Annotated in this window: 76 protein-coding genes and 2 pseudogenes (1 of these 78 only partly in view); 30 read left to right on the top strand and 48 right to left on the bottom strand. The window is 72.2% G+C overall.

Annotation, left to right across the window (positions count from 1 at the left end; all coding sequences use genetic code 11):
- Both ACFVYR_RS26250 and ACFVYR_RS26245 read right to left on the bottom strand, forming a co-directional pair.
- A partial coding sequence (locus tag ACFVYR_RS26250; protein WP_384254369.1) for a maltotransferase domain-containing protein occupies window positions 1–2,024 on the bottom strand: 2,024 nt, incomplete at its 3' end.
- 58 nt (window positions 2,025–2,082) lie between these two features.
- A complete protein-coding gene (locus tag ACFVYR_RS26245; protein WP_384254367.1) occupies window positions 2,083–2,328 on the bottom strand; it encodes a DUF5133 domain-containing protein in 246 nt (81 codons plus the stop codon).
- Window positions 2,329–2,627: 299 nt separating this feature from the next.
- Here ACFVYR_RS26245 and ACFVYR_RS26240 point away from each other — a divergent pair, with 299 nt between their 5' ends.
- The 5 genes from ACFVYR_RS26240 to ACFVYR_RS26220 all read left to right on the top strand — a co-directional run bounded on the left by ACFVYR_RS26240 (window position 2,628) and on the right by ACFVYR_RS26220 (window position 9,508).
- A complete protein-coding gene (locus ACFVYR_RS26240) occupies window positions 2,628–3,113 on the top strand; it encodes a pep a2 (protein WP_384254364.1) in 486 nt (161 codons plus the stop codon).
- 116 nt (window positions 3,114–3,229) lie between these two features.
- Entirely contained in the window at window positions 3,230–5,371 is a 2,142-nt protein-coding gene (glgX, locus tag ACFVYR_RS26235; RefSeq protein WP_384254362.1) for a glycogen debranching protein GlgX, read from the top strand.
- Window positions 5,372–5,405: 34 nt separating this feature from the next.
- Entirely contained in the window at window positions 5,406–6,062 is a 657-nt protein-coding gene (locus tag ACFVYR_RS26230; RefSeq protein WP_384254360.1) for an endonuclease, read from the top strand.
- Between the two features lie 91 nt (window positions 6,063–6,153).
- Complete coding sequence (locus ACFVYR_RS26225; protein WP_384254357.1) at window positions 6,154–7,737, top strand: FMN-binding glutamate synthase family protein; 1,584 nt, start codon at window positions 6,154–6,156, stop codon at window positions 7,735–7,737.
- A gap of 40 nt (window positions 7,738–7,777) precedes the next feature.
- Window positions 7,778–9,508, top strand: coding sequence for a thiamine pyrophosphate-dependent enzyme (locus ACFVYR_RS26220; RefSeq protein WP_384254355.1), 1,731 nt, complete (start codon window positions 7,778–7,780; stop codon window positions 9,506–9,508).
- Window positions 9,509–9,542: 34 nt separating this feature from the next.
- Here the strand turns inward: ACFVYR_RS26220 and ACFVYR_RS26215 are convergent, their stop codons facing one another.
- Window positions 9,543–11,588 (bottom strand): SpoIIE family protein phosphatase, encoded by a 2,046-nt coding sequence (locus tag ACFVYR_RS26215; protein WP_384254353.1) that lies wholly within the window; start codon window positions 11,586–11,588, stop codon window positions 9,543–9,545.
- 240 nt (window positions 11,589–11,828) lie between these two features.
- Here ACFVYR_RS26215 and ACFVYR_RS26210 point away from each other — a divergent pair, with 240 nt between their 5' ends.
- Window positions 11,829–12,095, top strand: a complete 267-nt coding sequence (locus tag ACFVYR_RS26210) for a GlsB/YeaQ/YmgE family stress response membrane protein (RefSeq protein WP_361722809.1) — start codon at window positions 11,829–11,831, stop codon at window positions 12,093–12,095.
- Window positions 12,096–12,267: 172 nt separating this feature from the next.
- Window positions 12,268–12,897 carry an alpha-ketoglutarate-dependent dioxygenase AlkB gene (locus tag ACFVYR_RS26205; protein WP_384254350.1) on the top strand — a complete coding sequence of 210 codons (630 nt, stop codon included), beginning with the start codon at window positions 12,268–12,270 and terminating at the stop codon, window positions 12,895–12,897.
- A gap of 22 nt (window positions 12,898–12,919) precedes the next feature.
- Here ACFVYR_RS26205 and ACFVYR_RS26200 read toward each other — a convergent pair whose 3' ends face one another.
- Window positions 12,920–14,293, bottom strand: coding sequence for an FAD-dependent oxidoreductase (locus ACFVYR_RS26200; RefSeq protein WP_384254348.1), 1,374 nt, complete (start codon window positions 14,291–14,293; stop codon window positions 12,920–12,922).
- Window positions 14,294–14,749: 456 nt separating this feature from the next.
- Here ACFVYR_RS26200 and ACFVYR_RS26195 point away from each other — a divergent pair, with 456 nt between their 5' ends.
- From ACFVYR_RS26195 to ACFVYR_RS26185, 3 genes are all read left to right on the top strand, one after another.
- Window positions 14,750–16,162 (top strand): family 2B encapsulin nanocompartment shell protein, encoded by a 1,413-nt coding sequence (locus ACFVYR_RS26195; protein ID WP_384254346.1) that lies wholly within the window; start codon window positions 14,750–14,752, stop codon window positions 16,160–16,162.
- A gap of 107 nt (window positions 16,163–16,269) precedes the next feature.
- Complete coding sequence (locus tag ACFVYR_RS26190; protein WP_384254344.1) at window positions 16,270–17,697, top strand: family 2 encapsulin nanocompartment cargo protein terpene cyclase; 1,428 nt, start codon at window positions 16,270–16,272, stop codon at window positions 17,695–17,697.
- A gap of 33 nt (window positions 17,698–17,730) precedes the next feature.
- Window positions 17,731–18,612: a geranyl diphosphate 2-C-methyltransferase gene (locus ACFVYR_RS26185; RefSeq protein WP_384254342.1), complete on the top strand. Its 882-nt coding sequence runs from the start codon at window positions 17,731–17,733 to the stop codon at window positions 18,610–18,612.
- 47 nt (window positions 18,613–18,659) lie between these two features.
- Here the strand turns inward: ACFVYR_RS26185 and ACFVYR_RS26180 are convergent, their stop codons facing one another.
- From ACFVYR_RS26180 to ACFVYR_RS26130, 11 genes are all read right to left on the bottom strand, one after another.
- Entirely contained in the window at window positions 18,660–20,060 is a 1,401-nt protein-coding gene (locus ACFVYR_RS26180; RefSeq protein ID WP_384254340.1) for an MDR family MFS transporter, read from the bottom strand.
- Window positions 20,057–30,028: an amino acid adenylation domain-containing protein gene (locus ACFVYR_RS26175; protein ID WP_384254337.1), complete on the bottom strand. Its 9,972-nt coding sequence runs from the start codon at window positions 30,026–30,028 to the stop codon at window positions 20,057–20,059. Before ACFVYR_RS26175 ends, ACFVYR_RS26180 begins: the two co-directional genes overlap by 4 nt.
- Before the next feature lies 1 nt (window position 30,029).
- A complete protein-coding gene (locus ACFVYR_RS26170) occupies window positions 30,030–30,815 on the bottom strand; it encodes an ABC transporter ATP-binding protein (protein WP_384254334.1) in 786 nt (261 codons plus the stop codon).
- Window positions 30,812–31,741: a FecCD family ABC transporter permease gene (locus tag ACFVYR_RS26165; RefSeq protein WP_384254390.1), complete on the bottom strand. Its 930-nt coding sequence runs from the start codon at window positions 31,739–31,741 to the stop codon at window positions 30,812–30,814. The genes ACFVYR_RS26170 and ACFVYR_RS26165 overlap by 4 nt, the downstream gene beginning before the upstream one ends.
- A 71-nt stretch (window positions 31,742–31,812) precedes the next feature.
- A complete protein-coding gene (locus tag ACFVYR_RS26160) occupies window positions 31,813–32,835 on the bottom strand; it encodes a FecCD family ABC transporter permease (RefSeq protein ID WP_384254332.1) in 1,023 nt (340 codons plus the stop codon).
- Window positions 32,832–33,827 (bottom strand): ABC transporter substrate-binding protein, encoded by a 996-nt coding sequence (locus ACFVYR_RS26155; RefSeq protein WP_384254329.1) that lies wholly within the window; start codon window positions 33,825–33,827, stop codon window positions 32,832–32,834. The genes ACFVYR_RS26160 and ACFVYR_RS26155 overlap by 4 nt, the downstream gene beginning before the upstream one ends.
- 112 nt (window positions 33,828–33,939) lie before the next feature.
- The gene (locus ACFVYR_RS26150; RefSeq protein ID WP_384254327.1) at window positions 33,940–34,791 is read right to left on the bottom strand and encodes a siderophore-interacting protein; all 852 of its coding nucleotides are present in this window, start codon (window positions 34,789–34,791) and stop codon (window positions 33,940–33,942) included.
- The gene (locus tag ACFVYR_RS26145) at window positions 34,788–35,027 is read right to left on the bottom strand and encodes a phosphopantetheine-binding protein (protein WP_384254325.1); all 240 of its coding nucleotides are present in this window, start codon (window positions 35,025–35,027) and stop codon (window positions 34,788–34,790) included. Before ACFVYR_RS26145 ends, ACFVYR_RS26150 begins: the two co-directional genes overlap by 4 nt.
- A 362-nt stretch (window positions 35,028–35,389) precedes the next feature.
- Entirely contained in the window at window positions 35,390–36,769 is a 1,380-nt protein-coding gene (locus tag ACFVYR_RS26140) for a mycothione reductase (RefSeq protein ID WP_384254323.1), read from the bottom strand.
- A 56-nt stretch (window positions 36,770–36,825) separates the two neighbouring features.
- The gene (locus ACFVYR_RS26135; RefSeq protein WP_384254321.1) at window positions 36,826–37,605 is read right to left on the bottom strand and encodes a heparin lyase I family protein; all 780 of its coding nucleotides are present in this window, start codon (window positions 37,603–37,605) and stop codon (window positions 36,826–36,828) included.
- 254 nt (window positions 37,606–37,859) lie between these two features.
- Window positions 37,860–38,429 (bottom strand): DoxX family protein, encoded by a 570-nt coding sequence (locus ACFVYR_RS26130; protein ID WP_384254319.1) that lies wholly within the window; start codon window positions 38,427–38,429, stop codon window positions 37,860–37,862.
- Window positions 38,430–38,620: 191 nt separating this feature from the next.
- On the opposite strand from ACFVYR_RS26130, the gene ACFVYR_RS26125 reads away from it, so the two are divergent.
- The 3 genes and pseudogenes from ACFVYR_RS26125 (at window position 38,621) to ACFVYR_RS26115 (ending at window position 39,963) form a co-directional block, all read left to right on the top strand.
- Window positions 38,621–38,767, top strand: coding sequence for a hypothetical protein (locus tag ACFVYR_RS26125; RefSeq protein WP_384254317.1), 147 nt, complete (start codon window positions 38,621–38,623; stop codon window positions 38,765–38,767).
- A gap of 8 nt (window positions 38,768–38,775) precedes the next feature.
- A pseudogene (locus tag ACFVYR_RS26120) lies at window positions 38,776–38,946 on the top strand (dihydrofolate reductase family protein); the annotation flags it as partial.
- Window positions 38,947–38,958: 12 nt separating this feature from the next.
- A complete protein-coding gene (locus tag ACFVYR_RS26115) occupies window positions 38,959–39,963 on the top strand; it encodes a YdcF family protein (RefSeq protein ID WP_384254387.1) in 1,005 nt (334 codons plus the stop codon).
- A gap of 33 nt (window positions 39,964–39,996) precedes the next feature.
- On the opposite strand, the gene ACFVYR_RS26110 is transcribed toward ACFVYR_RS26115, so the two are convergent.
- Window positions 39,997–40,548, bottom strand: a complete 552-nt coding sequence (locus ACFVYR_RS26110) for an AAA family ATPase (RefSeq protein ID WP_384254314.1) — start codon at window positions 40,546–40,548, stop codon at window positions 39,997–39,999.
- Window positions 40,549–40,927: 379 nt separating this feature from the next.
- Between ACFVYR_RS26110 and ACFVYR_RS26105 the strand changes: the two genes are divergently transcribed.
- From ACFVYR_RS26105 to ACFVYR_RS26085, 5 genes are all read left to right on the top strand, one after another.
- On the top strand, window positions 40,928–41,569 hold the full coding sequence (locus ACFVYR_RS26105; protein WP_384254312.1) for a carbonic anhydrase: 642 nt from the start codon (window positions 40,928–40,930) through the stop codon (window positions 41,567–41,569).
- 60 nt (window positions 41,570–41,629) lie between these two features.
- Window positions 41,630–43,150, top strand: a complete 1,521-nt coding sequence (locus ACFVYR_RS26100; RefSeq protein ID WP_384254310.1) for a SulP family inorganic anion transporter — start codon at window positions 41,630–41,632, stop codon at window positions 43,148–43,150.
- 130 nt (window positions 43,151–43,280) lie between these two features.
- Complete coding sequence (locus tag ACFVYR_RS26095; protein WP_384254308.1) at window positions 43,281–43,442, top strand: hypothetical protein; 162 nt, start codon at window positions 43,281–43,283, stop codon at window positions 43,440–43,442.
- Window positions 43,443–43,581: 139 nt separating this feature from the next.
- Window positions 43,582–44,799: a hypothetical protein gene (locus ACFVYR_RS26090; protein WP_384254305.1), complete on the top strand. Its 1,218-nt coding sequence runs from the start codon at window positions 43,582–43,584 to the stop codon at window positions 44,797–44,799.
- A gap of 35 nt (window positions 44,800–44,834) precedes the next feature.
- Complete coding sequence (locus tag ACFVYR_RS26085; protein ID WP_384254304.1) at window positions 44,835–45,428, top strand: hypothetical protein; 594 nt, start codon at window positions 44,835–44,837, stop codon at window positions 45,426–45,428.
- A gap of 47 nt (window positions 45,429–45,475) precedes the next feature.
- On the opposite strand, the gene ACFVYR_RS26080 is transcribed toward ACFVYR_RS26085, so the two are convergent.
- Window positions 45,476–46,792 carry a phosphatase PAP2 family protein gene (locus ACFVYR_RS26080; protein WP_384254385.1) on the bottom strand — a complete coding sequence of 439 codons (1,317 nt, stop codon included), beginning with the start codon at window positions 46,790–46,792 and terminating at the stop codon, window positions 45,476–45,478.
- A 437-nt stretch (window positions 46,793–47,229) separates the two neighbouring features.
- Between ACFVYR_RS26080 and ACFVYR_RS26075 the strand changes: the two are divergent.
- Window positions 47,230–47,799 (top strand): annotated as a pseudogene (locus ACFVYR_RS26075) (M24 family metallopeptidase); the annotation flags it as partial.
- An 8-nt stretch (window positions 47,800–47,807) separates the two neighbouring features.
- Here ACFVYR_RS26075 and ACFVYR_RS26070 read toward each other — a convergent pair.
- From ACFVYR_RS26070 to ACFVYR_RS26035, 8 genes are all read right to left on the bottom strand, one after another.
- Window positions 47,808–48,761 carry a DUF5829 family protein gene (locus ACFVYR_RS26070; protein WP_384254302.1) on the bottom strand — a complete coding sequence of 318 codons (954 nt, stop codon included), beginning with the start codon at window positions 48,759–48,761 and terminating at the stop codon, window positions 47,808–47,810.
- A gap of 332 nt (window positions 48,762–49,093) precedes the next feature.
- Window positions 49,094–50,755 carry an FAD-dependent oxidoreductase gene (locus tag ACFVYR_RS26065; protein ID WP_384254299.1) on the bottom strand — a complete coding sequence of 554 codons (1,662 nt, stop codon included), beginning with the start codon at window positions 50,753–50,755 and terminating at the stop codon, window positions 49,094–49,096.
- 40 nt (window positions 50,756–50,795) lie between these two features.
- The gene (locus tag ACFVYR_RS26060) at window positions 50,796–51,710 is read right to left on the bottom strand and encodes a diiron oxygenase (protein ID WP_384254297.1); all 915 of its coding nucleotides are present in this window, start codon (window positions 51,708–51,710) and stop codon (window positions 50,796–50,798) included.
- Window positions 51,711–51,873: 163 nt separating this feature from the next.
- On the bottom strand, window positions 51,874–53,073 hold the full coding sequence (locus ACFVYR_RS26055) for an MFS transporter (RefSeq protein WP_384254295.1): 1,200 nt from the start codon (window positions 53,071–53,073) through the stop codon (window positions 51,874–51,876).
- Window positions 53,051–53,632, bottom strand: coding sequence for a GNAT family N-acetyltransferase (locus ACFVYR_RS26050; protein WP_384254292.1), 582 nt, complete (start codon window positions 53,630–53,632; stop codon window positions 53,051–53,053). The genes ACFVYR_RS26055 and ACFVYR_RS26050 overlap by 23 nt, the downstream gene beginning before the upstream one ends.
- On the bottom strand, window positions 53,629–54,828 hold the full coding sequence (locus ACFVYR_RS26045; RefSeq protein WP_384254290.1) for a type III PLP-dependent enzyme: 1,200 nt from the start codon (window positions 54,826–54,828) through the stop codon (window positions 53,629–53,631). Before ACFVYR_RS26045 ends, ACFVYR_RS26050 begins: the two co-directional genes overlap by 4 nt.
- Window positions 54,825–56,144, bottom strand: a complete 1,320-nt coding sequence (locus tag ACFVYR_RS26040; RefSeq protein WP_384254288.1) for a DUF6271 family protein — start codon at window positions 56,142–56,144, stop codon at window positions 54,825–54,827. The genes ACFVYR_RS26045 and ACFVYR_RS26040 overlap by 4 nt, the downstream gene beginning before the upstream one ends.
- Window positions 56,126–57,190 (bottom strand): phytanoyl-CoA dioxygenase family protein, encoded by a 1,065-nt coding sequence (locus ACFVYR_RS26035; protein WP_384254285.1) that lies wholly within the window; start codon window positions 57,188–57,190, stop codon window positions 56,126–56,128. Before ACFVYR_RS26035 ends, ACFVYR_RS26040 begins: the two co-directional genes overlap by 19 nt.
- Before the next feature lie 335 nt (window positions 57,191–57,525).
- Here ACFVYR_RS26035 and ACFVYR_RS26030 point away from each other — a divergent pair, with 335 nt between their 5' ends.
- Window positions 57,526–57,885 carry a hypothetical protein gene (locus tag ACFVYR_RS26030; RefSeq protein WP_384254283.1) on the top strand — a complete coding sequence of 120 codons (360 nt, stop codon included), beginning with the start codon at window positions 57,526–57,528 and terminating at the stop codon, window positions 57,883–57,885.
- Window positions 57,886–57,919: 34 nt separating this feature from the next.
- On the opposite strand, the gene ACFVYR_RS26025 is transcribed toward ACFVYR_RS26030, so the two are convergent.
- Both ACFVYR_RS26025 and ACFVYR_RS26020 read right to left on the bottom strand, forming a co-directional pair.
- Window positions 57,920–58,729, bottom strand: coding sequence for an SDR family NAD(P)-dependent oxidoreductase (locus ACFVYR_RS26025; protein WP_384254281.1), 810 nt, complete (start codon window positions 58,727–58,729; stop codon window positions 57,920–57,922).
- A 99-nt stretch (window positions 58,730–58,828) separates the two neighbouring features.
- Window positions 58,829–60,307, bottom strand: coding sequence for an esterase (locus tag ACFVYR_RS26020; RefSeq protein WP_384254279.1), 1,479 nt, complete (start codon window positions 60,305–60,307; stop codon window positions 58,829–58,831).
- A gap of 316 nt (window positions 60,308–60,623) precedes the next feature.
- Between ACFVYR_RS26020 and ACFVYR_RS26015 the strand changes: the two genes are divergently transcribed.
- The gene (locus ACFVYR_RS26015) at window positions 60,624–62,768 is read left to right on the top strand and encodes a choice-of-anchor A family protein (protein WP_384254277.1); all 2,145 of its coding nucleotides are present in this window, start codon (window positions 60,624–60,626) and stop codon (window positions 62,766–62,768) included.
- A 34-nt stretch (window positions 62,769–62,802) separates the two neighbouring features.
- On the opposite strand, the gene ACFVYR_RS26010 is transcribed toward ACFVYR_RS26015, so the two are convergent.
- On the bottom strand, window positions 62,803–63,483 hold the full coding sequence (locus ACFVYR_RS26010; protein ID WP_384254274.1) for a L,D-transpeptidase: 681 nt from the start codon (window positions 63,481–63,483) through the stop codon (window positions 62,803–62,805).
- 131 nt (window positions 63,484–63,614) lie between these two features.
- On the opposite strand from ACFVYR_RS26010, the gene ACFVYR_RS26005 reads away from it, so the two are divergent.
- Both ACFVYR_RS26005 and ACFVYR_RS26000 read left to right on the top strand, forming a co-directional pair.
- Complete coding sequence (locus tag ACFVYR_RS26005; protein WP_384254272.1) at window positions 63,615–64,007, top strand: DUF779 domain-containing protein; 393 nt, start codon at window positions 63,615–63,617, stop codon at window positions 64,005–64,007.
- 64 nt (window positions 64,008–64,071) lie between these two features.
- Window positions 64,072–65,346, top strand: a complete 1,275-nt coding sequence (locus ACFVYR_RS26000; RefSeq protein WP_384254270.1) for a phosphodiester glycosidase family protein — start codon at window positions 64,072–64,074, stop codon at window positions 65,344–65,346.
- A 46-nt stretch (window positions 65,347–65,392) separates the two neighbouring features.
- Here ACFVYR_RS26000 and ACFVYR_RS25995 read toward each other — a convergent pair whose 3' ends face one another.
- The 12 genes from ACFVYR_RS25995 to ACFVYR_RS25940 form a co-directional block, all read right to left on the bottom strand.
- Window positions 65,393–66,961 carry a hypothetical protein gene (locus ACFVYR_RS25995; protein ID WP_384254267.1) on the bottom strand — a complete coding sequence of 523 codons (1,569 nt, stop codon included), beginning with the start codon at window positions 66,959–66,961 and terminating at the stop codon, window positions 65,393–65,395.
- Window positions 66,962–67,035: 74 nt separating this feature from the next.
- A complete protein-coding gene (locus ACFVYR_RS25990) occupies window positions 67,036–67,230 on the bottom strand; it encodes a hypothetical protein (protein ID WP_384254265.1) in 195 nt (64 codons plus the stop codon).
- A gap of 128 nt (window positions 67,231–67,358) precedes the next feature.
- Entirely contained in the window at window positions 67,359–68,219 is an 861-nt protein-coding gene (locus tag ACFVYR_RS25985; RefSeq protein WP_384254263.1) for a phosphatidylinositol-specific phospholipase C/glycerophosphodiester phosphodiesterase family protein, read from the bottom strand.
- A 147-nt stretch (window positions 68,220–68,366) separates the two neighbouring features.
- Window positions 68,367–69,041: an ABC transporter ATP-binding protein gene (locus tag ACFVYR_RS25980; RefSeq protein WP_384254261.1), complete on the bottom strand. Its 675-nt coding sequence runs from the start codon at window positions 69,039–69,041 to the stop codon at window positions 68,367–68,369.
- A complete protein-coding gene (locus tag ACFVYR_RS25975) occupies window positions 69,034–69,945 on the bottom strand; it encodes an oligopeptide/dipeptide ABC transporter ATP-binding protein (protein ID WP_384254382.1) in 912 nt (303 codons plus the stop codon). Before ACFVYR_RS25975 ends, ACFVYR_RS25980 begins: the two co-directional genes overlap by 8 nt.
- A 44-nt stretch (window positions 69,946–69,989) precedes the next feature.
- Window positions 69,990–70,856 (bottom strand): ABC transporter permease, encoded by an 867-nt coding sequence (locus ACFVYR_RS25970; protein ID WP_384254259.1) that lies wholly within the window; start codon window positions 70,854–70,856, stop codon window positions 69,990–69,992.
- Between the two features lie 46 nt (window positions 70,857–70,902).
- Window positions 70,903–71,868 carry an ABC transporter permease gene (locus ACFVYR_RS25965; RefSeq protein ID WP_384254380.1) on the bottom strand — a complete coding sequence of 322 codons (966 nt, stop codon included), beginning with the start codon at window positions 71,866–71,868 and terminating at the stop codon, window positions 70,903–70,905.
- A gap of 59 nt (window positions 71,869–71,927) precedes the next feature.
- A complete protein-coding gene (locus ACFVYR_RS25960; RefSeq protein WP_384254257.1) occupies window positions 71,928–73,532 on the bottom strand; it encodes an ABC transporter substrate-binding protein in 1,605 nt (534 codons plus the stop codon).
- A gap of 139 nt (window positions 73,533–73,671) precedes the next feature.
- Window positions 73,672–74,763, bottom strand: coding sequence for an acyl-CoA dehydrogenase family protein (locus ACFVYR_RS25955; protein WP_384254254.1), 1,092 nt, complete (start codon window positions 74,761–74,763; stop codon window positions 73,672–73,674).
- Window positions 74,760–75,947: an acyl-CoA dehydrogenase family protein gene (locus ACFVYR_RS25950; protein WP_384254252.1), complete on the bottom strand. Its 1,188-nt coding sequence runs from the start codon at window positions 75,945–75,947 to the stop codon at window positions 74,760–74,762. The genes ACFVYR_RS25955 and ACFVYR_RS25950 overlap by 4 nt, the downstream gene beginning before the upstream one ends.
- Window positions 75,944–76,912, bottom strand: a complete 969-nt coding sequence (locus ACFVYR_RS25945) for an NADPH:quinone oxidoreductase family protein (protein WP_384254250.1) — start codon at window positions 76,910–76,912, stop codon at window positions 75,944–75,946. The genes ACFVYR_RS25950 and ACFVYR_RS25945 overlap by 4 nt, the downstream gene beginning before the upstream one ends.
- Before the next feature lie 87 nt (window positions 76,913–76,999).
- A complete protein-coding gene (locus tag ACFVYR_RS25940) occupies window positions 77,000–77,614 on the bottom strand; it encodes a helix-turn-helix domain-containing protein (protein ID WP_384254248.1) in 615 nt (204 codons plus the stop codon).
- A 159-nt stretch (window positions 77,615–77,773) separates the two neighbouring features.
- On the opposite strand from ACFVYR_RS25940, the gene ACFVYR_RS25935 reads away from it, so the two are divergent.
- On the top strand, window positions 77,774–78,832 hold the full coding sequence (locus tag ACFVYR_RS25935; RefSeq protein WP_384254378.1) for an NAD(P)/FAD-dependent oxidoreductase: 1,059 nt from the start codon (window positions 77,774–77,776) through the stop codon (window positions 78,830–78,832).
- 45 nt (window positions 78,833–78,877) lie between these two features.
- Here the strand turns inward: ACFVYR_RS25935 and ACFVYR_RS25930 are convergent, their stop codons facing one another.
- On the bottom strand, window positions 78,878–79,807 hold the full coding sequence (locus tag ACFVYR_RS25930; RefSeq protein ID WP_384254246.1) for a LysR family transcriptional regulator: 930 nt from the start codon (window positions 79,805–79,807) through the stop codon (window positions 78,878–78,880).
- 241 nt (window positions 79,808–80,048) lie between these two features.
- On the opposite strand from ACFVYR_RS25930, the gene ACFVYR_RS25925 reads away from it, so the two are divergent.
- Complete coding sequence (locus tag ACFVYR_RS25925) at window positions 80,049–80,999, top strand: SDR family oxidoreductase (protein WP_384254243.1); 951 nt, start codon at window positions 80,049–80,051, stop codon at window positions 80,997–80,999.
- A gap of 59 nt (window positions 81,000–81,058) precedes the next feature.
- Here the strand turns inward: ACFVYR_RS25925 and ACFVYR_RS25920 are convergent, their stop codons facing one another.
- The 3 genes from ACFVYR_RS25920 to ACFVYR_RS25910 all read right to left on the bottom strand — a co-directional run bounded on the left by ACFVYR_RS25920 (window position 81,059) and on the right by ACFVYR_RS25910 (window position 84,110).
- Window positions 81,059–81,892 carry an enoyl-CoA hydratase/isomerase family protein gene (locus ACFVYR_RS25920; protein WP_384254241.1) on the bottom strand — a complete coding sequence of 278 codons (834 nt, stop codon included), beginning with the start codon at window positions 81,890–81,892 and terminating at the stop codon, window positions 81,059–81,061.
- 60 nt (window positions 81,893–81,952) lie between these two features.
- The gene (locus ACFVYR_RS25915; RefSeq protein ID WP_384254239.1) at window positions 81,953–82,711 is read right to left on the bottom strand and encodes a PIG-L deacetylase family protein; all 759 of its coding nucleotides are present in this window, start codon (window positions 82,709–82,711) and stop codon (window positions 81,953–81,955) included.
- Window positions 82,712–82,808: 97 nt separating this feature from the next.
- Window positions 82,809–84,110, bottom strand: a complete 1,302-nt coding sequence (locus ACFVYR_RS25910; RefSeq protein ID WP_384254236.1) for an alpha/beta fold hydrolase — start codon at window positions 84,108–84,110, stop codon at window positions 82,809–82,811.
- Window positions 84,111–84,535: 425 nt separating this feature from the next.
- On the opposite strand from ACFVYR_RS25910, the gene ACFVYR_RS25905 reads away from it, so the two are divergent.
- The 4 genes from ACFVYR_RS25905 to ACFVYR_RS25890 are packed head-to-tail and all read left to right on the top strand — an operon-like array spanning window position 84,536 to window position 88,623.
- Window positions 84,536–85,297, top strand: coding sequence for a (Fe-S)-binding protein (locus ACFVYR_RS25905; RefSeq protein WP_384254375.1), 762 nt, complete (start codon window positions 84,536–84,538; stop codon window positions 85,295–85,297).
- Entirely contained in the window at window positions 85,294–86,793 is a 1,500-nt protein-coding gene (locus ACFVYR_RS25900; protein ID WP_384254234.1) for a LutB/LldF family L-lactate oxidation iron-sulfur protein, read from the top strand. The genes ACFVYR_RS25905 and ACFVYR_RS25900 overlap by 4 nt, the downstream gene beginning before the upstream one ends.
- The gene (locus ACFVYR_RS25895) at window positions 86,790–87,437 is read left to right on the top strand and encodes a lactate utilization protein C (RefSeq protein WP_384254231.1); all 648 of its coding nucleotides are present in this window, start codon (window positions 86,790–86,792) and stop codon (window positions 87,435–87,437) included. The genes ACFVYR_RS25900 and ACFVYR_RS25895 overlap by 4 nt, the downstream gene beginning before the upstream one ends.
- A 22-nt stretch (window positions 87,438–87,459) precedes the next feature.
- Window positions 87,460–88,623 carry an ABC transporter ATP-binding protein gene (locus ACFVYR_RS25890; RefSeq protein WP_384254229.1) on the top strand — a complete coding sequence of 388 codons (1,164 nt, stop codon included), beginning with the start codon at window positions 87,460–87,462 and terminating at the stop codon, window positions 88,621–88,623.
- A 117-nt stretch (window positions 88,624–88,740) separates the two neighbouring features.
- On the opposite strand, the gene ACFVYR_RS25885 is transcribed toward ACFVYR_RS25890, so the two are convergent.
- The 4 genes from ACFVYR_RS25885 to ACFVYR_RS25870 form a co-directional block, all read right to left on the bottom strand.
- The gene (locus tag ACFVYR_RS25885) at window positions 88,741–89,682 is read right to left on the bottom strand and encodes an ABC transporter substrate-binding protein (protein ID WP_384254227.1); all 942 of its coding nucleotides are present in this window, start codon (window positions 89,680–89,682) and stop codon (window positions 88,741–88,743) included.
- Entirely contained in the window at window positions 89,679–90,359 is a 681-nt protein-coding gene (locus ACFVYR_RS25880) for an ABC transporter permease (protein ID WP_384254224.1), read from the bottom strand. Before ACFVYR_RS25880 ends, ACFVYR_RS25885 begins: the two co-directional genes overlap by 4 nt.
- On the bottom strand, window positions 90,356–91,045 hold the full coding sequence (locus ACFVYR_RS25875; RefSeq protein WP_384254222.1) for an ABC transporter permease: 690 nt from the start codon (window positions 91,043–91,045) through the stop codon (window positions 90,356–90,358). The genes ACFVYR_RS25880 and ACFVYR_RS25875 overlap by 4 nt, the downstream gene beginning before the upstream one ends.
- A gap of 180 nt (window positions 91,046–91,225) precedes the next feature.
- Window positions 91,226–91,573: a hypothetical protein gene (locus ACFVYR_RS25870; RefSeq protein ID WP_384254220.1), complete on the bottom strand. Its 348-nt coding sequence runs from the start codon at window positions 91,571–91,573 to the stop codon at window positions 91,226–91,228.
- A gap of 579 nt (window positions 91,574–92,152) precedes the next feature.
- Here ACFVYR_RS25870 and ACFVYR_RS25865 point away from each other — a divergent pair.
- Window positions 92,153–92,602: the 5' portion of a hypothetical protein gene (locus ACFVYR_RS25865; RefSeq protein WP_384254217.1), read on the top strand. 156 nt of this gene lie beyond the right edge of the window; the window shows 450 of its 606 coding nt (coding positions 1–450); it begins with the start codon at window positions 92,153–92,155; its stop codon lies beyond the right edge, outside the window.

Raw genomic sequence — 92,602 nt, 5'->3', positions numbered from 1 at the left:
TTGGTCCTGCCCCAGTGGTAGGTGTCGCCGGTGAGCTCGTCGCGCACCGGCACGCTCTCGTGCCAGTCGAGGCCGAGCAGCGGCATGTCCAACGACACCGTGGCTTCGCGTACGTGACGCGGGTCCAGATTGACAACGACCAGAACCGTGTCGTCACCGTCACGCTTGCTGTAGACGATGACGGCGTCGTTGTCGGCCTGGTGGAAGTGAAGGTTCCGCAGCTGTTGAAGGGCGGGGTGGTCCCGCCGGATCCGGTTCAGCGCGGTGATCAGGGGGGTGATGGTGCGCCCCTCGCGCTCGGCCGCCGCCCAGTCACGCGGGCGCAACTGGTACTTCTCGGAGTTCAGGTACTCTTCGCTTCCCGGCCGCACGGCGGTGTTCTCGCACAGCTCGAATCCGCTGTAGACACCCCAGGCGGGCGAGAGCGTGGCGGCGAGTACCGCACGGATCTCGAAGGCCGGGCGGCCACCCTCCTGGAGGAACTCCGAGAGGATGTCGGGGGTGTTCACGAAGAAGTTCGGGCGCAGGTAGGGCGCGGTCTCGGTGGTGAGCTCCGTCAGGTAGTCGGTGAGCTCCTGCTTGGTGTTCTTCCAGGTGAAGTACGTGTACGACTGCTGGAAGCCGGCCTGCGCCAGCGCCCGCACGAGCGGCGGCCTGGTGAACGCCTCGGCGAGGAAGAGCACGTCGGGGTCGGTGCGCCGGATGTCGGCGAGCACCTGCTCCCAGAACGCGACCGGCTTGGTGTGCGGGTTGTCGACGCGGAAGACCCGCACGCCGCGGGCCATCCAGAACCGCAGCAGCCGGACCGATTCGGCGACGAGACCCGGCAGGTCACGGTCGAAGTCGAGCGGATAGATGTCCTGGTACTTCTTCGGCGGGTTCTCCGCGTACGCGATGCTCCCGTCCGCGCGATGACTGAACCACTCGGGGTGCTTCTCCACCCACGGGTGGTCCGGCGAGCACTGCAACGCGAAGTCCAGGGCCACTTCGAGCCCGAGCCGCCCGGCCTCGGCCACGAAGGCGTCGAAGTCCTCCAGCGTGCCCAGATCCGGGTGGACGGCGTCGTGCCCGCCCTCGGGCGAGCCGATCGCCCACGGCACACCGACGTCGTGGGGCCCCGCCGAAAGGGAGTTGTCGGGTCCCTTGCGGAAGGTGGTGCCGATGGGGTGGATCGGCGGCAGGTAGACGATGTCGAAGCCCATCCCGGCGATGGCGGGCAGCCGCGCCGCCGCGGTACGGAACGTCCCCGGGGCCGGCGGCTCCCCCTCCCGGACGACGGCGCCCTCCGAACGCGGGAAGAACTCGTACCAGGAGCCGAACAACGCCCTTCGGGGTTCGACCACAAGAGGGAGGGCGTCCGAGCGGGTGACGCGGTCGCGCAGGGGGAAACGGGCGAGCGCCGCCAGCACCTCGGACGTCAGCGCGGCGTCGAGGCGTGCGGACGGATCACGCAGATCGTCCTGGAGCGCGTCCGCGGCGGCCAGCAGGATCCGCCGTTCGGGGCCCTTCGGCGCCGCCTGCGCGGCCCGCTGGTGAAGCAGCGCGCCCTCCTCGAGGACCAGCCCGACGTCGATGCCCGCCGGGACCTTGACCTCGGCGGCCCGGCGCCACGCCGTCACCGGGTCCGTCCAGGACTCCACGGCGTACGTCCAGCGCCCCTCCGCGTCCGGCGTGACCTCGGCGCCCCAGCGGTCGGTGCCCGGGGCCAGTTCCCGCATGGGCGTCCAGGGCCCGCGCCGGCCGTCGGGGCCGAGCAGCACGACGTTGGCGCCGACCGCTCCGTGGCCCTCGCCGAAGACCGTCGCCGTGACCTGGAAGGTCTCACCGGGCACCGCCTTCGCCGGGCGGCGTCCGCCATCCACGGCCGGCTGCACGTCCCGGACCGGGACGGGGACGGGCACGGACACAGGTACGGACACGCGCACGGTCAGTGGCGCCGACGCGCGGGCAGAACTCGACCCCACGGGGACGAAGTTCACCCCCGTGGCCACGGGGACGGGGTTCGTCTCCGGAGTTGAGGTCATCGGTCACTCCTCCACCGCGCTCGAGTCGGGCACGGCTCCGGCGGAGCCGTGTGTGGTGCTACTGCCCCAGATGCTCGGGCGCCGGCCGCGGCCGGCAGGCGGCGCGCGGTCGCAGGTACTCCTCGGCCGCTTCCGCGGCCACCCGCGCCGTGCACTCACCCATCAGCACGCACAGGGTGTACGCGCTGCTCTCGAACTGCGCGCGTACGTCGCGGTCGGCGGGATGGATGAACAACTGCCGTTCCCACGACCGGTACTGACTCAGATGCCGCGCAACCGCATCCTTGGCAGGCAACAGCACCACGCTGCTCACCTTCTCGTTTCGCGCCGGTGCGACCGGTGCGCCCGGCCACGGCGCAGACCGCACCCCTGTAGCGGGGCCGGACGGCTCGCGCCGACCGGTTTCCAGACTCATGGTGCACGCTCGACCACGCAGCGTCTTGTTGGCTTTTAAACCACCTGCTGTTCGCTCCTGTTGCGCGAATGGAGTAGCGATATGACTCTGATACTGACTCAGGAGCGATCAACGCTCACGCTTCGTGTTCGGGGCTCGGTCCACAGGGCCGGGAGGGGTGGGAGCTCCGCCGAGAGGAGCCAAGCACAATGAAGTCGGCAACCCCCCGCTACTACCACCTCGACGTGGAGACCAGCCCGGAGAAGATCGACCACGTCGCTCGCATCCTGGCCGCCCATCTCCGCCACTGGGGCCTGGATCACCTCGTCGAACCCGTCAGCCACTGCACCCGCGTGCTGCTGACGGCGATCGAGGAGCACGGAACGGACAAGGAAGCCGCCGTCGAGATGTGCTGGACGGGGCACCACCTCATCACCGGCGTGTCGGACAAGGACCGTGAACTGCCCGGACCGCACTACGGTCCGCAGGGCTTCCTGGCCCAGATCGCCGCGCTGAGCGACGGCTGGGGCAGCTGCCCCGCGGCCGGCGGAAAGCTCATCTGGTTCGCGTGCCGCGACCGGATGCCGGACCACGCCCCGCTGGCACCCGCCGCACCCGCGCCCTGCGTTCCCGAGTCGCTCGACGTGCCGCGGGAGGAGAGCATGGCAGTCCTGGCGGGTTCGCCGGACACGTAGTCCACGCCCGCCACGGCCACTTCGCCCACCGGCGAGAGCCGTACGCCATCCCGCAACCCCGGCGGAGGCCCTGCCCGTGCGCAAGGCCTCCGTCTCCCCGTCAGGAAGGACGTCGTGTGCGCACCTGGACCGGATCCCCTTTTCCCCTGGGCGCGACATATGACGGTGAGGGCACGAACTTCGCCCTGTTCAGCGAGGTGGCCGAGCGGGTCGTCCTCGTCCTGTTCCACGAGGACGGCACGCAGGACAGCGTCACCCTCTCGGAGGTCGACGGCTTCGTCTGGCACTGCTACCTGCCGGGGGTCGGCCCCGGGCAGCGGTACGGCTACCGGGTGCACGGCCCCTGGAACCCCGCCGCCGGCCACCGGTGCAACCCCGCCAAACTGCTGCTCGACCCCTACGCCAGGGCCATCGAGGGGGAGATCGACAACGACGCCTCGCTGTACGAACGCGCGGCGGACGGCCCCGAACCGGCCGACAGCGCCGGTCACACGCCGCTCTCGGTGGTCGTCGACCCGTCCTTCGACTGGGGGGACGACCGGCCGCCCCGCAGGCCGTATGCCGAGACGGTCGTCTACGAGGCGCACGTACGCGGCCTGACCCGCACGCATCCCGGGGTGCCCGCGGAGCTGCGTGGCACGTACGCGGGCCTCGCAAGCGACGCGGTCATCGACCACCTCACGTCGCTCGGGGTGACCGCCGTCGAGCTGATGCCCGTGCACCAGTACGTGCAGGACGGCTTCCTGCACGACCGCGGTCTCTCCAACTACTGGGGCTACGCCTCCATCGGCTTCTTCGCCCCGCACAACGGCTACGCGGCGCTGGGCACCCGGGGCGAGCAGGTCACCGAGTTCAAGTCGATGGTCAAGGCGCTGCACGCGGCCGGTCTCGAAGTGATCCTCGACGTGGTCTACAACCACACGGCCGAGGGCAACGAGAACGGTCCCACCCTCGCCTTCCGCGGCATCGACAACGCCTCGTACTACCGCCTCCCCGAGGACGACCCCGCCCACTACTTCGACACCACCGGCACCGGCAACAGCCTGCTGATGCGGCACCCGAACGTCCTGCAACTGATCATGGACTCACTGCGGTACTGGGTCACCGAGATGCACGTCGACGGATTCCGCTTCGACCTGGCGGCCACGCTCGCCCGGCAGTTCCACGACGTGGACCGGCTCTCGGCCTTCTTCGACCTGGTCCAGCAGGACCCGGTGGTCAGCCGCGTCAAGCTCATCGCGGAGCCGTGGGACGTCGGGGACGGCGGCTATCAGGTCGGCAACTTCCCGCCCCTGTGGTCGGAGTGGAACGGCAAGTACCGGGACGCGGTACGGGACTTCTGGCGCTGCGAGGACCACACCCTCGCCGAGTTCGCCTCCCGGCTGACCGGCTCGTCCGACCTCTACCAGCACGACCGCCGCCGCCCGCGCGCCAGCGTCAACTTCGTCACCGCCCACGACGGCTTCACGCTGCGCGACCTGGTCTCGTACAACGACAAGCACAACGAGGCCAACGCGGAGGACAACCGGGACGGCGAGAGCGTCAACCGCTCGTGGAACTGCGGCGCCGAGGGCCCCACCACGGACGGACGGGTCCTGGAGCTCCGGGCGCGCCAGCAGCGCAACTTCCTCGCCACCCTCATGGTGTCGCAGGGCATCCCGATGCTCGCGCACGGCGATGAGCTGGGCCGCACGCAGCGCGGCAACAACAACGCCTACTGCCAGGACAACGAGCTGTCCTGGGTCGACTGGGACCTCGACGACGAGCAGCGCGAACTGATCGGCTTCACCCGGCGCGCCATCGGACTGCGCGCCGCCCACCCGGTGCTGCGCAGACGCCGCTTCTTCCGCGGTGAGCGCCCGGCCCAGGCCGGCCGGCCGCTGCCCGACCTGGTGTGGCTGCGCCCCGACGCCCACGAGATGGCGGACGACGACTGGGGGCGCGCCGACGCCCACGCCGTCGGCGTCTTCCTCAACGGCGACGCCATCGCGGAGCCCGACTCGCAGGGCAGACCCGTGGTGGACGACTCCTTCCTGCTCCTGCTGAACAGCTGCGGGGACCCGGTCGTCTTCCGGCTGCCGGGCGCCGCGTACGGCGAGCGCTGGGAGACCCGGCTCGACACCACGGACCCGCAGGGCCTCTCCGACGAGGCGGAGCACAAGGCCGGCGGCGAAGTCACCGTCGCGCCGCACAGTCTGCTCGTACTGTCGCGCCCCGCGCTGGGCACCCGGTCCTCATCGGGCAAAAGGACCCGGTGACGCCAGAACCAGGACCCCACCCAGGAGGTGCGCGATGGCCGGCCGGCAGGCTGTGATGCGGGAACTGCTCAAGACCTCGGGACAGACGTACGCCGCGCAGGCGGGCATCCGCCTGACCGACACCCCCCAGCCGCTCTACCGCACCCTCGTCCTGTCCTGCCTGCTGAGCGCCCGCATCCGGGCCTCCGTCGCGGTGGCCAGTGCCCGCGCCCTGTACGACGCGGGGATGCGCGGGCCGCGGCAGATGGCCGACGCCACCTGGCAACAGCGCGTCGACGCCCTCGGGCGCGGCGGGTACCGGCGTTACGACGAGCGGACCGCGACCCAGCTGGGGGACGGCGCCCGGCTGGTGAACGAGGAGTGGCACGGCGACCTGCGCGAGGTCCGGAAGGAGGCCGACGGCGACGTGGCCGTCCTGGAACGGATGCTGCGGCGGGTTCCGGGCCTCGGGCCCACCGGCGTGCACATCTTCCTGCGCGAGGTGCAGGACGTGTGGCCCGAGTACCGGCCGCACCTCGACGCCAAGGTGCTGCAGGGCGCGGAGCGCCTCGGGCTGCCGCGGGACGCCGCCGAGCTGCTGCGGCTCGGGGACGGCGCACGGCCGAGCTTGGTGGCCGCCGCGCTCGTGCGGGCCGCGCTCGACCGGAAGATCGTGGACGATTGCCTGGAGCGGGCGACCGCCCGGGCCTGAGCCCCCCCTGGCCTCGGGACTTTCGGCCCTGATCCCCGTTCCGGTCGGCGGTGGCACGTGTGACCGGCCGGATCCGGGTCACGTGGGGGTCATGACGCGTTTCGCAACAGTGGGCCTGCTGGCGGTGTGCGCGGTGGGCGGTGTGCTCCTCGCCCTCCTGGCATCGCCGTGGTGGTGGCTGCTCGCGGTCCCTTTGCTGGCCGTGGCGCTGACCGGGGTGTACGACCTCATCCAGCGCGGGCACTCGGTGCTGCGGAACTACCCGGTACTGGGCCATCTGCGTTTCCTGATGGAAGCGCTGCGCCCGGAGCTGCAGCAGTACTTCGTGGAGCGCAACTACGACGGCAGGCCCTACGACCGGGACACCCGCAGCATCGTCTACGAACGGGCGAAGGGCGTCGACGCCGAGGAGCCGTTCGGCAGCGAACGCGACATGGAACAGCGCGGCTACGAGCTCCTCGTGCCGTCCATGGCGCCGGTGGCGGTGGCGAAGGAGCCGCCCCGCGTCCGGGTCGGCGGCCCCGACTGCGCCGAGCCGTACGACATGGCGCTCCTCAACGTGTCGGCGATGAGCTTCGGCTCGCTCTCCGCCAACGCCGTCCTCGCGCTGAACACCGGCGCGGCGCGCGGCGGGTTCGCCCATGACACCGGCGAGGGCGGCCTCTCCGAGTACCATCTGCGGCCCGGCGGCGACCTCGTGTGGGAGATCGGCACCGGCTACTTCGGCTGCCGCACCCGCGACGGGGACTTCGACGCCCGGCAGTTCGCGGACAAGGCCGCCCACCCCGCCGTCCGGTGCGTGTCACTGAAACTGTCGCAGGGCGCGAAGCCGGGGATCGGCGGCGTCCTTCCCGGCACCAAGGTCAACGCCGAGATCGCCTCCGTACGCGGTGTGCCCGAGGGCGAGACCGTCGTCTCGCCGCCCTACCACCGCGTCTTCTCCACCCCGCGCGAACTCGTCCTCTTCCTCGCCCGGATGCGGGAGCTGACGCACGGCAAACCGGTGGGGTTCAAGCTGTGCCCCGGGTCGCGTACGCAGTTCCTCGCCGTCTGCAAGGCCATGGCGGCGGAGGGGATCACCCCGGACTTCGTCGTCGTGGACGGCGCGGAGGGCGGCACGGGCGCGGCCCCGCTGGAGTTCGCAGACCACCTCGGGATGCCCCTCACCGAAGGCCTCGTGATGGTGCACAGCGCCCTGACAGGGGCAGGGCTGCGGGACCGTATCCGCATCGGCGCGAGCGGCAAGGTGGCGACGGGCACCGACATCGTCAAGCGCCTCGCCATGGGCGCCGACTACACCAACGCGGCCCGCGCGATGATGTTCGCGGTCGGCTGCATCCAGGCCCAGCGCTGTCACACCAACCGCTGCCCGACCGGTGTCACCACCCAGGACCCGCGCCGTGCCCGCGCCCTCGATGTGCCGGACAAGGCCGCACGCGTCGCGCGCTTCCAGGAGGCCACCGTCAAGAGCGCGTTGCAGATCATGGCCGCGATGGGGGTGCGCGACACCTCTGAGCTGAATCCCCGTCTGCTGCGGCGCCGCGAGGACCACAGCGGGTTCCGTTCCTACGCGGAGCTGCACGAGTGGCTCTCCCCCGGCGAGCTGTTCGCCTCACCGCCCGGGAGCTGGGCCGCCGACTGGCGCGCGGCCGACCCCGATTCCTTCGCCGTCTGACGGCGCACTCCCCCGTTCACGAGAGGAACATCCCCGCCCCATGTCACGCACTGTTGCCCGCGTCATGATCGACGCCCTGGAAGAGCTCGGAGTACGCCACGTCTTCGGAGTGGTCGGTGACGCTCTGAACCCCTTCACCGACGCCATCCGCGACACCGGTTCCGTCGAATGGGTGGGCTGCCGCCACGAGGAGGCCGCGGCCTTCGCCGCCGGCGCCCAGTCGCAGCTCACCGACACCCTCGGGGTCTGCATGGGCACCGTGGGCCCCGGCTCCGTGCACCTGCTCAACGGGTTGTACGACGCCGCCAAGAGCGGCACCCCGGTGCTCGCCATCACCGGCCAGGTGCCCCTCGCCGAGGTGGGCACCGACTACTTCCAGGAAGTCGACAACGACCTCCTCTTCCGTGACGTCGCCGTCTTCCGCGCCACCGTCACCTCTCCCGAACAGCTGCCGGGCCTCCTCGAGATCGCCGTGCGCAGCGCGATCGGGCGCCGCGGCGTCGCCGTGCTCACGGTGCCCGGCGACATCGGCGGCCAGGAGCTGCGGGACGACCGGCCGGTCCGGCTCGCCGTCGCGGAGTCCGCCAACCGGCCCGACGACCCGGTCCTCGACGACGCGGCCGCCGCCCTCGCCGACGGCGGCAAGGTCACCATGCTGGTCGGCCGGGGAGCGCGCGGCGCCCGCGAGGACGTGCTCGCCCTCGCGGAACGGCTGGCCTCGCCCATGGTGCTCACCCTCAAGGCGAAGGAGGGCTTCGAGGGCGACAACCCCTTCCAGGTCGGCCAGACGGGGCTGATCGGCAACCCGGCCGCCGCGCACGCGATGGAGCACGCCGACACCCTGCTGCTGCTCGGCACCGACTTCCCGTACCGCGAGTGGTATCCGCAGGGCAAGAAGGTCATCCAGGTCGACCGGGTCGCCGAACACATCGGCCGGCGGGTCCCCGTCGACGTCGCCCTCGCCGCCGACGTCGGCCCCACCGTGCGCGGACTTCTGCGCCGCCTTGAGCAGCGTACGGAGCGCGGGCACCTGGACGAGGCGCGGGAGAAGTTCGCCAAGTGGCAGCGGGGACAGCACAAACTCGCCGCTCCCGACCACGACCACGGCCTGGTCGGCAAGGTGCGCTCGGCCTTCGACAACCGGGACCACCTGGTGCGCCCGGAGGCGCTGGCCGCGGCGGTGGACGAGGTGGCGGCCGACGACGCCGTCTTCACCTCGGACACCGGCATGGCCACCGTCTGGCTCTCGCGCTTCGTCGAGATGCGCGGGTCCCGCCGGCTGCTCGGCTCGTACAACCTCGGCTCCATGGCCAACGCGATGCCGCAGGCCATCGGTGCCCAGCTCCTCGACCCCGACCGGCAGGTCGTCGCCTTCTGCGGCGACGGCGGTCTCAGCATGCTCCTCGGCGACCTCATGACCATCCGCAGCCGCCGGCTGCCGGTCAAGCTCGTCGTCTTCGACAACCAGCGGCTCGGCATGGTGAAGCTGGAGCAGGAGGAGGCGGGCCTGCCCGAGTTCGGCACCGGACTCGACAACCCCGACTTCGCCGCCGTCGCCGAGTCGATGGGCATCACCGGCATCCGGGTGGACCGGGCCGACGACCTCGCGGACGCGGTGCGCCGGGCGTTCGCCACGCCGGGGCCCGTGCTCCTGGACGTCCTCACCAACCCCGAGGAGATCGCCGTGCCGGCCAAGCCGACCGTGCAGCAGGGCTGGGGGTTCGCCATCGCCAAGGTCCGCGAGAACCTCACGAGCCCAGGCGGCCACTGAGAGCCTGTCCCCGAGAGGCGGGGGCGGTCGCCCGTCAGGCTTCCGGCACGGCGAAGTCGCACCAGACGGCCTTGCCCTCGCCCTGTGGTTCGATGCCCCACCCCAGAGCGACGGCCTCCACCAGGACCATGCCGCGGCCGGAGGTGGCGGTCTCCCCCGGTGACCTCTTGCGGGGCCGGTCGCTGGAGCGGTCCTTCACCCACAGGCGGACCCGGCGCGGCGGACCGCTGAGCACTTCGAGGGTGAGGCTGGCGCCGCCCTCGGTGTGGACCAGGGCGTTGACGAGGAGTTCGCCCGCGGCCACCTCGACGTCGTCGGCGACACCGCCCATCCCCCAGGACGCGAGGTGTTCCCGCAGGGCGGCGCGCGCGTCGGCGAGTCCCTCGGGGTCGGCCTGGTGGACATAGCGGTGGATGCGCGGCTCCTGGGGGGTGCCGGGGTCGGGGAGACGGCGCAGGACCAGGAGCGCCACGTCGTCGCCGGTGCCCCAGCGCTCCCACAGCGCGTGCGAGAGGTGGTCGGCCAGGTCCTCCGCCTTCTCGGGTCCCACGCGGAGCACCTCGGCGAGGTTCTCCATCCCGGTGTCGAGGTCGAGGCCTGCGTCCTCCACGAGCCCGTCCGTGCACATCACCAGGGTCTCCCCGGGTACGAGGTCGAGCCGCACCTCGGAGTAGTCCTCCATGCCGAACTCCGTGGCGAGGCCCAGCGGCAGCCCGCCGCGCACCCGCGGTACGCCCACTCTGCCGTCCACATGGCGTACGAGGGGCGGCAGGTGCCCGGCCCGTACCGCGCGCACGATGCCGGTGGCCGGGTCGAACTGGGCGTAGGTGCAGGTGGCGAAGCGTTCGGTGTCCAACTCGGCCAGGAAGCGCGAGGTGCGGGAGAGCACCGTCGCGGGCGGGTGCCCCTCGCCGGCGAAGGCGCGCAGGGCGATGCGGAGCTGCCCCATGATGGCCGCGGCGTGGGTGTCGTGTCCCTGCACGTCGCCGACGACCACGCCGATGCGTCCGCGGGGCAGGGAGATGACGTCGTAGAAGTCCCCTCCGACGTCCCGGCCGCCCCAGGCCGCGTGGTAGCGCACGGCGACCTCGGTGTCCACGACGTCGGGGATGCCGCGCGGCAACATCGTGGCCTGCAGGCTCTTGGCGAGGTCGCGTTCCTCGTCGAACAGCATGGCGCGCTGCAGCGACTGGGCGACGATGCCGGAGAGACCGATGCACAGGTTGCGGTCGGCGTCGCCGAATTCCCGCCGGCCGCGGTAGAAGAGTGCGAGTCCGCCGATGGCGCGGTCCTGCGCCACCAGCGGCAGGAAGGCGGCCGAGTCGAGGCGCATGCTCTCGATGTACGGCCTCAGCCGGGTGAAGCGCCGCGCGAGGTCGGGGAGCGAGCCCACGAAGCGGGGCTGCCGGGTCACGACGGCCTGGGCGAGCGGCAGCGAGTCGTCGGCCTGGTACAGCTTGATCTCGTCGAGGGTCTGCATCGACTGGCCCACCAGGGCGATCAGCTTCAGGTTCTCCCCCTCGACCAGGCCGAGCACCAGCCCGTCGGCGGCGAACCGGTCGAGGCCGCCCGCGCCGGAGAGCACGGCCACCACGTCGTCGACCGTGACGGCGCGCGACAGGGCCTGCGTGGTGCCCTGGACCATCAGGGCGATGCCTCGTCTGCGCTCTTCCCTGGGGTCGGTGGCCGCGAGCTCCGTCCCGTCGTTGGCGGCCGACCGCAGGATCCCCAGGACGCGGGCGGCCCGTCCGTCACCGTCGCGCACGATGCGTCCGCGGGCGTGGCCCAGGTGCAGCGAGCCGTCGCGTCGGCGGATCCGGAAGTAGACGCCGTAGAGGTCGGTACCTGTCGTGGCGGCTTCGGTGACCGCGTAGTTGATGCGGACGGCTTCCTCGGGCGGCAGCCGTCGCTGGAGCGAGGCGACCCGGCCGTCGAACTCGCCGGGCAGGAGATCGAGCAGGGCGAGTGAAGCGGCGTCGAGGCTGAGCCCGCCACTGCGCAGATCCCAGTCGAAGCAGCCCACGCCGGTCAGGAGCAGGCACTGTTCCAGATCGATGGGTGGCTTCTTGGCTGACGTCATGGCTGTCTCCGGTATGCCGCTCGGCCACCATAAGCTGCCGCCGCCCGGGGCGCGCGGTCGGACATATCGGGCGACGATGGGGATGCGGGGTCGCCCCGCCGCTGGTTCTGCCGGAGGAGAGACCTTCGTCCCGCCACACGTGACCTTGGTCCTGTGTACAAGGGCCGGAGCTGGACATCCGTCTTAATGTCGGACGGCAGATCGAGTGTCGTCATGTAGGCAAGGGAAAGGAACGTACTCGTGGGCATCATCGCCTGGATCCTGATCGGCCTCATCGCGGGCGCCATCGCCAAGGCCCTCACCCCCGGCAAGGACCCGGGTGGCTGCCTGGTGACGATGCTGATCGGCATCGTGGGCGGGCTGCTCGGCGGCTGGCTGGGCAAGGTGATCTTCGGCGTCCACTCGATCAACGGGTTCTTCCATCTGTCGACGTGGATCGCCGCCATCATCGGCTCCGTGATCGTTCTCTTCCTCTACCGCCTGTTCACGGGGAAGCGGGCCCACTGACCCGAACGGCCCAGTCTCGGACGGCGCCCGCCCGGTGCCGACCGCGGGGATCTCTCCGCGGTCGCCACCGGGCGGGCGCTTGGCGTATGCACCTGGCCACACCTGGCAGCCTGCCGACCGATCGCCCCGTTCGAATTAGCTCACGCGTTCGATTAGGGCGTATGCTGAACCCATGGCCATGCACCAGCTCCAGGGATCGCTCTTCGATCAGGCCGATGAGGTACGCCTCGGACCGCTCGGCGCGATCCGCAGGACGCCCCTCGGCGACGGAGCATGGATAGACCTGCTGCCGGGCTGGCTGCGGGGCGCGGACCTGCTGTTCGAGCGGCTGGCCGCGGACGTCCCCTGGAAGGCCGAACGCCGCCAGATGTACGAGAGGGTCGTCGACGTACCCCGCCTGCTCAAGTTCTACGGTGCGGGCGAACCGCTCCCCCACGCCGTCCTCGACGAGGCCCGGCAGGCCCTCTCCGCCCACTACGCCACCGAGCTCCGCGAGCCGTTCACGACGGCGGGCCTGTGCCACTACCGCGACGGGCGCGACAGCGTGGCCTGGCACGGCGACCGCATCGGCCGGGGCGCCCGCGAGGACACGATGGTCGCGATCCTCTCCGTGGGTGCGCCCCGCGACCTGCTGCTGCGCCCGCGCCGGGGCGGCGAGACCGTCCGGCGCCCGCTCGGGCACGGCGATCTGATCGTGATGGGCGGCTCCTGCCAGCGCACCTGGGAGCACGCGATCCCCAAGTCGGCCCGTGCCACCGGCGGACGCATCAGCATCCAGTTCCGGCCGCACGGGGTGCGCTGACCGCCCGCCCGAAGGCGGGTACTCAGCGCGTGCGGCGCCCGAGGGCCCGGCGTACCACCTTGCCCAGCACCGCCGGACGGAACAGCAGCGAGGGCGGGGCCGTCATGTTGAGGACCCGTACGAACCGCGCCCAGATGTCCGGGTCGCGCACGGCGAGCGCGAAGACGTGCTGGTTGTACCAGTAGGCGAAGCGCGCGGCCGGCGGCTGCCCCGTCGGGGTCCACATGACGTCCGAGCTGGTGGCCAGGGTCCAGGGGACCTGGATGACACGGGCGGCGCCGCGCTGGTAGAGGCGGCTGAGGCCGTCGAGTCCGGACGCCTCGGAGCGGCGGCGGCCCAGCAGTCGCCCGAGCAGCTCCGCCTCGAGTGCGGCGACCGTGAGCCCCTGCCCGTACACCGGATTGAACACGCAGAGCGAGTCGCCGACCGCGATGAGGCGTTCGGGCCAGCGGGTGTTCTTGTGGTGCAGGCGCCACTCGTTGCCCGGATTGGTGTAGCGGTGGATCTGCCCCTGCCGGGTGCCGCGCTCGATCTGTTCGGCGAGGCGGGGGTTGCCGAGCGTCCGGGCGAATTCGAGGTAGCCCTCGTCGTCGGTGGGCGGCACGTGCTCGTCGACGCCGAGCAGCGAGCACATCCAGCGGCCGTGCTCCACGGCCAGCACCACCCCGCCGCGCGGAACACTGGGCGCGAAGGCCATCTGGTACGCGACGTCGAAGTCCTGCCGGTCCCGCGGCGGACGTCCGTAGCAGGCAGAGGTGTAGGTGATCTTCGCCTTGACGACGGTCTTGGCGGAGAGCGGGAGGCGCGCGTCCGTGAGCCAGCGGTCGACGGAGGTGGCGCGGCCCGAGGCGTCGACGACCAGATCGGCGGCGACCTCCACGGACTCCTCGGCGTCATGGGCGCGGTAGCGGACCTGGTCCAGGCGGCCGGGGGCGCTCGCCGTCACCGTCTCGCAGCGGGTCGCCGCGAGCAGCCGCACCGCGGGGAGCGACAACACCCTCTGCCGCAGGCGCCGTTCGAGTTCGTCGCGCGTGACGGTCTGCACGGGCACGCCGACTCGGGCGGTCGGGGCGTAGCCGGTCGGCAGCAGGAAGCTGATCCGCTCCCCATAGTCGAAGACGGGTGCGCCAAGCTCCGCGAGTTCCGCCCGCAGCCCCGGGAAGAGGCGCTCCAGCGCCTCGCCGCCCCGGGCGAGCAGCGCGTGCGCGTGGTAGCCCTGCGGGACGTGGGGGTGCACCCCGGTGTCCGGGCCCACCGGGTCGTGTTCGAGGACCAGTACCTCGGTGAAGTGGTCGGCCAGGACCCGGGCGGTCACGAGCCCCGCGTACCCGCCGCCGACGACGACGGCCCGCTCCCAGCGCGCGTCGGGGGCGGAGCTGTGCTGATGGCCGGTCATGACCGCCCCGATTCCACGTGGTTCAGCTCCCCGCTGTGCCGCACGGCACCGCGACAGCGCCCATCGGCGGTGACGTGACGAAGCGGCTCGTCGAAGTGTGGCCCCGGGCGTGCCCCGTGCGGTGGCCTTCTGTCGGGTTTGCGACACGGCGCCGCGCGGCCGTCGACGGCACATGCGAGGGGCATGAGCTGTGCACGGGCGGTTCCGGACGGCTCGGCACGGTACGGAACGCGCCGTGGAGCACGGCTGAATCCCGTCGGTACCCGCGCAAACATCGCGGAGGCTCGATCATCGTATCGAGTTAATGTCGGCGGCTTCCCTTGGTCCAGGGGGCGGAGCGGCCCCTAGTGTTTCTCTGGGTCTGGACGGGTTCCCGTTCAAACGCCCCCCTTTCCCTCCTGTTGCCCGGTGCGCCCGCAGGGCGTGTCGCCGCCCTGACCAAGGAGAGCCCGCTTCATGACCGTTGACTCGAGCCCGGAAGCCCGGACAGCGCCGCCCAAGCAGTCCAGCCTCGGCACGACGGCCGCCCGCAACCTCGCCACCACGACCAAGTCCGCCCCGCAGATGCAGGAGATCACCTCCCGCTGGCTGCTGCGGATGCTCCCCTGGGTCGAGACGAAGGGCGGTCATTACCGTGTGAACCGCCGGCTGACGTACACCGTCGGCGACGGGCGCGTGGAGTTCATCCAGGACGGCTCCGACGTCCGGGTGATCCCGCGCGAACTCGGCGAACTGGCCCTGCTGCGCGGCTTCGACGACGTGGAGGTGCTCACCGCCCTCGCCGACCGGTGCGAGCAGCGCGACTTCGGGGTGGGTGAGACGCTGACCGAGCGCGGCGCGCCCGCGGACCGGCTCCACCTGATCGCCCACGGGCGCATCGGCCAGACCACCGCGGGCAGGTACGGCGAGGAGGTCGCCCTCGACGTACTGGCCGACGGCGACCGGTTCGGGGAGGAGGCCCTCCTCGACGAGGACGCGCGGTGGGAGCAGACCACGACCGCGGAGACATCGGGCACCCTGCTCACCCTGTCGCGTGCCGACTTCGCGTCCGTGCTCGCGTCGGCGTCGAGCCTGCGGGACCACGTCGAAGCGTTCACGTCGCGCGCGAACCGCCGACAGAACCACCGCGGCGAGGCGGAGATCGCGATGTCGGCCGGTCACACCGGCGAGCACGAACTGCCCGGCGCCTTCGTGGACTACGAGGAGAAGCCCCGCGAGTACGAGCTCTCGGTCGCGCAGACCATCCTGCGCATCCACACCCGGGTCGCCGACCTCTACAACGGCCCGATGAACCAGACCAAGGAGCAACTCCGGCTCACCATCGAGGCGTTGCGTGAGCGCCAGGAGGACGAGCTCGTCAACAACCGCGAGTTCGGCCTGCTCCACAACGCCGACTTCAAGCAGCGCATCCAGCCGCACTCGGGCACGCCGACCCCGGACGACCTGGACGAACTGCTCTGCCGCCGCCGCGGGTCCAAGTTCTTCCTCGCCCACCCGAGGACGATCGCGGCGATCGGACGTGAGTTCAACGCGCGCGGCGTCTATCCGGACCACGTCGACCTCGGCGGCCAGCAGGTCCCGGCCTGGCGCGGGGTGCCGATCCTCCCCTGCAACAAGATCCCCATCACCAAGGAGAAGACCAGCTCGATCCTCTGCATGCGTACGGGCGAGGAGAACCAGGGCGTCATCGGCCTGCACCAGACGGGCCTGCCGGAGGAGTACGAGCCGGGTCTCTCCGTCCGCTTCATGGGCCTCGACGAGAAGGCGATCACGTCCTACCTCGTCACCACCTACTACTCCGCCGCCATCCTCGTACCGGACGCGGTCGGCGTCCTGGAGAACGTGCAGATCGGCCGCTGGCCGAAGTAGCGGGCCGGGCCTGCGAGGCAGGGCGCGGCGTCCCGGCTCCTCCGGGAGAGCCGCGCCCGCCCCCAGGACCCGCGAGAGCCGCCCACCCCATCAAGGAGGAGCCATGCATGCCCGCGCCTGAGCCGACACTTCCGCAGCAGAGCCCGCCGGAGGAGGCCGCCCACTTCGGGGCGCACATCCTCGCGGGCGCCGCGGCCCGTGCCTGCGACATCGGGGCCGCGACCGGCGGCCCGCCGACCGCACCCGCGGCGCTCGCGCCGCCCTCCCCGGCACCCGCCGCGCCCGGACCCGTCGCACCCGAAGAACCCGCCGCGCCCGAACCCGCCGCGCCCGAACCGTCCCTGTCCGAACCCGCCCCGCCCGAACCGTCGCTGCGCCTGCCCGCGGGTCCCGCGCCGGTTCTGCCCGCGCCCGCATCCGCGCCCGCAGTTGCCGAACCGTCCCTGCTCGCGTCCGGCACCGGTCTGGAACGTGTGCTGCGGGGCCCCAGCGGCCTCGGCACCACGGGGCTGCGCCTGTTCCCGCGGGAGGAACCGCCGGCGCCGTCCGAAAGCGAAGGCACCCCGATCCCGGGCCTCTACCACCACCCGGTGGCCGAGCCCGACCCGGCGCGGGTCGAGGAGGTCAGCCGCAGGATCAAGTCCTGGGCGGTGGACGAGGTCAGCCTCTTCCCCGATGACTGGGAGGAGGAGTTCGACGGGTTCTCCGTGGGGCGCTACATGGTCGGCTGCCATCCGGACGCCCCCACCATCGACCATCTGATGATCGCCACCCGCCTGATGGTCGCTGAGAACGCGGTGGACGACTGCTACTGCGAGGACCACGGCGGCTCCCCCATCGGCCTCGGCGAACGCCTGCTCCTCGCGCACACCGCCCTCGATCCCCTGCACACGACACGGGAGTACCAGCCGCAGTGGGCGAAGTCGCTCCACGCGGACGCGCCCCGGCGCGCCTACCGCTCCGCCATGGAGTACTTCCTGCGGACGGCCAGCGACTCCCAGGCCGACCGGTTCCGGCACGACATGGCCCGGCTGCACCTGGGATACCTCGCCGAAGCCGCCTGGGCCCAGCAGGACCAGGTGCCCGAGGTGTGGGAGTACCTGGCGATGCGCCAGTTCAACAACTTCCGCCCCTGCCCCACCATCACCGACACCGTCGGCGGCTACGAACTGCCGGCGGACCTGCACGCGCAGGCCGCCACGCAGCGGGTCATCGCGCTTGCGGGCAACGCGACGACCATCGTGAACGACCTCTACTCCTACACCAAGGAACTCGCCGCTCCCGGCCGGCACCTGAACCTGCCCGTCGTGATCGCCGAACGCGAGAGCCTCTCCGAACGGGACGCCTACCTGAAGTCGGTCGAGGTCCACAACGACCTCATGCACGACTTCGAGAGCGAGGCCGCGGCCCTCGCCGCCGCCTGCCCCGTCCCCAATGTGCAGCGCTTCCTGCGGGGCGTGGCCGCGTGGGTCGACGGCAACCACTACTGGCACATGACCAACACCTATCGCTACAGCCTGCCCGACTTCTGGTAAGAGACCCTCAGGGCAAGAGAAATGGACTCATCTGTGACCAGCACCGAACTCACCGCCCCCGCCACCCCGCTGCGCATCCCCGGCCCGTCGACGCCCTATCAGGGGGACATCGCGCGCTACTGGGACGGCGAGGCCAGGCCCGTGAACCTGCGCCTCGGCGATGTCGACGGTCTGTACCACCACCACTACGGCATCGGTGACGTCGACCGGTCCGCGCTCGGCGACCCCGGCGACAGCGAGAGCGAGAAGAAGCTGATCGCCGAGCTCCACCGCCTCGAGTCGGCGCAGGCCGAATACCTCCTGGGGCATCTCGGTGACGTCGGCCGGGACGACACCGTGGTGGACGCGGGCTGTGGCCGCGGCGGCTCGATGGTGATGGCGCACCAGCGCTTCGGATGCCGGGTCGAGGGGCTCACGCTCTCGGCGAAGCAGGCCGACTTCGCCAACGGCCGGGCCCGCGAGCTGCGCATCCAGGACCATGTCCGGGCCCGCGTCTGCAACATGCTCGCCATGCCCTTCGAGAACGGGCAGGCCACGGCCTCGTGGAACAACGAGTCGAGCATGTACGTCGACCTCGGTGACCTGTTCGCCGAGCACTCCCGCGTCCTCAAGGTCGGCGGCCGCTACGTGACCATCACGGGCTGCTGGAACCCGCGGTACGGCCAGCCCTCGAAGTGGGTCTCCCAGATCAACGCGCACTTCGAGTGCAACATCCACTCCCGCCGCGAGTACCTGCGCGCCATGGCCGACAACCGTCTCGTGCCGCAGGCCGTCGTCGACCTCACCCCCGACACCCTGCCCTACTGGGAGCTGCGGGCGACGTCGTCGCTGGTGACGGGGATCGAGGACGCGTTCATCAACTCCTACCGGGACGGGTCCTTCCAGTACCTGCTGATCGCGGCCGACCGCGTCTGACCCTCGGTGGGGCGGGGAGGGTGCCCATCACGTGCGGGCCCCCTCCCCTACGGCTTCCCGGCCCGGGTACGAGGCAGCCGCGTCGCCCCCGCCGCCGCGAGCAGACAGCAGCCAAGGACCCACCAGAAGGTGTCGGCGAACGCCGCGGGGACGTCGGTGCCCCGGTCCGAGAGCCGGTCCTGAAGGACCACCGCGAGGGCCGCCGTGCCGACCGAACCACCCACGGTGTTCAGCAGGTTGAGCGCTCCCGACGCGCGCGGCAGGTGTTCGGGCTCGATGCGGCTGTAGACGATGTTCATCACGGGCGCCCCGATCATGGCCATCCCGAAGCCGCGCACCGCGAGCGCCGTGATGAGCACGGCGTCCGGCGGCGCGTGGTCGAGCTGGGTGAACGGGACCGTACCGGCGAGGATCAGCACGATGCCGGTCACCACCAGGCTCCGTGGCGCGACCTTGTCGATGGTGCGGCTGACCAGGAGCGATCCGGCGGCGGCGCCCAGGCCTTGGGGCGCGAGCAGCAGTCCGGCCTGCCACGCCGAGAGACCGCGCCCGCTCTGGAAGTACAGCGGCAGCAGGAACGTCGTGCCGAAGACCGACGCGCCGAGGACCAGCAGCGCGAGGGCGGCGGCCCCGAACGGCGGCCGCGTGAACAGCCGGGGGTCGACCAGCGGGGTGCCGCGGGTCCGCAGCCCGTGCACCGTAAAACCGGCCAGCATCGCGAGGCCCGCCGTCACACCGGTCGCGGCGGGCACGTCGCGCCCGTGGGCGACCTCGGTAAGCCCGTAGACCAGCACGGCGAGGCCGGGTGAGAGCAGCGCGGCTCCTCGCAGGTCGAAGGCCGTACGCCGGGTCGACGGCGGTACGTCGGGCACGTGGCGGCGGGCGAGCAGGACCGCGACGGCGCCGATCGGCAGGTTGACCAGGAACAGCCAGGGCCAGGACGCCACGCTGAGGAGCGAGCCGCCGACGAGCGGGCCGAAGACGGGTGAGAGCAGCGGCACAACGGCGACGACGCTGATCACCCGGCCGGTGCGGTCGCGGCCCGCGATGCGGGCGAGGAGTGCCTGTCCGGTCGCGGGCAGGAGGCCGCCGCCGAGGCCCTGGACCACCCGGAACGCGATCAGGCTCGGCGCCGACCAGGCCAGCGCGCACAGCACCGAGCCGAGCAGGAACACTCCCACGGCGGTGAGCCAGACCCGACGGCCCCCGAACCGGTCGGCGAGCCAGCCGGAGGCGGGCACCGCGGCGACGACGGCAAGCAGGTAGGCGGTGCTGACCCACTGGATGTCGGCGACGGAGGCGTCGAACTCCTCGGTCAGGCTGTCGATCCCGACGCTGACGATGGTGGCGTCCAGCGTGGCCATGAACGTGCCGAGCACCAGGATGAACGCGATCCGCAGGAGTGGCCCGTCCACCCGCTCGGCGGGTGGCGCGACGTCGCCGGTCATCGGTCCTCCAGGAGGCCGCGGACATCGGCATCGAGGTGCAGGTCCAACGTACGGAGCAGGCCGAGCAGTTCGTCGGCGAGCCCGTCGACGTCGACACCTGCCCGGTGGGCGAGCACGCCGGTCCATCCTTCGCCCTCGGGCATGACCGTCAGGGTCACCGGGTGGTGGGTGGCCTCGCGGAAGCGGGTGGCGACGACCGTGAGCCCGGGGGCGGGTTCGCGCAGGCGGTCCGGGTCGACCGGGTAGTTCTCGAACACCACGAGGCTGTCGAAGAGCCGGTGGCGCCCGGTCAGGCGTTCCAGGTCGGTGAGGGCGACGTGGTGGTGTTCGGTCAGGGCGCGTTGGCGGTACTGGAGGTCGGTGAGCGTGTCCGCGAGCGTGCCGTCGAGCCGTGCCCGTACCGGCACGGTGTTGGCGAGCAGACCGACGATCTCCTCGACGCCCTCGAGCTCCGGGGGCCGGCAGGCGACCATGGCGCCGAAGCACACGTCGGTGCGGCCCGAGCGCCGTGCGAGCAGCACCGACCAGGCGCCCTGCACCAGCGTGTTGCGGGTCAGTCCGCGCCGCGCGGCGAGCTCTCCGAGGCCTGCCACCAGGGCCGCGTCGAACGTGATGAGCGTGGGCTCCTGCCAGGCCGGTCCTGGCTGCCCTGCGCCCAGGTAGTCGCCCTCGGGCAGGCCGTCCAGTTCGGCGGCCCACAGGCCGAGGTCGGGTTCGTTCTCGGCGCGCCAGCGCAGATAGTCGCCGAACGGCACGGGGGCGGGCAGGTCGGCGGCCGTACCGCGGGTGCGGGCCGTGTAGAGGTCGAACAGCTCGGTGAGGATGCGCGGGGCCGACCAGCCGTCGGACAGCACGTGATGGCTGGTCATGACCAGATGGGAGAGGTCGGCGCCGTCCCGGATCACGGTCAGGCGCAGGAGGGGGCCGCGGGCGAGGTCGAAGGGCTCGGCGAGGTCGGCCGCGAGGACCTTTTCGGCCGGTCCTTCGACCACGCGGAAGTCCGGGACCGGCGACTTGGGGATCACCGCGAGGTCGGCGGGGAACACGGCGCCCAGGTTTGGGTGACGGGCCATCAGGTCGGCTCCCGCGCCGCGCAGGGCCTCGGTGTCGAGCGGTCCCGCGAGGGAGAACGCCGACTGCACGGTGTACGGGTCGGGGCGCTCGGTGCGTGCGTGCCGGAGCATCACTTCCTGGAGCGGGGTGAGCGGCTCCATCCCGGCGATCGGCCGGTCGTGGTCGAGGGCGCTGATCTCCGGTGCCGCGGCGAGGTCGAGGAGCGCGGCCCGCATGCAGCCGGCCAGGTCCGCCACCTCGGCGGCGGTGAACAGCTCGGCGGGCCAGGTGATGCGGATGCCGAGCGCGTCGTCGCGTACCAGCGCGTTGACCATGAGGCTGTGCGGCAGCGGCAGTTCGTCGCCGCCGCCGGAGCCGAGCGGGTCGGCGTCGGGGGCGGGCTGCCACGGCGTCTCCCGCGTGGGGGCGCCGGGGAACTGTCCGAGGTAGTTCCAGGCGACCTCCGGCTCCACGTGGTCCAGGAGGCCCGCCGAGGTGAGGATGCCGTGACCGAGGGCGTCGCCCTGGGCGCGCAGCCGCTCCCTGACGGCCCGTATGTCGTCGTCGGCGTGCAGCCGTACGGGGTGGACCGCGGTGAACCAGCCGACGGTCTGGGAGAGGTCGACCTGCCGCGGGCGGCCGTGGCTCTCCAGGGCGACCAGCACCTGGGGCGTGCCGCGCCAGGCCCGTACCGCCCGGGCGAGCGCCGTGAGCAGCACCGCGTCGGGCGTGCTGCGGTGGGCGGCGGGCAGGGTGGTGATCAGGGCGCGGGTCGCTTCGGCGTCGAGCCGGAGTTCGTGGTGGCGTGCCGTGGCGACGGTGTCCCTGGCGGGGTCGAGCGGGCGTCCTGCGAGCGCCGGGGTGGCGGTCATCCGCTGCCAGTGCGGCAGTTCGCTCCGCCGGTCGGCATCGCGCAGCGAACGCGCCCAGCCGAGGAACGACTCTCCGTGGCGGACCGGGGAGCCGCCGGAGTACGCGTGCTCCAGGTCGTCGAGGAGGATGCGCCAGGAGACGCCGTCGACGACGAGGTGGTGTGCGATCAGGGCGAGCCTGCCGGGCCGTTCGGGTCCGGCGTCCATCCAGACGGCGCGCAGGAGTGGGCCGGTGCGCGGGTCCATCGACGCGCGGGCCGCGGCGATGTGCGAGTCGAGCAGCGTACGCGGGTCGTCCGTGGCGGGTACGCGGGTCAGGATCGCGGCGCCGGTCACCGCGCCGGCCTGGGGGATGTGCAGCGCGTCGGCGCTCAGGCGGGCGCGCAGGACGTCGTGCCGGGCCAGGAGCGCGTCGAGCGCGGTCCGCCAGGTGGCCTCGTCGCCGCCCGGCGGGACGCAGATCTCCATCCACTGGCAGAAGGTGTCGGCTGCGGTGCCCGCGCGGCGCAGCAGGTCTCGCATGACCGGGGTCAGCGGGGCGTCGCCGGTCGCGGGCGCCTCGCCGGTGTCCAGGGCGCGGGCGCGCGCCGCGATACCGGCGACCGTCGCCCCCTCGAACACGTCCCGTGCGGTCAGTCCGAGCCCTTGGCGCCGGGCCCGCGAGACGACCTGGAGCGAGACGATGCTGTCGCCGCCGATGGCGAAGAAGTCGTCGTCGGGGCCGATGGCGTCGGTGCCGAGGACGTCACGCAGGACGCCGAGCAGCACCGCCTCGGCGTCGGACACGGGCGCGCGGAGCGCCGTGGTCACGGTCTCGGGGGCGGGCAGCGCGGTGGGGTCGAGCTTGCCGCTGGGGCTGAGCGGCAGCCGGTCGATCGGTACGAGGACCGTCGGGACCATGTGGTCGGGGAGTTCCCCGGCCAGGAACTCGCGCAGCCGCGCGGTGTCCAGGTCGGCGTCGTCGGCCGGGATGACGTAACCGATGAGCCGCCCGTCGCGCACGATCACGGCGCAGGCCCGTACGTCGGGGTGGCCGGTCAGCGTGGACTCGATCTCGCCCAGTTCGACGCGGAAGCCACGGATCTTGACCTGGTGGTCGACGCGGCCGAGGAACACCAGCTGTCCGTCGGGCCGCCACCGCACCAGGTCGCCGGTGCGGTACATCCGCTCCCCGGGCGGTCCGAACGGGTCGGCGACGAACCGCTCGGACGTCAGTCCGGGCCGCCCGAGGTAGCCGCGGGCGACGCTGGGCCCGCCGAGGTACAGCTCACCGCTCACGCCGACGCCGGCCGGCTGGAGTCCGCCGTCGAGGACGTAGGCGCGGACGTTGGGGTCGGGGCGGCCGATGGGCAGCGGGCCCTCGTCGTCCGGGTCGTACTGCCAGGTCACGGCGTTGATGGTGACCTCGGTCGGGCCGTACGCGTTGAAGAGCGCCCGGCGGCCTCGGCCCCAGCGGCGCGCCAGTTCGGGGTCGAGCCGTTCGGCGCCGACGACGAAGAGCACGTCGGGGTCCACGGTGCGGTCGTCGGGCATCGCGGCCAGGAACGACGGCAGCAGGTTCACTCCGGTCACCCGGTGTTCGACGATGTAGTCGAGAAGTTCGTCGCCGGGGACGCGCACCTCCTCGGGCGCGATGACGGATGTGCCGCCGGACAGCAGCGGCACCATGGTCTGCCAGAACGCGACGTCGAAGCCGGTCGACGCGAAGTGCAGGTACCGGTCGTGCTCGGTGACGCCGACGACCTCCTCCTGGAGGGCGATCAGGTCGGGCACGCCCCGGTGGGTCACCCCGACGCCCTTGGGGCGCCCTGTGGTGCCGGAGGTGTAGATGACGTACGCGAGGGCGTCGTCGGTGAGCCGCGCGCGGGCGTCGGCCGGGTCGGTGTCCGGGGCGGACGCGAGCGTGGCCGGATCGTCGAGGCGCAGGACCGGGATGTCGCGTGCGACGGGCGGTTCGGCGCCGGTCGAGACGACGGCGGCCGGGCCGATGTCGTCGAACATGTACGCGAGCCGTTCCCGGGGGTAGCTCGCGTCCATCGGCACGTACACGGCGCCCGCCTTGGCCACGCCGAACAGCGCGACGGTCATGTCGATGTCGCGTCCGAGCAGGACCGCGACCGGGTCCTGCGGGCGTACCCCGCGCGCGATGAGGGCATGGGCGAGCCGGTTGGCCGCGCGGTCCAACTCCGCGTAGCTGAGGCTGCGTCCGCGGCAGACCAGGGCCTCGGCGCCGGGCTTGCGCCCGACCCAGGCGGCGAACTCCTCCAGCCAGTGGCCGCGGGTCTTGGCGGGCACGATCCCGGTGCCGGTGCGCAGGATCCGCTTCCGCTCGTCGGGGTCGAGCGCGGGCAGCCCGAGCGCGGGGCGTGCGGGGTCGTCGACCATCTCCTTGAGGAGGTTGTGCAGCCAGCGCCCGTAGTCGCGTACGGCGCTCTCGTCGAAGGCGTGCGGCTGGTAGCCGAGGCCGATGGTGATCTCGTCGTCGGGGATCACGATGACGGTCAGCGCGTAGTGCGTGGCGTCCGTGATGTCCACGCCCGCGAGGTCGAGGCCGGGGGCGAGCGGGGTGCGCTTCCTGCTGGACAGCGGGAAGTTCTCCATGACCAGCATCGTGTCGAACAGTTCACCGACGCCCACCGCCCGCTGGATCTCGGGCAGTCCGACGTAGTGGTGCTCGGCCAGCGCGACGCTCTCGGCGTGCACCTGGGCCAGGAGGTCCCGGGCGCTCTGGTCCTGGGTGTGCCGGACGCGGACGGGAATGGTGGTGCCGAGCTGGCCGATCATCGACTCCACGCCGTCGACCTCGGCGGGCCGCCCGGACACCGGGCAGCCGAAGACGACGTCGCGGCGCCCGGTGAGCTTGCCGAGGAGCAGGCCCCACGCGGTCTGCAGCACGGTGGTCAGGGTGACGCCCTGCTCGCGGGCGAACGTGCGCAGCCGGTCGCTGAACTCGCGGCCCAGGGAGACGGTTTCGCGGCCGGGCCGCTCGACGCCGGTCCCGGCGCTCGCGGGCGCGAGGCGCGTGGCGTCGTCGACACCGGCCAGCGCGTCCCGCCACGCGGTGCGGGACACCTCGCGGTCGCGGCCCGCCAGCCAACGGAAGTACTCCGAGAGTGGCGGGGTGGCGGGCACTGCGGGGCCGCCGCCGAGCTCGGCGTAGAGGGCGAGGAGGGTGCGGCCGACCAGCGGCATCGACCAGCCGTCGAGCAGCGCGTGATGGTTGGTGATCACCAGCTTGTGCTCGGCGGGCCCGACGCGGGACAGCAGGAAGCGGATCAGTGGCGGCCGTGCCGGGTCGAAGGGGCGCTCCAGGTCGGCGCGGGCGGCCTCGGGGAACCGGTCGTCCTGTCGCCAGTCCAGGGTTACGTCGGCGGGGATCACCTGCACCACGTCGTCCCCGGCCGTGCCGAGGTGGACGCGCAACGACGGGTGGCGGCGCAGGAGTTCGTGGGCGGCCTCGGCCATGCGCTCCGGCACCAGGTCGCCGACCAGCGTGGTCACGGCCTGTACGACGTAGACGTCGGCGTCGTGGTCGTCGCGGATCAGGGTGTGGAACGAGAGCCCGACCTGAAGGGGTGTGGCGGGCAGCACGTCGGCGATGCGGCCGGTGCGTTCGAGGGCGTCGATGGCGGCCTGGTCGAGGTCGACGAGGGGCAGGTCCGAGGGGGTGAGCCCGCCGGAGGTGTGCCGCGCGTGCCCGGCCAGCGCGTCAAGCGCCGCCGCCCAGGCGCTCTGCAGATCCTGCACCACGTCCGTGCCGAGCACCTCGGTCGCGGCCGTCCACTCGACGGCGAGCCGGGGCTCTTCCCCCTCGTGGACGAAGCAGTTGAGGGCGAGGACCTGCTCAAGTGCCTTGGTTCCTGGCTCGGCCACCGAGAACGCGTCGTGCTCCGGCAGGCGCCAGCCGGTTCCGGGCAGCGGGGCGAACCGGCCCAGGTAGTTCAGCAGGACGTCCGGCGGCGGGACGGCCGCGAACTCGGCGCGGGACGCCGGGTCGAGGTGGCGCAGGACCCCGTAGCCGACGCCGTTGTCGGGTACGCCGCGTCTGGCCTCCTTGGCAGCGCGCAGCGTGCGCCCGACGTCGCCCGCCATGGGGACGCGGACCGGGTACTCGCTGGTGAACCAGCCGACCGTACGGGAGAGGTCGAGGTGTTCGCGGCCGTGGCCCTCCATCGAGACCGTCACCGCGTCGCCGGACAGGCCCCACTCGCGCAGGGTGAGCACCAGGGCGGCGAGGAGGATCTCGTCGACACCGGCCCGGTAGGCGGCGGGCAGCGTGGTCAGCAGCGCCTCGGTCGTCTCGGGCGAGGCCACGGTGACCGACCGGTGGGCGGTCGACACGGTGTCCCGGGCGGGGTCGAGGGGGCGGGCGCCGAGCCGGGAGGCGGAGGCGAGCGCGGTCCGCCAGTGGTCGAGTTCGCCGCGTCGCGCGCCGGTCGTGCCCTGTTCGGCGAGGAGCAGGGCGTGCCGCCGCCACGACGACCCGCCTGGCTGCGGCGCGCCGCCGGTGCAGGCCGCGTGGAGGTCGGGAAGGAGGATGCGCCAGGACACGCCGTCCATGGCGAGGTGGTGGACGACGACGACCAGGCGGTCCGACGTGCCGTCGCCGGTGCGGAGCAGGGCGGCGCGCACCACGTCGCCCGAGTGCGGGTCGAGTTGACCGGCGAGGCGTTCGGCCAGGGTGGTCACGTCCTCGCCGAGGACCTCGTCGACTACGGCGCGCACGGCGCCGCGGGGCAGTACCTCCAGGCCGTCGGCCGCGCGCAGGCGCAGCGCGTCGTGGTGGTCGAGCACGGTCTGCATGCCCACGGCCAGGTCGGCGCGGCTGAGTTCGTCGACGTGCAGGGCGGTCCACTGCGCGTATGCGGCGATGGCGGCCACATCCGGGTGCGGGTCGAGCAGGGCGCGCACGATGGGCGGCGCGGGCACGGGCCCGGTCGGCTCGTCCACCGGTTCGGCGGCGTCCTCGACCAGGGTGGCGGAGGCGGCGAGGGCGGCGAAGCTGCGGCGGGCGAGGAGGTCGCGGGGGCGCAGTTCGAGGCCCTCGGCGCGCAGTCTGCTGCTGAGGGTGATGGCGGTGATGCTGTCGCCGCCGAGGGCGTAGAAGTCGTCGTCGACGCCGACCCGTTCGACGTCGAGGACGTCGGCGAGGACGGCGCACAGCAGCCGCTCCCGTTCGGTGCTCGGCGCCCGTCCGCCGCCGGTGGCCGTGGGGGCGGGCAGGGCGGCGCGGTCGAGCTTGCCGTTGGGCGTGAGGGGGAGTTCGTCGAGGACGACGACGGCCGCGGGCACCAGGTGGTCGGGCAGCCGGCCTGCGAGGTGGGCGCGCACCTCGTCACCGGTGACCTCGGTGGACACGACGTAGCCGATCAGCCGGGAGGAGCGCACCGTGGCGGCCGCCGCGGTGACACCGGGGACCGCGCCGAGCACGGCCTCGACCTCGCCGGTCTCCACCCGGTGGCCGCGGATCTTGACCTGTCCGTCACCCCGGCCCAGGTACTGAAGGCCCCGGCCCGGCACCCAGCGGGCCAGGTCCCCGGTGCGGTACATGCGCTCGCCCGGCGCGCCGAAGGGGTCGGCGACGAACCGTTCGGCGCTCGCGCCCGGCCTGCCGAGGTAGCCGCGGGCCAGGTGCGGTCCCGCCAGGTACAGCTCGCCCGTCCGGCCGTGCGGCACCGGCTGGAGCGCGCAGTCCAGGACGTGGACGCGGGTGCCCGCGAGGGGGTGGCCGATCGTCGGCTCGTCGCCGTCGACGCGGGCGGTGGTGGCGTCCACGGTGGCCTCGGTGGGGCCGTAGATGTTGCGGGCGGTGATCCCGGACTCGCGGATGCGCCGCCACAGCGCGGGCGGTGTCGCTTCGCCGCCGAGGACGAGCAGTGTCGGACGGTGGTCGAGGAGGCCGCCGTCGATCAGTGGCGCGGCCATCGACGGGGTGGTGTCGACGATGTCGATGCCGTCGCGGGCGTACGCGGTGAGCAGGGCGTCGGCGTCGCGGACGGTCTCGGCGTCGTAGACGTGCAGTTCGTGCCCGCACAGCAGCCACACCAGGTGGTCGAGGGCGGAGTCGAAGGCGAACGAGTAGGTGTGCGCGGCGCGCAGGCGTCTGCCCGCCGCGCGTTCGGCCTCGGCGACGACCGTGGAGCGCTGGTGGTGCAGGAGCGACGCCAGGCCGCCGACGCGGCCGAGTACGCCCTTGGGGCGGCCGGTCGACCCGGAGGTGTGGATCACGTAGGCGAGGTGTTCGGGGTGGCGTGGCGCGGCCAGTTCGCCGGTGGTCAGTGGCGCGCCGGACAGCGCGGCGGCCTCACCGAGCAGGGTCTGCCAGGGCAGCCCCTCGACCGCGTCGGTGGCGGTCAGGACCAGTGCGGGGCGGGTGTCGTCGAGCAGGTCGTGCAGCCGCTCGGGCGGGTGGGCGGTGTCCAGGGGCAGGAAGGCGGCGCCCGCGTCGAGGACGGCGAGGAGGGCCACGACAGAGTCGGCGGAGCGCGGCAGCGCGAGGGCCACCACGTCGTCGGGGCCGATCCCGCGCGCCCTGAGCGCGCGGGCGGCCCGGTGCACGCGGTCGGCCAGTCCGGCCGCGGTCAGCCGGTCGTCTCCGCAGACCAGGGCCGTGCTTGAAGGGTCTGCGGCGGCCATCGCGGCGAACGCGGACGGCACGTCGAGCGGGGTGCCGGGCAGGGCGGGCGGGCACCGGTCCGCGAGGATCCTGTCCGCGTCGTCGGTCAAGGGGATCCGCCCGACGGGCAGGCCGTCGACCAGTCCCGAGAGCAGGGCCTTGAGACCCGACAGCAGGCCGTCGACCGAGGCCTGGTCGTTGGTCCGTGCGTCGACCTCGAAGCCGAGCAGCAGTCCGCCGTCGCGGGCGGGAAGGACGCTGAGGCCCATGTCCTCCGGCGGGCCGCCCGCGACATTGCGCATGACGCCGCAGGACCCGGCGAAGTCGAGCGCCAGGTCGAAGGCCTTGAGGTTGATGCCGCGGCCGTGCAGCAGCGCGCCCGCGCCGGGCGCGCCGAGGTCGCGGGGCAGGTCCTCGCCCCGGTAGCGCTGGTGGTCGCGCATCTCCTTCATCGCGGTGGCGACGCGACGGCTCAACTCGCCGAGCCCGTCGCCGGGCCGGACGCTCACGCGCATCGGCAGCACGTTGACCGCCATCGCGGGGGTGCGCAGTTCGACGGAGCCGGCGCGGCACATCAGCGGCAGCGCGAAGACGACGTCGGTGCGGCCCTCCATGCGGTGCAGGAAGGCGGCGTAGACCGCGATCAGCGCCTCGCCCCAGGTGACGCCCCGCGCGTCGGCGAAGGCGCGCAGCCGGGCCGTCTCCTCGGCGGACAGGGCGGCGCGGGCGGTCAGGGTGGCGTCGGGCGCACCGGCGGCGGCGTCGCTTTCGCCGAGGTCGGGCAGCGGGGTGAACCGCTCGACCCAGTACGCGCGGTCCTCGGTGAACTTCTCGCTCTCCCGGTAGGCGCGGTCGGCGGCGACGAAGTCGGCGAAGCCGCCGAAGGCCGACTTGCGCGGCTCGGTGCCCCGTACGAGGGCGGTGTAGCGGGCGGCGGTGCGGCGGGCGAGCATCGCGGCGGTGTAGCCGTCGAAGACGAGGTGGTGGCCGAGCTGGGTGTACCAGACCTCGCGGTCGGAGAGGCGGATGACGGTCCGTGCGTACAGCGGCCGGTCCACCATCCCCCGGCACTCCGCGCCCACCCGCGCCCGCTCCGCCCCGACGAGCGCGTGCGCCGCCGCCACGGGGTCGGCCGCGTCGCTGACGTCGGCCACCCGGGGCGGCGGGACCGGCCCCTGAGTGATCCGCTGGCGCGGGCCCCGCGGGGTGTCGTACACCCGCAGCCGCAGTGTCTCGGCCTCCTCGGTGGTGGCCCGGACCGCTTCGACGAGCGCGTCGATGTCGACGGGGGCCCCGCCGGATATCTCCACCACGTCGCCGACGACGTAGTAGGGCGAGTCGGGCTCCAGGCGCTGGGCGTTCCAGATGCCCCGTTGGGCGCCGGTCAGGGGGAGCAGGCCGTCAAAGGAGACGCTCGTGGTGCTCAACTCATGCTCCTTGCAGTGTGGGGACGACCATCGGCGTATCGGTCACCGGGTCGGGGACGATGACGCTCGGCAGGTCGAAGACGTCCTTGATGAGCGCGGCGTCGACGATGTCGACGGGGTCGCCCTCGGCGGCGACACGGCCGTCCTTCATGGCGACGAGGTGGTCGGCGAAGCGGCACGCCTGGTTGATGTCGTGCAGGACGGCGATGACCGTGCGCCCACGGTCGCGCAACCCGGCGAGCAGGCCGAGCAGTTGGTACTGGTGGGTGATGTCCAGGAAGGACGTCGGTTCGTCGAGCAGCAGGCAGGGCGTCTCCTGGGCGAGCACCATGGCCATCCAGACCCGCTGCCGCTGCCCGCCGGACAGTTCCTGCACGGGCCGGTCGGCGAGGTCGCTGACGCCCGCGGCGGCCATCGCCCCGGTGACGGCCCGCTCGTCGTCCGCCGACCAGAGCGCGAGGAGTGACTGGTAGGGGAACCGTCCCCGGCCCACCAGTTGGCGGACCTTGATGTCGTCGGGGGCCTGCGGGTCCTGCGGCAGGAAGCCGAGCTGCTTGGCCAGGGCCTTGGCCGGGTAGTCGCCGACCGCCCGGCCGTCGAGTTCGACGTGCCCGCGCTCGGGGCGCAGCAGCCGCACGAAGGCCCTCAACAGGGTTGATTTTCCACCGCCGTTGGGGCCCACGATGGCGGTGAACGCGCCGTCGGGGACGTCGAGGCTCAGCCGGGTGGACACCACGCGGTCTCCGTAGCGCAGGGTGATGTCCCGCGCGGTCAGGCGTGCGGTCATGCGCGCCTCACCTCCTTGGTCAGCAGCCAGATCAGGTAGCAGCCGCCGATCGCGGTGCTCACCACGCCGACGGGCAGCGCGACGGGCGCGAGCAGCATCTGGGCGATGAGGTCGGCGCCCAGGAGGAGCACCGACCCGGTGAGGGCGGCCGGGAGCAGCGGGACACCGGCCGCGCCGGCGAGCCTGCGGCCGATCTGCGGGGCGGCGAGCGCGATGAACGCGATGGGCCCGGCGACCGCGGTCACCGTGGCCGTGCAACCGACGCCGACCAGGACCATGACGAGCCGCAGCCGGTCGAGGTGGACGCCGGTGGTCGCCGCGACGGCGTCGCCGAGCGAGGCCTGGTGCATGGCGTGTGCCCGTGTGGCCATCAGGGCGAGCAGCACAGCGATCACCGTGAACGGGATGCCCAGGTCGTCCCAGCCGACGCCGTTGAGTGAGCCCGCGCTCCAGCCGACCGCGGCGATCGCCACCTCCAGGTCGGCGCGGAGCACGATCCACGAGTTGACCGCGGTCACCATCGCGTTGACGGCGATGCCGATGACGACGAGGCGCAGTCCGGAGAAGCCCCGGTCGAACGAGAGCAGGTAGACGGCGGCCGCGACGACGAGCCCGCCGAGCACCGAGCCGACGGCGAGTTGGGCGGAGGTGCCCGAGAGGACGGTGATGGCGACCAGGGCGCCGGTGTAGGCGCCCGCGTCGAGGCCGATGACGTCGGGGCTGCCCATCGGGTTGCGGGTGAGGTTCTGGAAGAGGGCGCCGGCCACGCCGAGCGCGGCACCGAAGACCAGTCCGGCGAGCACCCGCGGCAGCCGCCAGTCGGAGATGACGACGGAGGGTTCGGCGCCGGTGAGGGCGTCGAACACCTCGTCGGGGGTGGACCAGGACGCGCCGTAGCAGAGCCCGGTCAGGCCCAGGGCGAGCATCAGGGCGGCCAGCACGGCGGCGAGGACGACCGTGCGGCGCTCGGCGCGCAGTCCGCGTACGTTCAGTGTGTTCACAGCGCACCCGCCCCGTAGCGGCGGACGGCCCAGATGAGCATCGGGCCGCCGAGGAACGCGGTGACGACGGCCACCGGCACCTCGCCGGTGGGCAGCAGCACCCGCGACCCGATGTCGGCGATCAGCAGCAGGATCGGGCCGAGGACCATCGAGTGGAGCAGCAGCCACGGGACCGACCCCCCGGCCGGCTTGCGGACCAGGTGCGGCACGATCAGGCCGACGAACAGGATCGGCCCGGCGACCGCCGTCGCCGCCCCGCTCAGCACGGTGACCAGTACCAGGGCGACGGCACGTACGCGGAGCACGCTCGCGCCCAGGGTCTGCGCCACGCTCTCGCCGAGCGCCAGGGCGTTGAGCGACCTGCTCAGCAGCAGCGCCGCGAGCAGGGACACCGCTATCGCGGTCAGAGGCAGGGCCAGCGGCGCCTGTTCGCGGGAGGCGAGCGAGCCGACCGACCAGAACCGGTAAACGTCGAAGGTGTCGGGGAGCATCAGCCGCATGCCGAGCGCGACGCCGTTCAGGATCGCGGTCAGGGCCACGCCGGTGAGCACCAGGCGCAGCGGGGAGCGGCGTCCGACGGCGGCGACGAGCAGCGCCGCGAGCACCGATCCGGTGACCGCCAGGCCCAACTGGCCGGACTGGCCCGCGGCCAGTCCGAGCCCCGAGCCGACGGTGATGGCGAACCCGGCGCCCGCGGTGACCCCGAGGATGCCGGGCTCGGCCAGCGGGTTGCGGGCCAGCGTCTGGATCAGCGCGCCCGCCACCGCGAGGGCGGCGCCCACCGCGACGGCGAGCAGTGCGCGGGGCGCCCGGACGTCCCGCACGATGACGTGGTCGTCGGTGCCCCGGTGGTCCAGGAGCGCGCGGAGGACCTCGGTGGGCGCGATGTGGCGGGCGCCGACGCCGATGCTCAGGACGGCGACCGCCGCGAGGATGACGACTCCGGCCACGAGCAGTGCGAGTTGCGGGCCGGCCCGCCCGGTTCCGAGCGCCTCGGGGGCGCGGCCCGCGACGCTCACCGCTTGAGGAGCGGCGCGAACGACGTGTCGATCGCGTCCAGGGTCTGCATGGCCTGCCCGTAGGTCGCGGCCTCGGTGTAGCGGATCGGGAAGGTCTTGCCCGCCTTGACGGCGGGCAGGTTCTTCCACAGCTTGGAGTCCATGACGTACTTCACCGGCTGCGGGACGCTGCCGTCGGCGTTGACCGAGTAGGTGATGGCGTCGGCCTCGCCGAGCGCGTCGGGGAGCTCTTCGAGGGAGGGGTACTCGCTGACGGCTCGCGAGCCGGGGCCCTTCTTCTTGACCTTGCCGTAGTACTTCGCGCCGACGTCCTCGGCGATGTTCGTGCCCCACGAGTGGCCGAACTCGCGCTGCCAGGTGCCCTTGGCGCTCTCGCCGTACGCGCCGACGTGACCCAGCTTCAGCCGCGGCAGCACCTTCTCGTACTTCTTCGCCAGCTTGGCCGCCTTGGCCTCGTACGCGTCCTGCACGGCGTCGAACTTCTTGAGCGCGCCGGCGGCGTCGGCCTGCTTGCGGGACTGCTCGCGCCAGGCGGACGGCACGGTCGGGCCGACCGCCACCACGGGGGCGATGCTCTCCAGGCGCTTGACGTCGATGTCGCCGAGGACGGGGGCGGGTACGCCGATGACGATCAGGTCGGGCTTGGCCTCGGCGACGGCCTCGTAGTTGGTCTCGGCCGCCTGCTCGCCCGCCACCTTGGGGAGCTTCTTGTACGTGGCGAGGTCCTGCTTGCTCATCATCGGCTCGCCGCGCTTCCACGACGAGACCCCGACCAGCGGCGCGTGGGCCTCGATCATGACGGGGACGGCGTAGCCGGTGGCGACCACACGCTTCGGGTCGGACGGGATCTTGATCTTGCCGTTGTCGGCGGCGAACACCCGGGTCCCACCGTTCCCGGAGTCATTCGATCCGCCGTCCGACGACCCGCATCCGGTCAGCGCCAGGGCCAGCGCCACGGCTCCGAGAAGGCCCGACGATCTGCGTATGGACATTCTTCCGCTCCTTGCTACTTAGGTAAGGCTAACCTTAGTTGATGTTCGCTGGTGCCCGGACCACCGGGCGGCGGATTCACTCCGCGCCGCCCCGTCCGGCCGCATCGGTCGGTCAGTGGTCGTCCTCGTCGAAGTCGGCGACGCCGCGCTTCCAGTAGCCGGTGATGTCGTGGTCGGCCCTGTCGAGCCCCAGCTCGTCGCGGACCCAGCGGCGCAGCGGCTTGATCTGCCCCGCCTCACCGGCGACCCACACGTACACCCGCTCACCCCCCGGCACCGTCACCGCGGTCACGGCCCGCTCCAACGCGCCGCCGGTGCCCGGCGGTTGAGCGCCCCGGTGCAGCCAGCGCACCTCGAACCCCTCGGGCGCCGACAGCTCGATCTCCTCCGCGGCGTCGGCGACCTCGATGAAGGCCCAGCCCTTCGCGGTACGGGGCAGCTCCTCCAGGTGGCGCGCGATCGCGGGCAGCGCCGTGATGTCGCCGGCCAGGAGGTAACGGTCGTACGTGTGCGGCACGATCAGCCCGCCGGGCGGACCCGCGACGTGCACGACGTCGCCGGGCTCGGCCCGGTGCGCCCAGTCCGAGGCGAGGCCGCCGGCGTGCGGAACGATGTCGATGTCGATCTCGCCCGTGGCCGGGTCGTAGCGGCGCACGGTGTACTCCCGGGACGTGGGCGCCGGCCGCGGCCAGCGCAGCATCGTCCCGTTCCGCTCGGGCAGCCGCAGCGAGCCGTCCGGCTCGGGAAAGATGAGCTTCACGTGCTCGTCCGGCGCATGGGCCTGAAACCCCTCCGTGCCCGGGCCGCCCAGCGTGAGGCGCAGCAGGCCCGCGCCGACCATGGCCGTACGCACGACCTCGACTTCGCGGAGGCCGATCGGGTAGCCCACCTTCTCGGCGTGCAGGCCCGCCCGGACCTCCGCGATCCGGTCCAGGTGACGGTGGCGGTGATCGGCCCGGCTCATGCGGCACGGCCCGTCAGCAGGGCGGTCCAGTGGCCCAGTTCGGGCTGTTCGGCGAGGTCGGGAAATTCCAGCGTGGCCGCTCCCGCGGTACGCCACCGCTGGACCAGGGTCATGATCCGCACCGAGTCCAGGCCGAGGTCGAACAGGTCCTCCCCCGGCACGATCTCGGCGGGGTCGCAGTCGAGCAGCTCCGCGATGTCGGCGCGGACGCGCTCGGGCGACAGGGTCTGGTCCATCGGATGGGCTCCTTCGGGAGACGGGCGCCGACGGCGCGATCAGCGCGTCGGCGGGGGACGGTGGTGATGCCGACGCCACGGTGATCGGCGGGCGCGTGCGCGCACCCCGGTGAGGCGTTCACCCCGGAAAGGGCCAAGGGGCGGAGTCCGCAGACGACAGCAGCACGGACTCCGCCCCCACCGCTATTCAGGGAAGGCTAACCTAACTTAATCATGAAGGAGGCGTGCAAAGGGAAGGCGGGTCTGGGACCTGTCCCGACCCGCCTCCCCGGCGCCGCCGCGCGTACCGCTACGTCACATGACGGTGCGGCTCCGCCGATTGGCCGTGCCCACCAGACCTGTGGCGGCCTCTCGCGGCGCCGTCACGCGCCCTTCCCCGTGTCCAGATCGCGGAGCGCGTTCTCCACCACCTCGGTCAGCGCCGGATGGATCCACAGCGGCCGTTCGGCGACCTCGCGCGCCGTGAGCCCGAAGGTCATCGCGAGGACGAACGGCTGGATGAGAGTGGCGGCCTGCGGCCCGAGCACATGCGCGCCGAGCAGCCGCCCGGTGGCCCGGTCGGCCAGCACCTTGCAGAACCCCTGCGTGTCCTCCAGCGCCCAGCCGTACGCCACGTCCTCGTACCGGCGCGAACCGACCGCGTACTCCCTGCCCTGCTCGCGGGCCTCCTGCTCGGTGAGGCCCACCTGGGCGATCTGGGGCCGGGCGAACACGGCCGAGGGCACCACGTCGTACGACATCGAGCGCGGCTCGTCGGGGTGCAGGAGGTTGTGCGCGACCACCTCGCCCTCGCGGTTCGCCACATGCTTCAGGGGCGGCCCGGGCGTGATGTCACCCAGGGCCCAGACGCCGTCGGCACTGGTCCGCAGTTGCGCGTCGACCTCGATATGGCCGTTGTCGTCGCAGGCGATGCCAGCCCGGTCCAGGTCGAGGCGGTCACTGTTCGGCTCGCGCCCCACGGCGACGAGGAGCGTGTCCGTCTCGATGACCGAGTCGTCGTCGAGGGTCAGCCGGAGCTCGCCGGGGCGCCCCTCCACACGGACGAGTTCGCGGCCGAGGCGCAGGTCGTGGACGGAGCTCACGATGTCGGTGAAGGCCGACGCGGTCGACTCGTCCTGCTCGGAGAGGAGCCTGTCCTTCTTCTCCACGACGGTGACGGAGGTGCCCGCCGCGTGGAAGACGTGGGCCAGTTCGGCGGCGATGTAACCGCCGCCGAGCACCACCATGCGCCGGGGCACCTCGGCGAGCCGCATCACGGTGTCGGACGTTTCATAGGGCAGCCCGGAATCGGCGACCGGGGGCGGGACCACGGGACGGCCTCCCGCGGCGACGACGATCCGGTCCGCGCTGACCGACACGGTCCCGTCCGCCGTCTCCACCGAGAGTTCACGCTCGCCGGTGAACCGGGCGCGCCCGCGGTACACGGTCGTGAAGTCCGACGCGCGGCGGTCGCCCTCCTCGTCCCGCGAGACGGCGTCGAGCCGCCCGAAGACGCGTTCCTGGACGGCGGGCCAGGCGATCCCGTCCGAGGCCGCCCGCACGTCGTGCCGCCCGGACTCGCGTACGGCGTCCGCCACCTCGGCGGTCACCGAGAGCATCTTGCTGGGAATGCACCCCGCGTTGAGGCAGGTGCCGCCGAAGGGTCCCTCCGCGACGACGGCGACGTCCAGGTGCGAGAACCGGTCGTCGATCACTGAGTTGCCGGTGCCTGCGCCGAGGACGACGAGATCATGGTGTGACATATGCGGAGAGTATCCATATATGCCCACCGCACACCTCTTGGGCGGGCCCCGGGCCGTCAGTCGACGTCCGCCCGGGACTCCCCCATGGCGAGCCCGTCGATCCAGTTGATGGAGGCCGTGCTGGTGTCGGTGCCCCAATAGGTGCCCCAGCGCGGCTTGTTGCCCAGGTCGTCCCAGGTGCGGGCGCCGGTACGTGAGGCGATCTCACGGCCGTCCAGATGGACGGAGAGCTTTCCGGAGCTGCCCGAACTGGTGGTGATGCCGAGCTGGACCGAGTGCCAGGCGCCCGCGGACCACGGGGCGGAGCCGATGGATATCCACTCCTCCCCGGGAGCGACGTACCAGACCTTCAGCTTCCCGCCCTCGACTTTCATGATCACGGGGTAGTTCTGGCTGTGCTGGTCGTTGGTGCCGTTCGACTTCCACTGGAAGACGGTCTGGGCGTCACCCGTCTTGGTCATCGAGTCCCAGCCGAACCAGTACGTCCGCCCCTCGCGCCAGGTGTACTCGCCGCTCGCGGTCCGTACGTTGTGCGCCTCGCAACGCGGTACGCCGATGGGCTTGTTGAACTTGAAGATGTCACCGCGGGAGCCGCCCCAGTTGTCGACGGTGACGCTCCCCGGCGACGCGCACAGGGTGGGCCCGAAGACACCGAGCCCGTTCGACGCGTCGCCGTCCCACAGCACGCTCCTCTGCTGGTGCGCCGGGGACTTCTCCGGGCGGCCGTGGGCCGCGTTCCGGGTGCCGCTGGAGTCGGGGCCGGCGACGGCCCAGGCCGCGAGCAGGGCGACGACGAGGCCACCCGCCGAGGTCAGCGTCTTCCCGGTACGGTTCACGGCGTGCTCCTGCGCGGTGTCGGGGCGATGGAATCGGCCTCTGGCCGAGGCCGAGAGTGCCACCGGCCCGCGACGACAGCAAGCGCTTGCACAACAGGGTTCTCAATTCTTCACGACTCCGGCGCGTCACCGCAGTCGCGTGTCACCGCAGTCGTGTGTCACGGCAGTCGTGTGTCACCGGGAACCGGACGAGCGGCGGGTTCGGCGAATCCGGCCGTGCGTCACCACGGACCGGATTCGGCCGCCTCCGCCCCTCACCGATGCCGGGTGACCGCCTGCTGCGCGCTCTCCGAAACCGAGCGAACGGTTCCCGCGGCGCTGTCGGAGAGCGAGCGGACCGTTCCCGCTGCGCCCTCCGCCGCTCCGCTCAGCGCGCCGACGGCATCCCGCCGGGTGCGCCGGGCCGCCCGTCGTCCCGTCGTGGCCACGGCGCGGGTGCGGTAGGCGACGGAGGGCTTGCCGTGCGTGTCGGCCGCGGCGATGAGGAGTCCGCCCATCAGCGAGACGTTCTTGATGAACTGGGTGCGCTGCGCGGCCCGCTGCTCGGGGTCCTTCTCCTTCCAGAAGGCGTGCCCGGCCAGGGTCGTCGGCACCAGCGATCCGGCCAGCGCGAGCGCGGCGATCCGGGGCATCCGTCCGGTGGCCAGCATGAGGCCGGCGCCCAGCTGCACCGCACCGTTGATGCGGACCAGCTTTTCGGGGTCCTCGGGGAGCCCGGGGATCCGGGAACCGACGGGAACCGCGACGGACTCGGCGGCGACTGCCGCGCCTTCGGGGTCACGGAGGGTCTTGAGCCCGCCGGTGACGAAGACGGAGGCGAGCATGGGGCGTGCGCATTTCCTGAGAACAGCCATGTCTTTCGGCTGCCCTCAAAGGCCGCGTTCAGACACATATTCGCCGCCGACCGGGTGAGGTCCGCGCTCGCCCGGCCGCATCAGGGGAGCCGCTCGGGGTACGGGAGCAGCAAGCCGACAACCCATCCGCCACCACGGCGGTGAGAGCCCGGGAGGACCTCATGGCCGGACTGTTCGCACGTATCAAGGCATTCAGCCGCACGCCCCAGGGACGGCAGGCGGTCAATACGGCGCGCCGCGCAGCCGCCGACCCGCGCAAGCGCGCGCAGGCCCGTTCGCTCCTCACCCGACTGCGCGGACGCCGCTGACCAGTAGCCTGACCGACCGTTACCACCTGCTCGTCTTCCCGCTCCTGCCCGGGGCGGGCAAGCGGCTCTTCAACGACACGGACAACGACATGCGCAAACTGCGGCTCGCCGAGCACGAGGCCTGCCCCAACGGCCTGCGGAAGAACGTCTTCGACGTCGTCGGACGAGACGGCGGCTGACGGTCCGTGCGCATCTTGGTCTACGCCCCGGCGGCCCTGCTCCTCCTCGTCTTCTGCTGGCGCATGGCACGCGAGCGCCGCCGGTTCGGCAACGCGGTGCTCCTGGGTCTCGCCGCCCTCTGCGGTCTTGCCGCCTGGGTGTACGAACTGGTCACGGCCGGCTCGACGTCGGGGCGGGTCGTGGCCGCCTCGCTGCTCGGCCTGGGCGCCACGGGCATCCTCGTACTCGTCGGCCTGCTCTTCTTCAACGGCCTGCACATGGTGCGCAAGGAGGGCCGGAGCCCTTCCAACCTGCTCTCCCTCGCGGGCGCGCTCGGCATCGTCGCCGTGGTGGCACTGGCGGTCACGGCGGCGGTCCTGCGCACACCCGTGCTGGTCGGGGCGGGGGTGGCCGCTCTCGGGCTCGCCTGCTACCTCTCGTTCCTGTTCCTGAGCTTCGTCGCGTACGCCTTCCTCTACGGGCGCCTGCGCATCCGCCGCAAGGCCGATTACGTGGTGGTCCTGGGATCCGGCCTCGTCGGCGGGTCCACGGTGTCCCCGCTGCTGGCCAGCCGTCTCCTGCGGGCGCGGGAGGTGCATGAGCGACTCAGCAGGCGCGGTGGGCCGCCGGTGCTCATCGTCTCCGGCGGGCAGGGCCCGGACGAGGACCTGCCGGAGTCCCACGCGATGGCCGACTACCTGACGGAGCGCGGTTTCCCGGCCGAACTGATCGAACGGGAGGACCGGTCGACGACGACCGAGGAGAACCTGCGGTTCAGCAAGACGATCATGGAGAAGGCCGGCCCCGGCTATCGGTGCGTCATCGTCACGAACAACTACCACGCCTTCCGCGCCGCGCTCACCGCCCGACGGGTCGGCGTCAGGGGGCAGGTGGTGGGCTCGACCACGGCCGCCTACTTCTGGCCCAACGCCACGATGCGCGAGTTCGCGGCCGTGCTCGTCGCCTACAAGCGGACCAATGCCGCCATGTGTCTGCTCTTCGTCCTCTGCGGGGTCCTGGCCTGGGCGACGCGCTGAGCGCCGACCACCGGACCCTGAGCCGGGGCGCCCTCAGCCGTTCGCCAGGATCGCGTCGACCGTCTCGTCCAGTGTCATGCCCGAGCTGTCGAACCACTCGCCCTCGCCCGCGAGTTCGCCGCGCATCGCCTCGTCGAGGAACGACCAGTCGTCGGCAAGGACCTTGTCCCGTGCGGCGAGCCGCGCGGAGACGACCTCGATCGAGGGCGCGAGCACGATGAGGCGCAACGGCAGGCCCTTCAGCTGCTCCCGGTAGAACTCCAGGTGCGCGCGCCGCACGACCACGTCGTCGATGACGGGGACGACACCGGCGGCGTGGAAGCTGCGGGCCAGGACCGCGCCGTTGCGCGCGCGGAGCAGCAGCTGACGGTCCGCCTCCAGGTCCTCCTCCGGCTTGGGCAGCCGGTTGCCGGACACGATCAGGTCCTGGAGGTGGTCGCCCTCGATGTGCGCGCCGAGGGGGAACCGGCGGGCCAGAGCAGCCGAAACGGAACTCTTGCCGGACCCCGGAATGCCGACGACGAGAAAGACGTGAGGGGCCGGTTCGGCGTCGACGACCTGGCCCTGGAACGACGTGTCCGGCATGTTTCCCCTGCTCCTTCTGCCTCTTGTCCTTCTGCCTCTGGCCACCTCTGGTCGAGCGCCGCCCCGAAGGGCCGACGCGGCGAGCGTAACAACGGCCGCCGCCGGTGGTTTCACCGGTCGGCAGAAGGAGACGGGACGGCATTGCTTCACATCGTCCGCACAATCTGCACCGCATACCTCAACCAACGGTTGATTGCTGCACCAAAACCCCGCCCAGGGACGCTAATTACTCAATTTTTGGCAGAATTTTGCTCTGACATCCAACCGTAATGCGATGGCAAAGTGATGGACACGGCGGCCGCACAGGCTGTCACCGTCACCGTCGACCCGACCACACCGCGTCCCGGCCCCGCCGCAGCGACGCAGGAGGCAGGCCACTTTGAAGTCACTGATAGACAACGCCCGCGCGTTCGCCACGGCACACGTGGCGGACCCCCACAACGCCGAGGCGTTCGCAGCCCTCGGCGCCGGGCAGTCGCCCGAAGCCCTCTTCGTCACCTGCTCCGACTCACGGGTCGTCCCGGCCCTGATCACCGGAGCGCGCCCCGGCGAGCTCTTCGAGCTCCGCACGGCGGGCAACGTCGTCCCGCCCTACCCGAGGGACGGCACCACCGAGCGCCCCGGCCACCCGCTGAGCGAGGCGGCCACCATCGAGTACGCGGTGCACGTGCTGGGCGTCCGCTCCATCGTCATCTGCGGACACTCCCACTGCGGCGCGGTGGGCGCGCTGGTGCGGCGCGAGGACCTGTCGGCCGTACCGGCCGTGCGGGACTGGCTTGAGCACTCCGTGGCCCCCGACGCCGCCCTGCGCTCCGTCGCACCGGACTCCCCGGACGTGGCGGAGGCCGTGCAGACACACGTACTCGCGCAGATGGAACGGTTGCGGGCGTACCCCTGCGTGCGTGAGCGGCTCGCCGACGGCTCGCTCACGCTGCACGCCTGGTACTACGAGGTCCACACCGGCACCGTCACCGCCCACCGGCCCTCGGACGACGGCCGCCCGGCGTTCGGTCCGCTGTGAGAGCCGCCGCGACCCCCTGACCGGCCCGGCCCGCTCCCACGACAGGACCCCCACACCCTCATGTCCTCCCTTCCCCCTGCCCCTTCCCCCCTCCGGTCGCCCTTCCTCGCCCTGCGCGAACCGGGCGTGCTGCGCCGGGACATCCTGGCCTCACTCGTCGTCTTCCTCGTCGCCCTGCCGCTGTGCGTCGGCGTGGCGGTCGCCTCCGGCGTACCCGCGGAGCTCGGCCTGGTCACCGGCATCGTCGGCGGTCTGGTCGTCGGCTGCCTGCCGGGCAGCGCCCTCCAGGTGAGCGGCCCCGCGGCCGGCCTCACCGTGCTCGTCTTCGAAGCGGTCCGTGAATTCGGGCTCGGCATGCTCGGCGCGATCGTGCTGCTCACGGGCGCGCTCCAGATAGCGCTCGGCCTGCTGCGCTGCGGCCGGTGGTTCCGCGCGATATCGGTCTCCGTCGTCCAGGGCATGCTGGCGGGCATCGGACTCGTGCTGATCTTCGGCCAGCTCTACACCATGGCCGGGGCGAAGCAGCCGCTCTCCGGCGTCGACAAGATCACCGGGCTTCCCGGGCTGCTCGCCGACACCGTCGGGGACACCACGTCGCTGACCGCCGCGGCCGTCGGCCTCGGCACCATCGGCGTACTCGTGGTGTGGCCGAGGCTGCCCGCCGCTGCGCGCCTGGTCCCCGCGCCGCTGGCCGCCGTCGCGCTCGCCACCGCCGTCACCGCAGGTCTCCGCCTCGACGTGGCGAACGTGTCGGTGCGCGGCATGGTCGACGCCGTCCAGCCGCCGGGCCTCGGCGAACTGGCCGACCTCGGCAGCGTGGCCGTGCTCGGCACCGTCCTGGCCTTCACCCTGATCGCCTCCGCCGAGTCACTGTTCAGCGCCGCCGCGGTGGACCGTATGCACGACGGGCCGCGCACGCACTACGACAAGGAACTCGTCGCCCAGGGCGTCGGCAACACGGTGTGCGGCGTGCTCGGCGCGCTTCCGATGACGGCGGTGATCGTCCGCAGCTCCGCCAACGTCCAGGCGGGCGCCCGTACCCCGCTCTCCCGGATCCTGCACGGCGCGTGGCTCCTGCTGTTCGCCGTGCTGCTGCCGGCCGCCCTCGGCATCATCCCGCTGGCGGCGCTCGCCGGTGTCCTGGTGCACGCGGGCTGCAAGCTGATCCCGGTCAAAGAGATCGTCCCGCTCGCCCGCGCCCATCGCGGTGAGGCGGTCGTCCTCACCGTCACCGCGGTCGCCATCGTGGTCACCAACATGTTCGAGGGCGTGGTGCTCGGCCTGGTCCTCGCCGTGGCCAAGTCCGCCTGGGACACCTCCCATGTCCAGCTGGACGTCCGGGAGTTGACCGACGGCCGGATGGTGGTGACCCTCACCGGAAACGCGACGTTCCTGCGCCTGCCCCGCATCCTGGAGACGCTCGAAGCCATGCCCCAGGACCGGCCCATCGAGCTGGACCTGACCGGGGTCCGCCACCTGGACCACGCCTGCCGCACGACGCTGGAGAACTGGGCGCTGCGGCACAACGACAGCGGTACGGAAGCCGTACGCATGAAGACGCTTCCGGTGGCCGGGGCCTGAGGGCCTCCCCCGCCACCCGCCGTTCGCCGTTCCCCCGATTTCCCCGCTCCGGGGGCCAGGCACCGAACGCCCGGCCCCCGGTGTCCCACCCCCTCGGCACGGAGTGCCGATCAACCATGGAGGTATCACCGTGGACCAGCTCATCAAGCGCATGACCGAGGAGTCCGTGTGGCGCAAGTGGGTCGCCGCGAACTCCGCGCAGGGCGCGGCCGGCGCGAAGGAGGGCTGTATCAGCGCGACGCCGAAGAGCGGCTGCATCAGCGCCACCGGCAAGACCGGCTGCATCTCCTGAACCGCTGACCGGACGGGGGTGGTGGCCACGGTGTCATCACCAGCCGCGGCCACCGCCCCCGCCCCCTGTCCCCGCCTTGCCCTTGCCCTTGCCCCTGACCCTGACCCTGCCCCTGTCCCTGCCCCGAACCGGAGACCTCTTGAACCGCCTGCCGAGCGCCGACGTCCTGGACCGGGTCCGGGACATCCCCCTCTACCGCGCCTCCGTCGAGCGCGGCGACTTCCCGATCCTGGAGAAGCCGGAGATCGCCAGGGACTTCCCCGACAACTGGATGACACCCGGGCTCGCACGCGCCCTGGAGACGGGCGAGGCCGAGTTCGTCCTGTCCACCGGGACCAATCATGCCCGCATGCAGCTCATCCGACCGCCGTACTTCCTGCTCCGCTCCTACTACCGCCTGTGGAGCGAGCACCCCGAACTGGGACCGCTCTGGCACGAGCAGGCCCGGCGGATCTCGCTGACCACCGTCCTCGCCACCGAGCACGTGGCCCGCGTCAACGCCCGCAAGCCGGGTGCCACGCCGGGTGAGCGCTGGCTCGACGACCGGACCCTCTATCTCAACCGCACGCTGGACCCGGCCGACTGGGACCGCGCCGAGGTCGAGAGGATGCTCGCGGAGATCACGGAGGTGAGCGCCGCACACCCTCGTGGCGCGTATCTCCTGGACTGCTCCGGGTATCACCTGGCGCATCTGGTACGCAGGGTCGACGCCTGGGACCTCTGGGACCGCTTCCCACGGCCGGCCGGCATCGTCCACGCCTACGAGTACACGCCGCTGAACGTCCGCGCGTATCTGCGGGCCCACTTCGGCTGCCCGATCGTGGACCTCTTCGGCAGTACCGAGCTGGGGTACCTCTTCCACAGCGACGGGGACGGCGGCTACCGCCCCTACCTGCACGACATGAGCGTGGAGTTGCTGCCGGTGGAGCCGGGCAGCGGCATCCACAGCCTCATCGTCACCAGCATCCGCAACCCCTACATGCCGCTCGTCCGCTACCGGTCCGGCGACTGCGTCCGCACCCGCGACGGCAGCACCGATCCGGCACGGATCGTCTCCTTCTGCGGCCGTGAGAAGGAACTGCTGGCCACGCCCGAGGGACCGGTCGCCCAGGCCGACCTCGACGCACGGGTCACGGCTGTCTCGCCGCGCGTCTTCCTGCACCAGCTGCGGCTGACCGGCGAGGGGCAGTGCCTGCTCTCCTGCACGACCTTCGACGGCGAGCCGCTCACGCCCGCGGAGGAGTCCGGTCTGGCCGCTTCGGTGAGCGCGCTGACCGGCAGGTCCTGCCGAGTGGAGCACCGCGCCCAGGTGCCGATCGGCCGCTCCGGCAAGTACGCCTGGCTGACCACTACCTAGCGACGAGCAACGAGCGACGACCCCGAGGAAACCACATGCCCGCACCCGCACCTTCCGCGCCCGCTTCTCCCGACACAGCGACCGCCGCCCAGACCTCCGCCGCCCAGACCCCCGCCGCCCAGACCCCCGCTTCCGAGCCCCCCACCGCCGAGAGCTTGCTCGGCACGGCCCTGCACCAGGAGGTCGTCCGGCACTTCGCGGCGAAACCCGACGCCCCGGCGGCCTCCTACGTCACCCACCAGGTCCGCGAGTGCCTGCGCTATCTCTACCTGGTCTCCCGCCACCCCGACCGGCTCGGTGGCCTCTTCCTCCCGGTCGAGCAGGAGATCGACGAGATCTGGCACTACCTCATCCTCCAGACCCGCGAGTACCGCGAACTGTGCGAACAGCGGTTGCCCGGCGGACGCTTCATCCACCACCGCAGCGTGTCCTACGGCGACTACCAGCAGGCACCGGGCCGCGCGACGGCCGCGGAGGAGGCCCTGCGGTGGCTCCCGCTGTACACCGCCGCGTTCGGTCCGTACGACGAGGACGCGCTCCCGCACTGGACGGTCGTCCGCTTCCTGCACGAGGAACTGAGGCTCTCCCTGGAGGAGATCGCCGCCCTGGCCGCCGGGTCGGGCAGCTGAACCCGGTGTCGCCGAGCACCTCCCCTCATGGGGAGGTGCCACACCGCTCACACCAGTTCGGGCTGTGGTTCCAGCTGCTGGGCCGGTGCCGCCTTCGGCTCCCACAGCTTCATGGTCCGCAAGTAGGTGTGGATCACTGAGACCATCGACAGGACGAGGAGGGGGCCGAACACCCACGGGTGCCTGGCCATCTCCAGCGGGACGAAGCGGTAGGACAACAGGAGCGCGACGAAGACCGTCGTACCGTAGGCGACGAGTTGCACCCCCGCCCGGTCCCAGCCGCGGTCGTGGCAGCGCAGCGCCGCGTCGACGGTGACCGCGAAGACCACACCGGCGATGATGTCCGCGCCGTAGTGGTAGCCGAACCCGAGCGTCGCGCCGAGCGTCGCAAGGAGCCAGAACGCCCCCGCGTACCGCAGGTACCGGGGGCCTCTGCGGGAGTGGATGAAGATCGTGGTGGCCCATGCCGTGTGCAGGCTGGGCATGCAGTTGCGCGGGGTGAGGTCGTCGTACGGCATCTGGTGCGGGACGGCGACCGTCGGCGGCGTGTGCGGCCACAGGTTGGCCACCGCCCACTGCACGCCGCCGGTCCCCGAGGCACCCGGACCGTAGGCGAAGATCGGCCCGACCACCGGGAAGATCATGTAGATGCCGGGTCCGAGCAGGCCGATGACCAGGAACGTGCGCACCAGGTGGTGGCCGGGGAAACGACGCTCGGTCGCCACGTGCCGCAGCTGGTAGAGCGCGACCACCACCGCGGCGACCGCGAGCTGGATGTAGACCCAGTCGAGGAGGTGCGTGCCCACCGAGCCGGTGGCCTCGACCATGCGGCCCACGACCCACGAGGGGTTGCCCAGCGCGTGGTCCGCGGTCGCCACGTACTGGTCGAGGACCGTCGGGCGGGTCTTCCAGGTGATCAGCAGCCAGGCGTCACCGGTCTTGCGGCCCGCCACGAGGAGCAGGCCGAGGCCGACGCCCTTCAGGAGCAGGACGCGTTCCTGGCCGGTCCGGCGCGTGAGGGCGATGACCCCATAGCCCAGGATCACCCACAGCGCGCCGTTGCCGAACATCATGTCGGCGCCGACCACCCAGCGCACCAGGAAGAAGACGACATCGATGCCGACCGCGACACCGGCCGCGATCAACCGTTCGCGCCAGGTGAGCACCACCATCATCAGGGCCATGCTGGCGTAGAGCAGCGGCCCCGACTTGGGAGCGAAGATCACCTCTCGCGCCTGATTGGTGATCGGTCCCGCCACGCCGTAGTGGCGCACGGCGATCTCCAGCGCGACGAGAAATCCGAGGGCCACCACGGCCGCCGCGGTCCACAGAATCGCCCGGGGCTGACGCCACGCGGCGAAGATCTTTCGGCTGTCTATTCGCGAAAACGCCCGCGATGCTATGGATTTCAATTTATGGCCGATGTGTGAGATGTCTACAAAAAGTCGCTTTTCGTGCCGGACGGCATGCTTCCGGTCGATGAGGACGATCGGCCGCAAGTTTGAGCATGCTATCGGAGCGGCGCCGAGGGGGTTCCGCTGGTCACGGGCGGTACAGGGAGCACTCCGCAGCGGCATCGGCGATCGGCTCGGTCACCCGTTCGGCCGAAGGGGACGGAAGCGTGTCGCATGGGCCTGAACCGCGCCCCTTCGCGAAGCCCAACTCCCCGGATCCACAGGCGATTTGAGGCCGAACGGCACTCCTCACCGATGCCGCGCCATAGTAATGTGACATTTTACTGACCGGCCTCCGGGCCGCCGTTCGCGTTGTCCCCAGGGAGTCCTCGTGACCGAATCCGGCACCCGACGAACTCCTGCTCCTGGACGCGGGCGTGGAGACGAACAGTCTCTACACCGCCGACATCACCCGCACCCTGCCGCTCTCCGGCCGCTTCTCCCTCGTCCAGCGCCAGGTGTACGAGCTGGTGCTCGCCGCGCAGGAGGCGGGCATCGCGGCGCTGCGCCCCGGGGCCCGCTTCCGGGACTTCCACCGGGCCGCCATGCGGGTCGTGGCGGAGGGGCTCGCCGAGTGGGGAGTACTCAAGGACGCGGAGGGCGACCTGCACCGCCGCTACACGCTGTGCGGCAGCGGCCACATGCTCGGGCTCGACGTGCACGACTGCGCGAAGGCGCGGGCCGGGACCTACCTCGACGGCGTCCTGGAGGAGGGGCAGGTCCTCACGGTGGAGCCCGGCCTCTACCTCCAGCCGGACGACGAGACCCTCCCCGCCGAGCTGCGCGGCATCGGCGTCCGGATCGAGGACGACCTCGTCATCACCGCTGAGGGCTCCCGGCTGCTCTCGGGTGCGCTGCCGCGTACCATCGCGGGCGTCGAGGAGTGGATGGGCGCGCTGCTCGACGACCGCACCTGAGTCCGCGTCTACCTGGGCCCGGCGAACGTCCACAGGGCGCGCGCACCCGGGCCGACCGTGAGCGTCGAGCGGCCGATCCGTTCCTCGTGGCGGTGGATCGCGGGCCGGTTGAGCGAGAAGGCGATCTCCCGCAGACCGGCCTCCTCACGCGTCGTCGCGTCGAACCGGATCGTGGTGCCGCCGTGCGATGCGACGGCGCCGCCACCCGGCAGCGACTTGACGGCGAAGCCACCGGCCTTCAGCAACGGCACCGTGCTCGCGACGTCGCGGCGCGTCAGGGCCAGGCGCAGAGACGTCACATCACGCATCTGGTGGTCGCGGTAGTCGTCGCTCAAGTACCGCTCCCTGCCCACGTCGCCGGGGTGGCTCGGCGGTTCGGTCCTGCCGCGCGGGTCGGCGAAGTACTCCGGCCGGTACTCCATCGACCAGGCACCGAAGGAGTCGTACGCGTCGGCGGCGATGGCGAAGAAGCCGTCGAACCACGGCACCGGGACGCCGTCGCCGAAGTCGCGCGTCTGCAGGAAGTCGGCCGGGGTGACGCCCAGGGCCACGAGCCGTTCGCGGACCGTCGCGAGGTCGCCCGCCTGCTCGACGGAGAGGCCCATCCCGGTGGCGCCGAATGCGCCGTCCTTGCCGGGCAGGTCTCCGACCCCGAACAGTTCGACGTAGGTCTCGCGCCCCATGAGGTAGCGGCCGGTCCAGACCTGGCCGCCGGAGCCGGTCGTGGTGCGGACCTGGAAGTTCGCGAAGTCGCGGAGGTAGGCGGAGTGTTCGATGGCGTCGGCGGTCTCCCGGTCGAGTACGCCGTAGGCATGGTTGAAGAACAGGAGCTGACGGCCGGGTGCGGGCCGCTCCCCGCCGGGCGGCGCCGCCCACGCGCTGCCCTGGACCGTCCAGGCCAGCGCGGCGACGAGCGCCATGACGAGGGCCATCACCATTCGCGACTTCCGGCGCAGCAGCATGCGGGGATAGTAGGGCGGGCCGGGCCGCGGACGCTCGGACTCCGCGAAGTCCGGCGCGGGAGTCGCCGTCGGCCACGGCGGAGGATTTCACTCCCGGCCGGGTCGTGGGGTACAGTCGATCTTGTGCTCGACGCCGAACAGGCGGTACCGGGCCCGGCGTTGGTGGTCCAAGGAAAGGCGCCCCACTTCCTGTGGGGAGATGCAGGTGCAAGGCCTGCCCAGCGCTCGCGACAGAAGGCCCGGCCTCCGTGACGGAGGCCGGGCCTTCTGCTGTCCCCACCACGACAGGCTCGTGAAGAGCCGGTGGGGGCTTGCCTCTTTGCACCGGCGCGTCAGCGCAGCAGTCCGCTGCGCCCCGCGCGCGCCGTGGAGACGAGTTCGGCCACGGTGGCGAGCTTGACGCGTGGGCGCCCCGCGGCCCGGCCCCGGGTGACCTCGGCCCGCTCGATGGCGGCGAGGCCGCGCGCGTCGACCACTTGGCGGTTGCGGCGCCGGGCGAGCCGGTGGAAGGCCTTCGTCGCGTGGAGCGGGGCCGGGAGCGTGCCCGCGACCGCGTCGGCAAGGAGCGTGGAGACCGTCTCGGCGGCGCAGGTGCGGTTGGCGCCGATGCCGCCGGTGGGGCCCCGCTTGATCCAGCCCACGACATAGGTGCCCGGCAGTCCCGCGACCCGGCCGCCCTCGTGCGGCACAGTGCCCTCGGCCTCGTCGAAGGGCAGTCCTGCCACGGGCACGCCGCGGTAGCCGATCGCGCGGAGGAGGAGGCCCGCCGGGATCGTCCGCTCCCCCGTGGCCGCCGCCACCCGCACGCCCTCGACCCGTTCCTCGCCGAGGACTTCGACGGGCTCGCAGTAGAAGCGCAGCACGATCCTGCGGCCGGGTGCGGGCCGGTTCTCCCAGTCCGGCCGCGTGCGCGTGACACCTCGCAGGACCGCGGCCTTGCCCTGCGCGTCGGCGGTGTCGACGGCGGCGGCGACGCGCGGGTCGTGGTCGTCCACCGTCAGTTCCACGCCCGGCAGCTGCTTGAGGGCCAGCAGTTCGGACCTGGTGTACGCGGCGTCCTCGGGGCCGCGCCGGGCGAGCAGGACCACTTCGCGGACCTTGCTGTCGCGCAGGGCGCGCAGCGCGTGGTCGGCGATGTCGGTGCGGGCCAGGGTGTCGGGGTCGGCGAGCAGGATCCTGGCCACGTCGAGGGCCACGTTGCCGTTGCCGACGACGGCCACCCGCTCGGCCGACAGGTCGATGCCGTCCGGTGCCGCGTCCGGGTGGGCGTTGTACCAGGCGACGAACGCGCTCGCGGAGATGCTGCCGGGCAGCTCCTCCCCCGGTATCGACAGGCGGCGGCCCGCCGAGGCGCCCACCGCGTATATCACCGCGTCGTGATGGGCCGCTATCTCCTGCGCGCTGATGTCGGTGCCCACGTCCAGGCCCAGGTGCAGCCGGACCCTCGGGTGCGTGTGGAAGCGGGCGAACGTGTCGCCGACCTTCTTGGTCGCCGGGTGGTCGGGCGCCACGCCGTAGCGCACCAGGCCGCCGGCGACCGGCAGCCGGTCGATCAGGGTGACCTCGGCGCCGGTGTGCAGCAGCAGGTCCTGCACCGCGTACATCCCCGCGGGTCCTGTGCCGACGACGGCGACGTTCAGCGGCGGGAAGTCCGCGGGCAGGACGCGGGGGAAGGACGGCTCGCCCCAGGCGTGGAAGTTCGGCCCTTCCGGGGCGGGTTCGGGAGCCTCGGAGCCGGTGCCCCTGTCGTAGTACGCCGCGTTGATCTCGGCGTACTGCTGCTGCGCCACGGGCAGGCTGTCCGCCGGGAAGATCGCGTCGACGGGGCAGGCGTCGGCGCAGGCGCCGCAGCTGATGCACGTCGCGGGGTCGATGTGCAGCATCTCCGTGCTGCCGAACGCCCGCTCCTGCGGCGTGGGGTGGATGCAGTTGACCGGGCACACGGCGACGCAGGTGGCGTCGCTGCAGCAGGTCTGCGTGATGGCGTAGGTCATGTTCGTCGGCTCAGCTCGCTCGGGTCCGTCGGCTCTGGGATCAGATGAGGTTGGCGCGCTTGTAGAAGACCAGGGCCGGCTTGGTGAGCAGGCGGCACGAGGCGAGGAACTCCATGAGCCCCGAACAGCTCGACCGCATCATGGACTTGTGGTGCTCGTTGGCCTTCGCCTCGGCGAGCGCGCGCTCCCCGTCGAGTCCGGCGTTCGCGTACACCTCGCGGTTCACCATGCTGGTGACGATGACGTACGACGCGATGGCGATCACCAGGGCGTTGATCTCGCGGCGCACCCGTCCCGCGCCCGCGAGCCGCTTGCGCGTCTGGTCGCGGGCGAACTTCATGTGCCGCGACTCCTCGACGACATGGATGTTGTTGATGGTGCGGACGAAGGGCACCACCCGCTCGTCGCGCATCCAGTCGCGCTGCATGACGTCGAGGACCTCCTCGGCCACCAGGATCGCCGCGTACGCGGCCTCGCCGAAGGCGACCGACTTGAAGACCCTGCCAAGTTCGGTGGCGAACCGGCGCGGCCGGTAAGGGGGCGCGCCGAGCTTCTCGGCGCCGCGGGCGAACATGATGGAGTGGCGGCACTCCTCGGCGATCTCCGTGAGCGCCCACTGGACCTCGGTGCTCGTCGGGTCCTTGGCGTAGACGTCGCGCAGCACCATCTGCTGCAGGATCATCTCGAACCAGATGCCCGTACTGGCCACCGAGGCGGCCTCCTGCCGGGTCAGCTCCTTGCGCTGCTCCTCGGTCAGCTCCTGCCAGTAGGCGGTGCCGTAGAGCGTGCTCCACTCCGGGCTCGCGCCGTGGTAGCCCCGGTCCAGCGGCGTCTCCCAGTCGACCTCGGTGGCCGGGTCGTACGCCAGCACGGCGGCCGAGTCCAACAGCCGCCGGGCGACATCGCCCTCCGGTGAACTGCCCTGTGTGCTCGGCCGAACAGTGCTGCTTGCCATGCTGCGGCTCCTTGGCTTCAGACGTCCAGGCAGCGGGCACGGCGCCGCGTCGCACGGCAGGCCGCGGCCCCGTTGTTAGACGGAATGTATAACAAGGGGGTCGGGTGCGCCTACCCTCCGGTAAGTAACAGATCCGGGAGGGCCGTTCCGGGTGCCGCCGCCGTCAGCCGCTCGTCGCGGGCCACCGGATGCGGGTGCTGCACGCGGAGACGACCAGCGCCGACGCGGCGACGGCGGCCAGGCCCCACACCAGGCTGCTCGCATGCGCGATGAAGCCGATGAGCGGCGGCCCGGCGAGCAGGCCCGTGGTGCCCATGGCGGCGACCAGCGTCAACGAGTCCGAACCCTGCCCGGCCGCCGCCACGTAGACGCACGGAGTGACGGCCGCGATGCCGAGACCGACACAGGCGAAGCCGAGCAGCGCGGGCACCAGGCCGCCGCTGAGCAGGGCGAGGGCCAGGCCCGCCCCGGCCAGTACGCTGCCGACCAGGACGATCCGGCCGTCGCCCCAGCGGCTGCGCCAGCCGTCGGCGAAGAGGCGGGCGACGACCATCATTCCCGAGACGACGGCGATGCCGAGGGGCGCCAGTTCGGCGGAGGCGTCGGCGACGTCCTTCAGGTAGAGGGCCGACCAGTCGTTCATGGCGCCTTCGGTCACGGTGCCGAACGCCATGGCGACGCACATCCACAGCGTCATGCTGGACGGCAGGACCCAGTTCCTCTTCTTCGCGGGCTTCGCCCCCTGCCCTGCCGTGACGTCCGCCGCCTCCGCCTCCTCGGCGGCGGGCTCGTGCTCCGGCAGGAGACCGGTCCGGGCGTACGCCACCAGCAGGAGCAGCAGCAGCGCTGCCGCCGCGAAGTGCACGGCCACCGTCGAGGTCACCGCGTTCATGCCGGAGGCGAGCAGCGCGGCGAGCAGCGAACCGCCGCTGAACGTCGCGTGCAGCCGGGCCATGGCGTTGCGCTCGTACCGGCTCTCCAGCGCGGCGCCCTGCGCGTTCATGGCGACGTTGAGACAGCCGACGAGGACGCCGTCGACGCACATGACCAGCAGGGCCACAGGGTAGTTGGGCGCCGCGGCCAGGGCCAGGAGCAGCAGCGCCAGACAGAGCGCCGAAAGCAGCGCGAGGCGCTGCGAGCCGAGGCGCCGCATCAGGACCGCCACCACGGGGAACGACACGGCCGCGCCGATGCCGGCGGCCATCAGGAGCACGCCGACCTCCGCCGCGGACAGATCGAGGTCCGACTTGATGGCGGGGATCCGCGAGGCCCAGGTGGCGTACTGGAAGCCGAGCGAACAGAACAGCGCTGCGATCGCCAACTGGCCGCGATGGAAAGGATCACGCACGCGGAGCACCCGCATCAGCCCACTTCTCTGGTTCTGCGGCCGGTACGGTCGCCGGTCGTGTGGTTCTTGTCGTCGACGGGCCCGTGGTGCGCGACATGTAGACGGCCGTCGGGCCGTAGCCGGTCGGTGGCGGGCCCGGGTGTGCGGTGAAGCCGCGGCCGGACCAGAACGTCTCGCTGCCGCCCACGGCGACGAGGGAGATCTGCTCGTACGCGTGCGCGCGGGCCGTCGCCACGAGGTGGCGCAGGAGGTGCCGGGCGAGACCCCGGTGCCGCAGGTGTTCCGCGACGACGATGTCGTGCAGGTGCAGGTTGCGCGAGGGGAGCGTCGTCCCGCGCTCGGGCCCGTCGAGCTCCGGGTACGCGGACTCCGGGTAGGGCAGGGCCAGCAGGTAGCCCGCCAGCTGCCGTCCGAGGTCCAGCGCGAAGCAGGTTCCGGGTGACGCGTCGGCCCGGGACTCCAGCGCTTCCCGCCCCTCGGAGAGGCCGAGGGGCGCGTAGGCGCGGGACTCCAGCTCCACGATGCCGGGCCAGTCGCCGTCGGCGATGCGGCGTATGCGTACGACCTCGCTCATGCCGCCTCGCCGTCGATCCAGGTGTACGGGAGCGGGCTGAAGCCGTTGAAGCCCTGCGTCATGTAGCTGGTCGCGTACGCGCCGCAGGACATCACCCAGACCGGGTCGCCCGAGGCGAGCGCCTTGGGCACCGGCACGAGGCCGTCCTCATGCGAGTAGGCGTCGTCGCTGTCGCAGGTTGGCCCGGCGACCACGGCGGGGACGGACTCGGCGTCGCGGTGCGAGGGGAAGACGAGCCGGTACTGGAGCTGGTCCATCTCGTAGAGACCGTTGAACTTGCCGCAGCTGAGGTACAGCCAGTACTGGTGCTCGCCGTCCGGCCTGCGGCGCGCCGAGAGCCGGGAGACGTGGGCGCGGATGGCGCCGTGGTCGGCGATGAGGTAGCGGCCCGGCTCGATGATGAAGCGCAGGTCGTGCCCGGGGAGGGCGCTCAGACGTGCCATGCCCTCGCGGATGACGGTGAAGATCTTGTCCATCGGCGGTTCGAGGGTTCTGCCGTGCTTGTCGCGGTAGCCGAGCGCGGGCAGGCCCCCGCCGAGGTTGACGTGGTCGAGGGCGATGCCACGGCCCGCGAGGGCGGTCAGGACGTCGGCGATGCGGTCGAACGCGCCGTTCCAGGCGTCGGCGGTCATCTGCTGCGACCCGACGTGCACGGAGAGGCCGGCGGGCGTGAGTCCCAGGTCGCGTGCCGTCTCCAGGATCGTGAGGGCGTCCTCGGGCGAGCAGCCGTACTTGTTGCTGAGGCCCCAGAGCGCGCCCTCGCCGGTGGTGGCGAGGCGGCAGAACACCCGGCTGCCCGGGGCGTGTTCCGCGACCGCCCGTACGTCCTCCAGGCTGTCGGTGGCGAAGTCCCTGATGCCGAGCCGGAACGCGTCGGCGATGTTCCGGTCGGACTTGACGGTGTTGCCGTAGTGCACCCGCCCGATGGGTACGCCCGCCCGCAGTGCCTGCTGCACCTCGATGGGGCTCGCCGCGTCGACACCGGAGCCGCGCCGGGCGAGGAGGGCGAGTACCTCGTCGACGGGGCAGGCCTTCATGGCGAAGCGGACGGCGACTCCGGGGAGTTCGCGCACCAGCGTGTCGTACCCCTCCTCGATGCCGGGGAGGTCGAAGACGATCTGGTCCTCGGCGGCGGCCGCGAGGGCGTCCAGGAGCGAGGCGCTGTCGGGCTCGTACGTCGTCGTCGTGGCGCTCACGCGGGGCCTCCCGTCGCCGGGAGCGGGCCGATGTCCCTGGCTGCGCGCATCAGGGGCTGCCATGCCTCGGTCAGCAGGGCGAAGTCCTCGATGTCGCCGCGCGCCTCGTCGAGGAGGCGTTCGCGGTGCGCGGCGAGGTGGTCGGCGACGGCCGTGTACCGCCCGCCGAGCTTGCGGTGGGCGGCGTCGAGGCGGTCGAGGCGCCGGACGTTCTCCGCCTGGTCGAGCGTGGCGCTCCGCCGGGCGAACTCGGCGATGACGGACGGGCGCACGTGGCCCTTGTCGTCGAGCAGGTCCTCGCCGGCCTCGGCCATGCGGTCGTAGATGTGGTTGAAGTAGAGCATCGACAGGAGGAACTTCGCGTAGCGCGTCTGGTACGCGAGGAAGCCGGTGTTGGTCCTGCGCTCCCCGGTGTAGTAGTTGACGATGTTCCGGTTGTGCAGGACGCCGGGCAGCGCGGCGTCGTGGACCAGGTGGATGAGGAAGTAGTCGCTGCCGATGGTGTCGGTCGCGGGCGGCAGCGGCACGCGTTCGTGCACGTCGTGGAAGCTGATGTTGCACATGTCGACGCGCATCGGGTCGACGAGGCCGAGGAGTGCGTGGTCGCGCTCGAACGGGTCGGTGCCCGCGCCCCGGAAGGAGTCGTCGACCAGCGCCCGCTTCTCGGCGTCGGACCAGTGCTCGGGCGCCCAGAGGCTGACCACGTCGTGGTAGACGTCGGGGTCGATGCGCTGGATCTCGCCGATGTCCACGGAGAGTTCCCCGACGAAGGAGCTGCCCACCATCGCCACGCGCCGGTCGGCGTGGCGCGGTTCGAGAGCGCTCTCCGTGACGCCGTGCGCCGCCTCCCGCGCGGGCTTGCCGAGCGACATGAGCTCGTGGTGCACCGGGAAGACGGGCTCGCCGTCGACGCTCTGGTAGCGGCTGTCGGAGTCCCTGCGGTGCACGGACTCGCAGCCCAGGGCGGCGGCGATGAGGAAGGCGCGGTTGGTGCAGGCGCCGTAGGAGAGGCGGTCCGGGAGCATCAGGTCGAGCATCAGCTCGGGCTTGGCCACCTCGGCCCGGTCGATCACGGCGCGCAGGAAGTCGCGCTGCGCCGCCTCGTCGAGGTGGTGCACGACGACGTGCGGTACGTCGGGCAGTGCGGCGACGGCCCGGGTGTGGTCGGCGAACGTGGCGGCGTCGGATGAGTCCAGGATCAGCAGGTGCGCCTCGACGTCGAAGTGCTCGGCCGCGTACGCCGCTTCCCCGCCGATCGCGGCGATGGTCTCGGGGCAGGCCCGGTTGGTGGGGAGCGTCAGGCAGATTCGGCGCATGCGGCTTCCCCGATCGACTGGTCGGGGTACCGGCCGTGCCAGGACTTGAGGCCGAGCAGCTTGGCGCCCAGGTCGTTGAGCGCGGCCGTGCCGTAGCGCAGGGACTCGTGCTTGTGGGCGTCGCCGAGGAGGGTGGCGTTCCAGTCCGGCGTGCTCAGGTTGGACCAGGAGTCCACGCGGGAGCGGCGCAGTTCCTCGTGGGTTTCGAGGGCGGGCATCATCGAGAGGTACTGGACCGCGCGGACGCCGTTCTCGGAGGTGTTGGGGGCCACGCCGTGCGCCAGCAGGCCGTTCCAGATCAGCAGGTCACCGGCCTCCAGCTCCGGCCGGACCACGGGCATCTTCTCCCGGTCGATGGCCGGGCGGATGGGGTCGCGGCCGTCCGGCTGGAGGGCCTTCCACCGGTCGAACTGACGGAACAGCTCGGGGCAGCACTGGAAGCCGCCGTGGTCCTCCCTGGTGTCGTCGAGGGCGATGATGCCCTGGACTCGCTGGGGCAGCACCCCGAGGGTGGTGTCGACGTCCCAGTGCAGGTTGATGTCGAACCCGCGCTCCGTGGGCGCGATCAGCGAGCGGGAGCGGTTCTTGACGTTGGGCGGGTTGAGGTTGAGCCGGTCGAGGGTCACCCAGAGCTCTTCGCAGTCCCATACGTCCACGAACGCGTCGTAGACCCGCTGCGTCTGGCGGCTGTCCCAGATGAGCTGGTGGTGGTAGGCCTCGACGAAGCCGTAGATGTGCAGCTCGCGGTCGAGGTCCGAGCGGAACTCGCGCTCCTCGTACCAGGTGTCCGGGCGGCCCCGGTCAAGACCCTGGAACTCCCAGGCGAAGTCGAGCAGGTTCTTCGCGGCTTCGGTGGGGATCGCCTGCTTCACGACGATGTAGCCGTACGTCTGCCAGAAGGCGAAGTCCTCCTCGCTGAGGACGCGCAGGGGCCGCCTCTTGTCGAGGTCGCGCAGCTGCGTCTGCGCCAGGTAGGTGTCGCCGTCCGAGCTGAAGTAGGGGACGTCGGAGGGGGCGCGATGCAGATAGCTCTCGCTCGCTGGCATGTGGTGCTCCAAGGTTCGGTTCTGTCGTCCGGCGGCAGGACTCCACGCCGGGTCGGCCGGGCCTGGTCGGGCCCGCCGGGGCAGCGCGTTCACACCCGCCCCCTGTCGAACTTGCGTACCACCAAAATGGACTAGACCAACTGGCCCTGTCAACAATTGAATTGGGCGCCTTGGTGGAGAAAAGAAGGACATTTACCCCCAGTTCACGCGCCCGCCATATGAGGATTCGGCAAAGATCCCGCGACTCAACTACGGGCTACTGAGCGGTAGTTGGCCCGGCCCAACGAAAAGGACACGCCTCGGACGCATTGACGCCGTGCGGCTCCCGGCTCAGGGTGTCGGGCACTTCGAGAGGCACCTTCGGCACACCGGTCTCCCTCGACGGCCGGTTCTGGGTGAGCGGGCGGCACGAGGGCCGCGCCGGGCTGCTGCGCGGCGACGGCAGGACCTGGCGCTGGTGCAGGCCGCTGCCGGACGCGGCCGCGCGGACGCCGGATGGTGTCCATGGGACACCGGGCGGCGAGGTGTGGGTGTTCAGCGACATCATCGCCCGCTGGGACGGCGCCACCTGGATCAGCGAGCGCGGCCCCGAGGCGCCCACCGCCTGTCCGCCGGAAGCCGTCGCCCGGCTCCCCGGGAACGGATGGCGGCTACTGGTCGGTGGGCACGACCTCCTTCTCAGAGCCTGTCTTTGAACCCACCGGCCCAGCTGCGCGTGGGGCAGTTCGGTCAGCCGCGGGGCGCGATGCCGTAGTCGAACGCGACCGTCCCCGGGTCGATCGCCGTCACACCGCCGTCGACGGTCAGCGTCGCGCCGTTGACGAACGACGCGGCGGGCGACAGCAGCCAGGCGATCGCCTCGGCGACCTCCTCCGGCCGGCCCGGCCGCCCGGCCGGGATCAGCCGCGTCGCCTCGTCGTACGCCGCCTCGGCGCCGCCGTCGCCGAGGGCGGCCTCCTCGGCGAACCGGGTCATCCGCCGGTCCGCCATCTCGGTCCGCACCCAGCTGGGACAGACGGTGTTGGCGCGCAGACCGGCCTTCCCGTAGTCGACGGCGACGGACCGGCACAGCTGGAGGAGCGCCGCCTTGGAGGTGGCGTACGCGGCGTTGGCCACGCCGTTGCGCAGGGCGGCGACCGAGGCGACCGCCACGACCGAGCCGCGCGTCTTCAGGAGGTGCGGCAGCGCGGCGCGCAACAGCAGGAAGGGACCGGTGAGGTTGGTGCGCAGCACCAGGTCCCAGTCCTCGTCGGAGATGTCGCCGACCGCCCCACTGCGCCCGACCCCGGCGTTGAGGACGAGCCCGTCGACGCGGCCGTACGCCTCGACGGCCGCTGCCACGAGCCCGGTGACCGCCTCGGGGTCGGCCGCGTCGGCGGGGTGCGCCAACGCGCCGGTCTCCTCGGCGATCCTGCGCAGCGGTGCGGGGCGGCGTCCCGAGATCACCACGGAGTGCCCCGCCGCACGCAGTTGCCGTGCGGTGGCGGCCCCGATGCCGGTTCCGCCACCCGTGACGATGACAACTCGGCCCTCTGTCATGCCTGTTCAGCCTCCGGACGCAGTCGTGAGCAGATGTCCGCGATGATACGGAGCCGCCCGCTCGCGACCGCACCCGGATGCCGGGCCCTCAGAGCCCGGTCACTCGTCGATCGCCGCGCCGAACGCCGACCCCGTGGCCGGCGCTCCCAGGGATCCCGCCCCGTACGTCCAGGACCCGGCGCCGGTGACGCCGCCCGGACCCGCGGAGAGGACCCACACCACGCCGTCCCCGGCGTTCTCGCCGGGCGCCGCCGCGAGGAGACCGAAGCGGCCGTCGCGGTTCGGGTCGGCGAGCCGCACCTGCCCGCCCCACTTGTCACCCTTCTCGGACGCTCCCGGGATGTCCGTGTCGTCCTGGTCCCACGACTTGGCGCCGGTGGCCGTCATCCCGTTCTGCGAACCGTTCAGGACCCACACCGCGCCCGCGTCGGCGACCGTGCCGATGTCCTCGCCGGGCGCGCCGATCGCGACGTCCGCGTAGCCGTCGCCGTTGGTGTCGGCCACGGACAGGTCCGCGCCCCAGCCGTCACCGCGCTCGGCGGTGCCGGGCACGCCCGCGGAGTCCTGCGTCCACCACTTGGCCTCCTCCAGGAGGCCGTCCGCGGTGCCGTAGCGCACGCCGACCACACCGCCGGTCATGGTCGCGCCACCGTCGTCCGGCGAGGCGGGCTCACCGGTGACCAGGTCGTCGTAGCCGTCGTGGTTGATGTCCCCGGAGGCCGACGCCGGGCCCCCGCGCAGGTCGTTCTTGTACGTGAGGCCGTCGGCGCCGCCCGCGAACTGCACGGACCAGCCGTGGCCGGGCTCCTGCCCCTCGGTCACACCGGAGGCGACCAGGTCGGCGAAGCCGTCGTTGTTGTAGTCGCCGGTGGTCAGCGCCTTGGCCACGATCGAGCTCGCGGCGGCCGACCTGCCGAGCCGCTCGGTGCCCTGACGGTGCAGCGGCGCCCGCTCGCGGGCCGGCGGCGCGGGCTCGTAGGCGAACAGCTCGATGTTGTCGCGGTCCAGTACGGCGAGTTCGTCGCCCGGGGTGACGCCGGAGAGGCGCGCGGCGGCGAGACCCACCCCGAACTGCGAGCCCTTGGTGGGTTGCGCGGTCTGCAGCCAGTCGCTGGCCGCACCGGTGAGCCCCGTCCTCGAACCCCAGAGGATGGCGACGCCGCCCGCGTCGGCCTGGTCCCCGAGGTCCTCGCCGGGGATGCCGATGATCGCGTCGTCGTAGCCGTCGCCGTCCAGGTCGCCGGTGGCGACGGCCTTGCCGAAGTTGTCGCCCGCCTCCGCGGCGCCGGAGACGCCGCCCGTCGACTGGCTGAACCGGGCGACGTTCGTGGTGCCGATGCCTCCGGTCGAGCCGTACTGGACGGTGACGAGCCCCGCGCCCTTGGCGCCGCTCACCGTCGCGCCCGGGGCGCCGACCAGGATGTCCTCGTACCCGTCGCCGTTGAAGTCGCTGTTGCGGTCGTCGGCGTGCGTACCCCCAGGGGTGCCGGCGAGAGCGGAGGGGGCGGTGGCGATACCGGCCCCGGTCAGCAGGAGGAACGAGGCCGCCGCGAGGGCGGCCGAACGGTTCTTGCGCACGTGCGGCTCCTTGGAAGGAAGGTGGCCGGGCAAGCGCGGGGGGTGTCCGGAAAGGGCCCGTTCCTTGTCCGGCGTCCTGTTCGACACGGGATGGGGCGTCAGGGTTGTACGCCGGTCCTGAAGTAGTGGTCCGTGGCTCCGGTCCGGCGGGCCCGAAGCAGACCGGAAGCGGTGCGTCCGGCGCGTACGCCGTTCACCGGCACTCGTCCTTTGCAGTGCTCTTCGGATGCGGCAGCGGATCGGTTGAGGGGCCCGGGACGTCGCTCGTGCGAGCCTCCTCCACGTCGCTTTGACCAAGTGAGGAGCTGATCTGCACGTGAGTTTCCCTTCCGTCATCCAGTCCGGGATGAGGTACCTCTGCCTCCTCGGCATGGTGGCGGGCAGCGGTCTCCCGGCCGTGCCCGCCGCCGCGCACTCCTCTCCCGGGTCGGGGGCCGCCCAGGCCGTGCCCGCCGCCGCCGCGAAGCCGCTGCCCGGCGGGCTCGGCCCGTGCGTGCCCGGCAACTGCCCCGACGGCGACTACCCGCCCGTCCACAACGGCGGCATCAGGTACCGCGACAACGGCATCAACGTCTACGTCGGCGAGGACTTCCTCGTCCGCGAGCGGGCCGCGGAGGCCGAGGGCCGCGTGGTGGTCCTCGGCGACTTCGACCAGGACAAGGCGGCCGGCTTCAGCAGCGTCTACAACATCGGCGAGGCCGGCGTCGGCTCGCGCGTGGCGCCGCCCGTGGGCTCGGACTGGCTCACCACGGGCGGCGACGTCACGGTCGCGAGCGGCGAGCGGCTGCTCGCCGAGGGCGGTGTGGTGCGCCACGCCGGTGACACCTCCGGCAGGATCCTCGCCACCCTGCGCAAGGACCGCGAGGCCGCAGAGCCGTACATCCCGCTCCGGGACGAGCTGACGGCCGCCAGCCGGTGCTACGCGCACCCCGACGGCGGCCTCCGCGAGGCCACCGGAACGGCGAGGCACTCGGGCGGCGAGACCCTGTTCCGCGGCGACAACAGCTCCCGGCTGCAGGTCTTCAACGTGGACTTCGACCTGATGAGCGCGAGCGGCGGCCAGGAGGGCATCCGTTTCGAGGGGATCCCGGACGGCGCCACGATCCTGGTCAACGTCCTCGGTACGAAGCGCACCATCAGCACCTACAGCGGCACCATCGACGACAGCAGCCGGTTCAACCAGCTGCGCAGCCGCCTGCTGTGGAACTTCCCCGACGCCACGTCGGTGGAGTTCAAGGGAACCGGCCAGTTCCAGGGAAGCGTCCTGGTCGGCGAACAGAGGTCGCTGACCACGGTCAGCGTGCCGGGCATGAACGGCCGCCTCTTCACCACGGGATCGCTCCTCCACACCAGCGCCGCGTCGGGCGGCGGTGGCCAGGAGATCCACAACTACCCCTTCCTCGGCGACCTGCCCGACTGCGACACCACGCCCACGACCGGGCAGGTGAAGATCGTCAAGACCGACGGGGACAGCGGAGACCCGCTCGCGGGCGCGGAGTTCGAGCTGTGGGAGGAGACCAACGACGTCGAAGGACTCCAGACGGGCGGCGACGACCCGGACGAAAGGGTCGGCAGCCCCTGCACCACCGGGGCGCCCGGCGAATGCGTCCAGACCGTGCCGCTCGGCACGTACTACTGGCGCGAGACGAAAGCCCCGAGCGGCTACGAACGGCCCTCGCCGAACGTCTTCGGACCGCTGGAGCTGACCGAGGCCAACGCCGACGACGGCGTGACGGTGACCGCCACCAACCACAAGAAGAAGCCGGACGTCGTCAAGGGCGACGTCACCGTCGTCAAGAAGGACAAGGAGACGGGCAGGGCCCTGCCCGGCGCCGTCTTCCAGCTGTGGCGCGAGACCAACGGCAGGGCCGGGCTCCAGCAGAGCGGTTCCGACCCCGACACCGAGACGGGTGAGCCCTGCACCACGAGCACCACGGGTACGTGCCGCAAGCACGTCGCCACCGGGACGTACTACTGGGTCGAGACGAAGGCCCCCGGCGGCTACGAGCTACCGGACCCCGCGGTCTTCGGCCCCCTCCGCCTCACGGGCGCCAACGCCTCGGCCGGAGTCTCCGTGGAGGCGCTGAACAGCAGGCACGAGCAGCCCGGCGAGCTCGGTGGGATCACCGTCGTCAAGAAGGACAAGAAGACCGGCAAGGCGCTGCCCGGCGCCGTCTTCCAGCTGTGGCGCGAGACCAACGGCAGGGCCGGGCTCCAGTCGTCCGGCACGGGCCGGGACACGCTCGTCGACAGGGGCTGCGCCACGGACGGCCGCGGCCGGTGCGAGTTCCAGGGCCTCGACCTCGGCTCGTACTACCTCAAGGAGACCGACGTGCCCGACGGCTACGCCCGGCCGAAGCGGCCGGTCAGCGGCCCGCACGAGGTCACGGCCGCCAACGCCGCCAAGGGCGTCACGGTGACGCTGACCAACGAGCGCGGCGGAGGCAAGAAGGGGAAGTGAGCGCCGCTCGGGCGCGCGGCGGGTACGGGCGGCGTCAGTCGCCCGTACCCGGCTTCGTTCCCCAGAGGTAGAGGCGGTCGCCCTCAAGCAGCAGGTCGTACAGCCGCTTGGCGTCGCCCAAGGCCAGATTGACGCAGCCGCCGGAGCCGGAGGAGAACAGGTCCGAGCGGGTGCCGTGCAGGGCCTGCCCGCCGTTGAAGAACTGCGCGTAGGGCATGGCGACGTGATAGATCGTCGAGTAGTGGTCGCGGCTCTTCCAGTAGACCCGCTGCCAGCCCTTGCGGGTCTCCAGGCCGTCCCTGCCGCTGCGGATCGGCACCGGGTCGAAGACCAGTCCGCGTCCGCTCTGCACCCACAGGACCTGCCGGGTCAGGTCCACGCACGTGATCCGGTACGGCCTGACGGGGCAGTCGCGCCGCGCCGCCGGGTCCCGCCGGACGCGGTCGGCCACGACCAGGCGGTACGTCCGCAGGGTCGCCCTGCCGTCCGCGGGGCGGATGCCGAGCCGCCGCTGCAGCCGCCGGATCGCCTCGCAGTCGGCGGTGGACTGTCGCCCGTCGACCGGCAGCCGGAGCTCACGCTCCAGCTCCCGCTGGTAGGGGGCGGTGCCCGCGCGACACGCCGGTTCGGCCGGAGGAGTGGCGGCGACCGGCGGCGCGTACGACGCGGGAACGGCCAGGGTCAGGGCGGCGATCGACGAGAGGAGCCAGCGCATCCCACCAGCTTGGCCGCTGCGCCGCCGCACCCACGGCGACACGACCCGACCATCGCACGATTGGTCCATCCGGGGGCTCGCGCACCTTTGCCGCAACGCTGTTGCAACGTGCCGGAGGAAATGGTGGTCCCATGGACCGTCATGAGACGAAGGACACCGGGGGCGACGCCCCACGGGTGGAGTTCACTCCCGCAGCCGCCCGGCTCGTACGCCGGCTACGGGAGGCCCACGGACCGTTGATGTTCCATCAGTCCGGGGGCTGCTGTGACGGCAGCGCCCCCATGTGCTTTTTGGAGGGCGAGTTCCGCACCGGCGCCTCGGACGTGTGCCTCGCGTCGCTGACGGTCGAGGGGGTGGCCGAGCCCGTCGCGTTCTGGATGTCCAGGAGCCAGTACGAGCTGTGGAGCCACACCCGGCTGATCATGGACGTCGTGCCGGGGCGCGGCAGCGGCTTCTCGCTGGAGGCTCCGGAGGGCGTACGTTTCCTCATCCGTTCCCGGCTGGTCACGACCGGGCCGTCATGACCTGGTGAACTCCGTTGACCACTGGGAGAGTTGGTTCGCTGTTCGGTCGACAACAGGGGGTCCTGTGACACATCGGAAGCAACGCGGTGGCCGGTTCAGAACGGCCCTGACCTTCATCACGACGCTCGGCACGCTGGCCGGTGCGGCTCTCCTGGGAGCGGCGCCGGCCGGTGGCGCTGTCGGGGCCGGGGAGCGGGCGGGGGGACGGATCGCGCCGGGCGTGGAGTACCGGTACTTCGACATCCCCGCCTCGCACGGTACGGCCCGCGCCCATGTCCTCGACGTGGACCTGCGCAATCCGCGCACGCGCGTCGGACTGCTCCACCCGGGCAAGGTCGCCGCGCGCGCCCCCGTCTCCGCGCTGGCGGACGGGGCCGGCGCGGTCGGCGGCATCAACGGCGACTTCTTCAACATCAGCGAGGGCCAGCACCCGGGCGTCGAGGCGACCGGCGCGCCCGTGGGCCCGGCGGTCGCCGAAGGCCGCGCGCTGAAGGCCGCGGTGCCGGACGGCCAGCGCTTCGGTCCCGCGATGCCGCAGGGCGTGACCACCAAGGCGGTCCTCGGCGTGGGGTACGACCGCAGGGCGCGCCTGGGCGACCTCGCCCTGGACGGGCAGGTCCGCACCAAGGAGGCCCGTTTCCCGCTCGGCGGCCTCAACCAGTACGCGCTGCCCGTAGGCTCGGTCGGGGCCTTCACCAGCGACTGGGGTGAGGTGTCGCGGGTGCGCGCGACCTGCGGCACCGACACCAGCCGGGGCGCGCCGTGCAGCGCGGACACCCACGAGGTGACGGTCCGCGGCGGCCGGGTCGTGGCCTCCGCCGACACGCCGGGCAGCGGCCCCATCGCCCGTGGCAGCACGGTCCTCGTCGGACGTGAGGCGGGCGCGCAGCAGCTGCGCAAGCTGTCGGCGGGCGACCGGGTGCGGGTCGGGCACCGCCTGGTGGCGACCGGGTCGCACGTGCCGTTCCGCTTCGCGATCGGCGGCTTTCCCGTGCTGCGGGACGGCGAACCGCTGACCGGCCTCGACCCCACGACGTCGGCGGTGCGGACCGCGGCGGGCATCTCCGGGGACGGCCGCCGTCTGCTGCTGCTGTCGCTCGACGGCTCACCCCAGTTCCGCACCGGCCTGACGATGGCCGAAGTGGCCGACACGCTGCGCGAGTTGGGGGCGACGGACGGCTTCAGCCTCGACGGTGGCGGCTCCTCCACCCTGGTCTCCGCCACCTCGACCCTGGTCGCGCGGGCGCCGGGCGCCGACGCCGTGACGGTGCGCAACAACCCCAGCGGCGGGGCGGAGCGTCCGGTGCCGAACGGCATCGGCGTGTTCTCCCGGAACTGACCCGGCATGGCTGAACCTTCACGGCCGAACCTTCACGGCTGCGTCGCTACTTCGTGTCGCGCACCGCGACGAGGCCGTTGAACGCGCCGACGTAAGCCGTCCCGTCGGGCCCCAGCGTCACCGGGGCCCAGTTGTTGTCGTAGGCGATGCCCGTACCGGCGAGCTGCTTCCACCGCGTCCCGCCGGTGCGGAAATCGACCGCGGTGAGGTACCAGGCGTCGACGCCGAGGCTGTTGGGCTCCTTCGTGTAGAAGTACAGGAGACCGTTGGCGGTGGAGAGTTTGGGCACGGTGGACGGGGCGCGCACGCCGCTCTCCCAGGTCGTGTCGCAGCCGCTGCCGTCCTCGCGCACGTCGACCCTGCTGACACCGCCGACGACGCTGCGCCCGAAGGTGAGCGAGGTGATGTTCTCGTAGCCGTAGTTGTTCTCGACGACGAGGCTGTCGCCCCAGGTGATCAGCGAGTTGTCGGTGGTGGAGGCGCCGGAGCCGAAGACCGGGACCTTGCAGAGAAGCCGCTCGTCGTCGGGCACGCCGGCGCCGCGCCGGTAGACGAGGACGTTCATGCGGTCGTCGGCGTTGTCGGTGATCGCCACATAGTCGTCGTGTTCGCCGAAGAGGTCGGGCGTGGTGCCTGAACCCTGGTTGACCGAGCCGGGCTTGGTGCCGGTGCCGCGGTCGTACGTCTGGCGCCAGAGAACCTTCGGCGTGCCGTCAGCCGTGGCCCGGAAGCTGTAGAGGGCGTGGTCGGAGACGATCGACACGCCGTCCTCGGCGACGGAGAACGAGTTCTGGATCTCCTCGCCGTCGAGCCGGACGGAGCGGATGTCACCGGACTTCGGGTCGACGGTGCCGACGCGGCCCTGCCGGGTCACCCACCAGATGCGGCCCTCCCAGTCGGGCATGACGGAGGTGACCGGGTCGCACTGCCCGCTCGGGTAGAGGTTCGTCCAGCTGACGCAGTCGTGCGGGACGTGCGCCGTGAGGTCCCACTCCTTGTCGACGACGAAGCGCCAGCCGCCGTCCGCCGCTCGCTCGTGCGCGAGCCGCACGATGTGTTGGCGGGAGTCGGCGAGGACGAGCCGGTCCTCGTTGTCGAGGTAGGAGTAGGCGCCGCCGGACGTGTCCTTGAAGATCCTGGAGAAGTCGAGCCGGGTGATGGCCTCGATGGTCGAGGGCCGCTGCGGCAGCTTGTACTCGGCGAGCGTGTCCAGTGTCCTCGGGTCGAGCAGCTTGACCAGGAAACCCGTGAAGGTGCCGCAGACGGTGACGATGCGCCCGTCGCGGTCGAAGGTGACGGTGGCGCACTCGCCGCCCAGCGCCGCCATCTTCTCGCTGTCGACCGCGGGCCGCTTCCCGAGCGGCCCGCTCCAGGGGTACGTTCCGCTGCCGGCCGCGTCGGCGTGCATGCCGCTGCGGCCGTTGGCGGCGAGGTACGGGTGCTGGGGCGGCGGGGTGCCGGGCAGTGGGCGGGCTTCGGCGGGCGCACCCTCGTAACTCTCGACGAGCCGGTGCCCAGGGGCCTTGGGGATCTCGTCGGCGTACGCGGGGAACGCGAGGGAGACGGTCAGGGCCAGGGTGCTGGCGGGAACGAGACGGCGCAGTCTGCTGGACATGCGCCGAAGCTAGAGCGGTCCCCTTGAAGTGTCCATGAAACAGCGTCAGTTGTTCATGAGACCGCAAAGGAGGCTCATGGCTGGATGCCGCTGACGATGTCGGCGGTGGCCGTCAGGCCGTCCCGGATGGTCGGCGCCATGCTCGTGCTGGCGAGGTAGAAGCCCAGCAGGGCGCAGACGACGGCGTGCGAGACCTTCAGCGCGCCGTTGCGCAGGAAGACCGCCGCAAGGATCACCAGCAGCAGCACGACAGAGATGGAAATGGCCACGGGAATACCTCCTCCGCCACGCGACACCGCGGCTTACGGCCGTCAGTGTGGCGTAGCGGAGGGGGCATCCGGGCCTCTGACCTGTGCTCCGAACGGGTGCTACTTGCCGGAGCGTTGATCGGCGGAGGTCATCCGCCGTGCGCGTCGAGGAACGTCTCCAGTCCCGCCAGGTCGTCGGTGTTGAGGTGGTCCACACCGGCGGCGAGCAGTTCGCCCCAGACCGCGTCGCGCTGCGGACCCGGCAGGTCCGGTGTCGCCCAGAAGCGGACGCGCTGCCCGCGTGCGTGGGCCCGGGAGACGATGCCGCGCAGCTTGTCGCGTTCGGCGGCGGGGAACGGTCCTGTGCCCTGCCACGAGAAGTTGAGGGCCCAGTTGTCGCTGATCAGCGGGACGAACGAGGCGGGGGCAGGGGTTTCGAGGTCGGTCAGGCGGCCGTCGTAGAAGGCGTGCCTGACGCGCTGCGCCTCCATCGGGACGCGCGCCGCGCGGTCACCGGAGACGACGGCGGTGATCGCGCCCCGGCGCACCTTGCCGTGGGCGTACGTCGTGAACAGGCTCCGGTAGGGCCGCAGATGGCGGTGGAGCTCGGTGTACGTCGACGCGCCCTCGGTCTTGATGTCGACGAGCAGCTGGAAGGGCGTGCGGTGGTACCCCCGGTACACGGAGCCGTGGTGGGCGCGCACGCGCTCGGCCAGGGGCCGCAGGTACAGGGACTCCAGGGTGCGGGTGGGGTCGAGGTCGACGGGGTCGTGGGCGACGAGGAGCTGTCCGTCGACGAGGTAGATGTCGGCCTCGACGCTGTTGAAGCGGTGGTCGAGCGCGTCGAGGAGGGGCCTTTGGTGTTCGTAGTCGTTGTGGGCGTGGGCGCGGAGCAGCGGCCGGGGGCGGTGGCCGCGGTCGGCCGCCTGGGCGTATGCGGGTATCGCGATGCTGCCCGCGAGGGCGGCGCCGAGGGTGGTGAGGGCTCTGCGACGGGTGGTGAGGGCCATGTCTGCCTCCCGGGAGGACGGGTCGGAGCGGCGCGCGGGCGCGACGACGGGCGGAACCTCAGTGAGTATGAGGCCCCGCCTGGCTCAGCACACCCCTGCGCCAGGGGAGTTGGCGCTGTCGACGCCGGCCGTTCACGCCTGCTCCGGTCAGCGACGGTCCCGCTCGTGGCCCGCCAGCTCGTCCCAGTGCGCCGTGCGGTCGCACCACCGCTCCAGGAGTACGCGGTCGTGGCCGACGGCAAGGAGGCCCGCGCCGCGCTCGGACCGGTACTCCTCGACGACGTGGACCAGGGCCGCCGTCGTGGAGGCGTCCAGCATCGCCGTCATCTCGTCGCAGATCAGCCAGCGCGGGCGGAGCACCAACGCGCGGGCCAGGCAGGCGCGTTGCAGCTGGCCGTCGCTGACCTCGTGCGGGCGGCGGCCCAGGAGTTCCTTGCCGAGGCCGACGCGGGCCGCGAGGTCCGGGACCAGGGTGGCCGCTTCCCGGCCGCGGCCCACGGCCCGCAGGGGCTCGGCGATCAGGGCGGTGAGCGTCAGGCGCGGGTCCGCGGACAGGCGCGGCTGCTGGAAGACGACTCCGAAGGAGGTGCGCTGCTCGCGGGGCGCCCGGTGGCGCCAACCGGCCGCCCGCGTGCCGTCGATGACGACGTGCCCGGCGTCGGGGCGGTGCAGCAGCGCGGCGACCCGCGCCAGGGTGGACTTGCCGCAGCCGCTGGGGCCGAGCAGGCCCACGGCCTCGCCGGGCGCGATGGTGAGGTCGGCGTCGCGGACGACGGGGGCCCTGCGGTCGTACCCGGCGGTGATGGAGCGCAGTTCAAGCACGGGGTGCCTCCAGCACGTCCGCGTGGGGATGGTGGCAGGCCGCCCCGTCGGTGAGCGCGGGCAGGGTGGCGCAGGCCGCGTCGGCGCGGTCGCAGCGGGCCGCGAAAGCGCATCCGCCGGGAAGCGCGGACAGCTCGGGCGGCATGCCGGGGACGGGGGCGAAGGCGCGCTCGGGCAGGGCGTTCAGGAGGCCGCGGGCGTAGGGATGCCGGGGTCCCGGCGTGCCGAAGAAGTCGCTCGCGTCGGCGAGTTCGACGATGCGGCTCGCGTACATCACGGCGACGCGGTCGGCGATCCGCTGGGCGGCGGTCAGGTCGTGGGTGATCAGGAGCAGCGCGCGGTCGTCGCCGACGTGCCGGCGCAGCTCGTCGACGGTGCGGTCCACCAGGTCGCGGTCGAGGCCCGTCGTCGGCTCGTCGGCGAGCAGCAGCGGCGCGTCGCCGATGAGGGCGAGCGCGGTGGCGGCGCGCTGGGCGAGGCCGCCGGAGAGTTCGTGGGGGTAGCGGTCCAGGTGCCCGGCGGGGAACGCGGCGCGCTCGGCGGCGGCCTCGGCGGCAGCGCGCAGCCGCGGCCTCCGTACGCCGGTGAGCTCGCGCAGGGTCTCCTCCAGCTGGGAGCGCACGGTGCGGACCGGCGTCAGGTGGGCGGCCGGGCTCTGGGGTACGAGGCCGACGCGCCGTCCCCGCACGGTGCGGGCGAGCGTGCGCTCGTCGGCGGTGAGGAGGTCGGTGTCGCCGAGCAGTGCGCTCCCGGCCGTCTCGGCGTTCTGCGGGAGCAGGCCGAGGAGCGCGGAGGCGAGCACGGACTTGCCGCAGCCGCTCTCGCCGACCAGGGCGAGGCACTCCCCCGCCGCGAGGTCGAAGGTGGCGTCGGTGACGGCCGATACGTGGGAGCCGCCGCGCATGCGGAAGCGTACGGAGAGGCCCTCCACGGAGAGGACGGGGACCGTCACAGCATGAGCTCCGATCGGCGCCGGGGGTTGATGCGTTCCCGCCAGGCGCCCGCGAGGCCGGCGATGGCCAGGGTGGGCACGATGATGAACAGGCCGGGGAAGAGGGTGGGCCACCAGTCGCCCGCGAGGAGCGATCCGCGCGCGCTCTGCACGAGCGTGCCGAGACTCGCCTGGTGGGTGGGGAGTCCGAGGCCGAGGAAGGAGAGCGCGGACTCGTGCCAGATGGCGTGCGGCACCATCAGGACGGCGGCGAGCCCGGCCTGCGGCAGGACACCGGGCAGCAGGTGGCGCACCGCGACGCGCAGCCGTGAGGCGCCGCCGGAGATCGCCGCGTCGACGTAGGGCCGCGAGCGCAGCGAGAGGACCTCGGCGCGGACGATGCGGGCGGTGGACAGCCAGTGCGTGAGCGCCACGGAGACGACGACGGGCCAGACGCCGGGCCGGAACATCGCGACGATGAAGATGCCGAGCAGCAGGTGCGGCACGGACGAGAAGACGTCCACGAGACGCATCACGATCCGGTCGACCCAGCCGCCGGATGCGGCGGCGAGTGCGCCGACCGCCGTGCCGATGACGGTGGCGACGACCGCCGCCACGACGCCCACCAACAGCGAAACCCGCAGCCCGTACACGCAGCGCAGCAGCAGGTCCCGGCCGACGTCGTCGGTGCCGAAGGGGTGCGTCAGGGACGGCGGCCGGAGCTTCGCGGCGAGGTCGACGGCCTGCTCGTCGAGGTTGGCCAGCGGCGGTACGACGAGGACGGCGAGGACGATCGCGGCGACGATCACCGCGGAGGTACGCACCCGCCATGCGCGCGTGGAGCGGCGCGAGCCGCGCCGGTCGCGCCAGATGATGTCGGCCATGTGAGGCGCCTGAGGCATGTGAGGCGCCTGCGACGCCTGGGGCATCTCAGCCATCGAATCCCACCCTGGGGTCGGCGAGGCCGTACAGGAGGTCGGCCACGAGGTTGCCGAGCAGGACCGCGGCCGTGGCGAGCGCGGTCAGCGCGGCGAGCAGCGGGAAGTCCACGGAGGTCGCGGCCTGCACGGTGGCCGCGGCGATGCCGGGCCAGCTGAAGACGGTCTCCACGAGGAGCGCGCCGGTGATGAGTTCGGGTACGCGCGAGCCGATGAGGGTGAGCACGGGCAGCATGCCGGAGCGCAGGGCGTGCCCGAGGAGCACGGTCCGTTCGGCGAGGCCACGCGCGCGTGCCCCGCGTACGGGGTCGTCGCCGAGCGCGTCGCCGACCCCCTGCCGCACGTACAGCACGAACCACGGCAGCTGCGAGACGGCGAGCACACCGGCGGGAAGGACCAGGTGGCTCGCGACCTGTCCGGCCGTCACGGTCGAGCTGGCCGTGTCGGTGAGTCCGCCCGAGGGCAGTGCGCCCAGCTTCAGCGCGAAGAGCCAGACGGCGAGGAGGCCGAGCCAGAACGGCGGCGCGGCTTCGAGGGTGTACGCGAGGGAGGTCACGGCGCGGTCGACCCAGCCGCCGGGACGGCGGGCGGCGAGCACGCCGAGGGCGGTGCCGAGCAGGATCGCGACGAGGAACGCGGTCGCGGCGAGCAGCACGGACCAGCCGACGCGCTCGCCGATGGCGTCCGTGACGGGCTGGCGCAGGGTGCTGGAATCGCCGAGGTCGCCGGAGAGCGCCGAGGTCAGCCACTCCCACCAGCGGGCGGTCAGCGGCCTGTCGACGCCGAGGTTGGCGCGCAGCTGGTCGAGGTTCTCCTGCGAGGCGGTGAGTCCGGCCGTGCCCGCGTACGCCTTGACGGGGTCGAAGGGCGATGCGGCGGCGACGGCGAAGACGCCGAAGGTGACGACAAGCAGCACGGGGACGGCGAACAGCGCCCGCCGTCCGGCGAGGCGGGCCATCGGCCCCCAGGGAAGGCGGCGGCGTGCCGTCTTCCCCGGGTCCTCGGGTATCGCGGTCGTCACTTCTTCGGCTGCCAGTCCTCGACGTTCCACCAGGGGCCGGAGGCCAGGCCGTGGTCGTGCGGCTCGACCTGGGTGGTCAGGTCGCCGAACTTCTTGTCGACGACGTAGAGGTGGTCGATGTGCGTGAGGAAGGTGTAGCCGGGGTTCTTCACCAGCTCGCGCTGGATCGTGTCGTAGGCGGCCTGGCGCTCGGCGTGGTCGCCGCTCTTGCGGGCGTCCTCCAGGGCCTTGTCGACCTTGGGGTTGTCGTAGTGCGCCATGTTGTTGAAGCCGTCACCGGCGAGTGAGGACTTCAGGAGCGTGTACTGGTCGAAGTCCGGGTCGGCCGGGGAGCCGCCGCCCGCGAGGACCGCGTCCTTGGGCATGCGGGGCTGGATGACCTCCCAGGTGCCGGACTGCACCTCGACCTTGATGCCGATCTTCTTGGCGTCGGAGGCGTAGGCGAGGGCGTGGTCCTGGCGGAGCTTGTCGCCGGAGAGGTACCAGAGCGGAAACTTCGCCTGGACGCCGTCCTTCTCGCGGATGCCGTCCTTGCCGGGCTTCCATCCGGCGTCGTCGAGGATCTTCTTCGCCCTGGCGGCGTCGAACTTCCGCTCGGTGCCCTTGGTGAACCAGGGGCTGTCGGACGGGACGGGTCCGAAGGCGGCCTTGCCCTCGCCGTACAGGATCGAGTCGACCATCGCCTTGCGGTCGACGCCGACGTCGAGGGCGCGGCGGACGTCGGTGTCGCCCGTGACCTTGTTGCCGCTGGGCAGGGTCACGACGCGGTAGTCGAAGGTCTTGGCGGCGTACGTGTTCTTGCCGCTGTCGTTCTTGTACTTCTTGGCGAGGTTGGGCGGCAGGATCGCGCCGTCGAGCTCACCGGCGTCGAGCCGGGTGGCGCGGATGTCGTCGTCCTTGATGATCGCCATGGTGAAGTTCTTGATCTTCGGAGCGCCGCCCCAGTAGCCGGGGTTGGCCTTGAAGGTCAGCTTCTCGCCCTTGGACCACTTGACCAGCTTGTACGGTCCCGTGCCGACAGGATCGGTGGTGAAGTCGCCGGTGTTCACGTCCTGCTTGCCCGCGATGTGCTCGGGGGCGATGGGCAGCACGGTGCGCTCGGCGAACGGCGCGTAGGGGTACTTGAGGTGGAAGACGACCGTGTCTCCGCCGGAGCCGCCCTTCGCCTCGACGCTCTTGACGGCGTCGAGCTCGGTCTTGGAGGCGTTGTTCGTCTTCTTGTCGAGGATCGTCTCGTAGGTGAAGACGACGTCCTTGGCCGTGAAGGGCTTGCCGTCGCTGAACTTGACGCCCTTGCGGAGCTTGTACGTGTAGGTCTTGCCGTCGTCGGTGACCTTGGGCAGTTCGGCGGCGAGCGCGGGCTTCAGCTTCATGTCGGCGTCGTGCGTGAGCAGCCCGTCGAAGATCTTCGAGTTGCCGTCCTTGCCGTAGCCGAGGAGGGGGCTGAGGGTCTCGGGCTCGTACGCGATGCCGACGACCGCCGAGTCCTTGGCACCCCCGGCGCTGTCGCCGTCGCCCGGCGCCGAGCAGGCGGAGGCGGCGACCGCTGTCGCCACCACTGTCGCCACCGCGCCCGCGCCCCGTATCGATCGGGCCCTCATGCTCCACACCCCTACTGAAGATCAGCCGTAATTGCGAACAGCTCGCAATTATGCACTACGTAATGGTGGCGTAAAACGCGCAGCCCGCACCGGGTAGGTGCGGGCTGCATCAAAGCCTGGGGCGGGGTGCGTCCGGCGGTCAGGGGGCCCGGAGGTCGACCAGGGCGGCCAGCGCTTCGCGGTGGCTTCCGGCCGTGCCGTAGGCGATCGAGTCCGCCTTGGCGCGCTTGAGGTAGAGGTGCACGGGGTGCTCCCAGGTCATGCCGATACCGCCGTGCAGTTGCAGCGCCTCCTCGGCGGCGCGCACCGCCACGGGGGCCGCGTAGGCCTGGGCGAGGGCCGCCGCGAGGTACGGCTCGTCGCTGCCCCTGGCCAGCGCGTCGGCCGCGTGCCGGGCTGCGGCACGGGTGTTGACCACCTCGACCCACAGCTGGGCGAGCCGGTGCTTGAGCGCCTGGAAGGAGCCGACGGGCCGGTTGAACTGATGGCGCTCCTTCACATAGCGCACCGTCTCGGTCAAGCACCATTCGGCGATGCCGAGTTGCTCGGAGGCGAGCAGCCCCGCCCCGGCGCGCAGGCCGAGGGTGACCGCCTGCCGGGCGTCCGGGGCGAGCACGCGCGCGCGGGCGCCGTCGAAGCCGACAGCGGCGAGCGGGCGCGTGGAGTCGAGGGAGGTCTGCGGCTCCACGGTGACCCCGCGGTCCGTGGCGTCGACCGCGAAGAGGCCCGAGTCCGTGGGGACGAGGAACACGTCCGCCGCCCCGGCGTCCGCCACACCTGTCACCCGCCCGTGCAGGGCGCCGCCCTCCTCCCGTACGGCGAACGGCACCTCGCCATGAGCGCACGACAGCGGGAGCACGAGAACGCCCACCGTGCGGCCCGCCGCGAGCGCGGCGAGCAGCTCGCGCGCCGCGTCGCCGTCACACGCGAGCAGCGCCTCGGTCGCCACCACGGCACTGGTGAGGAACGGCACGGGCGCGACGGCCCGCCCCAACTCCTCAAGCACCACGGCGGCTTCGCGGTGCGAGGCGCCCTGCCCGCCGAGCTCCTCGGGGACCAGCAGACCCGCGAGGCCCATGCCGTCGGTGAGGGCCTTCCACAGCTCGCGGTCGTGCGGCTCGGCGGCCTCGGTACGGGCGATCACGCCCGCGGGCTCGCAGCGGTCGGCGAGCAGGGCGCGCACCGCCGAGCGCAGCGCCTCTTCCTCTTCGGAGTACAGCAGGTCGCTCATCGCGCGAGGTCCTTCCAGGCGACGTCCTTGTCGGTGCGCGGCTCGGCGGGCAGGCCCAGAACGCGCTCGGCGACGATGTTCAGCAGGACCTCACTGGTCCCGCCCTCGATGCTGTTGCCCTTGGAACGCAGGTAGCGGTAGCCCGCGTCGCGGCCGGTGAAGTCGACCAGTTCGGGCCGCCGCATCGTCCAGTCCTCGTACAACAGCCCCTCTTCGCCGAGGAGTTCCACTTCCAGGCCGCTGATCTCCTGGTTGAGGCGGGCGAAGCCGAGCTTCATGCCGGAGCCCTCGGGTCCTGGCTGGCCCGCGACGAGCTGCTGGCGCAGCCGCTCACCGGTGAGCCGGGCCACCTCCGCCTCGACCCAGAGCTTCGTGAGGCGCTGGTGGAGGTCGTGGGTGCGCAGGTCGGGGCGGTCGCGCCAGGTCCTGGTGAGCGTGCCGATCATGCCGCCCTCGCGCGGGATGCGCATGCCGCCGATGGAGACGCGCTCGTTCATGAGGGTGGTCTGCGCGACCTTCCAGCCGTCGCCGACCTCGCCGAGGCGGTGCGCGTCAGGGATGCGCACATCGGTGAGGAACACCTCGTTGAACTCGGCCTCGCCGGTGATCTGGCGCAGCGGCCGCACCTCGACGCCCGGGTCGGTCATGTCGCACACGAAGTACGTGATGCCGCGGTGCTTGGGCAGGTCGGGGTCGGTGCGGGCGATGAGGATGGCCCAGCGGGCGCTGTGGGCGCTGGAGGTCCACACCTTCTGGCCGTTGACCACCCAGTCGCCGCTCGCCCCGTCGCGGACCGCGCGGGTGCCGAGCGCCGCGAGGTCGGAACCCGCGCCCGGCTCGCTGAAGAGCTGGCACCACACCTCCTCGCCGGTCCACAGCGGGCGCAGGAAGCGGCGCTTCTGCTCCTCGGTACCGAAGCCGAGCACGGTCGGCGCGGCCATGCCGAGACCGATGCCGATGCGGCGCGGGTCGTTGTCGGGCGCGCCCGCGGCCTCCAGTTCGGCGTCCACGACGGCCTGCAGGGAGCGCGGCGCGCCGAGCCCGCCGAGACCCTCGGGGTAGTGGACCCAGGCGAGGCCGGCGTCGAAGCGGGCCCCCAGGAAGTCGGCGCGGTCCGTCGTGGCGGGCGGGTACGCGGCCAGCAACTCATGGGTTCGGGCGCGCAGTTCGGCGGCGTCGGTCATGCGGCACCTCCGTGCGGCAGGACGACGACGCGGCCCGTCGTGACGCCGTCGGCGACGCGCTGCACGGCGGCTGCGCCGTCGGCCATCGCCGCGCGCTCGCTCACCAGCGGCTTGATGGCCCCCTTGGCGGCGAGCTCGGAGAGCGCCTCGTGGCAGCGCAGGATCAGGCCCGGGCCCTTGGTCTTGTACAGGCCCCAGTGCAGGCCGACGATCGAGTAGTTCTTGACGAGTGCGTGGTTCAGCGCGGGCGAGGGGATGGCGCCGCTGGCGAAGCCGATGACGAGGATGCGCCCCTCGAAGGCCACGCACTTCGCCGACTTGGCGTAGGCGTCGCCGCCCACGGGGTCGTAGATCACGTCGGCGCCGCGTCCGCCGGTCGCCTCCTTGACGGCGCCGATCACGTCGTCGATGCGCCGGTCGATGACGAGGTCGCAGCCGAGCTCGCGCGCGGCCCGCGCCTTGTCCGCGCCGCCGACGACGCCGATGACCCTGGCGCCCGCGGCCTTGCCGAGCTGCACCGCGGCGCTGCCGACACCGCCCGCCGCCGCGTGCACCAGAAGGGTCTCGCCCTCCTGGAGGTGCGCGCGGTGGTGCAGGCCGAACCAGCCGGTCTGGTAGCCGATGTGGAGCGCGGCGGCCTCCGCGTCGTCCAGCGCGTCCGGGGCGGGCAGCAGGGCGGCGCTCTCCGCGACGGCGTACTCCGCGAGGCCGCCGTAGGGCAGCACCGGGTTGGCGATCACGCGCCGCCCGTCCTCGGTCTCACCGCAGATCTCCATGCCGGGTGTGAACGGCAGCGGGGGCCTGACCTGGTACTGCCCCCGGCAGAGCAGCGCGTCCGGGAAGTTGATGTTCGCGGCGCGGACCTTCAGCAGCACCTGCCCCTCGTCGAGCGCGGGGCGGTCCACCTCGGCGAGGCGCATCACCTCGCCCGGCTCGCCGTTCTCGTGCACTTGCCATGCCTGCATGCGGGGCCTCCACGGGGCTGTCGTAGACCGGGCTCGTCCGCATACTAAGCGGTCGCTTGCCCCGAAGGGAACCGTCCGGGAGAACCGTCAGTCCGCGCTCTCCTTACGGGCGGGCCGCGCCCGTACGTGCATGCGCTCCCCCTGCGGCCCGAAGAGGCTGATGTACTCCGCGCCCGCCTCGCTCGTGGCCCCGAACCAGTGCGGGACCCTGGTGTCGAACTCCGCCGCCTCACCGGGGCCGAGCACCACGTCGTGGTCGCCGAGGATCAGGCGCAGCTTCCCGGAGAGCACGTACAGCCACTCGTACCCCTCATGGGTCTGCGGGTCAGGTGCCGCCTTGGCGCGCGCGGGCTCGACGACCTTGTACGCCTGGAGGCCGCCGGGCTGCCGGGTCAGGGGCAGCATGGTGCGCCCGTGCCGCACGATCGGCTTGGCCCGCACGCGCGGGTCGCCGACGGGCGGGGCGCCGACCAGTTCGTCCAGCGGGACCTGGTGGGCGCGGGCGATGGGCAGGAGCAGTTCGAGGCTGGGCCTGCGGTGCCCGGACTCCAGGCGGGACAGGGTGCTGACCGAGATGCCGGTGACGGCGGAGAGGCCCGCGAGGGTGGCACCGCGCTCCTTGCGGATGCGGCGCAGCCGGGGGCCGACCTCCGTGAGGACCTGATCCATCGACTCCTGCTCGGCCGTCTCGTCTTCTCTCATGCCCCCATGATGCAGGGTTTTGCCGGTGCAGCAAAGCTGCTTGTCGAAATTGCACGGACGCGTCATGGTCGGGGCGAGGAGGTGGTCCCCATGACCCGGAACACGACCACGGGCTGGTCCCGAGATGCGCACCAGCACGCGAACGAAAGGCCGACCACGATGGAGAACCAGCACGGCACCGCGCAGGACCAGATGTACGACGTGGTGGTCGTCGGCGGCGGCGCGGCGGGGCTGAGCGCGGCGCTCGTCCTCGGCCGCTCCCGGCGGCGGGTCCTCGTGGTCGACGCGGGCGAGCCGCGCAACGCCCCCGCCGCCCACATGCAGGGCTTCCTGTCGCGGGACGGCATGCCGCCCGCCGAGTTCCTCGCCGAGGGGCGGCGGGAGCTGCGGCGGTACGGGGTGGAGCTCGTCCCGGACCGGGTGGTGGCCGTGACGCCGGACGGCGCGGGCGGGTTCGGCGTCGCCCTCGCGGGTGGCGGCTCCGCGCACGCGCGCCGGATCGTCATGGCGACGGGTCTCGTGGACGAGCTGCCCGACGTGCCGGGCGTCGCCGCGCGCTGGGGCCGTGACGTGCTGCACTGCCCGTACTGCCACGGCTGGGAGGTGCGGGACCAGGCCTTCGGCGTGCTCGCCGCGGAGCCCTTCTCCAGCCACCAGGCGCTGATCATCACGCAGTGGTCCAAGGACGTGACGCTGTTCCTGCACACCGTGCGGGAGCTGCCGGACGCGGAGTGGGAGCGGCTGGCGGCCGCCGGGGTCCAGGTGGTGGAGGGCCAGGTCGCGGGCCTCGCGGTCGAGGACGACCGGCTGACGGGCGTACGGCTCGCCGACGGGCGGGTCGTCCCGCGCTCGGTGCTGTTCGTCGCCGCACGCCCGGTACCCCGCGACGACCTGCTGTCCGCGCTCGGCGCCGACCGCGCGGACACGCCGTTCGGGCCCTACCCCGCGGTGGACGCGACGGGCCGCACCAGCGTCCCGGGCGTCTGGGCGGTCGGCAACGCCGCGGGCCCCATGGAGCAGGTGATCAACGCGGCGAGCGCCGGCTACCGGGCGGGCGTCACGATCAACGCCGAACTGCTCATGGCCGACATCGAGGCGACGGCGGCCCGGCGCCGGGCCGGGGTCTTCACCCCCGAGACGGAGGCGGCGGTGGCTCGGGCGCGAGCGGACGGGCGCGTCCACGGGCTCGTGAGTCAGGGCCTCTCCGGCGGATCCTGAGATCCGTCTCGGCGTGAACCGACGCCTAGTAGTGCTTCGTCAGCTCTACGCGTTCGGGTCGTCGGCTCGGACGCCCTCGTGCTGGAACGCAGCAGCGCAATGCGCCTCCACCGTGCCGGCGAAGGCGCGGGCGAGCGGTGAAAGGGCGTCCCAGCGGCGTACCGCCCAGCCGGTCCACAGGGTGGGCAGGGCGGGGATCGGGACGAGTCGCAGGCCGGGGTGGGCGGCGCCGTGCCAGGCGGGCAGGTCGGGGACGATGGCGTGACCCAGGCCGAGTTCGGCGAGCAGGATCGCGGTGTCCCAGTCGGCGACGCTGGTGTCCGAGGTGGGGGCGGTGCCGGAGGCGGCGAGCCAGGCGTCCAGGCGGGAGCGGGACGTGGCGTTCTCGGGCAGACCGATGAGTCTGATGTCCGTCAAGTCCTCGGTGCCGATACGGGACTTGGCGGCGAGCGGATCGGCGGCGGCGACCGCGAGGACCCAGGGGAGCTCGACGACGGGGCGCTGCTCGATGCCGCGTACCGGCTCGCCCAGCGTGATCCAGGCGAGGTCGAGGCCGCCCGCGAGGAGGGCGTCGAAGCAGCTGCGGCTGGAGTGCGTGGTCTGGAACTCCAGGCTGACGTTGGGGTGCTGGCGGCGGAAGTCGACCACGGCGGTGGACATGAAGTGGCGGACGGTGGTCGACCCGGTGGTGATGCGCACCGATCCCGCTTCGCCGTGCACCAGGTCCCGCAGCCGGCGCAGGGCATGGTCGATGTCGCCGAGACCGCCGGCGGCGGCCGTGTGCAGCAGCTGCCCCGCCTGGGTCGGCACGACACCGCGCGGGTGGCGCTCCAGGAGGGCGACGCCCGTCTCGCGCTCCAGGCGTCTGATGTGCTGACTCACCGCGGACTGGGTGCAGGTGAGGTCGCGTGCGACGGCGCTGAGACTGCCGGTGCGGCAGACGGCGACGAAGACGCGGAGGTCGTCGAGGGTCATGGATGGTGAAGTTACAGCTTGGGGGCGGGCAAGGAAACCCGAGGATTGACTTGACGGTCCGGCAGACGGGACGATCTTCTCGGGCCCAGGGCGGCAACCCGGCCGGGCCCCGGCACCGATCCGGACGGCGCCGGGGTGAGTGCCGGGTGCCGACCCTCCGCATGTCACAACCGACGTCCCGAAAGACCCACGGGGGGACCAGGCATGGAGGTTTCGTCCCGTACGAGGTATCGATGCGCGCATGACCAACGACGAGGCGGGCCACGGGACATACGCCGGAGCCACCGGGGACGGCCGCACCGGTGGACCGGCCGACGCGCTGCCCGGACTCCCGCCCCCTCCCCCGCAGGGCGCCTGCGCGCTGCCGCCCGGTACGTACGACGGCACGGTCGTCCTGGTCACCGGTGGCGGGACGGGGCTCGGCAAGGCCGTCGCCGCGGAGTTCGCGCGGCTCGGGGCCGACCTGGTGATCGCGAGCCGCAACGAGGACCGGCTCCGCGCGGCGCGCGACGACCTCGCGGCGCTGGGCGGGTGCGTGACCACCGCGGTCTGCGACATCCGGGACGCCGAACGCGTCGCCGAGGTCTTCGATGCGGCGCAGGAGGCGTACGGCCTGCCGGGAGTGCTGGTGAACAACGCGGCCGCCAACTTCCCCGTGCCCGCCGAGGACATGTCCCCGAACGCCTGGCGCTCGGTCGTCGACGCCACGCTCACCGGCACGTTCCTGATGACGCGCGAATTCGCCCGCCGCCATCTGGCGGCCGGGACCCCCGGTTCGGTCATCGACATCGGGGCGTCGTACGCCTGGACGGGCGGCCCCGGCTTCGCCCACAGCGCCGCGGCCAAGGCCGGTGTGAAGAGCCTGGTGGAGACGTTGGCCGTGGAGTGGGGGCCGTACGGAATCCAGGTCAACGGCCTGGTACCGGGCCTGATGCCGCACGAAGACATGACAGCCGACATCCGCGACAACCTCGACCGGGCGCGCGACACGGCGGCCCGCCAGCCCGCCCTGCGCGTCGGCCTGCCCCGCGAACTGGGCTGGGCGGCCACGTTCCTCGCCTCGCCGTACGCCCGCTTCATCACGGGCCACACGCTGGTGGTCGACGGTGCGAACTGGCAGCGCAGGGGGCTGGTGAGTCCACCGGTGGTGACGGTGCGCGAGCAGATGGGGAGGGGGGCTTTCGAAGGGTGAGGCCGTCAGGATCTCCGAGGGGGATCCGTAGCGGACGGACGACGGGCCGGAGTTGCCCCCTACTTCCCTTCGAACGTCGCCGCCCGCCCCGCCCCCTTCGCCCCGTACCCCTCCCGGGAGTCCTGGGAGGTGAGCGTGATCGCCGCGTTGGCCGCGACGCGGTCGAGGGCCGCCGCCATGCCCGTGTCGGCGAACGCGTCGATAGCGCGCTTGACGCCCTGCACCGCGAGCGGCCCGTTCGCCGCGATCTCGGCCGCCAAGGCCCGGGACGTCTTGGCCAGTTCGGCGCCCGGGACGACCTGCTGGAGGAGCCGGAGCCGCTCGGCGGTGGCGGCGTCGATACGGCGGCCGGTGAACGCGAGCAGCTTGGCCCAGCCCGCGCCTGCCTCACGCGCGATGCGCAGGTCGCCGCCCGCGTCGACCGCGACGCCGAGCTGCGCCTCGGGCAGCGCGAAGACCGCGTCGTCCGCCGCGATCCGCACGTCCGCCATGAGCGCGAGCTCGAACCCGAAGCCCAGGCAGTACCCCTGCACGGCCGCGACGACCGGTTGCGGAAGCTCCGCGAAGACACGGAAGCGCTCGTGGACCCAGCGCATGGCCTCGTAGTAGTTGCGGACGCGCTCCGCACCGGAGCGGCCGGTGACCGCGCCGCCGGGGGCCGTGATGTCGATGCCCGCGCAGAACGCCCGGCCATCGGCGCGCAGCAGCACCGCCCTGATGGAGTCGTCGAAGCGGATGCGGTCGGCCAGCAGGCCGAGTTGGCGCGTGGACTCCCAGCTCCAGGCGTTGAGCTTGCGCGGGCGGCAGAGGGTGAGGATGCCGAGCCCGTCCTCGACGTCGAGGCGCAGCCGTTCCTCGCCCTCCGGGATGTCCGTGCCGATGGTGTCGATCATCCGCGCTCCCGTTCCCCGGGCCCGACGGGCCTGATGGCCCGTCAGGTTAGGGGAGCGGGCTCACCGACTGAAGACCTCGAACCCCACCGCGGGCTTCCCGCCGAAGCGCGGCGCGAGAGCCTGCGCGTTGCCCGTCAGGAACGAGCGGCAGTACTTCTCGGGGTCCTGGTCGGTCAACGCCTCGATGTAGGTGCGGTGTTCGAGGAGGGAGGCCACCGAGCGCTCGAGACCGGCCGAGGCATCCGCGGCATGGGTGGGTGTCGAAGACCCCGCGACGGCGACCCACCGCACGCCGCCCCACGGTTCGAGGCCCTGCTCCTCGATCAGTTCGGGGAAGATCCAGCGGTTGCCCGCGTCCGCCGCGGCGTCCAGCGTGGCACGGCCGACCGCCACGTGGTCGGGGGTGTTCCAGGCGACGCCGCCCCAGGTGTCGCGGTGGTTGAGGGTGAGGACGAGTTCGGGGCGGTGCCTGCGGATCGCGGCGGCGATGTCGCGGCGCAGCGCCGTGCCGTACTCGACGACACCGTCCCTGTGGTCGAGGAACTCCACGGCCTCGACCCCGACGACGGCGGCGCTCGCCCGTTGCTCACGCTCGCGCAGCGGCCCGCAGGTGGCGGGGTCGATCGTGTCGATGCCCGCCTCGCCGCGGGTCGCCAGGAGGTACGTGACTTCCTTGCCGCCGTCCGTCCAGCCGGCGATCGCCGCCGCGCATCCGTACTCCAGGTCGTCCGGGTGGGCGACGACGGCGAGCGCGCGCCGCCAGTCTTCGGGCATGGGAGTGAGCTGGTCGGCGGGTGTGGCTGAAATCTGCTCGGTCATGCCGGTCAGCCTATCCGTGCGACGCGCCCTGTTCGCATGCCTGTTCCCGGGGAACGCGGACGAGTTGGGGCCCGTGGGCCGAGTCGTGCAGGGGGCCTTACGCCTCGCCGCGGGCCAGCGCGAGGAGCCGGTCGAGGACGCGCGGGCCGCTCACGCGGAGGCCGTCGTGCTCGTACTCGTCGGTGACCCAGGTCCGCAGGCCCCTGATGGTCCGGGCGGTGCGCAGCGAGTGTTCCGTGTCGACGTACAGGTCGTCGTGGTAGACCGCCGCGGCCACCGGCACCTCGTTCGCGGCGAGCCGATCGGTGTCGTACAGGCGCGGCCAGTCGGTGCGCGCGGCGAGCAGCTCCGCGGTCTCGCGCAGGGGGCGCAGCGCCGGGTCGCTGTCGAACATCCAGCGCTGGACGGCCTCCCCGGTGAAGAGCAGCGGAGCGTCGCCCGCCAGGGTCTTCTCCGCGTCGAACTGCGGGAACTCGGCGCGCAGCCGCTCCGCCGACCAGGCGGTGGCCGGGCCGCCCTGGCCGTAGATCGACTCGTGCAGGACGGCGAAGAGCGGGTTGCCCGCGTACGAGAGGGCGGCCCGCAGGTTCTCCTGGAAGGCGTCGGACAGCGCGGGCCCGGCGGGGGTCCGTACGAAGGCGTCCTCAAGAAGGTAGTGCAGCCGGTGGCTGCCGTCGCCCGTGCCGAGCAGCATGCCGAGGGACTGGAGGGCGGGGACGGTCAGCCGGTAGCCGCCTTCGAGGACCGGCTCGTGCTCGGCGATGTGTGCGGCGATGCGGCGGGCCCGCTCGACGTCCTCGGGGTAACGGGCGTAGTGCGCGGCGCTCTTGCAGGCCATGCGCGGGTACGCGGCGCGGTAGACGTCGTCCGCGTGCCCGTCGAGGGTGGGCAGGCCGCCGGTGATGAGCGCCGTCTGAAGGCCCTCGGGCGCGGCCGACAGGTAGTGCGTGGCGCAGAAGCCGCCGAAGCTCTGCCCGAGGACGGTCCAGGGGGCGCCGCCCGTCACCTCCGGGCGGATCGCCTCGCAGTCCCTGACGATCGAGTCGGCGCGGAAGTGGGCCAGGTAGTCGGCCTGTTCGGCGGGGCCGCCGCGCAGCGGGAGCGTCTGGCGGTTGGCGGGCGTGGAGTTCCCCGTGCCGCGCTGGTCGAGGAGGAGGACGCGGAAATCGGTGAGGGCCCGGCCGAGCCAGGATTCGGCGCCGTGGAAGCGGGTGGCTCCGAAGCCGGGGCCACCCTGGAGGTAGATCAGCCAGGGCCGGTCCGCGCCGCCGCGGGACGCCGACACCGCCTCGCGGGCGAAGAGCTCGATCCGCTCCCCCGCCGGATCGTCGTGGTCGAGCGGCACACTGAAGCGGCGGTCGGTGAGAACGACTCCCGGCTGGCGGTACGTGACGGTCAAGGCTGCTCCCGGACGAGGTGAGGAGGTGAGGAGGTGACGGGGTGTCGAGCTGAGGGGATGGCGAGTCGGCGAGTTGGCGAGTTGCGGAACCCTCGCCGTCCAGTCCAGCACACCCCTGACGGGCCGCCGCGCCCCGGGCGCCCGCAGCGTGCTCACCACTAGGGTCTGTCTTTCGGATCAGGCCGGACTTGGGTGGCCTTGCCTTGGGTGGGGCTTGAGCGGGGTCTGGTGCGTGCAGCTGCAAGGCGGAGGAGGGCGGCAACGCGGAGCGTTGGCAACCGACGACAACGCCGCAGATGTGCGTGCCAGGCCCCGCGACCCCGGACAGATCCGAAAGACAGGCCCTAGCGGCGCGGACGCCTCCCACGGCGCCGCACGCCCGCGTACGCTGCACCCACCCGATGACCGACGAGGAGGAACCCGCGATGCGCGTCGCCCTGTTCCTGACCTGTGTCAACGACACGCTCTATCCGGACACGGGCCGTGCAGTGGTGAAACTGCTGACCAGGCTGGGAGTTGACGTCGACTTCCCGGCGGCCCAGACCTGCTGCGGGCAGGCGCACTACAACACCGGCTACCGCCATCAGGCGGAGCCGCTCGCCCGGCACTTCTCCGATGTATTCGGTTCGGACGCGTACGACGCGATCGTGACGCCGTCCGGGTCCTGCGGGGCCATGGTGCGTGAGCTGTACCCGCGCATGGGCGAGCGGGCGCGCGCCGAGGGCCGGGGCGACGCTCTCGCGCGCACGCTCGCGCCGGTGGTGCCGAAGACGTACGAGCTCACGGAGTTCCTGGTGGACGTCCTCGGTGTCACCGACGTCGGCGCCTACTACCCGCACACGGTCACCTACCACCCGACCTGCCACGGTCTGCGCGCGCTCGGTCTCGGTGAGCGGCCCGAGCGGCTCCTCCGGGCGGTCAGGGGCCTTGAGCTGGTGGCGCTGCCCGGGGCCGAGGAGTGCTGCGGCTTCGGCGGCACCTTCGCCGTGAAGAACTCCGACGTCTCGGCGGCGATGGGTGCCGACAAGGCGCGGCACGCCGAGTCGACCGGCGCCGAGGTCCTGTGCGCGGCGGACAACTCCTGTCTGATGCACATCGGCGGCACGATGACCCGGCTGCGCACGGCCGTGCGGCCCGTCCACATCGCGGAGATCCTGGCCAGTACGGAAGAGGAGCCCCTGTCATGAGCGGCGGCACATTCGTCGGCATGCCCGCGTTCCCCCGGGCCGCGCGCGAGGCGGTCGCCGACACCACCTTGCGGGCCAACCTCCGGCACGCGACCCGCACCATCCGCGACAAGCGGGCCCGCGCCGTCGCCGAACTGTCCGACTGGGCCGAATTGCGCGATGCAGGCAGGCGCATCAAGGACCACACGCTGCGCCATCTCGACCGCTACCTCGTGCGGTTGGAGGAGTCGGTCACCGCGGCGGGCGGCACCGTGCACTGGGCGGCCGACGCCGACGAGGCGAACCGCATCGTCACCGGCCTCGTCAAGGCCACCGGTGAGACGGAGGTCGTGAAGGTCAAGTCGATGGCCACGCAGGAGATCGGCCTCAACGAAGCCCTGGAGGCCGCGGGCATCCACGCCTACGAGACCGACCTCGCCGAACTCATCGTGCAGCTCGGCAAGGACCGCCCCTCGCACATCCTCGTCCCCGCCATCCACCGCAACCGCGGCGAGATCCGCGACATCTTCGAGCAGGAGATGGGCAGTTGGGGCCGCCCGGCCCCGGAAGGGCTCTCCGACGCACCGGCCGAGCTCGCCGAGGCGGCGCGGCTGCACCTGCGGGAGAAGTTCCTGCGCGCCAAGGTCGGCATCTCCGGGGCGAACTTCATGGTCGCCGAGACCGGCACGCTGGTCGTCGTCGAATCCGAGGGCAACGGCCGGATGTGCCTGACGCTTCCCGAAACGCTGATCTCCGTCGTCGGCATCGAGAAGACCATCCCGTCCTGGCGCGACCTGGAGGTCTTCCTGCAGACGCTCCCCCGCTCCTCGACTGCCGAGCGCATGAACCCGTACACCTCGATGTGGACGGGCACGACGGACTCCGAAACGGCGGACGGCCCGAGCACCTTCCACCTGGTCCTGCTCGACAACGGCCGCACCGATACCCTCGCCGACGAGGTGGGCCGCCAAGCCCTGCGCTGCATCCGGTGCTCGGCCTGCCTCAACGTGTGCCCGGTGTACGAGCGGGCGGGCGGGCACGCGTACGGCTCGGTCTATCCGGGCCCGATCGGCGCGATCCTCAGCCCTCAGCTGCGGGGCACGCGGAGCGAGATCGACGCCTCCCTGCCGTTCGCGTCGTCGCTCTGCGGGGCCTGCTATGAGGTGTGTCCGGTCGCCATCGACATCCCCGAAGTGCTCGTGCATCTGCGGGAGCGCGTCGTGCAGGGCGGCGATGCGGTGCTGCGGGGCAACAAGGTGACGCTGAGGCCCGCGAAGGGGCACGCGGCGGAGCGGGCGGCGATGCGCGCGGCGGGCCTGGCGTTCGCCCGGCCCGGAGCACTGCGCGCGGGCCAGCGCCTGGCCTCGCGCACCCGGTGGCTCCATCCGCGCACCCTGCCGGGGCCCGGGCGGGCCTGGAGCGCGACGAGGGACCTGCCGAAGGTGCCGGCGGAACCGTTCCGCGACTGGTGGCAGCGGACGAACGGCGGCAGGAACGACCGGAAGGGTGCCAAGTGAGCAGCAGGGACCGGATCCTGGGCCGGGTGCGCAGGGCGCTCGCCGACGTGCCGGCCGACGACCTCGCGTACGAGGCGGCGGTGGTCCGTGACTACGCACGCGAGCACGGTGCGCGCGACATCGCGGGGACCGTCGATCTGCTCGCGGAGAACCTCGCGGACTTTTCCGCGATCGTGCACCGGTGCCGGGCGACGGAGCTGCCGGACCTGCTGACGCGGCTGTACGCGAAGCGCGGCTGCGAGAGCGTACTCGTGCCGCCGGGGCTGCCTCCGCACTGGCTGGCGGCGGCCGGCCCGGCGCGGATCCCGGACCGGGCGGTGAGCACTCCGTACGATCTCGACCGGGTCGACAGCGTCCTCACGGGCTGCGCCGTCGCCGTCGCCGAGACCGGCACGCTCGTCCTCGACGGCTCCCCGGACCAGGGCCGCCGCCGCATCATCCTCGTCCCCGATCACCACATCTGTGTCGTACGCGTTCCCGAGCAGGTCGTGGCCTCCGTGCCACAGGCCCTCGAACGGCTGGACCCGGCCCGTCCGCTCACCTGGATCTCGGGCCCCTCGGCCACCAGCGACATCGAGCTGGACCGGGTCGAGGGAGTGCACGGTCCGCGCACCCTTGAGGTGGTGCTGATGAGCGGCGAGTGACCGGCGCGGCTAGCGTGAGGGCATGATCCGGTTCGAGCAGGTGACCAAGCGCTACCCGGACGGCACGACGGCCGTGGACGATCTCTCCTTCGAGGTCGCCGAGGGCGAACTGGTCACACTCGTGGGCCCCTCCGGTTGCGGCAAGACCACGACGATGATGATGGTGAACCGCCTCATCGAGCCGACGTCGGGCCGCATCTTCGTGAACGGCGAGAACATCGCCGACGTCGACCCGGTCCGGCTGCGCCGCCGCATCGGCTACGTCATCCAGCAGGTCGGCCTCTTCCCGCACCGCACCATCCTCGACAACACGGCGACCGTGCCCGCCCTCATCGGCTGGAAGAAGGCCAGGGCAAGGGCGCGCGCGGCGGAGTTGCTCGACCTGGTGGGCCTGGACCCGAAGACGTTCGGGTCCCGCTACCCCGAGCAGTTGTCGGGCGGCCAGCGCCAGCGGGTCGGCGTGGCCAGGGCGCTGGCCGCCGATCCGCCGGTGCTCCTGATGGACGAACCGTTCGGCGCCGTCGACCCGGTGGTGCGCGAGCAGTTGCAGGAGGAGTTCCTGCGGATGCAGGCGGCCGTCCGCAAGACGGTGCTCCTGGTGACGCACGACATCGAGGAGGCCGTCAGGCTCGGCGACCGCATCGCGGTGTACGGGCAGGGGCGCGTCGAGCAGTTCGACACCCCGGGGGCGGTGCTCGGGGCGCCCGCGACGCCGTACGTGGCCGAATTCGTGGGCGCCGACCGCGGACTGAAGCGGTTGTCCGTCACCGAGATCCGCAGTGACGACCTGGAGGCGCCGCCGATCGCCCGGCTCGACGAACCCGCCGCGCAGGCCGCGGCCCGGATGCGCGAAGAGGAGGCGCGGTGGGCGGTCGTCCTGGACGCGGACGGCGATCTGCACGGCTGGGTCGGCCTCGACGAGGTCGCGCTGGCCGGTACCGGCGGCACGGTCGGCGACCTGGCGCACCGCATGAACTCCTGGGTGCCGGTCGGCGCCCCGCTCAAGCAGGCCTTCGGCGTGATGCTGCAGCACGACGCGGGCTGGGTCGCCGTTCTCGACGGCGCCCGCTTTCTGGGTGTCCTGACCCCGGCGAAGCTGCATGAGGCGCTGCGGCGCTCGGTGGACGCGGACGCGCAGGGGGTGGAGAGGGGGGAGGTGGAGTTCGACTCGGTGGCCGACGCGTAGGCGCTCCGCCGGCGGGGCGGTTTCCTGTCTACGGGCCGTTTGTGGGTCTGCGGGCTGTTCTCTGTCTGCGGGCCGTTTGTGGCTGGTCGCGCAGTTCCCCGCGCCCCTATGGGGGCGCTACAGCAAGCCCTTGTCCTCCAGGTAGGCCCGCGCGACGTCCTGCGGCAGGCGGCGCCAGCTGTCCACCTGCTCGTTCATGGAGGCGAGATCCTCCGTCGTCAGGACGGGGTTGAGGCGGCCCAGCGCAGCCGCGACACCCTCGCTGCCCGCCCGTGAGCGGTTGACGACGGGCACCAGGTAGTCGGCGTTCTGGAGCTTCTTGTCGTCCTTGAGGAGTACCAGGCCGAAGTCGTCGAGGGTCGCGTCCGTCGACGTGGTGAGCACCATCTGGTCCTGGCCGCCCTGTACCGCCTTCTTGGCCTGGGTCGTGCCGACGCCCTTGGGGTCGACGCCGGTGATGTCGATGCCGTACACCTTCTTCAGGCCGGGCGCGCAGTAGGGACGCTGTACGCATTCGTCGCCCGCGGCGAGGCGTACCTTCAGCCCCGACCTGCCGAGATCGCTGAGGCTCTTGAGGCGGTGCCGCTCGGCGTAGGAGGCGGCGACGGCGAAGGCGTTCTGGTCGACGGCCCTGCCCGGGTCGAGGACGGTCAGGCCGCGCGGGGCGGCGAGGCGGCGCAGGGCCGTCATGGTCGTGTCGAGGTCGGGCGAGCCCGCGGGGGTTGCGTCGGCGCCGTTCTTCTTGGCGTTGAGCCAGTCGGCGAAGGTCGCCGCGTACTCGGGGACCACGTCGATCTGGCCGGACTCCAGGGCGGGTTCGTAGAGTTCACGGTTGGCCACGGAGAGGATCTTCGTGCTGTACCCGGCCTTGTTCAGGAGCAGCGCGTACATCTGGGCGAGCAGGTCGGACTCGGTGAATCCGGCGGAGCCGACGACGAGGTGCCTGCTGTCGCCCGGGGGCGCGGTGACCTCGCCCCGGTTCTCCAGGGAAGGGCCGCTCGCGCAACCGGTGGCGAGCGTGAGGAGGACGGCCGCGGCCGCTTCGGCGCGCCGCCTCATCCGGCCCTCCCCCGCCCTCGCGCCCACCCGGGTCCGCACCGTTCGGCCACCTCGAAGGCGCCCTCGACGAGCAACGCGAACACGGCCACGAGGACGGCGCCGGCCACCACCTGCGGGGTGCTCGCCAGGTTGAAGCCCGCCGTGATGATCCGGCCGAGGCCGCCGCCTCCGGCGAGCGCGGCGATGGTGGCCGTGGCGACGAGCTGTACGGCGGCGATGCGGACCCCGCTGAGCACCAGCGGAAGCGCGAGCGGCAGTTCGACCCGCCACAGCATCTGCCGCCCGGTCATGCCCATGCCCCGCGCCGCCTGGACGACGCCGCGGTCGACGCCGCGCATCCCCACGTACGCGTTGGTGAGCAGCGGCGGCACGGCGAACAGCACGAGTGCGACGACGGTCGGTCCCTCGCCCCAGGTGCCCAGCGGGGTCAGGAGCAGCAGGACGAGGACCGCGAAGGTCGGCACCGCGCGTCCGATGTTGGAGATGTTCACGGCGAGCGCGCCGCCCTTGCCCAGGTGGCCCAGGACGAGGGCGACCGGCAGGGCGATGAGGCAGCTGAGCAGGAGGCAGACGACGGTGAGGACGAGGTGCTGGGTGAGCCGGTGCCAGATGCCGTCGTCACCGGCCCAGTGCGCGGAGTCGGTGAGCCACGCCCAGGCGTCGCCGAGTGTCTTCACGGGCCCGCCGCCCTCGACGCTCTTTCCCAGGGGGTGAGGACGCGCTGCACGCCGAGCAGCAGGAGGTCGGCGGCGATGGCGATGACGACGCACAGCACGGACGCGGTGAGTACCTGCGCCTTGAAGTACGTGTTCATGCCCGCGTAGATGAGGTTGCCGAGCCCGCCGAAGCCGACGATGGCGCCGATGGTGACGAGGGAGACCGCGGAGACGGTGGCGATGCGCAGGCCCGCCATGGCCGCGGGCAGCGCGAGCGGCAGCTCGACGGTGAGCAGCAGGCGGATCGGGCCGTACCCCATGCCGCGGGCGGCCTGCCGGGTGTCCTCGGGGACGGCGCGCAGACCGGCCAGGATGTTCCGCACGAGCAGGGTGAGGGAGTAGAGGACGAGGCCCGCGACGACGAGCGGGGCGGAGAGACCGTACACCGGAAGCAGCAGCGAGAACATCGCGAGCGAGGGGATGGTGTACAGGACGGTGGTGAGCGCGAGGACCGGTCCTGCGGCCCAGCCCCAGCGGCGGGCGAGCACGGCCAGCGGCACGGCGACGACCAGCGCGATCAGCACGGAGACGGCCGTCAGCTGGAGATGCTGGACGACCGCGTCGAGCAGGATCTGGCGGCGCGTGCTCAGGTACTCACCGCAGATCCACTCGTTGCGCGCGAGGCAGTCGTCGGGGGGCGCGGTCACCTGTCCATTCAAGGCCGGGGCGCCGGGTCACGGCGCGTTCTGGTGGCCCGTACGGGGTGGGAGACGATCGTCCGCCGTGGCGGGAGGCCGCTCATGCCGGGGCGGTTCTGCACTGCCGCCCGTCCTCGCGCCGCGGCAGCCGGATCGAACCAGCACGCGACCTGCCGAGTTCCGTGGGGCTTATCGCTCACACGGCAAGTTGCGGTGCGCGATCGTCGAGAGAGGCGACTCGCAGTCGAACTCGAACGTCTCCACGGCGGCGTCGGCCGGGAAATCCGGGTGGTCGTGCCAGATCTGGGCGAAGGCAACCAGAAGGTTCCATGAGGCTGCTGCGTGCAGCTCGGTCTTCGCCGCGTGCTCAGGCGCTGAGGTTCGGTGGAAGCGCACCGCCGCGATCTGCTTGTAGGCGGCCAGACGCAGGGCCATGGCCGTGCGACGGGCTTCGCCTTGGAGCGGGGCCGCGTCCGGGATGCGTGAAAACACGAAACGGACCAGCTGTGTGATCTGGTCCTCGCTGATCCGCTCCACTCTCTCCCCCCCCTACGGCCGGCACGCCCATGCGCCCGATGCGGCACCAACTATCGCACCTCGGATCACTTCGATCCGGAGGGTGTCGGTCACGGACACGCGACGCACCATGCGGCCGCCCAACGGGCACCCGGGCTGCCCCACGGGCACCCGGACTGCTTGACCAAAGACATAGGGGCACACCCCGGCGCAGGGCGTCGGGAACAGCAGGGCCTGGGGCTGAGTCCGGCGCGGGCGGCGAACGGATTCGTTTCCCTCTCGGTCGCCGGGGCCTGCGGGACCCGGCTCGCCATGTCGAGGGTCGCTCGGGGCACCGACGGCGCCGAAACCTTCACCGGGACAACTGCCGGACGGCCAAGGCAAGTTCGGGGCACGAGCGGCCCCCACCGGGGTGACAGCCGCGAGGTGACGCCGCATGATGGGTGCGGCATGGAGACTTCGACACCGGCAGCGACCCGACCTCGACCGCGCGACGGCCATGTGCCCGCCGCGCGACCGAGAGCTGCGGCACGGTCGAGGGCTGCGGCACGGTCGTCGCAGGCGGCTCCGCAGTCGACGGCGCAGACCGCGGTCTTCTCCGTGGTGAGCGCCCTCCTCGCCGTCGCCTCGTACCACTTCGTCTTCGGCGCGACGCCTTCCTGGGACGTACGGGCGGTCGCCGCGGCGGTCCTGGTCTGCGCGGCGCTGTCACTCTGCGCCGCCTCACCGGCCCGCACCGCGCCGCCGGACCACTCCGCTCTCGCAGCACGGCCCGCCCCGCGGCTCGCCCCGCAGTCCTCCTTCGCCCGTGCCGGACGGTCCGCCGCCCGCAGGTGGTCCCGGCGGACGCGCGACGGCGGCACCTCCGTCGCCCGCGGCGGCCGACCGCTGCCGACCCGCCCCACCCGCTCACCGGGCCGCCCCTCCCGCCCACCGCTCACCGCGTGGCTCGCGCACACCGTCGCCGTCGACTCCGGCCGCGAACTGCGCCTGCTGTACCGCTCCCTGGTGCGGACGCTGCGCCTGCTGTGCGCCTTCCTCGCGCGCGTG

The organism is Streptomyces sp. NPDC058284, from assembly GCF_042881135.1.
In the GTDB taxonomy this organism is placed as follows: Bacteria; Actinomycetota; Actinomycetes; order Streptomycetales; family Streptomycetaceae; genus Streptomyces.
This window is presented reverse-complemented; position numbering and strand designations above follow the sequence as displayed.

Excerpts from the sequence above, each read along its gene's own strand:
- ACFVYR_RS26240 (WP_384254364.1), top strand. The coding sequence starts at position 2,628 with ATGAAGTCGGCAACCCCCCGCTACTACCACCTCGACGTGGAGACCAGC.
- ACFVYR_RS26230 (WP_384254360.1), top strand. The coding sequence starts at position 5,406 with ATGGCCGGCCGGCAGGCTGTGATGCGGGAACTGCTCAAGACCTCGGGA.
- ACFVYR_RS26225 (WP_384254357.1), top strand. The coding sequence starts at position 6,154 with ATGACGCGTTTCGCAACAGTGGGCCTGCTGGCGGTGTGCGCGGTGGGC.
- ACFVYR_RS26220 (WP_384254355.1), top strand. The coding sequence starts at position 7,778 with ATGTCACGCACTGTTGCCCGCGTCATGATCGACGCCCTGGAAGAGCTC.
- ACFVYR_RS26215 (WP_384254353.1), bottom strand. The coding sequence starts at position 11,588 with ATGACGTCAGCCAAGAAGCCACCCATCGATCTGGAACAGTGCCTGCTC.
- ACFVYR_RS26205 (WP_384254350.1), top strand. The coding sequence starts at position 12,268 with ATGGCCATGCACCAGCTCCAGGGATCGCTCTTCGATCAGGCCGATGAG.
- ACFVYR_RS26200 (WP_384254348.1), bottom strand. The coding sequence starts at position 14,293 with ATGACCGGCCATCAGCACAGCTCCGCCCCCGACGCGCGCTGGGAGCGG.
- ACFVYR_RS26195 (WP_384254346.1), top strand. The coding sequence starts at position 14,750 with ATGACCGTTGACTCGAGCCCGGAAGCCCGGACAGCGCCGCCCAAGCAG.
- ACFVYR_RS26190 (WP_384254344.1), top strand. The coding sequence starts at position 16,270 with ATGCCCGCGCCTGAGCCGACACTTCCGCAGCAGAGCCCGCCGGAGGAG.
- ACFVYR_RS26180 (WP_384254340.1), bottom strand. The coding sequence starts at position 20,060 with ATGACCGGCGACGTCGCGCCACCCGCCGAGCGGGTGGACGGGCCACTC.
- ACFVYR_RS26170 (WP_384254334.1), bottom strand. The coding sequence starts at position 30,815 with ATGACCGCACGCCTGACCGCGCGGGACATCACCCTGCGCTACGGAGAC.
- ACFVYR_RS26165 (WP_384254390.1), bottom strand. The coding sequence starts at position 31,741 with ATGCTCGCCCTGGGCCTGACCGGGCTCTGCTACGGCGCGTCCTGGTCC.
- ACFVYR_RS26155 (WP_384254329.1), bottom strand. The coding sequence starts at position 33,827 with ATGTCCATACGCAGATCGTCGGGCCTTCTCGGAGCCGTGGCGCTGGCC.
- ACFVYR_RS26150 (WP_384254327.1), bottom strand. The coding sequence starts at position 34,791 with ATGAGCCGGGCCGATCACCGCCACCGTCACCTGGACCGGATCGCGGAG.
- ACFVYR_RS26145 (WP_384254325.1), bottom strand. The coding sequence starts at position 35,027 with ATGGACCAGACCCTGTCGCCCGAGCGCGTCCGCGCCGACATCGCGGAG.
- ACFVYR_RS26140 (WP_384254323.1), bottom strand. The coding sequence starts at position 36,769 with ATGTCACACCATGATCTCGTCGTCCTCGGCGCAGGCACCGGCAACTCA.
- ACFVYR_RS26130 (WP_384254319.1), bottom strand. The coding sequence starts at position 38,429 with ATGCTCGCCTCCGTCTTCGTCACCGGCGGGCTCAAGACCCTCCGTGAC.
- ACFVYR_RS26125 (WP_384254317.1), top strand. The coding sequence starts at position 38,621 with ATGGCCGGACTGTTCGCACGTATCAAGGCATTCAGCCGCACGCCCCAG.
- ACFVYR_RS26110 (WP_384254314.1), bottom strand. The coding sequence starts at position 40,548 with ATGCCGGACACGTCGTTCCAGGGCCAGGTCGTCGACGCCGAACCGGCC.
- ACFVYR_RS26100 (WP_384254310.1), top strand. The coding sequence starts at position 41,630 with ATGTCCTCCCTTCCCCCTGCCCCTTCCCCCCTCCGGTCGCCCTTCCTC.
- ACFVYR_RS26085 (WP_384254304.1), top strand. The coding sequence starts at position 44,835 with ATGCCCGCACCCGCACCTTCCGCGCCCGCTTCTCCCGACACAGCGACC.
- ACFVYR_RS26070 (WP_384254302.1), bottom strand. The coding sequence starts at position 48,761 with ATGCTGCTGCGCCGGAAGTCGCGAATGGTGATGGCCCTCGTCATGGCG.
- ACFVYR_RS26065 (WP_384254299.1), bottom strand. The coding sequence starts at position 50,755 with ATGACCTACGCCATCACGCAGACCTGCTGCAGCGACGCCACCTGCGTC.
- ACFVYR_RS26060 (WP_384254297.1), bottom strand. The coding sequence starts at position 51,710 with ATGGCAAGCAGCACTGTTCGGCCGAGCACACAGGGCAGTTCACCGGAG.
- ACFVYR_RS26055 (WP_384254295.1), bottom strand. The coding sequence starts at position 53,073 with ATGCGGGTGCTCCGCGTGCGTGATCCTTTCCATCGCGGCCAGTTGGCG.
- ACFVYR_RS26050 (WP_384254292.1), bottom strand. The coding sequence starts at position 53,632 with ATGAGCGAGGTCGTACGCATACGCCGCATCGCCGACGGCGACTGGCCC.
- ACFVYR_RS26040 (WP_384254288.1), bottom strand. The coding sequence starts at position 56,144 with ATGCGCCGAATCTGCCTGACGCTCCCCACCAACCGGGCCTGCCCCGAG.
- ACFVYR_RS26035 (WP_384254285.1), bottom strand. The coding sequence starts at position 57,190 with ATGCCAGCGAGCGAGAGCTATCTGCATCGCGCCCCCTCCGACGTCCCC.
- ACFVYR_RS26025 (WP_384254281.1), bottom strand. The coding sequence starts at position 58,729 with ATGACAGAGGGCCGAGTTGTCATCGTCACGGGTGGCGGAACCGGCATC.
- ACFVYR_RS26010 (WP_384254274.1), bottom strand. The coding sequence starts at position 63,483 with ATGCGCTGGCTCCTCTCGTCGATCGCCGCCCTGACCCTGGCCGTTCCC.
- ACFVYR_RS26005 (WP_384254272.1), top strand. The coding sequence starts at position 63,615 with ATGGACCGTCATGAGACGAAGGACACCGGGGGCGACGCCCCACGGGTG.
- ACFVYR_RS25995 (WP_384254267.1), bottom strand. The coding sequence starts at position 66,961 with ATGTCCAGCAGACTGCGCCGTCTCGTTCCCGCCAGCACCCTGGCCCTG.
- ACFVYR_RS25985 (WP_384254263.1), bottom strand. The coding sequence starts at position 68,219 with ATGGCCCTCACCACCCGTCGCAGAGCCCTCACCACCCTCGGCGCCGCC.
- ACFVYR_RS25975 (WP_384254382.1), bottom strand. The coding sequence starts at position 69,945 with ATGCGCGGCGGCTCCCACGTATCGGCCGTCACCGACGCCACCTTCGAC.
- ACFVYR_RS25970 (WP_384254259.1), bottom strand. The coding sequence starts at position 70,856 with ATGGCCGACATCATCTGGCGCGACCGGCGCGGCTCGCGCCGCTCCACG.
- ACFVYR_RS25965 (WP_384254380.1), bottom strand. The coding sequence starts at position 71,868 with ATGGCCCGCCTCGCCGGACGGCGGGCGCTGTTCGCCGTCCCCGTGCTG.
- ACFVYR_RS25960 (WP_384254257.1), bottom strand. The coding sequence starts at position 73,532 with ATGAGGGCCCGATCGATACGGGGCGCGGGCGCGGTGGCGACAGTGGTG.
- ACFVYR_RS25955 (WP_384254254.1), bottom strand. The coding sequence starts at position 74,763 with ATGAGCGACCTGCTGTACTCCGAAGAGGAAGAGGCGCTGCGCTCGGCG.
- ACFVYR_RS25950 (WP_384254252.1), bottom strand. The coding sequence starts at position 75,947 with ATGACCGACGCCGCCGAACTGCGCGCCCGAACCCATGAGTTGCTGGCC.
- ACFVYR_RS25945 (WP_384254250.1), bottom strand. The coding sequence starts at position 76,912 with ATGCAGGCATGGCAAGTGCACGAGAACGGCGAGCCGGGCGAGGTGATG.
- ACFVYR_RS25940 (WP_384254248.1), bottom strand. The coding sequence starts at position 77,614 with ATGAGAGAAGACGAGACGGCCGAGCAGGAGTCGATGGATCAGGTCCTC.
- ACFVYR_RS25935 (WP_384254378.1), top strand. The coding sequence starts at position 77,774 with ATGGAGAACCAGCACGGCACCGCGCAGGACCAGATGTACGACGTGGTG.
- ACFVYR_RS25930 (WP_384254246.1), bottom strand. The coding sequence starts at position 79,807 with ATGACCCTCGACGACCTCCGCGTCTTCGTCGCCGTCTGCCGCACCGGC.
- ACFVYR_RS25925 (WP_384254243.1), top strand. The coding sequence starts at position 80,049 with ATGACCAACGACGAGGCGGGCCACGGGACATACGCCGGAGCCACCGGG.
- ACFVYR_RS25920 (WP_384254241.1), bottom strand. The coding sequence starts at position 81,892 with ATGATCGACACCATCGGCACGGACATCCCGGAGGGCGAGGAACGGCTG.
- ACFVYR_RS25915 (WP_384254239.1), bottom strand. The coding sequence starts at position 82,711 with ATGACCGAGCAGATTTCAGCCACACCCGCCGACCAGCTCACTCCCATG.
- ACFVYR_RS25905 (WP_384254375.1), top strand. The coding sequence starts at position 84,536 with ATGCGCGTCGCCCTGTTCCTGACCTGTGTCAACGACACGCTCTATCCG.
- ACFVYR_RS25900 (WP_384254234.1), top strand. The coding sequence starts at position 85,294 with ATGAGCGGCGGCACATTCGTCGGCATGCCCGCGTTCCCCCGGGCCGCG.
- ACFVYR_RS25890 (WP_384254229.1), top strand. The coding sequence starts at position 87,460 with ATGATCCGGTTCGAGCAGGTGACCAAGCGCTACCCGGACGGCACGACG.
- ACFVYR_RS25885 (WP_384254227.1), bottom strand. The coding sequence starts at position 89,682 with ATGAGGCGGCGCGCCGAAGCGGCCGCGGCCGTCCTCCTCACGCTCGCC.